Annotated in this window: 70 protein-coding genes (1 of these 70 running past the window's edge); 35 read left to right on the top strand and 35 right to left on the bottom strand. The window is 70.8% G+C overall.

Annotated features, from left to right (window positions below; all coding sequences use genetic code 11):
- The 5 genes from NE234_RS40040 to NE234_RS40020 all read left to right on the top strand — a co-directional run.
- Positions 1-41258, top strand: the 3' portion of a protein-coding gene (locus NE234_RS40040) for a winged helix-turn-helix domain-containing protein (protein WP_252786362.1). The gene continues 4792 nt to the left of window position 1, outside the view; 41258 of the gene's 46050 nt are visible here — the last part of the coding sequence; its start codon lies beyond the left edge, outside the window; it ends in the stop codon at positions 41256-41258.
- A 177-nt stretch (positions 41259-41435) separates the two neighbouring features.
- On the top strand, positions 41436-42584 hold the full coding sequence (locus NE234_RS40035) for a carbohydrate-binding protein (protein WP_252786351.1): 1149 nt from the start codon (positions 41436-41438) through the stop codon (positions 42582-42584).
- A gap of 368 nt (positions 42585-42952) precedes the next feature.
- A complete protein-coding gene (locus tag NE234_RS40030; protein ID WP_252786350.1) occupies positions 42953-43156 on the top strand; it encodes a cold-shock protein in 204 nt (67 codons plus the stop codon).
- Between the two features lie 342 nt (positions 43157-43498).
- Positions 43499-44911, top strand: coding sequence for a DEAD/DEAH box helicase (locus NE234_RS40025; protein WP_252786349.1), 1413 nt, complete (start codon positions 43499-43501; stop codon positions 44909-44911).
- 201 nt (positions 44912-45112) lie between these two features.
- Entirely contained in the window at positions 45113-45364 is a 252-nt protein-coding gene (locus tag NE234_RS40020) for a hypothetical protein (RefSeq protein WP_252786347.1), read from the top strand.
- A gap of 96 nt (positions 45365-45460) precedes the next feature.
- Here NE234_RS40020 and NE234_RS40015 read toward each other — a convergent pair whose 3' ends face one another.
- The 10 genes from NE234_RS40015 to NE234_RS39970 all read right to left on the bottom strand — a co-directional run bounded on the left by NE234_RS40015 (position 45461) and on the right by NE234_RS39970 (position 55812).
- Complete coding sequence (locus tag NE234_RS40015; protein ID WP_252786345.1) at positions 45461-46408, bottom strand: sugar kinase; 948 nt, start codon at positions 46406-46408, stop codon at positions 45461-45463.
- A complete protein-coding gene (locus NE234_RS40010) occupies positions 46405-47043 on the bottom strand; it encodes a bifunctional 4-hydroxy-2-oxoglutarate aldolase/2-dehydro-3-deoxy-phosphogluconate aldolase (RefSeq protein WP_252786344.1) in 639 nt (212 codons plus the stop codon). The genes NE234_RS40015 and NE234_RS40010 overlap by 4 nt, the downstream gene beginning before the upstream one ends.
- Positions 47037-48182 (bottom strand): galactonate dehydratase, encoded by a 1146-nt coding sequence (dgoD, locus tag NE234_RS40005; protein WP_252786342.1) that lies wholly within the window; start codon positions 48180-48182, stop codon positions 47037-47039. Before dgoD ends, NE234_RS40010 begins: the two co-directional genes overlap by 7 nt.
- The gene (locus NE234_RS40000) at positions 48172-48951 is read right to left on the bottom strand and encodes a FadR/GntR family transcriptional regulator (protein ID WP_252786338.1); all 780 of its coding nucleotides are present in this window, start codon (positions 48949-48951) and stop codon (positions 48172-48174) included. The genes dgoD and NE234_RS40000 overlap by 11 nt, the downstream gene beginning before the upstream one ends.
- 64 nt (positions 48952-49015) lie before the next feature.
- Entirely contained in the window at positions 49016-49771 is a 756-nt protein-coding gene (locus tag NE234_RS39995; protein ID WP_252786336.1) for an SDR family NAD(P)-dependent oxidoreductase, read from the bottom strand.
- Entirely contained in the window at positions 49768-51066 is a 1299-nt protein-coding gene (locus NE234_RS39990; RefSeq protein WP_252786334.1) for a DUF4380 domain-containing protein, read from the bottom strand. Before NE234_RS39990 ends, NE234_RS39995 begins: the two co-directional genes overlap by 4 nt.
- Entirely contained in the window at positions 51059-52138 is a 1080-nt protein-coding gene (locus NE234_RS39985; RefSeq protein WP_252786332.1) for a zinc-dependent alcohol dehydrogenase family protein, read from the bottom strand. The genes NE234_RS39990 and NE234_RS39985 overlap by 8 nt, the downstream gene beginning before the upstream one ends.
- 37 nt (positions 52139-52175) lie before the next feature.
- Positions 52176-53183 carry an ABC transporter permease gene (locus tag NE234_RS39980; RefSeq protein ID WP_252786330.1) on the bottom strand — a complete coding sequence of 336 codons (1008 nt, stop codon included), beginning with the start codon at positions 53181-53183 and terminating at the stop codon, positions 52176-52178.
- Positions 53180-54751: a sugar ABC transporter ATP-binding protein gene (locus NE234_RS39975; RefSeq protein ID WP_252786328.1), complete on the bottom strand. Its 1572-nt coding sequence runs from the start codon at positions 54749-54751 to the stop codon at positions 53180-53182. The genes NE234_RS39980 and NE234_RS39975 overlap by 4 nt, the downstream gene beginning before the upstream one ends.
- Positions 54752-54777: 26 nt before the next feature.
- Positions 54778-55812: a substrate-binding domain-containing protein gene (locus NE234_RS39970; RefSeq protein ID WP_252786326.1), complete on the bottom strand. Its 1035-nt coding sequence runs from the start codon at positions 55810-55812 to the stop codon at positions 54778-54780.
- A 118-nt stretch (positions 55813-55930) separates the two neighbouring features.
- Between NE234_RS39970 and NE234_RS39965 the strand changes: the two genes are divergently transcribed.
- The gene (locus NE234_RS39965) at positions 55931-56782 is read left to right on the top strand and encodes an SMP-30/gluconolactonase/LRE family protein (RefSeq protein WP_252786324.1); all 852 of its coding nucleotides are present in this window, start codon (positions 55931-55933) and stop codon (positions 56780-56782) included.
- An 81-nt stretch (positions 56783-56863) separates the two neighbouring features.
- On the opposite strand, the gene NE234_RS39960 is transcribed toward NE234_RS39965, so the two are convergent.
- Positions 56864-57733: a COG4705 family protein gene (locus NE234_RS39960; protein ID WP_252786322.1), complete on the bottom strand. Its 870-nt coding sequence runs from the start codon at positions 57731-57733 to the stop codon at positions 56864-56866.
- A 476-nt stretch (positions 57734-58209) separates the two neighbouring features.
- On the opposite strand from NE234_RS39960, the gene NE234_RS39955 reads away from it, so the two are divergent.
- On the top strand, positions 58210-59637 hold the full coding sequence (locus NE234_RS39955; protein WP_252786320.1) for a non-reducing end alpha-L-arabinofuranosidase family hydrolase: 1428 nt from the start codon (positions 58210-58212) through the stop codon (positions 59635-59637).
- Between the two features lie 2 nt (positions 59638-59639).
- Complete coding sequence (locus NE234_RS45685; RefSeq protein ID WP_252786318.1) at positions 59640-61775, top strand: cellulose binding domain-containing protein; 2136 nt, start codon at positions 59640-59642, stop codon at positions 61773-61775.
- Positions 61776-61829: 54 nt separating this feature from the next.
- Here the strand turns inward: NE234_RS45685 and sigJ are convergent, their stop codons facing one another.
- Complete coding sequence (gene sigJ, locus NE234_RS39945) at positions 61830-62774, bottom strand: RNA polymerase sigma factor SigJ (protein ID WP_252786316.1); 945 nt, start codon at positions 62772-62774, stop codon at positions 61830-61832.
- A 221-nt stretch (positions 62775-62995) separates the two neighbouring features.
- Here sigJ and NE234_RS39940 point away from each other — a divergent pair, with 221 nt between their 5' ends.
- The 4 genes from NE234_RS39940 (at position 62996) to queD (ending at position 66521) form a co-directional block, all read left to right on the top strand.
- Positions 62996-64546, top strand: coding sequence for an MFS transporter (locus NE234_RS39940; RefSeq protein ID WP_252786314.1), 1551 nt, complete (start codon positions 62996-62998; stop codon positions 64544-64546).
- Between the two features lie 234 nt (positions 64547-64780).
- Entirely contained in the window at positions 64781-65521 is a 741-nt protein-coding gene (gene queC, locus NE234_RS39935) for a 7-cyano-7-deazaguanine synthase QueC (protein ID WP_252786312.1), read from the top strand.
- 6 nt (positions 65522-65527) lie between these two features.
- Entirely contained in the window at positions 65528-66166 is a 639-nt protein-coding gene (gene queE / locus NE234_RS39930; RefSeq protein WP_252786310.1) for a 7-carboxy-7-deazaguanine synthase, read from the top strand.
- Position 66167: 1 nt separating this feature from the next.
- Complete coding sequence (queD, locus tag NE234_RS39925; RefSeq protein WP_252786308.1) at positions 66168-66521, top strand: 6-carboxytetrahydropterin synthase QueD; 354 nt, start codon at positions 66168-66170, stop codon at positions 66519-66521.
- Between the two features lie 16 nt (positions 66522-66537).
- Here the strand turns inward: queD and rsmI are convergent, their stop codons facing one another.
- The 4 genes from rsmI to queF all read right to left on the bottom strand — a co-directional run bounded on the left by rsmI (position 66538) and on the right by queF (position 70590).
- Positions 66538-68220: a 16S rRNA (cytidine(1402)-2'-O)-methyltransferase gene (gene rsmI / locus NE234_RS39920; protein WP_252786307.1), complete on the bottom strand. Its 1683-nt coding sequence runs from the start codon at positions 68218-68220 to the stop codon at positions 66538-66540.
- Positions 68207-69001 carry a class I SAM-dependent methyltransferase gene (locus NE234_RS39915; protein WP_252786305.1) on the bottom strand — a complete coding sequence of 265 codons (795 nt, stop codon included), beginning with the start codon at positions 68999-69001 and terminating at the stop codon, positions 68207-68209. The genes rsmI and NE234_RS39915 overlap by 14 nt, the downstream gene beginning before the upstream one ends.
- 65 nt (positions 69002-69066) lie before the next feature.
- On the bottom strand, positions 69067-70200 hold the full coding sequence (locus NE234_RS39910) for a tRNA-ribosyltransferase family protein (RefSeq protein ID WP_252786304.1): 1134 nt from the start codon (positions 70198-70200) through the stop codon (positions 69067-69069).
- 9 nt (positions 70201-70209) lie between these two features.
- Complete coding sequence (gene queF, locus NE234_RS39905; protein ID WP_252786302.1) at positions 70210-70590, bottom strand: preQ(1) synthase; 381 nt, start codon at positions 70588-70590, stop codon at positions 70210-70212.
- A 289-nt stretch (positions 70591-70879) separates the two neighbouring features.
- Between queF and NE234_RS39900 the strand changes: the two genes are divergently transcribed.
- Entirely contained in the window at positions 70880-71857 is a 978-nt protein-coding gene (locus tag NE234_RS39900) for a radical SAM protein (protein ID WP_252786299.1), read from the top strand.
- A 253-nt stretch (positions 71858-72110) separates the two neighbouring features.
- Here the strand turns inward: NE234_RS39900 and NE234_RS39895 are convergent, their stop codons facing one another.
- The 3 genes from NE234_RS39895 to NE234_RS39885 are packed head-to-tail and all read right to left on the bottom strand — an operon-like array spanning position 72111 to position 74710.
- A complete protein-coding gene (locus NE234_RS39895) occupies positions 72111-73124 on the bottom strand; it encodes a methyltransferase domain-containing protein (RefSeq protein ID WP_252786298.1) in 1014 nt (337 codons plus the stop codon).
- Positions 73121-74185, bottom strand: coding sequence for a Gfo/Idh/MocA family oxidoreductase (locus NE234_RS39890; RefSeq protein WP_252786360.1), 1065 nt, complete (start codon positions 74183-74185; stop codon positions 73121-73123). Before NE234_RS39890 ends, NE234_RS39895 begins: the two co-directional genes overlap by 4 nt.
- 57 nt (positions 74186-74242) lie before the next feature.
- A complete protein-coding gene (locus NE234_RS39885; RefSeq protein ID WP_252786296.1) occupies positions 74243-74710 on the bottom strand; it encodes a carboxymuconolactone decarboxylase family protein in 468 nt (155 codons plus the stop codon).
- Between the two features lie 1087 nt (positions 74711-75797).
- On the opposite strand from NE234_RS39885, the gene NE234_RS39880 reads away from it, so the two are divergent.
- The 12 genes from NE234_RS39880 (at position 75798) to NE234_RS39825 (ending at position 90536) form a co-directional block, all read left to right on the top strand.
- Positions 75798-77246: an NAD(P)/FAD-dependent oxidoreductase gene (locus tag NE234_RS39880; RefSeq protein ID WP_252786294.1), complete on the top strand. Its 1449-nt coding sequence runs from the start codon at positions 75798-75800 to the stop codon at positions 77244-77246.
- A 26-nt stretch (positions 77247-77272) separates the two neighbouring features.
- The gene (locus NE234_RS39875) at positions 77273-79129 is read left to right on the top strand and encodes a B12-binding domain-containing radical SAM protein (RefSeq protein WP_252786293.1); all 1857 of its coding nucleotides are present in this window, start codon (positions 77273-77275) and stop codon (positions 79127-79129) included.
- Entirely contained in the window at positions 79126-80481 is a 1356-nt protein-coding gene (locus NE234_RS39870; protein ID WP_252786291.1) for an aminotransferase class III-fold pyridoxal phosphate-dependent enzyme, read from the top strand. The genes NE234_RS39875 and NE234_RS39870 overlap by 4 nt, the downstream gene beginning before the upstream one ends.
- Position 80482: 1 nt before the next feature.
- Complete coding sequence (locus NE234_RS39865; RefSeq protein WP_252786288.1) at positions 80483-81295, top strand: APH(3') family aminoglycoside O-phosphotransferase; 813 nt, start codon at positions 80483-80485, stop codon at positions 81293-81295.
- Positions 81295-82101 carry a PIG-L deacetylase family protein gene (locus tag NE234_RS39860; RefSeq protein ID WP_252786287.1) on the top strand — a complete coding sequence of 269 codons (807 nt, stop codon included), beginning with the start codon at positions 81295-81297 and terminating at the stop codon, positions 82099-82101. Before NE234_RS39865 ends, NE234_RS39860 begins: the two co-directional genes overlap by 1 nt.
- On the top strand, positions 82095-83234 hold the full coding sequence (locus NE234_RS39855; protein ID WP_252786285.1) for a radical SAM protein: 1140 nt from the start codon (positions 82095-82097) through the stop codon (positions 83232-83234). The genes NE234_RS39860 and NE234_RS39855 overlap by 7 nt, the downstream gene beginning before the upstream one ends.
- Positions 83235-83241: 7 nt before the next feature.
- Positions 83242-84024, top strand: a complete 783-nt coding sequence (locus NE234_RS39850; protein ID WP_308206989.1) for a TylF/MycF/NovP-related O-methyltransferase — start codon at positions 83242-83244, stop codon at positions 84022-84024.
- Positions 84021-85034, top strand: coding sequence for a zinc-dependent alcohol dehydrogenase (locus tag NE234_RS39845; protein ID WP_252786284.1), 1014 nt, complete (start codon positions 84021-84023; stop codon positions 85032-85034). Before NE234_RS39850 ends, NE234_RS39845 begins: the two co-directional genes overlap by 4 nt.
- Positions 85031-86302, top strand: a complete 1272-nt coding sequence (locus NE234_RS39840) for a DegT/DnrJ/EryC1/StrS family aminotransferase (protein ID WP_252786282.1) — start codon at positions 85031-85033, stop codon at positions 86300-86302. Before NE234_RS39845 ends, NE234_RS39840 begins: the two co-directional genes overlap by 4 nt.
- Positions 86289-87728 (top strand): glycosyltransferase family 4 protein, encoded by a 1440-nt coding sequence (locus tag NE234_RS39835; protein WP_252786280.1) that lies wholly within the window; start codon positions 86289-86291, stop codon positions 87726-87728. The genes NE234_RS39840 and NE234_RS39835 overlap by 14 nt, the downstream gene beginning before the upstream one ends.
- An 85-nt stretch (positions 87729-87813) precedes the next feature.
- Positions 87814-89409, top strand: coding sequence for a hypothetical protein (locus NE234_RS39830; protein ID WP_252786278.1), 1596 nt, complete (start codon positions 87814-87816; stop codon positions 89407-89409).
- Complete coding sequence (locus NE234_RS39825; protein WP_252786277.1) at positions 89406-90536, top strand: hypothetical protein; 1131 nt, start codon at positions 89406-89408, stop codon at positions 90534-90536. The genes NE234_RS39830 and NE234_RS39825 overlap by 4 nt, the downstream gene beginning before the upstream one ends.
- Here the strand turns inward: NE234_RS39825 and NE234_RS39820 are convergent.
- The 3 genes from NE234_RS39820 to NE234_RS39810 all read right to left on the bottom strand — a co-directional run bounded on the left by NE234_RS39820 (position 90454) and on the right by NE234_RS39810 (position 97542).
- Positions 90454-92130: a GMC oxidoreductase gene (locus NE234_RS39820; protein WP_252786275.1), complete on the bottom strand. Its 1677-nt coding sequence runs from the start codon at positions 92128-92130 to the stop codon at positions 90454-90456. The two genes, NE234_RS39825 and NE234_RS39820, sit on opposite strands and share 83 nt — an antisense overlap.
- A 91-nt stretch (positions 92131-92221) precedes the next feature.
- Positions 92222-95578, bottom strand: coding sequence for an MFS transporter (locus tag NE234_RS39815; protein WP_252786274.1), 3357 nt, complete (start codon positions 95576-95578; stop codon positions 92222-92224).
- Positions 95575-97542 (bottom strand): hypothetical protein, encoded by a 1968-nt coding sequence (locus NE234_RS39810; protein WP_252786272.1) that lies wholly within the window; start codon positions 97540-97542, stop codon positions 95575-95577. Before NE234_RS39810 ends, NE234_RS39815 begins: the two co-directional genes overlap by 4 nt.
- 400 nt (positions 97543-97942) lie before the next feature.
- Here NE234_RS39810 and NE234_RS39805 point away from each other — a divergent pair, with 400 nt between their 5' ends.
- Positions 97943-98404 carry a nitroreductase family deazaflavin-dependent oxidoreductase gene (locus NE234_RS39805; protein WP_252786270.1) on the top strand — a complete coding sequence of 154 codons (462 nt, stop codon included), beginning with the start codon at positions 97943-97945 and terminating at the stop codon, positions 98402-98404.
- A gap of 51 nt (positions 98405-98455) precedes the next feature.
- Here NE234_RS39805 and NE234_RS39800 read toward each other — a convergent pair whose 3' ends face one another.
- The gene (locus NE234_RS39800; RefSeq protein ID WP_252786269.1) at positions 98456-99067 is read right to left on the bottom strand and encodes a TetR/AcrR family transcriptional regulator; all 612 of its coding nucleotides are present in this window, start codon (positions 99065-99067) and stop codon (positions 98456-98458) included.
- An 83-nt stretch (positions 99068-99150) separates the two neighbouring features.
- Between NE234_RS39800 and NE234_RS39795 the strand changes: the two genes are divergently transcribed.
- Positions 99151-99609, top strand: coding sequence for a cupin domain-containing protein (locus tag NE234_RS39795; RefSeq protein WP_252786267.1), 459 nt, complete (start codon positions 99151-99153; stop codon positions 99607-99609).
- 19 nt (positions 99610-99628) lie between these two features.
- On the opposite strand, the gene NE234_RS39790 is transcribed toward NE234_RS39795, so the two are convergent.
- The 3 genes from NE234_RS39790 to NE234_RS39780 all read right to left on the bottom strand — a co-directional run bounded on the left by NE234_RS39790 (position 99629) and on the right by NE234_RS39780 (position 102205).
- Entirely contained in the window at positions 99629-100444 is an 816-nt protein-coding gene (locus NE234_RS39790; protein WP_252786266.1) for an alpha/beta fold hydrolase, read from the bottom strand.
- Between the two features lie 102 nt (positions 100445-100546).
- Positions 100547-101212 (bottom strand): DUF4189 domain-containing protein, encoded by a 666-nt coding sequence (locus NE234_RS45680; RefSeq protein ID WP_308206988.1) that lies wholly within the window; start codon positions 101210-101212, stop codon positions 100547-100549.
- Between the two features lie 144 nt (positions 101213-101356).
- Positions 101357-102205 carry a LysR family transcriptional regulator gene (locus tag NE234_RS39780; RefSeq protein ID WP_252786264.1) on the bottom strand — a complete coding sequence of 283 codons (849 nt, stop codon included), beginning with the start codon at positions 102203-102205 and terminating at the stop codon, positions 101357-101359.
- Between the two features lie 152 nt (positions 102206-102357).
- On the opposite strand from NE234_RS39780, the gene NE234_RS39775 reads away from it, so the two are divergent.
- The 3 genes from NE234_RS39775 to katG all read left to right on the top strand — a co-directional run bounded on the left by NE234_RS39775 (position 102358) and on the right by katG (position 105874).
- On the top strand, positions 102358-103089 hold the full coding sequence (locus tag NE234_RS39775) for an SDR family oxidoreductase (protein ID WP_252786262.1): 732 nt from the start codon (positions 102358-102360) through the stop codon (positions 103087-103089).
- Between the two features lie 84 nt (positions 103090-103173).
- Positions 103174-103611, top strand: coding sequence for a Fur family transcriptional regulator (locus NE234_RS39770; RefSeq protein WP_252786261.1), 438 nt, complete (start codon positions 103174-103176; stop codon positions 103609-103611).
- Between the two features lie 28 nt (positions 103612-103639).
- On the top strand, positions 103640-105874 hold the full coding sequence (gene katG / locus NE234_RS39765) for a catalase/peroxidase HPI (protein ID WP_252786259.1): 2235 nt from the start codon (positions 103640-103642) through the stop codon (positions 105872-105874).
- A gap of 102 nt (positions 105875-105976) precedes the next feature.
- Here the strand turns inward: katG and NE234_RS39760 are convergent, their stop codons facing one another.
- Positions 105977-106393 (bottom strand): nuclear transport factor 2 family protein, encoded by a 417-nt coding sequence (locus NE234_RS39760; RefSeq protein ID WP_252786257.1) that lies wholly within the window; start codon positions 106391-106393, stop codon positions 105977-105979.
- Positions 106387-106845, bottom strand: coding sequence for a VOC family protein (locus NE234_RS39755; RefSeq protein WP_252786255.1), 459 nt, complete (start codon positions 106843-106845; stop codon positions 106387-106389). Before NE234_RS39755 ends, NE234_RS39760 begins: the two co-directional genes overlap by 7 nt.
- Before the next feature lie 99 nt (positions 106846-106944).
- On the opposite strand from NE234_RS39755, the gene NE234_RS39750 reads away from it, so the two are divergent.
- Positions 106945-107988, top strand: coding sequence for an Lrp/AsnC family transcriptional regulator (locus NE234_RS39750; protein WP_252786254.1), 1044 nt, complete (start codon positions 106945-106947; stop codon positions 107986-107988).
- Here the strand turns inward: NE234_RS39750 and NE234_RS39745 are convergent.
- Together NE234_RS39745 and NE234_RS39740 are read right to left on the bottom strand one after the other, a co-directional pair.
- On the bottom strand, positions 107939-108199 hold the full coding sequence (locus NE234_RS39745) for a DUF4235 domain-containing protein (protein WP_252786251.1): 261 nt from the start codon (positions 108197-108199) through the stop codon (positions 107939-107941). The two genes, NE234_RS39750 and NE234_RS39745, sit on opposite strands and share 50 nt — an antisense overlap.
- A 49-nt stretch (positions 108200-108248) precedes the next feature.
- Positions 108249-109022: a phosphotransferase gene (locus NE234_RS39740; RefSeq protein WP_252786248.1), complete on the bottom strand. Its 774-nt coding sequence runs from the start codon at positions 109020-109022 to the stop codon at positions 108249-108251.
- 244 nt (positions 109023-109266) lie between these two features.
- Between NE234_RS39740 and NE234_RS39735 the strand changes: the two genes are divergently transcribed.
- Positions 109267-110640, top strand: a complete 1374-nt coding sequence (locus NE234_RS39735) for a ricin-type beta-trefoil lectin domain protein (protein ID WP_252786247.1) — start codon at positions 109267-109269, stop codon at positions 110638-110640.
- Positions 110641-110691: 51 nt separating this feature from the next.
- Here the strand turns inward: NE234_RS39735 and NE234_RS44875 are convergent, their stop codons facing one another.
- A complete protein-coding gene (locus NE234_RS44875) occupies positions 110692-110814 on the bottom strand; it encodes a hypothetical protein (protein WP_256530161.1) in 123 nt (40 codons plus the stop codon).
- Positions 110815-110876: 62 nt separating this feature from the next.
- Positions 110877-111119 (bottom strand): hypothetical protein, encoded by a 243-nt coding sequence (locus tag NE234_RS39730; RefSeq protein ID WP_252786245.1) that lies wholly within the window; start codon positions 111117-111119, stop codon positions 110877-110879.
- Positions 111120-111246: 127 nt separating this feature from the next.
- Between NE234_RS39730 and NE234_RS39725 the strand changes: the two genes are divergently transcribed.
- The 3 genes from NE234_RS39725 (at position 111247) to NE234_RS39715 (ending at position 113165) form a co-directional block, all read left to right on the top strand.
- Positions 111247-111645 carry an MFS transporter gene (locus tag NE234_RS39725; protein WP_256530160.1) on the top strand — a complete coding sequence of 133 codons (399 nt, stop codon included), beginning with the start codon at positions 111247-111249 and terminating at the stop codon, positions 111643-111645.
- A 78-nt stretch (positions 111646-111723) separates the two neighbouring features.
- Positions 111724-112098 (top strand): VOC family protein, encoded by a 375-nt coding sequence (locus NE234_RS39720; protein WP_252786241.1) that lies wholly within the window; start codon positions 111724-111726, stop codon positions 112096-112098.
- Positions 112095-113165 (top strand): sigma-70 family RNA polymerase sigma factor, encoded by a 1071-nt coding sequence (locus NE234_RS39715; RefSeq protein WP_406567132.1) that lies wholly within the window; start codon positions 112095-112097, stop codon positions 113163-113165. Before NE234_RS39720 ends, NE234_RS39715 begins: the two co-directional genes overlap by 4 nt.
- Positions 113166-113192: 27 nt before the next feature.
- Here the strand turns inward: NE234_RS39715 and NE234_RS39710 are convergent, their stop codons facing one another.
- The 3 genes from NE234_RS39710 to NE234_RS39700 all read right to left on the bottom strand — a co-directional run bounded on the left by NE234_RS39710 (position 113193) and on the right by NE234_RS39700 (position 115035).
- Entirely contained in the window at positions 113193-113993 is an 801-nt protein-coding gene (locus NE234_RS39710; RefSeq protein ID WP_252786240.1) for an SAM-dependent methyltransferase, read from the bottom strand.
- Between the two features lie 140 nt (positions 113994-114133).
- A complete protein-coding gene (locus NE234_RS39705; RefSeq protein WP_252786238.1) occupies positions 114134-114223 on the bottom strand; it encodes a DUF397 domain-containing protein in 90 nt (29 codons plus the stop codon).
- Positions 114220-115035 carry a helix-turn-helix domain-containing protein gene (locus NE234_RS39700; protein WP_252786237.1) on the bottom strand — a complete coding sequence of 272 codons (816 nt, stop codon included), beginning with the start codon at positions 115033-115035 and terminating at the stop codon, positions 114220-114222. Before NE234_RS39700 ends, NE234_RS39705 begins: the two co-directional genes overlap by 4 nt.
- Positions 115036-115343 lie beyond the last annotated feature (308 nt).

Genomic DNA, 115343 nt, shown 5'->3' with positions numbered 1-115343 from the left:
ACGCGGAGGGGGCGTTCGACCTGCTGCGCTCACTCGACGGGAACCTCCAGCAGGCCTGGGCCGTCGAGGAGGCGTACCAGGCCCGGTACCGCAAGTCGATCGAGTCGCACATCTCCGACGTGTGGCAGCGTCAGGGCGGCGGTGAGTCGCGGCACCGCTGGGAGCAGATCTGGCCTGGCACGGTTGCTGCCAGGAGCCTGTTCGCCGAGCCCCGGCCGGAGCCGGTCTCTTACGCCCAGGTCGAGCGCTGGTACGACCTGCTCACCGAGCTGCGGTTCCATCACGACAAATACGGTGACGTCCGCGTACCCCATGATCACTTGGATGGGGGCTGTTACCTGCGGGCTCATCTGGGCGTGCTGCAGTTGCTGCAAGGGGGCGCGCCCGCGGGGAAGATCGCCGTCTTTCGGGAGCGCACGGAAGAGGCGGCGTTGGGGCCGCAGAGCGAGCTATATGGCCGCTGGCGCTACCACATCCATGACGTGGTGTGGACCCTCATGGAGGGTGGACAGACCGAATGGATCGTCGTCGACCCGTCGCTCGGGAGGGGACCGCTGACGGCCGGTGAATGGCTGCGGCACATCGGGGTCGATCCCGAAAATCCCCGGAACCTCTTCCTGACCGGCCCCTTGGACAAGATCCGGACCCGCCTGTGGGAGGAGCTGGCCAAGGCCCCGGCCGACTGGGTGTTCGTGAACGAGCTGCCCCATCCGGTGGGCAGGGTGGTCGCCGCCATCACGGACGCACACATGTACGAGGGACCGATGTGGCCGCAGCGGTCCACGCTGCGCGACGTCGACGCGGTCGCGCGTCATTGGTCCGGGCAGCTGATCGAGCACGCGGTGGCGACGCGGCAAGAACGCTACGTCCAGCGCGCCGAAAAGATCCTGCGGGAGCTGCGGGAGGAGAAAGCGCCGACCGAGGTCGCGGCACGCAGGCTGATGGACGGGCTGGAAGGCCCCAGCCCGCTGTCCGATACGCCCAAAACCCGTCAGCGCCTCGACGGCTTGCTCCATGCCGTGCTCGGCGATCGCGATCACTACAAGGAGGTGGAGCGAGCCCTCTTCCCCCGCGCGCAGGACGGCAGGCAACTCAGTGAAGAAGAACGAGGCGAGGTGCTCCGCCGGCCGTCCTTGGAGGCGGAACCCGGCCGGGCGATCGCGTCGGCCGAGATCGCAGCGGTAGAGGCGTCACCGGTACCATCTCCGCCGCCGAACTGGCCGCGCTGGATCGGCGTACGCGGTTACGGACCCCGACTCGCGGCTACCGACGTCTCGCCCGAGACACCGGTCCGTTTCGGGCATCTCTACGGTCGCTCCTCCTGGGATTCGGCGCAGGAGGCGTACGAACGAGCCGTCGCGGGGATAGCGGAGGAACCGGCAGTCTCCCGAACCGCGCGGGAGGCCACCGCACGGCTGCTCACGCTGCTCGACTTCCGTCTCGGCACGGAGAAGGCCACGGCCGGATTCAAGAAGTTGCCGAAGGAGTGGCTGGCACGGCTGCTCGACGATCGACTCGAGTGGGATCTCGACCAGGTCATGGTCGCCTTCTTTGAGGCGGTCCATTACCACCAGGGGACCCTGACCGAGTTCTGGAACGAGACTCCCCACGATCGGGATGCGCGCGACGATGAGTGGCTCGCCGAGATGCGCGATGTCCGCGGCTACCGCGTCCGCTCCGAGCCGCCGGACGAGATCGAGTGGATGTTCCGCGTCTACCGGAAGCTCGGGTTCCCGCAAGAGAAAGCCCTACCGTTCCTCGTCGCGGTGATGTCCTGGGGCCTGGTCAGGTCCCAGCCGCTGTACGACATCCTGCTGGCATGGCGCTGGGCCGGCCTCGGTGATGACTCGGGCTTCGAGGTGCCTGAGCGGGTCCTGGCCAGTGAGGCGGCGGATCTGGACGCCTGGGTCGACGAGGTCTTCGACCCGAGTGATGGCGTCTTCGACGATGACCTCCTCGACGACCTGATCCCCCCGCATCTTCGCGAGGCCGGCGAACAGGCTCCTGCGCCCGTCGCCGAGCAGATGCCGGCTCCGGATGCTCAGACGCCGGCGAAGGCCTCCGGGCCGGGCCACGACGAGATTCTTCCGGCGGGAGCGATCGATGGATCGCAGGTCGGGCTGGGCGACGATCCGGTGGAGGCGCTGGCGTCGAAACTGGAGCTGGATCGACAGCGCCTGCTGGATCTGCTCAGGGGGATGGCCAGGACACTGAAACCGTCCGAGCGATCCGTCGATCCGCTGGTCGTGGTGGAGGAGTATGGCCACCAGGAAGTGGTGGAGGCGTACGGCCGGCTGAATCCGTACCAGAAGCAGGGACCGCCGCAGTCCGTTGGTGCGCGGGTCGCGGAGATCCTGATGGACCGGCAGGCCGGCGGCGCAGGTCGAGTAGCGGGGCTGGCCGGTGGCGGGTCCGGCAAGGAGGCCGGACCCGAATCGAAATCGGACGCCCAAATCGCGGCCGAGGCCACCGATTCCGGCACTGGCATGCCCCGGCAGAAACGGACCATTTACTGGGCCCCTGCCACCGCCTCCCGAGGGAGAGTCACGCGGGCGGACCTGGACACTCACGCCGCTGGTGGCAACCCCGTCGATACCGCTGGCCTACCAGGCACTTATCGGGCGGGAACGCTTCGGCTCCGTCGCATGGGAATGATGGCCGGCTTGTTGCTGGCTCAGTCTGCTGACCCGGTGTCAGCAGCGCAATTCCACCCGCAAAATCTGACCAGCGGTCGGCTGACCGGCCAGCCGGCCGACTACCCGCTGACAACCGGCTTGGGTCCTGCCCACCCCGCGGCTACGCCACCCATTGCCCCCGCTACCTTCCACGCCACCACCGAAGCGATCGCACCGGCGGGCATCACCCCGTGGGTTGACATTCCCCTGGCTTCCCTGACATCAACTCCGAGGACCGCACCTGGCCACGCGCCGGCCACGCCGGACCCCACCCGGCCGGCCAGTCCCCCCGCGTCCCTGGCCTTCGCCGCGCAGCGGAATGCTGAGCTCCAGAGCGCATCCAATGCGCAGGTGAAGGACTACAGGGAGCTCGACGTCATTCCCCACTTGGACGTATGGGGCGAGGGGCTAATCGACATGGAAGGGGGCAAGATTAGAACAGGCTTCAAGGGGGCGTATAACGTAAACTTTAAGAACAGTGAGCGCGAGCAGAAGATCAGCAATGGTCCGGATCGGGGAAAAACGATCCCTAATCTTGTCCCCGTAGAAGATTACGACAACCCGGTCTTCCCGCTCTCGGACGACAGTGTCCTCGTCGTAACCTTGATGGGCGCGCCGATAACCAGGGGGACTGCGAGAGAAATACTGCGCGTTCTTAAGAAACCTGAGGGCAGGGTGATCCTATACGGTCCGAACCCCGAGGATCTTAGGAATTTCGAGGATGTGGTCACAGGAGGCGGGGAAGGACTCGTTCGCCTAGAGAATGAGGTCCTCCGTCCACCTTTTGACGAGATCTCAGATCTCGGGGAAGTTTACATCTACGGCCCCGTCCGATACAGCAATTCCCCGGACCGCGGCGGGCAAGCCGGCCCGGGCGGGCAGACCGGCACTGCGGGGCCGGATCACGATGAGATTCTTCCGGCTGGCGATCTTGGCATCAGTACGGTGTCGGATGGGTCGGTCGCGGATCATTCAGATCCCTTGCCGCACAGGGGTGGGCTTCGGGGTGGAGCGCCTGAGTGGGTGCGGTATGAGGAAGACCCGGTCGCGTCTGGTGTGGTCAGGCCCCGGGTTGATGCCGACACCGCGTTGGGGCGGATCGTGGCGATGGCGCGGAGTGAGTTCTCCATCGCAGAGGTGCGGGGGGAGGAGGATCTGGAGCCGCTGCTGGTCGGTCTGTTCGGGGAGGACCACGACTGGAGTGTCTGGGATCTGGTGGAGCTCGCCCAACGTACGACGGTGGGGCCGGAGGGCGAGCTCACCGCCGATGCCCTGTTCCGTCAGTGGGAGGTGGAGGGACTTTTCGAGGAGCTGCAGGCGGGTTTCGGTGCGGTTTCGGCCGTTGGTGACCCGCAGGGGCGCCTTATGGAGTTGGTTGCGTTGTTCCGCGCGACGTGGCCGGAGGAGGCCGCGGAGCTGGCCGGGCCGGTCACGGTCGAGGATCTGCTGCCGCTCGTGCGGGGGACGCTCGATGCGACGGCGGACCGGGTGACCGCTGCTCAGGTGGTGGCCCTGATGGGGGCGGCGGAGGCGGTCGCGCGGAACGGTCACCGGTTGACGGTGGCGGCGTTGGAGCAGCATGCGTCGCGAAGCGAGGTCGCCGAGGCGTACGCCAGGGCGCGCACCGAGTTCCGGCTGCCCGGCACGTACCGGTTCACCTCGTCACACGCCGTCGCGATGCGCGAACTGCTGCGGCTGGCCGGGGCGGAGCAGGATCCGAACGCCCGCCCGGACTGGATCGCCCTGGCCACCCGGGTGAACCGCGGCTGGCAGCCGAACGCGGTCACCGACGCGGTGAGCGCGGTCCTGCCGGCGGACCTGCCGGGGCTCCTCTCGGCGGCCAGGCTCGCGCTGGACGTGCACGGCCCCGGCTTCACCCTCGACCAGCTGCGGAACGCCCGGCGGCTCGCCGACGCGATGCGGGCCGACCCGGCAACGCTGGCCGACGTCCTGCAGCGGCCCCGCCGGGAGCCCGGGGACGAGGTCAGGATCTCCGACCTGCGCGAGCTGATCCACTCGTTCGGTGGCTACGGGCCGCTCGAGTATCCGACCGCCGACGACGTGCGGATGGTCGCCGCCCTGGTCGCCGAGGCGTTCGGCTCGGTGCCGTTGACGGTCGCCGGGCTCCGTACGGTCTGGCAGGACGCCGCCGAAGTGTCACGCTCGGAGGCCGCGGCCCTGTTGAGCGAGGCCGGCCTGGCGGTGGCCCAGCTCGAACTGTCGTTCTCGCTGATCGGCGCGGACGCGGCCGCCGCACACCGCACCGAGCTGGAGGAGCGGCTGGGGCGGCTGCGCGCGCTCGCCGACGCTCCGTGGCGGCCGAACCAGCGCGTACGCGTCGACCGGCTGCGGGACGCCCTGCGGGAGGTCGACGAACGGATCGCCGAGATCCACGCCGCCGCTGTGCACAGCCTCGAAGACCAGGTCAGGACCGAGCTGGCCGGTCCGCTCCGGGACGCGGACGCCGCCGAGGCCCTCCGCCAGACGCTGGAGAACCGCACACCGGACACCGGCCCGGCGGCCGTACAGGAGTTGCTGGCGATCCGGTCCGAAGCCGCGCGCCTGGCGACGCCGGAACCGAGCCCGGACCCCGAGGGCCATACGGAACCGGGCACCGAGGCCGCGCCGCGACCGCTCGTCCGGCGGCTGCCCGGACGGATCCGGTACGCGGCGGAGGAGAACGCCCGTCGTGGAGTCGACCGGTGGGCCCTGCCGTGGGGCGAGTGGGGACACGTCTCCCGGGTCGGTGACGTGCGGCTGGGCGAGGACCGGCAGCTGGCCGCGTGGATCGCCGAGCCGCTGCCCGCGGAGCTGCGGGGGCCGGTAGAGGACGGTGTCGTCGCCGCCTTCACCCGTCTGGGCAGCAAGGAGGCGTGGCGCCGGCTGGCGTCACCGACCGGGATACGGGTGCCGACGCCGAAGGGGCCGGTGATGGTACGGCTGGCCCTGGGGCCGCTGATCGGCGAGCACGGCCCGCGCTACCGCCGTCCGCAGGAGGTGCAGTCGGTACAGATCGGCGCGCGCCCGTCGCAGGCCCTGGACCTTCCGCAGATCGTCAAGCCGTCCACCTTCACCGACGTCAACGACAACCGGTCGATCGCGCCGGAGTCGACGGGCGACGGCCCGATCTCCATCACGACCGGCTGGAACATCCTGCCGGGCGTCGGCGTCATGCCCACCGTCACCGGCCGTGGCTCGCGGGGCTTCGGCGCGTACGAGGGTGCGGTCATCCAGACGGTCCAACAGAGCTGGCGCGAGCAGTACGCCTACTTCGAGCTCCCCGCGAACCACGACGACCCGGCGAGCGGCAGCCGCGTGTCCGTGACGTTCCCCGGCGAGGCCGGGAGGGAGACCGTCGTACGGCCGGTCGACGTGCTCCTGGCCTTCGCCGAGGACGAGTCCCCGCCGGAGGAGGACGCACCGCCGGCCTTCGGCCCGGAGCGCGCGCTGCCCGACGAGGCCCCCGCGACGATGGCCGAAGAGTTCCACGGCGTGCTCTGGCGGGTGACCCCGATCGGCGAGTCGTTCGTCGTGGACCGGGGTCCGGAGGCCGTCGCCGCGCGGATCGCACTCCGCTTCCCCGACGCCGACGCCGCCTTCATCTCCGCGGTGACCGAGCTGTTCACCGAGTCCGCGCTGTTCCGGGTGCACAAGGACGTCCTGGGCTACGGTTACCTGTCCGAAGAGTTCCGGGTGAACCAGGGCACCGAGGACTGGGCGGCCTTCCGGCTGCGGGGCCGGATGACGGCCTTCCGGCAGGTCGACACCGCCGAGGGATACGTTCAGCAGGACGCGCGGCACCTGTTCTGGTCGGGCGAGTCGAGTTCGATGAGCGGTGGTGTCACCTCGGACCTGACCCTGAAGCTGTCGCTGCCGACGTTCACCGTGCGGGACACGCCGGTGCAGATCGGCCCGACCGGCGGCGCCAAGGCGTCCGGATCGGCCACCCGCAGCCTGGCGGCCTCGATGGGCGCCGGCGACTGGCACACCGTCGGCTATACCTCCGGCCGGCGGATCTACCGGCTCACGATGGCCCTCGAGGTCGACATCCGCTCCTCCCGGCCGGCGGCGGCACGGCCCGCGCGGTTCGCGATGACCGGGCACGTCTGGGTGCCGGAACGCGAGGCGGACCGGTTCGAGCGGGAGCTGAACGACGTGCTCTCGGGCGTGGCCCTGGACCGGCTCGGGGACGACGGCCGGATGATCCTGCCTGCCGACGGCCCTCACCTGACCGACCGCATGCCACCGCTCGGCATCCTGAAGGGCCGCAGCCGCGGACCGTCGGTCCCCGACATGCTCGGCGGGTTCGAGAAGGTCGTGCCCCGGGCGATGGAGCTGATCGACCAGGCGTTCGGCGACCCGCAACTGACGAGCTTCGCCCCGCGTCTCACCGCACGACAGCGACACCGGCTCGAACGGGCGATCAACCAAAGATTCTCGGTCACCACCGCCCTGCCGTACACGAGTCAGCTCATCAGCCACCGGGTGCCGTTCACCCGGCTCTACCAGGCGCCCGGCGGCCGGGTGCGGCTCAAGGTATGGGTGCGGTCGCAGCAGGGCGAGGACTGGACCGGCGCCCGGCTGGAGAAGGGCCGCATCGACCACAGCCCGATCTATTACGACGACCTGGGCGCGACCGAGCAGGTGGCGGACCAGCTCGGCTACCGCGGCGGTGGTCAGCTCAAACTGAGCCCCCTGCACAGCGCCCTGCGCAGGCTGAGCTTCCCCGCGCAGTTCAGCTACGCCCGAGCCCACTCGGCCGCGCTGACCGCGCGTTCCGGTGTGTGGTCCTCACTCGGCTTCATCTACGAGGGCCCGCTCCGTGCCTTCCTGTTCGGTACCCGCTATCACCTCGACGTCGAGCTGACCTTCGAGCCGGAGGCCGCGTCCGGTGGCACGCTCGCCGGGCTGGCCGCCGGTGCCGCCCGCCAGTCCGTCGGTCTCATCACCGGCACGCCGCCGCAGGGCCTCCCGACCCGTACGATCCGCCGCCACGACGACTGGCCCGGGCTCATCCGCTACCTGGTCCCGGAGGGGCTCAGTCCGTTGACCGGCGGTCATTCGATCCCACGCTCGCCGGTCCCCGACCTGGGCCGGGCGCTGCGACGGCAGCCGCCCGTCGCGCCGGTGACCGCCCAGGACCTGTGGGGATGGGCCGCCGGGGAACCCGAGCGCCTGCGGCCCGACGACCAGCCCATGGAGGTCCTCGGCGTCAGAGAGCTGGGGCAGGCGACCGGTGAGCTGCTGGAGGCCGCCGGGATTCCGCCCGAGACCTACCACGACACGCTGGACGTGGCGATCAACGAGGACCAGATCCTCGGACGGATGCTGTGGGGCGGCCCGACCGTGCACACGTTCGGGATCAGGCACAGCGGGTCGGTCGGGAACCGGCACGCGGTGGTCTCGCTGCGCGGCACGGTGCTCCGGCTGCGTCCCCAGGTCGGTGAGGTCGGCATGCGCGAGGCCGCCCAGGCCGACTCCGAACCGGCGGTGATCTTCACCGGCCGGCGCTCCACGTCCCATGTCCTGTCCGGTGGCGCCGACCTGGCCGGCGAGTCCGAGGACGGCGGCCCGTCCGGGAGCTGGACGCTGCGCAACGTCACCCCGACGAACATCGACTCCAACGAGGTGCTGTCCGGCCGCTGGCTCACCCAGGAGAACCGCGAGTACCGGCCGCACCGCGGCACGATGCTGTGGGACGTCACGGTGACGAGCTGGAGCGCGAACGCCCTCGGTAGCTGGTCGCCCAGGACCGATCGAGTGCAAATGCTCGTCGTCGGCGGCGTCTCCCTGCTGCGGCCGGCGCCTCAGCCGCCGATCGAGCGTCCCCTCGGCGTGCCGAAATGGCTGTCCCTGGAGCGGCTACCGCTGGCGGCCGCCTCCGACCGTATGGAGTGGCCGCAGCCGGACCACACGCCCGACGGCCCGAACCCCGTGCTGACCATGGTCCGGGGCGTTCTGCGCGCGGTCGACGAACAGCTGCTGTACCGGCAGTGGCGCATCGTGAACGGCGAACCGAGGGCGGTGCGCTCGGGTGTGCCGACCACCCTGCAGTCGCTCCTGCAGAACGCCGCGCTGCTCGGGCACCGCGACACCCTCCTGGGCCCCGGCCTGATCCTCCACCTGGCCCGTTCGCTGCCCGGCGCCGGCAAACAGTTCACCCTCGTCCTGCGCGCGGAAGCGCTGGAGGAGCACGAGTACGAGTACGGCGACACCCGCGCCCGCGACTTCGCGCTGTACCGGATCAACACCCAGCGCCAGGTCGGCCGGCGCGGCACGACCTCGGCGCACAGCGTGGGCGCGAACTTCGGTAGCACCCGGATCCCCGCCACCGGCCGGGCGGTCAGCGGCACGTACCTCGAAGGCACGGCCGAGGGCGACCACTACGAGCAGGCGACGATCGGGCGGGGCGAGATCCTCCGCACCCGCGACGTGCTGACGGTCCTCGGCGACACGCACGCCTACACCGGCAGGCTACGGATCATCGCGATCCTCTACCGTGGCTACAACGCGTCCAAGCCATTCCAGGTGCTCACGCTCGGACTGGCGGACTCGGGGCTGGCGTTCTTCTTCGATCCCAACAAACCCGTGCCGGTCGCCGTGACCGATTTCGTGGACATCGTCGAACGCGTCCAGTTCCCCGCCTCGATGCTGCCGGGCCGGCCGCCGAACCTCGCGCCGGTGGCCGACCGGGTGCGCCGGCTGACCGCGGCCACGACGCCCGAGGAGGTGCTGACCGGCGCCGGACTCACGCCGTTCGCGGTCGGGCGGGCGGACATCCTGCGCCGTGCGGTCGTCCCGGTCGGCATCGACCCGTTCGCGCTACGGACCCTGTTCGACGCCTCGATCGCGATCTTCTCCGGCACGGACCCCGGCAGCGACGCGCCCGCCGTGGTGCGGAGCCTGATGACCGCCACGGGAATGCCGTGGGAGGCGTATGCGGCGCTGCTCAGCCGGCACCAGTTCATCACCAGCTTCCACCTGACGCTCGACGACGGACACACCTTCCCGCCGCTCGTACGGGAGGACGGCCCGGCCACCGACGCGCGGGGCAAGGCGTTCATCCAGACCCGCCTGCACGGCCCGAAGCCTCTCCGCTGGGTCGACGGCCGGCTGACCTCCGAGACGCTCCACGAGGCCGAGAACGAGCTGCTGGACGCAGCGGGCACGACGTTCAGCGCCTCCCTGGACGGCGGACCGGCGCTGGCCCCGCCGAGCGGCAACCCGGTGGTGCCCGTCGAGCCGTCCGTCTCGCTCGGGCAGAGCCACGACCACGGGCTCACCTCCGGCGAACGGCTCGTCCGGCCGATCGCCTTCCGGCGCCACGCGTACTACCTGCGCGTGGAGGCCGGCGTGCTGGTCGGCCTGCGGATCAGCGCGGTAAACGAACGCCGCGACATCCGGTACGGAGCCGGCGAGTCCCTGCTCTGGTACAGCATGGACGACTCGGTGGAAGTACTGCTGGACCCGGAGACCGCACTGGCCAAGCGGATGCTGTCCGGATCGGAGGGCATCCCCGGCCTGGACGGCCGCCGCTACCTGCCGCACGTCCCGCCCGTCGCCCCGCCGCGCGGCAGCGAGGCCGCCGCCGAGGAGCTGAACCGGCTGCGCGCCGCCCTCGCCCTGCCCCGCTACGGCGACTGGTACATCCTCGCCGGACACTATGACCCGGCCGCCGGGCAAGTGGTCCTGAACGCGATGCGGGACGAGGCCGACGGCGACCCGGCATTCGTCGTCGAACGGCACGGCGTCGCCGGTTTCGCCGAGCTCCTCACCGGCTTCGACGACCTCGGTGACCGGCCCATCGTGCTGGTCATGGGTGGGATGGACGTCGACTTCGCCTCGGCCGTCGCCCAGCGGATCAAGCACGACCTGCTGATCAGCTCCGACGACATACGGCAGGACCACGCCGTCCAGGCCGTCCGCGGAGACGGTCCGGGGAACTGGCTCCTGGTGCGGCGCGACGGCTCGGAGCCGATCACGTACGGCGCGGACCTGGACGAGGTGCTGACCAGCCAGATCGTTCCCGAGCTGCGCGGCGCGCGCCTCGACGACGAACCCGGCACGATGTACCCGAACCCGGCGGTCACCTGGTCGGCCTACCGGGCCGCGACCGTTGAGGCACAGGACGCCCCGGCCCAGGATCCAGCCGAGCCGCAGGTCGGGGGCGTGCCGGGGCTTGACTCGCACGACGAGCAGACGCTGTGGGCGGAGGTGCACACCGAGCTCAAGACGCTCAAGGTGCGGCTCGGCGCGGAGGAGGCGGCCGAGCTGCGGAGGCGGTTGCCCGAGCTGCATCGGCAGCTGAATCCGCAGCTGAATCCGCAGGGGAAGCGCACGCTGCGGCAGATCGGTGAGAGCATCGCGCAGATTTACCGGAACGGGCAGCTGGCCGGTGGGGAGACCTTTGAGGAGATCTTCCGGCTCGGGCGGCCGGTGGCCCTGCCCGGTGGTGCGCCCGGTGGCGGGTCATCCTCGGTGCAGGTTTCAGGCGTTGTTGCGGAGGGCTCTGCCGGTTCGTCAGCGGTGTCCGCGGCGGCCACGGCGTCCTCTTCGGCGGCCTCGGAGGTCTTCAAGCGGGTTGGTCGCCGGGGTGTCGTTCTCGGGGGTGTGGACTTCTTCCTGCAGCCGATGGCCGGGTTCGATGAGGCGTTGGTGGAGTCGTTGCGTGCTGCGGGAGTGGAGGGTGCGCCTGGCACTGTGAATGCCTTGAATGGGTTTGTGGCCGAGAGGGCGACGGCGGAAGATGTGCCGGCTGAGTTGTCGTCGGTGGAGAATTTCAAGGACCTGTTGGCGGATGGGGCTCGTGGCGGCTGGGTCGATCACGGGAAGGCGATGGTGGTCGGGTGGAATCTGGTGCCGGTCACCCTGGTGGGTGTGAATGGTGTGGTCCGCCGGTATGGGCCTGATTCGCCGGGGGGCGTGTTGGTGGTCGAGGATGAGGGAGGGAAGTTCCTCGCCGGGGTGCGGTTGCTGCGGGTCGGGGATCTGGAGATCGATCTGGCCGCCGGTGGCGAGGTCCGCAGGAACGGGGAACGGATTTGGCTGCCCTTGTTTGAGCGCAGAATGTTGATGGTATTGGCCAACAATCACGGTCATCCCGTGCCGCGAGCCGAAATCATCCGGGCAGTCTGGGGCAACTCTAAGCATCGTTATGCCAAAGTCCTCAATAATCTCCGTAAGGAGATCAAGGACGTTCCGGGTGCATCTCAGCTGATTGTCGCAACCCGCACAAATGCAGGCCCGGCGTTGCTTCTTGGGCCGAGTGAACCGCATGCGTCGGGCGCGGTTCAGTCGGTGCGGATCCAAGATCTCACGATCGATCTGGTTGGTGGTGAGATCTGGACGGTCCAAAAGGGCGGGCAGCGGATCGAGCTGACCGGGCGCGAGCGGCAAATGTTGGAGTACTTCGTCAAGCGTCGCGGGAAATTCGTGAGGAAAGCCGAGGTGATGCAGGCGGTCTGGGGAAAATCGGTTTCCAATGCGACGTTCGAGGAGATCCTTCATCGCCTTCGTCGAAAGATCGGTGACGGCCTGATCGATTCAGTTCACATCAGTCGTTATGAATTTGGCTATGTTTTCGGGTCGGCGGGGTCGGCGGGGTCGGCGGGGTCGGCGGAAGGGGCTGGTATTGAGGGTCAGGAAGGCCCGGCCGGCGTAGGGGCTGGTTCTGGTTCGCCCGCTGTGCGACAGGATTCGCCAGGTGCTGGATCTGCTGTTCCGGACTTTAGTGGCGTTGATTTCGGGGGAGTAGGGGGATCGTCGGGCCTCGGAGATCCTCAGCGGGACAACTCCTATGACGACATGGACCTTTCCACTCTGGATGTCGATGCGGAGTTCGCGGGTGCGGGGGGCGACGAGTGGTCCGGTGGGTCGCCGGGCGACCTTCGTGGGGAAGTGCCGGCTTCTGGTAGTGGATTCGCGGGTGAGGCTGGGGCCGATGATGTGGCGGCGGGCCGGGCGCGTCCGGAATCGGTGGCCGGTTCGGAAACTCCGGTGCCCGGAGTAGCCAGTGCGCCTGGTGGTGCTGTGGAGGGTGTGGCCCGTATTCCTGACGTGCCGTTCGGTCAGGCGGTATCGGTCGTGCCCGCGGTGGCTCCGGGTGTTTTTGAGCGGGTTGGCCGGCGGGGCGTTGTGTTCGAGGGGGTGAAGTTCTTCCTGAAGCCGACCTCGGGGTTTGGGGTGGGTGGTGGTTTTGATGAGGCGTTGGTGATGTCGTTGGGTTTTGCTGCGCCGGGTGCGCTTGACACGGTGGATGCGTTGCATGAGTGGGTGGGAAGGTACATAGCGGCGGCGGAGCTGCCGGCCGGGGTGTCGTCGGTGGATGAGTTCCGTGCGCGTGTGGCCGACCGGGTTCGTGGTGGTGAGTTCAACATTGCGATGGCGAAGGTCGTGGGGCGTGTGGGTGGTGTGCCGGTGACGCTGGTGGATGCGGGGGGTGTGGTTCACCGGTATGGGCCGGATTCGCCGGGGGGTGTGTTGGTGTTGGAGGAGGAGGGGAGGTTCCTCGCCGGGGTGCGGTTGCTGGAGGTCGGGGATCTGAAGATCGATCTGGCCGCCGGTGGCGAGGTCCGCAGGAACGGGGAACAGGTCAGGCTGTCCCGCCTCGAGCGCGAGATGTTGATGTTCTTCGCCAACAATCACGGTCTTGGCGTGTCGAGAGCCGAGATCATCCAGGCGCTCTGGGGCGATCAGGGTTCCATTAACAGCTTCGTCCAGGTTCGCCGAAGTCTCCAACGCAAGCTTGAGGACGATCCGGGGGAATCTCAGCTGATTATTCCGGTTAACACGGATGAGGGCCCGGTCTTGCGTTTTGGGCCGCGTGAACTGGGTGCGTCGGAGGCCGCGGTTAAGTGGGTGGAGGTCGGAGATCTCAAGATCGATGTGGTCGGCGGCGAGCTCCGTAAGGACAAGAAAGCGATCGAGCTGCTGGCCGGCGTGCAGTGGAAGCTTTTGAAGCATCTCGTCAGAAATCTGGGGAACTGGGTGACGAGAACCGACCTGATTCAAGCGGTCTGGGGCGAGAACATCCAAAATATCACTTTCAGGCGAGCTCTTGAGGGCTTGCGTGAGAAGATCGAAGATGACCCGAATAACCCTCAGCTGATCAAAACCGACAAGATAGGCAGGTTTACGGCGTTCCGTCTGGGATCGCCCGGGTCGGTTGCCGTGGCTAGGCCGGAGGAGCCGGAACGCCGGGCCGGTGTAGGGGCTGGCTCTGGCAGTGCCGTGGACGGTGGACCGGTGGGGGAGTCTGGCGATGCTCCGTCTTCCCCCGCTGTGCGACAGGATTCGCCAGGTGCTGGATCTGCTGTTCCGGACTTCGATGGCGCTGCTCTCATGGAGACAGAGGAATCGCCGGACTTCGATCCCTGGTGGAACTCCTATGCCGACGATGAGGTGAACCTCTCTACTCCCGATTTGATGGATTGGGTGCCGGGTTCGGGCGAGGTGGACGCGGACCCGGTCAGTGCCTCGCCGGAAACCTCGGCGCCGGCTCCCCACCAGGCCGAGCCGCAGGTCGGGGGCGTGCCGCGGCTCGACTCGCACGACGAGCAGACGCTGTGGGCGGAGGTGCACACCGAGCTCAAGACGCTGAAGGTGCGGCTCGGCGCGGAGGAGGCGGCCGAGCTCCGGAGGCGGTTGCCCGAGCTGCATCAGCAGCTGAATCCGCAGGGGAAGCGCACGCTGCGGCAGATCGGTGAGAGCATCGCGCAGCTCTACCAAACCGGGCAGCTGGCCGGTGGAGAGAACCTGTATGCAGGCGGTCTGGGGATAGAGGGTCAGGAAGGCCCGGCTGGCATAGGGGCTGGTTCTGGTAGTGCCGTGGACGGTGGATCGGCGGGGGAGTCCGGTGATGCTCCGTCTTCCCCTGCTGTGCGACAGGATTCGCCAGGTTCTGGGTCTGCTGTTCCGGGCTTTGATGGCGTTGATTTCGGGGGGGTAGGGGGATCGCTGGACCTCGGAGATCCTTGGTGGGACAACCCCTATGACGACATGGACCTTTTCACTCCGGATGTCGATGCTTGGCGGCCGGCGATGGGTTGGGGGGATGCGGAGGATTCAGAGGATTCGGAGTTTGCGGGTGCGGGGATCGGCGAGCGGTCCGGTGGGTCGCCGGGCGACCTTCGTGGGGAAGTGCCGGATTCTGGTAGTGGATTCGCGGGTGAGGCTGGGGCTGAAGATGTGGCGGCGGGCCGGGAGCGTCCGGAATCGGTGGCCGGTTCGGAAACTCCGGTGCCCGGAGTAGCCACTGCGCCTGGCGGTGCTGTGGAGGGTGTGGCCCGTACTCCTGAGGTGGCGTTCGGTCAGGCGGTATCGGTCGTGCCCGCGGCGGCTCCGGGTGTTTTTGAGCGGGTTGGCCGGCGGGGCGTTGTGTACGAGGGGGTGAAGTTCTTCCTGAAGCCGAGCTCGGGGGGTGTAGGTGGTGGTTTCGATGAGGCGTTGGTGATGTCGTTGGTTTTTGCTGCGCCGGGTGCGATTGACACGGTGGATGCGTTGCGTGAGTGGGTGGGAGGTTCCATAGCGGCGGAGGAGTTGCCGGCCGGGGTGTCGTCGGTGGAGGAGTTCCGTGCGCGTGTGGCCGACGGGGTTCGTGGTGGTGAGTTCAACATTGCGGTGGCGAAGGTCGTGGGTCGTGCGGGTGGTGTGCCGGTGACGCTGGTGGATGCGGGGGGTGTGGTCCACCGGTATGGGCCTGATTCGCCGGGGGGCGTGTTGGTGCTGGAGGAGGAGGGGAGGTTCCTCGCCGGGGTGCGGTTGCTGAGCGTCGGGGATCTGGAGATCGATCTGGCCGCCGGTGGCGAGGTCCGCAGGAAACGGGAATGGGTCTCGCTGTCCGGCCGCGAGCGCGAGATGTTGATGTTCTTCGCCAACAATCACGGTCTTGGCGTGTCGAGAGACACGATCATCCAGGCGCTCTGGGGCGATCAGGGTTCCATTGAAAACTTCGCCCTGGTTCGCCGAAGTCTCCAACGCAAGCTTGAGGACGATCCGGGGGAATCTCAGCTGATTATTCCGGTTAACACGGATGAGGGCCCGGTCTTGCGTTTTGGGCCGCGTGAACTGGGTGCGTCGGAAACCGCGGTTGAGTGGGTGGAGGTCGGAGATCTCAAGATCGATGTGGTCGGCGGCGAGGTCCGTAAGGACAAGAAAGCGATCGAGCTGGGCAAGGTGCAGTGGAGGCTTCTGAAGCATCTCGCCATAAATCTGGGGAACTATGTGCCGAAGGCCGACCTGATTCAAGCGGTCTGGGGCGAGGACATCGAAGGAAGAACTTTCTACAAGGTTTATCGCGGCCTCCTCAAGAGGATCGAGGATGACCCGCGTAACCCTCAGCTGATCAATAAGCGCAGGATAGGCGGGCGTACGGCGTTCCGTCTGGGATCGGCCGGGTCGGTTGCCGTGGCTAGGCCGGAGGAGCCGGAACGCCGGGCCGGTGTAGGGGCTGGCTCTGGTAGTGCCGTGGACGGTGGACCGGTAGGGGAGCCCGGTAATGCTCCGTCTTCCCCCGCTGTGCGACCGGATTCGCCAGGTTTTGGATCTGCTGTTCCGGACTTTGATGGCGCTGCTCTCATGGAGACAGACTTTGATGGCGCTGCTCTCATGGGGACAGAGGGGTCGATGGACTTCGATCCCAGGTGGGACTCCTATGCCGACTATGAGGAGAACCTCTCTACTTCCGATTTGTCGGATTTGATGGATTTGGTGCCGGGTTCGGGCGAGGTGGACCCCGTCAGTGCCTCGCCGGTCGGTTCTCGTGGTGGGGCGCCGGATGCCGGCATCGATCCGATCGCGGAGGGCTGGCCGATCGGGCGGGAGGTGACGGTCGGCGGGCTGCGTGAGGGTGGTCGGCGGGACGCGTCGGCCTTCGAGGCGCCGGTGGTCGGTGAGCGGGTCGTGTTGTCCCGGGCGTTCGAGTCTCGGTCCGCCCGGTGGGGTTATGTGATCGATGAGGACGGGGGGATCTGGCTCTCCGACGACCTGAGGCTGTCTCCGGATGGGTGGAGGGCGCTGGGTGATGACTTCTTCCATGAGCCGGAGGGGATGCTGCTGCGCGGGGACAGCGGCTGGATCGGGACGGTCGTCAACGCGGATGAGGTGCGTGCGGGTCTGGGTGGGCCCTTGGGGCCGGGACAGCGTTACACCCTGATCGCGGACCGTTCGGGTGTGTACCTGAGGCAGGCCGGAGCCGAGCATGGAACGGCCGTCCGGATCCCGTTGTCCGATCAGGTGGCTCAGCCGGTGTCCTCGGATGTGGAGGTCGACGAGCGCCCGGCGACCGAACTCTCCCCGGCGTCCGAGCACCACGCCGGGCCGAACGCGCCGGCAGATCTGCGTCCCGGGGAAGGCGTTTCGCCGGCGGAGGCGTTTCCGCTCGGGGAGACGGTTCACGACTGGACGGACCGCGTGGCGCGGGCCGCGCAAGAGTCGATCGGCTTCTTCCACTGGGTGAACTCGGGGCCCGATCAGGAGGACTCCTGGAGGATCGCCGAAGTCACAGCCGGCGTGCCGAACGATTTCGCGCGCTGGATTCGCGGCGACGGACCCGTTCCGAACAAGTCCAGCAGGATGGGCGTTCTCGAGATGCTCCAGTTCATCGCCTACTGGGCGGGCGCCGTCGACAAGGCGTGGCTGCAGAGCATCCACGAGAAGGCGGCGCGGGCCGCGCGGAAGGCATACCAGAAGGCGTTCGATCCAGAGCAGGATGATGATGACGATGATGCGGTCATCGAAGGGGAGGACGCTTACGTCCGTGCTCTCAAACGCCACATGACCGTCGGCTTGCCCACCAGGCATTCCATCGACCCCGAGACCGGCTCGGTGAAACCCGAGATCCCGGTCGGCCGTCTGGTGTTCGGCGACGGCACGACCGTGGTGGCTCTGAGCACCCGCGACGAGAACGGTGCTCCCCGGCTCGTCGGCCACTGGGGTATCGGCCACTGGGGTACGAACTCAGAGCAGGACTCGGACTCGGACGAGGAGCAGGGCGAGAAGCCCGCTCGTTCTACGGCCGTCGGCTCGGTCACCCACCCGGACGAAGGCTCGGAAGCGGGTACGGAGCCGGAGCCCGCTGACGACCTTACAGCCGCCGATTCCCTGCAGGACATCTCGCCGAAGGACCTGATCGAATGGTTCGACGGAGATCTGACCCTCAGCTCCGCGGCGCCGGCGTGGTCGGTCTCGGGCGCCCCACTGACGGGCCTCCCCGCGGAGTTCGATCGAGCCTTCGGAGAAGAGATTCCCCCGACTGGCTTGAGAACTCGGGAGTTGGATGATCGGGATGACGTGCGGGTGGATCCCGTGTGGTCCCTGCTGGAGGACGTACCGCCCTCGTTGCTGACGAAGAACCGGAACGCGGTCTGGCTGTACACGGTGCGTCCCGACGGCCGGGTGATAGTCGGGAGTGAGCAGCCGGGGCAGCTCCTGGAACCCGAGCAGTTGGCCGACCTGCGTGCGTCGGATCCGGCTCTCGCCGGGCTGAACGACGACGAGATCAGGGCGGAACTCGATAGGCGTTGGGGTGGAACCGGTCACGCGGCGATCGGCGTGGACTTCGCGGGCGATGGCCGTACCATGGCCGGCTCGTCCAGGGTCTCGGGCGAGTTCCGGTGGGATGAGCAGCGCCGGCAGTGGGTGGTCAACGACAACTCCGGTCGTTACATGTCCCAGCGTGGTGACGCCGAGCAGCGCGATAAGCGGCACTGGGTCTGGAACGTAGCGGCGCTGTTCAGCGCGCATACCGGGCAGGAGATCGGCTTCGACCTGTTCCAGTGGCCCGGATGGGGGCGCCCGGCCGGCGCCGGTCGTGCGGCGGAACCGGCCGCGGCGGATCCGATCAAGGCGCGGTGGCCCAGGCCGCTGACCACGGATGACTACGGCATCATCGACAAGCGCGGCACGGGCGTGCTGTTCCGCAGACCCGGCACGGTGACTCCTCGCCTGCAGACGCCACAAGCGCTGACAGACGAAGCCCGCCGCCCGAAGTTCTACGTGCTCACGCAGGAATACCATGAGGTGGCCACCTACGCTCGGCCGCGACTGGCCATCTCCGAGGACCGCACACTGGCCGTGGAGGTCGGCGCCCCAGGACAGCAGGCCTTCGCGACGGCCGAGGCGATCGCACGCTCATCGGCCGAACTGGCGGCGGCGGGTGCCGGGGTGCGGTTGGAGGCCGACGAGGACCTGTCCATCGTTCTTCCCACCGAGGACGGGGCGGTCCGCAGGCTGTTCAGGGTCACTGTGATCTTCCCGACGAAATCCGGGCGGTCCACCGCGCAGGACAGCTGGGAGTTCTTCGACCTGGCGACCGGCGGTGACGGCCCGCCGTCCATGGCGTTCCGCGACCCGCGGAGCGGCCGGGTGGAGAGCGCGCCGATCAATGCGTCCGATGGTGCGGAGGTCACCGGTACCCACCACCTGGCCGAGGCCCTGGCCCGGGTGGCCGACGGAGAGATCCGGCCCGAGGAGGTGGCGCCGGAGTGGGCGGCGGCGCAGGTGCGCCGAGACCCCCGACCGGCCGGTGGGGTTGGTGGTCCGCTCCCCGGTGAGCGATACGGCAGCGCGCTGGCCGTCGGCGAGACCGAGAACCCGCGACACGACGCCCTTACGGAGGCCGCACGCCGTATCGGCGTCAATGAGTACGCGTGGGCCGGAGTGGGCGAGGGGTATGTGGCGCAGTCCATCGCCGCGCCCGACGCGCACGGACGGCCGAGTCTGAAGCGAAACTTCGCTAAGCCGGGCGCCGCGGCCGTCAGTGCGGTCCGTCGCCACTTCGCGACGGTGGTGCTCGCAAGCGAGGACGGCGCCCACCAGATCGTCGTGGAGAACTTCCCGCGTGACTGGGACGGCATCACGCGCAACATCGTCCAGCGCATCCTGCAGAAACACTCGCCGGCCCAGTTGCAGGCGATAACGGCGGATCTGCGCGCGCAGATCGACGCGCGGCAGGACGCAGGTCCCGATGCACACCTTTCGGAGCTACGCGCCTACCTCGACCTGGCCGAGGCCCTGGCCCGGGCCAAACAGGAGCTGCCGCACCCGCCCTCCGGCCCCGATGAGCAGGCGCAGAAGGCACGAGAGGACGCCATCGACAGCGCCGTGGCCCACATGAGACGCCTCGAACGTGTGGTCCCGGGCGAACACCAGTGGGGTATGCGGATGCTCTCCCAGCATCCCGGCGAGAGCTTCCACGACACTTTCGCGCAGCTGCTGGGATCCCGACCCGCGCTCATGGCCAACCTGCTCAGCGGCGTGGTCGTTCCTGGCCGCCGGACCCGTCCGATCGGGTTCGAGGAGCAGGCGCTGTGGGCGGAGGTGCGGAGGGAGCTGCGTCGTCTGCACCGGGAGGCCGAGGGTACGGCGGATGGGCTGCGGGGGTTGTTGCCGGACCTGTACCTGCGGTTGAACCCGGCGGGAAGATTGACGCTGCGTCAGGTCGGTGAGCGGATCGCACAGACCTACGTGGTGGCAAGGCTGAACGGCGCGAAGACGCCGGAGGACATCCTCCGCCTCGGCCGGCCCCTCCACCTGCTCGACTCGGCCGAGGACGCGATGTCGGTCGACGAGCCGGAGGAAGGATCCTCGCCGGCGTCGTCGGGCGACGGGGAATCGACGCTCGGCGTTGAGCCGGTGGTGGGTCTCCGCGGGGGAGCGGCCCCCTCCCAGGCGGATCGATGGTTCCGCGTGCCGGGCATCCGCGTCTTGAGGCCCTGGCGGATCCGGGCGCGGAACACTTCCCCCGCTCCGGCCCCGTCCGAAGGGGACAGCCCGTGGACCCGCGGCCTCATCCGCCGGGCCTCGGAGCTGTTCGCGTCGCGTCCCGGCGCTCGGAGCGGTTCGGCCGCCGCCAGTACGACTGGGCTCAGGGGCCGGTCGGCGACGTCGCTGCCGTCGGAAGAGCCGGTGCGACAGCACGATGCCGTGACCGGCTCGGCACCCGTGCTCCCTCGGCTGCGGCTGACGGGCGCGGAGGGGGACGTCGCGACGATCGCAGAGCCGGAGGACGTCACCGCTTCCCGCAGGTCCGGTGAGTCGATGGGCGAACCACGTAAGGGGTCGCCGGAGAACGGCGGCGACCCGGTCCACAGTGGTGCGACCGGGGCGGAACCCGCTCCGCCCAAGCTGGAGCTGCCGCCGGACATCGGGGACTTCGTGCCCGACCTCATGGACACCATCAGGAGGAGCGTGCCGACCGTGCCCCGGCGTATCGCCGGGCGGTTGCCTTCTCTGCGGCCGACCGACGGCGAGGCGCTGACGCCGGAGCGCCTGGTCGGTGAGTTCGGGATCCCCGAGACCCACCAGGTGGCCATCCAAGACATCGCAGACCGCTTCAACCTCGTGCTGGACGCGCGGCCGACGAATCCGGACTCGATCCCCTGGCTGGAGCGCGGCGCGCTTCCCAAGCCTCAGGAGATCAAGGCCAAGACGATCGGGAAGGCGGACGTCCACCTCGGCGCGTCGGAACACCACATCGGCCTCGTCGGCTATTTCCAGCCCCGAATGCCGTCCGAGGACCACCTCAACCGTCTCTCGACACGCGAGCGCCAAGAGGTCCTGCGCCGCTTCGACCAGAGACAGAACGAGTTCTCGTCCTTGGCCGCAGAGATGGCCGAGCGTGTCCAGAGCGGAAGGTTCCAGGTTCGCGACGGGCTCGTCGAGGAACGCGGCCCGGATGGCAAGTTCCATCTCCTGACCGGTGACCTCGACCTGTACCACGTCAGGCTGCCCGACGATGGCGCCTCCCTCTCGGAAGAGGACTACGAGAGGGCGATCTGGTTGCTGACCCGCCTGAACATCGGGGTCCGGCACGGCGCGCACATGTACTGGCGGACGAAGAGCGCCTTCGAGGAGAAGATCCGCGCCGAGATCGTCTCGAGGCATCGGTGGGACAGCGACGATGCCGTGCCGCTGATCCGGTTCGCGCCAGGGGAGCCTCCCATCCTGGTGTTCGCCGACGACCAGCCCGGGCCGAGCACGATGTCCACGACGGCGTCCGGCGCTCAGGCCCAGGCGGTCGCCCGGTTGAAGGCCTGGACGTGGCTCTCCCCGGCCGATGCCCGTACGCACGCCGACAGGCGGGAGCCCGGACTCTCGCCGCATTCCTCGGTCGAACGGTTGCGGTCTGCCTCACCTGGTCCTCGGGGGGAGACGAGTCGTCTCCGTGGGGAGGCTCCGCCGACCGGCGTTCACGCGTCCCCGTCCGCGCCCGAAGACCTGCGGCCCGCTGAGAGCGTCGAGGACGAGGACGTTCATCCGCTCATTTCTGCCACGGACCTCGACGGGAAGCAGCGGGTGCTGGAGGCCACCTCCGAACAGAACCTGCGGTCGGAGGTGCTCGCCGCGCTACGAGAGAACAACATCCGCCACGACGATGTTCGGGCGGAGCGGCTCTTGGCCGACCTGTCTCGGTACTACGAGGAACTGGATCGTTCGGACCGGAGGACCCTCCGGGACGCGGGCCTCGCTCTCGTACAGGAACACGTCCTCGGGCAGCGTGGCCTGCGCGGCGGGGCGCCGGCGAACGTCGTGCCGGCCGCGCCGCCGTGGGCGGCCACCGGGAACGCCACAGCGGGTCCGTCGCAGGCTGCGGGAACCCGTCCGCGACCCGGTGGCGAGGTCGACGCAGCCGAGATTCTCGTACCGCCCGCAGTGGGCCACGCGTTCCTCAAGCAGGTTCTCGAGCAGGTCCAGCCGGGTGAAGGCTACGCGGACCTGCTTCGTGCCCATCTCGCCGAAGCCGTGGGCTTCGGCGACACGATCGCCGCGTACTTCCTCAGCCACGAGCTGACCGGGGTCGTCGCCGACGATCTGGTGTTCCGACGGCTACTCGATCTTCCCGATCGTGCGGCGCAGGAGATCCGGTTCCACGCGGCGATGCTCTACCTGCGCGGAGCCATGTCCTTCAGTGCGCACTTCGGGGCCGACGCCGGGATGGAGAGCTCCGCGGCCGCCTGGTCCTACGACCCTGTCGAGGGCCTGCGGAACCTCTCGGAACGGGTGCGAAACTTCTTGGAGGAGTTCCGCGAGGAGTTCTGGATCGAATACCGGCGGGCGCTCGTGTCCGGGAGCTTCAGTGAGCAGAGGCACCGCGTCTTCGACCTGGGCGTGGGGCTGCCCGTCGGAGATGGTCTGTCCCTTCGGGACTACCTGTTCGGCGGGCTCGTCGAGGACGCCCTTCCCCATCCGAGCGGGGCGTCCGGCCCGTCCGCCGGTGGAAGGTTCCTCGGTGGCGATGGCGACCTGCCGAAGGTCGAGCTGAGAGTTCCCTACTTCGGGGACGCGCACCACACAGCCCTCGCGTCCATGGTGGAGCAGCTCGGTTCCCAGGCCGTGCGGCTGTATGAGCCCACTGCGGACGGTCTCGCGGAGATCGCGGCGGAGCGGGACCTGCTGCGGCAGATGAACGTGGCCGGGGAACCGATTCCGTTCCACCCGCCCGTACGTCTCGCCCCCCTGTACGCCGACGAGAGCTGGCCCGCCGCGCGGGATCAGTTCGAGGCGGACGTCGCCTCGTGGCTGGCCTCGGCTCCGGACGTGCTGAACGCCGCGAATGCCGCTGCGGGCCTGCTGAACCTGCGGCCCTCGCCGACTCTCAGCGAGGCCATGAACGCGTTCGCCGCCGGAGCCTCGGAGCGGTATCCCCTCGACGGCTTCGAGAGGCTGCGCGGACCTCGTAGCGCGGTGTGGATCCAGCGGATGGCAGAGCGCGGCCATCGGGTGGCCGACGCGCCGCTCGCTCACGTCGAGGCGCTGTTCTCCGTCTACCGGGTGTACTGGGAACTGGCCCCGGACACCGATGACGGCGAGGGGATCCTCGCGGCGATGATCGCCTGGCGGGTGCCGCTGGGCGACCCGTTGTTCGACATCGTGCTGGCGTGGCGGCGGGTCGGATTCGGCTCGGCGGCGGTGCGCGCCGTGCTGCGCGGCGAGGCCGGAGACCTGCACGAGTGGATCGAGCAGACGTTCCAGGAGGCGGCGCTGACGGCGCCGCATGTCGGTCTCTACGAGGAGCTGTTCGGCTCTTACATCTCCACGGAGGTCGCCGAGGCGGCCCATGAGGTGGGCCTCACCCCGGTGGAGGCCGCCACCTTGCACGACATCGGGGATCTGACGGAGCAGGAGACCGGCGACCCGGTCGACGTGCTCCGTGCGGACATCGCCCGGCGGGCGGCCTTGAGACTGGCGCAGGACCGGCGGGAGGTGTGGGCCGCGATCTGGCGGTCGGCCGATCCCGCGGACTTCCCCGATCACGAGCGGAGCTCGTCGGACTGGCGGCGGCTGCGGATCTGGAAGGTGTTCGGCTCGGCCGAGGAGGCGTTGGCCTCTGTCACGCGGGGCGCCGGGCCCGGCTGGGTGGAGCTGCGGCACTTCGTGGGGAACGTGCGGCTCGCGGGGCCGCTCGGTGAGGTGTCCGACGACGGCGAGCTGGGCTACACCCTGGACACCGGATCCCTCCGATCGGTCGAGACCCGCTGGGGCTTCGACCGATCGACGCGCGGAACCATCGCCTACTGGGAGATGGAGGAAGCGTCCGCGCAGGGGTCCGGCGAGCCCGTACGCCTGAGTGCGATCCAGCGCAACAGGCTCGCGGTCGCGGAGGGACGCGCGCCGGGGGCGTCGTGGTCGCCGACCGTGAGCCGGCGAATCTTCATCGCCCCGCAGGGTGAGAACCCGTTGCAGCGCTTCACGGACTCTGACGGGAACTTCCTCGGGTTTCACTTCTTCCCTTCGCCTGCCTGGTCCCTCCGCGCGCCGTCCTACGGTCGGCTGCGCGAGATGACCGGCGTCATCTGGCGTTGGCGGTCGTCAGAGGGGAGGCCGGAGGGAGCGCGGTTCACGCCACCGATCCGGAATGCGGCACTGACCGCGTTCACCGGGGGCCACGGTGATCACCCGGCGCGCACCGCCCACATCAGGGCGGCGGCGCGGTGGATCGCGAGCCTGGGCTACTCCGAGAACGTGGTCCTCGTCTGCACTCCCGTACGACCGGGCGAGAACGGCCTCGGCCCGACGGCGCGTGAGACCGGCATGGTCATGCACTGGGTGACCACCGACCTCGCGGTGACGCCGTCGGGGCACTTCCACCTCGCGCCGCAGGCCGGCGGTCGGCCCGGCGCGTGGCTGATCGGCCATCCCGACGGCCATGAGGAGGCGTCCCCCGCCCAGGAGACGCTGATCTGGGATGTACCGGCGTCGGACTATCCGGACGCGCGTTACTTCAACATGGACGGCGGCGTACGCGAGCCGGCGTCCGAGTCACTGGGCGAGTCCTCCCGGTCGCAGGTCGCCGAGGCCGCTCCCGCCGCGAGCGAACACTGGATATTCGGCGCGACGAGGGGCCGAGGCGGAGGGGCTCGACGTGCCTTGGGCCCCGGGCACATGGCGGACACCGCGCTGGTCCCCGAGACGTTCCTGACGGACCACGAGGGCGGTGCCATCGGGCGGAACTGGATCGGCACGGGGAACGAGCCATTCGACCTGCACTCCTACGTCGTGATGGACGCCGGCGGGCGGATGAGCACGAGGCGGGTCCCCTGGCGCAACCCGTACCTGTTCCTGCTGGGAGAGGGCGGTCACGGCTGGTCCCTGATCACGCCGAGCGGGCGGCTCGACGTGACGGAGCCCGAGCTCGTCTGGCTGATCACACAGGACCCGGAGCGTCCCGAGGGAGCCGAGATCGTCTTGGCACTCGGCAGGGTCGGGCCGTCGCTGGCGGCACGGGTCGCCGGGCTGGCGGCACGGGTCGCTGCTTTGACGGGCGCCCGCACGTGGTACGTCGACCATGACGTTCGCTCGGTCGTCGATCCGATGACGGGTGTGGAGCGGCTCGCGGTGGGCCCGGGTCCCGACGGCGCCGGCGCGGAATGGTCGGTGGCCGAACCGGACGACGCGGGAGCCACTTCCAGCATCGTCGACATGTACGGGGACGCGGAGAGCGCCGTGGGATCCTCTCTCAACGTCGTCGACATGTACGGCGGCGCGGAGAGCGACGCGGAGGACGGCGCGCGGTCCGCAGGCGACGCCGGCGGCCCGGCGGTGACCTTGACCGAGCCGACCGGTCCGATGGAGACGCGGCGGGCCAGGCCGCTGACCACGGACCAGTACGAGGTGATCGACGAGCGCGGTGACGGTGTGCTGTTCCGCCGGCCTGGGGAGCCTGTTCTGGCGCGGCGCTCCCCGGGGGCGTGGGAGGGGGCGTCTGCCGCGCCGGAGTTCACCATGCTGGCGCAGGAGTATGTGGAGACGTCGGTCTCCGACCGGCCGCGGTTGAGGATTTCTGCGGACCGTACGCTCGCCGTCGAGGATGGCGTGGCGGGGCAACGGGTTTTCGCGACGGAGGCGGCCGTCGCGGAGTCGAACGCGAAGTTGAGGCGTGCGGGTCACATCGTCGCCCTCAAGGTCGATCGCAAGAAGGCCATCGTCCTGCCTGCCGAAGACGGGGAGAGCCGGCGCCTGTTCCTCGTCGAACCGGAGTTCAAGCCCCTCCCCGGGCAGTCCCAGGATGACGGCTCTCGGCAGTTCACCGAATACTTGAACGCCACCGGCCGGGTGTCGCACCTGGTCTTCGGCGACCGGGAGCGCGGTCCGGTGACCACCGCGCCGGTCAACGCGGCCGACCCGATCGAGATCCTCGGTACCCATTACCTCGCCGAGGCTCTGACGCGAATGGCCGACGGGAAGATCCCGCCGCAGAACGTGACCCCGGGGTGGGCGGCCGAGCAGATCCGCCAGGACGTCCGGCCGAGCGGTGGGGGCGGTGGCCCGCTCCCCGGCGAGGGGTACGGCAGTGCGCTCGCCCTGTCCGACACCCCGAGCCCGCGCCGTGGCGCCCTGTCCTACGCGGCACGCCTTCTCGGCATCAACGAGCACGCGTGGGCCGATGTGGGCGAAAGCTATGCGGTCCAGTCCGTCGCCGCGCCGGGGGACGGGGGAGGGCCGGATCTGACGCGTAACTTCGCCAAGCCCGGTTCCGACCCGGCCAAGCATGTCGGTTACCACTTCGCGACCGTCGTGCTCCAGAGCGAGGATGGTAAGAACCAGATCACCCTGGAGAACCACGCGCGGAAGGCGTCGCCGGCGTGGGAGGCCGTGCGCCGGGAAACGGTCGAGGCGAATCTGAGCAACTACACGCTCGACGAGTTGAAGCAGATCAGGGAGGCTCTAGAGGAAAGACGCGCACAGCACGGCGGGGACAGCACCGACCCTGTCCGCAAGGAGCTGAACGGCTACTTCTATGCGGCGGGGGCGTTGGTCAGGGCCAAAGAGGCCCAGGAGCGGGTGCTGAGCACGGCCGAGGGGTCCGCGGAACGCGCGGCGGCCGAAGCGGCGCTGGACAAGCAGATCCGGGGTGTCATCAGTGGTCTGGAGCATCTCGAGGAGGTGCTCGGTCAGCTCATCCCGGTCAAACGCCAGTGGTACATGCGGATGCTCTCCAAGCGTCCCGGTGAGAGCATGCACGACGTCAGCGCGGGACTGCTGGAACCGGGACCCGCGTCCGTCGCCAACCCGCTCACCTCCGTCGTTCTGCTCGGTCACTACCTTTCGCCCGTGCCCGTCAGGTTCATGGCGGGCGCCGAAGTCGACAAGAATCACTTGATCTCCTTCGTCAGGGTGGTGGCCAAGGTCGGCTTGTGGAACCACGACCACAGGATCGACCTGCCGTCCGTCACCATCACCGGCCCCGCCACGGCGCGCGGCCGTTGGAGCGAACAGACGGAGGCCGCCGAGACTGCCTTCCTCGAGCTTCTGGACGGCGAACTGCAGCAGCGTCAGGCCGGCAGCGAGGGGCCGCACCTCACCGCCGGGCACTTCACGATCACGAAGACCACCGGCGACACGGTCACGGTCTCGTTCGATGATCACCGCGGTGGGCCGCCCCGGGTGGACACCCGCGGCGCCCAGCGCAAGGACCGCGCCGAGCCCGACCCGCAGACACGGCGCCGTCGTTGGCTCGATCGCCTGGTGCGCAGGCCTGGCCGTCAGAGTAGGAGTCCGCTTCCGGATGCGGGGTTGCGGAACGGGCGAGGGATTGCTGGGGGGAGTGGTGGTGAGCCGCGGTGGCATGGGGTCGTGTCGCCGGAGGGGCGTCATGTGGGAGATGTGTACTTCCCGGCTGCCGATGCGGAACCGCGGTCGTTCTATGGAGGTTTTCAGGGTGCGGGGTTCCGGTTCTGGCGGGGGGCGCCGGGCCGTGAGGTGAGCGTGCGGCTGGAGTTGCCGGTCAGTGATCGTTCCAGTGCATCCTCCCGGCCCGGCCGCCAGCCGGGCGGATCCCCGGATCAGGGGAGGAATCCGCTGGAGGAGGGGTGGCCGGTCGGCCGCCGGCTGACGGTCATGAAACCGCGTTCCGGCGACCTCGCCGATCTGGACCTGGTGCCGCTGCACGAGGTGCCGGGTATCGGTGAGACCTCCGGGGAACCGTTCGTCTGGGAGCGCTCGCATCCGTCTCGCTCGGCGCCGTTCACGTACGAGATCGACCGCACCGGTGTGATCAGGCTCCTCGGAGGACTGTCACCCGATGACTGGACGAGCTTCGGACACGACTTCGTCCACGAGCCGACCGGCGCCTACCTGCGGGGGGACAACGGCTGGATCGGTCACATCGGCAATCACGGCGCGCTGCTGGGGCAGCTGTACTCCCTGGACCCGGCGGCCCGGCCCCACCGGCTCGTGGTGAATGAGACCGCCATGTACCTCGTGCCGCTCGAGGAGAGCGGTATGGCCGTCCGCATCCCGTTGCGAGACGGCACCGGGGAGGCGTCAGGCTCGGACGCGACACCGCTCGTGCCGTGGTATGTGGCGAACGGCGCACTCGGTGACGGTTACGTGTCGTCGGTCGACGACGAGGTGGACGCGGCCGGAATCCTCGTGCCGCCCGCCGCGCCGGACCAGGGATCCGCTCCGGGCGAAGACGTGCCCATCGGATCTCCGGGCTCGACGCCGTCCCCGGCCGAGACCACCGTGACGGATGCCGGGAGTTCGACGGCGGCGGGGCCGGCCGGTGGTGCCGGGCCGAGCGGGAAGCGCGTCCGCTGGGCCGACGAAGAGGGCGGCGATCTGGTGACGGAGGTGATCGCCAGTCCCGTACCGGCCGTTCCCGCCCAGACCGTGTGGTCGCCGACCAGGCCCGGCGAGGTGCGCGACCACGGCCTCGGGAGCCGGCGCATGGACCAGGCCGGCCCGGCCGACCCGGTGAGGAGTCTGCCCGAACGGCTGGAGCAGAGGCTCACGGAGATGGGCGTCGACCGGCGCGTGCACGCCCTGAGCACCGGCAACCTGATCCGGATCGTGCAGACGCCCGACATGTGGGGCCAGCCCATGACGAGGGAGGACGTCTCGGCGTTCGGCGACCGGGCCGTGGGGCAACTGGCCGGCGCCGTGCGCGCGATCATCGGCGGTGGTACGCGGCTGGTCGACGTCACCAGCCTCTCACCGCCGACCGGCCGGATCCGCGAAGAGGTGAAGAACGCGCTTCGCGACATCGCGTCAAGAGAGGCCTCCGGGCCTGTACTCGTGCGTTTCCTGTTCGCGAACATCTCGCTGCGTGACACGGTCCTCTCCGGGTTCGTCAGGGATTTGGCGAAGTTCCTCAAGGACAATGAGGTGCCGATGAGGGGGATGACCGTCCTGGTCGGGCAGTTGTCCAACATCGTCAAGGGTTTCTGGAACCATTCGAAGATCGTTGCAGCCGATGGCGCGGTGGCCCTGGTCGGTGGTCACAACCTCTGGACGGATACGTACGGTGGTTATCCTCCGGTCCACGACGTCTCCATCGAGATGGTCGGCGATGGTGTCCGGCACGCGCACGACTTCGCCGACTATTTGTGGATGAGAGGTGGCCGAGATCTGAAGGTCGAGCAGATCACCGCGGATTACGAGGTGAAGACCTTGCCTCCGGGCCCGGCCCGGGACGAGCTCGCCCTGGTCGACCCGGCGGAGCTGCCTCGCACCGAGCCGGTGCCGCCCCATGGTGCTCCGGAGCAGTGGCACAGTGGCCGGGCGCTGTCGCTCGGCCGGGCGGCGTTCCTCGGCGACCAGGCCAGTGACACCGCCAAGGAAGAGGTGATCAAGAGCGCGCGTCATAGCTTGAAGATCAGCCAGCAGGACCTGGCCTTCACCGGCTTTACCGCGGAGAAGGACCATCAGGTCATCCGGTGGATCGCCGAGGCACTGGTGAACAAGCCGGAGCTCACGGTCGACATCGTCGTGTCATCGGCCAGGGCCGGCGCGGTGAACGGCGCGTACACCTGGGGGTTCGGCGCGCCTGGGACGTATGCGATGATCAAGCGTTTCGTTCGGAGGGTGGCCGATCCCCAGGCGCGGGGAGACCGCGATGAGGTCATCGAGAATGCCCTGCGGAGGGTGAAGGTCGCGCCCTTCGTCTTCACCGATCGTGATGGAAGCGAAAGTGGATTCGCGTGGCCGGACCCGCCCGCGAACACCATCGCGCGGCGGTACAAGCCAGACGCGAAGATCGCCATTTCGAAGAAGACCCTTCCGGAGCCGGCGAACCACGCGAAGGTCTACATCGCCGATGATGCCCTCTACTACGTCGGATCGGACAATCTGTATCCGCACAAGCTCGCGGAGTTCGGTTACCTCATCGAGGGTGAGGCGGTCCAGGACCTTGTCACCAACTACTGGGACAAGCTGTGGCGTTACTCGGGGCCGCACGCCACGGACGTGCACCGGGACATCATCGAGGACTGGAAGGTCGAATCGAGCCTGGGAGCGCTGTACACGCGTTCAGCGGTCCTGAATGGGATCGACCAGGCGCTCGACCGTTGGAAGCAGGGGGGTCGCCTGAACCCGTCCTCGCTGGACCAGAACGAACGGCAGCTCAAGGACGTCCTGCGGGCGATCGACCGGTGGCGGGACATCGAGTACGGGCAGTCCGGCAAACGGAGTAAGGCCGTGGACCGGCTGCAGGCGAGCATCGAGCGGGAGCTCGGCTCCGTGGTGGCCCGGCGACGGACGACGGGCGAATCCCCCGCGGAGGGCTTCACCGGCGAGGGCGAGGCGCCGACCGCTTTGGACCGCACCGAAGCGGAGACGACCGGCACCGTGGCCGGCGCCGTCGGCGATGTGGCGGCATCCGGAACGGACCCGGCTCATGAGCCGACCCTGTCCTTGCGCGGTGGCGGTCTCGATGTTGATTCCTCGGTGCGACGCGGGTGGAGGCGCGTGACCACGAGACTCCGGGGGCTCGGCTCGGCCCTCACGCCGCAGCGGTCGGCCACGTGGGACAGGATGCTCTTGGCGACGGGATTCCGGCGTCTCGACGCGGGTTCCGCGGAAGGCGGTGCCGCGCCGGACCAGGGGTCCGCTCCGGGCGAAGACGTGCCCACCGGATCTCTGGGCTCGACGCCGTCCCCGGCCGACATCGACGGCGGTGACCGGCACGAGCAGGTCATGGCACAGTCGGCTCAGGCTTCGGCGTCCCGGGTCGCGTCGGCTGAGAACCGCATCCGGTCGCAGGACGGCACCGGGGAGGCGTCAGGCTCGGACGCGACACCGCTCGTGCCGTGGTACGTGGCGAAGGGCGGACTCGGTGACGGTTCCGTGTCGTCGGCCACCGACGTGGTGGACAGGTCACTGCCGGGCGGCCGGCCCGACGAGGCGGTCAGCCGCTGGATCGACGCCGTCACCTCGGGCATGGCGTCATCCGTCGCGCGTGCGGTCCGTAAGAAGATCCTCGCGGTGCTGGCGGAGAAGGAGCCCGCGCGATGGGAGCGGCTGCTCCTCCACGGTAAGTTGATCGTCGAGAAGAACACGCGGGTCAGGCTGTCCTTCTCCGTGGAGGAGACGAAGTTCGCGCCGCCCGAGGAGGCGGGGACCGACCCGGGCTACCAGACGTACTTCAGCAAGTACGGCGACACGACGTACGCCGAGCAGGTCTCGCGCGAACGCCGGAGCGCCAAGCACGGGCAGATCGAACCGATGCTGTTCCTCCCGGTGGCGGTTCAGGCGGCTCTGGCGCACGTGTCGCCGGTGTTCAAGGCGGGATCGGAGCGCGGCTACGGTTCCTGGCAGACCATCTTGATGGAGGTCCAGTCGGGGAACCGGGTCATCGCCAACGCCACGCACGGTTACACGGCACGAATCCGGGTGCGGGCCACCGTCGACCGGGCCGAGCGGCCGGATCTCCTGCTCCCCGGCGAGGCGCGACTGGCGTTCCCCAAGGTCTACTCGTCCACCGCCGAGGCCGCCGTTCTCATGGCGCGGCCCGGGCACCCGGTCGTGCCGGTCGTGGACCCGGACGTGCTGCACGGCATCGACCATGCGGTCACCGCGATTATCCCAGAGCCGCTGCTGGCGGGGCTGCGCAGCGTCCTCGACTTCCTCGGGCTCCCCGCGAAGAGCGTCGACGAGATCGTGCAGGAGATCGCCGAGGAGTACGTCAACGAGAAGACGTTCAAGGATCGCAGCCAGTGGTGGCTGACCGACAGCTGGGTGACAAGCCTGATCGCCACAAAGCTGTCCGCTCTGTCCACGTTCCAGGGGCACCTGGAGTTCAGCGGACGGCCGCACACCGTGCGCTACGTGACGACCACCGATGAGGAGGTGCTGCTCCGCAACGACATCGCGGACACGGTGCGGATCGCCGGCGGTCAGAAGCACAGCACCGGGGCGAGTGCCACTCCGGGCGTCGCCTTCGGCATCGAGCTGGGCCGCCATCTGGCCACGCCCAGCGTCGATCTGCCGAAGCTGGGCTCCTCTCACGAGTACGGGCGCACCCTGACCACCGGAGGCCAGCTCAAGAACGCCACCATGCGCAAGGACCGTCTGGCCCGCTACGAGACCGAGTTCCTGCTGACGGTCCGGGTCAAATCCGACCACGGCGACGTCTCGTTCACGCTCCTGGTCACCGGCGAACTGGGGGTCGGTCTCGCGCACGCCAAGGAGTTCGAGCGTAAGGCCCTCGGCGGAGCGCTTACCGGCTCCGGGCTCATCCCCGCGGAGGAGCCGAAGGCTCCCGAGACAGCGCAGAACCTCGAAACGCCGGCCGGGTCCACGACGCTCGAGAAGCGGTCGCCGGCGGAGCCGGCGACGATCGGCGAGAGCGCGCCGGTCCAGGCCGAGACGACCGGTGCGGACGTGGCGGCCGCGCCGGAACCGCAGGCGCCGACGACGGTCGCCGGTGAGGCCTCCACCGCGCCGGAGCCCGAAATTGGGCGTTCGGCGCCGTCTTGGGCCGGCTTCGCGCAGTGGCTGAGGTCGCGGTTCACGGACGGACGCCCGCCCGAGCCCTTCCCCGACGGCGGCGTACGGGACACCGGTGACCTCGTCGCGCTGGCCGACCGAGGGCCGATCGAGATCGTCCTTCCCCCCGCGCTGCACGATGCGTACGTCCCCCACTGGCTCGACGCGCAGGGCGGTTGGCAGGCGCTGTACGCGCATCCCCGCGTCACCTGGGTGCTGCCGACGGAGGAGCACGCGTTCCTGGTCTCGCGTGAGGACTCCGGTGGCCCCGGCCCGGTGTGGCGGTACGTGCTGGACGAGGACGCCCGGGTGGTCGGCGCGCTCCTCATGGACGACCTGGAGGGCGAGCGGCAGCCGCGCTGGTACGTCCCCAATCCGGCGGCCGGAGAGCCCATCACGGCCGAGGCGCCGCGCCCGTGGTATGAGGACCTGCTGCCGCCACTGCACGCGGCGGGGCTGACGGCCGTCATCGACTTCCTGAACGCAGGGGGGACACCGCAGATCCAGTTGACCGAGGCGCTGCAGAGCCGGCTGCGGGAGCCGGGCGAGGACCGGACCCTGCACGAGGCCGTCGACGCGCTGCTGGCGGAGCCGCGGATCCAGGTGCTGGCCCCCGACGGCAGGCGAGTGCCGGAGCAGGCGGGCGGAGAGCAGGCCGGAGAACGACGCTTCGTTCTCGACGAGCGCGGCCAGGCCCACGGTCCGCTGCGGACCTGGCACCATGTGGTGCACCCCCGCGAGCCGCTCGCGCTGGCCGCCCGTACCGGCCTGGGCCGTGGCATCGTGCGGGAGATGCCGGGCCGGGAGAAGGTCTACCGGGAGATCGTCGACGAGCTCGACCGGCAGATGCGCACGGCCGGCGTCGAGGGCAAGGTGTCCGCCACCGTGCGTCAGCATCTGGCGCGGGCGCTGGCCATGAAGTTCGGGGTGCCCGGTGGCCGCGGCACCATCGCGGACGGCGTCGACGGCGACATCAGCCATGAGGTGACGATCGGCGGATATACGTTCACCGTGGCGCTCAACACCGAACTGCGGGCGCTGCGCCGGGACCCGGTGGCCGAGGTGAACGTCAGCCTGGACACCCAGCGTAAGAACGTCGCGGGGTTGGACACCGAGGACAAAAAGGGCCGCACCGTCGGCGCCGGGGGCAAGCTCAGCGCCCGGGTCAGGATCAAGGGCCTGTTCAGCCTCGACGTGCACCTGCTCGAACTGCATGGTGAACGCGCCTGGCACCACAAGATCGGTAACGCCACCGGGGTCAAGGAGTACCGCCGCGCGCGGACGAACGGAGACGCCACCCGTTTCGAATACGACACCGTGTACAGGCCGGCGGTCACGACCAGGCGTGCGTCCGGGGAGCCGGTCGCGGCCCGGGTGTGGGAGCGGTCCGGTGACGAGTACTGGACCGCCGTCACCGTCTCCGACGAGCACCTGCCCGCCAAGCCGCTCCCCGCCGACGAGATCCTGACCTACGGCGAGGCCACGGTGAAGACCGGGCCGATGGACGAAGAGGGGTTCCGGCGGCTGGCCGCCCGGCCGGGGAAGGACAGGGGCGAGGAGTTCCATCTCAGAAGCCTGACCGGTGTCCATGTCGACCTGACCGGCGCGAACGAGATCTCGGCGAATATCGCCGAGCTGGTGGGCGCACACAACAAGGTGCGCGGGGTCAGACCGCAGGACGACGCGTTCAAGCAGGTGCTCGCCGCGCTCGTGCCGTCCGGCCGCCGGTACGGTGCCGCAGAGCAGATCCTGCGTACCGGAACGCGCACGTTCCTGGAGTCGAACGCCCGGCGCCTGCTCCTGCCGAGCCACCGTGGCCTGCGGATTCCGCTGCCTTCGCTCCCCCACGGATGGCGGCAGGAGGTCAGGGTCTGGGGTCGGACGTTCAACGTCCGCCACGAGCAGACGGTCAAGGGCACCACCCTGGAGCAGTACAGCGAGTCCGACCTGCGGTTCGGTGAGGAGAACGCGACCAGCTACGGTGTCGAAGCCTCCACCGGCCCGGCCGGTGTGTTCCAGTACCGCCCCGCCGGGGTGAGCGACGACGCAGGGCACGAGCCGACGAGCGATGACGCAGGGCACGAGCCGACGAGTAATAAGGCGGCCAGCGGGGCTTCGATCGGCCTCGTCGGCGGCGGTGATGCGTCCCGTGGCCGCAGCGAGAAGGAGATGGGCGGTGCGCTGGACCTGAACCTGGGCACCTACTCGGGTGACGGCGAGCAACTCGGCGCGGATGTCGTCTACACCATCGAGTACCGGCGCTGGCGCGATGTGCGCGGCAAGCGCAAGGTCCTTAACGCCTTCCGCAGGGGCGAGGGGGAGGATGTGCGCGGGGCGCGCAGGCTCCTTAACGCCTTCCGCAGGGGCGCGGGGAAGCGGGTCTCCTACCGTGCCCAACGGCACGTGAAGATCACTCGGGGGGTCGAGCTCCTGGTCCCGTACGTCCTTGCCGCCGACCATGGCCTGCCCGTGCCGGCCCGAGACGACCTGCCGTCCGCGAAGGGCGAACGTCACTACCTTCACGACGACCTGGCCATGGCCGCCGCGCATATCGAGGAGGTCGACGCGGCGGACGTCGTCGACACGATCGAGGCCCTGCTCGGCGGGGACGTGGACCCGGACCTGCTCGCCGCGATCGAGACGGCCTACGACGAGGAGGCGATCCGCAGCCAGTACAAGACCGCGCGCCGAGGCGGAATCCCCCGCATCTTCACCACCCCCGCCCCGATGTGGGGTGAGGGGCACCGTATCTGGGACTACCTGAAGATGGACGCCCGCACCGGTGGCACCCTGCACATCGGGACCCGCGTGACCGCCATCGAGGACTCGGTCACCTACCGGCGGCCCAGGCCCGATGTGAAGCTGACGACCGGCGGACAGGCGTTCGACCAGATCGGTAGGGACCGGAGCAGGGGTCACGGCTGGCACGTCGAAGGATTCGGCGACGGCCGGTGGGCGACCGCGCCGTTCGGTCTGCGACCCGCTGGTGGTGCAAGCGCGACGTACGAGCGCAGAGACGCGGTGAAGACCGGCCTCGAATCCACGGCGCGGGACGTCCGGCGTGCCACGGCCAAGGACACCGCACAGGAGTTCTCGCACGGTCTCCGGTACCGCGTTGAAGTGTTCTTCCGGTACTCGTCGAGCGAGTTCGCCCAGCGAACCGGGCAGGTGGCGAAGCTCCTGCCCGGGCTCGTGGACGTCCTCTCTCGGGGAGAGGCCCACCGGATGTGGCGGCGCCTGTTCCCCGCCGACACTCCGGCGGCCGCCAGCCGGGATGTAGACGGCCGGGCCAAGGTCCTCGTGCCCACCCACCTGACCACTGCCGGCCCGAGGCCGGACGCGGCCGGGACGCCGGTCGAGATATCGCCGGCGCTCACGCGCACGCCGGCGCCGGCTCCCACCGCACTGGCCACCTCGCTCGCCGAACACGTGCACGCCATGACGCTGCCCGGAATCGAGCACCTGGCACGCTGGGCACCGGCCGCCGCGATGCCCCGGCGCCGGATCGACGACGCGGCAGTGGCGCGGGGTGTCGCACCGACCACCAAGGAGTTCGGCCCCGCCCACGAGAACACCCTGACCGTCGATATCGCACTCGACGAACGCGATGCCGCCGCCAACATCGACAAGTTGCTGCGCGGCACCTACCGCATCCCGCTCGTCGGCGGTGACGACCTCACCGTTCAAATGGTGCCCACCCGGGGACGATGGAAGACGCGGGGCGGTTTCACCGGGCTCAACTTCCCCGAGCACTCCCAGGAGCCGGCGCGGGAACACGAAGCCGAACGGGGATGGACCTTCGTCGGCGAAACCAACGTCGGCCACGCGTTCGCCCGGCCGGTGCAGGAGGGCGCCGACCAGCCCATAATCGATCCCGGGGGGTCATACAGCAAGGACAAGCGGAAAGCTCGCATGTACAAGAACTCGGCGGGCGACTACGTCGAGTCCAACCGGCAGCGCGATGACGACTATGACTACTACGTCTTCGACGCCCGGTTCTACGTCAGCGGCCCGCGCGGGCACCACGTCGTCCTGGACGTTCCCGACGGCTTCATCGGCATGCTCCCGGCCACGGTGGCCCACCGGCTGATCAACGACCTCGGCCTGGATCTGGAACGGCCGCCGCTGGGCGATGCGGAGCTACCGGCCTCCTGGGCCGAGAGCGGCACCCTCCCTCCCGAGGTCACCGCCGAGATCATCGACCGGGCGGCGGCGTTCCAGGGCCGGACCCTGCGGCTGTGGACCCGCACCGACCACCTGGCGACGGCCGCCGTGACGGCCAAGCGGATCACCACCCAGACCGGCATACCGGTCGAACTGCTCACCCGCGACACCGACGGAACGATCAGCCGGTACCCGCAGAGCGCACCGACGTCAGGTCCCCCGGTCCTCCCGGACCTCCCGGCAGGGCTGGGCGACTTCGAGCTCGAGTGGCCGGACGGGTGGACGGACGTCCTCACCGGTGCGCCGGCCGGTGAATCGACCGGGCACGAGACGTCGGCGGACCAGAACGCGTCCGATGTCACCGACACGCGGCCGCGCACTCACCCGGTGGCGGGCGAGCCGGCCGCCGAGCCCGGTCCCACGTCGCCGCGCGAGCAGCCCGCCCCGCCCGTGGCCGGATCGCCGGCCGCGACGCCGGCCGTGATGGATGGCGGGCCGGGGTCCGCAGCGGCTGCCGGTGGCGTCGACGGCAGCGGGCTCACGAGGCCGCAGGCGGCGGCGCTCGAGCGGATGGGGTTGCGCCCGGTGCTGGTTCTCGCGACCGGCGACCCTGTCGTATCCGCCCTGCAGGCGGTGGCACCGGCCGAGACGTCCGTGGCCGCCGGTGGACGGCCGGCGTCCCCGGTGGAGCTCCGGGCGTACCTGGCGGACGTGCTCGCCACCGACCTGAACAGCGGCGCACCGCGGTTCTGGCCCGCCGTGCGCATGCCCGACGGTGCCACGGACGACCAGAGGCGTGCCCTCATCGCCGCGCTGACCTCGCCGCAGGGCGGAGCCGACGCGGACGAGGCGTTCCTGGCCGCGGCCGCCGCCGTCCTCGGGTTGCGCGTCGCCGTTCTGGGACCCGACGGCGGCACGGTCGAGTCCGGTTCACCGTCGGGCCGGCCGGTCGTGCTGCTGCGGCTGCAGGCGCCCGGCCGGTACACCGCCGCCTGGGCCGGCACGGAGCCGGACACGGACGGCGGATCGCCGGCGACCCCGCCCGCACGTCCCGCGCCGCGTCCACCGGTACGGCCCGCGCCGTCCACCGGCGACCTGGGCGCCGTACCACCGCCGGTGCGGAACGCCGCGTCCGCGGAGGCCGCGGCCCGGGCACCGATCGCCAATCTCGACGCCGACCCCTTCCAGGGGAGCGCCGGCGGCGGCGCCGTACGGCGGCCGGTGCAGGCCGCTCAGACCGGTGACGACCCGGCGCACACGGCAGGAGGCACGGCCCCCGGGGCCGCCCTGGACGGGCCATCGCACGGCCCCGGCCGATCACCGGACACCGCGCGGCGGGCGCCGCAGCGCGCCGCCTTCTTCGATCGGCTGACCGCCGAGTGGGCCGTCTCGGAGCCCGAGGCCCCTCGACCGGGTGACGAGGACGTGGCCGGCGCCGTCGGCGATGTGGCGGCCTCCGGCACGGACCCGGCCCACTCGACGCCGTACCCGGCCAGCGACGATCGCTTCTACCACGGGCTCATCGCGCTCGCCGGTCCGCACCTCACCCGGGAGATACCCGAGCTGACGAATATCTCGCCGGGCGGTCGTGAGGCCGCGCAGGTGGTGCGGAACTGGCTCGCGGACCGGCTGGAGGCGGACGTCGCGGTGGCGAGCCAGGGGCTGCTCTCGCGGTACGCACGCTTCTTCCACGGGTCAGGCGACGAGACCTCCTTCGCGGACTGGGGACGTGCCATGACCGGCCGGATCCGCGGCTTGGACGGCCGGCACGAGGAGACGGACGACCTCGTCGCCCACCTGCTGGCGAAGGAACTCGGCCTGCCCCTCACCCTGGTCCGGGACGGGGACGTCACCCGGCTCGGGCCCGCCGGCAGCGCCCGGATCCGCGTCGACCGTACGCCGGACGGGTTGGAGGTCGCCGAGAACACGCACGAGGCCGCGCAGAAGATCCGGTGGGAACTGCTCCGGCCGGCGCCGCCGACGCCCGCCGATCGGTCCGCCCACCAGTTCACGCTGCTGGCCGGGTCCCTGGAACGGCGCCTCCTGCGCGCGCTCGCCGACCATCGGGACCTGCGGGAGCGCTTCGGCCCGGACGACAGGAACGCGATCGACGCGCGGACGCGCGCGATGACCGACCGTTTCTGGGGCGCCCGAATGGCGGGTGGCCTCGCCGACGTGCCGGCGCACCGCCGTGCGCCGGCACGGCTCGACGCCATGCGGGGAGCGGTGGCCGACCTCGAAGCCCTGATCCGCAACCTCCACGAGCAGCTCGGGGACCGCCCTGAACCGCCGGCCCAGCGCGTACGGGCCGACACCCCCGTGTCGGAAGAGCTCGTGAGCGAGGTCAACCTCCAGCTGACCCGTCTCGGCGCCGCGTGGCTCGGCGGCCGGGTCGGCCGCGGGGAGGTCGAACAGGCGCTGCGCGACATCCCGCTGGAAGGCCCCACGGACCCCCGGGGACTGGCCACCGACCTCGCCCATCAGATCGCCTTCGACGAGGTGACCCGGGTGCCCGGGGGCGGACAGGGCAGCGAGCATGAGCGGCCCATCATCATCCACGTGCACCGGGGTGAGCCATTCGGCGGTAACAGGGAGCTCCTCGTCTACAACCGGAGGACCGGCGTCGGAGTCTGGACCGACACCGGCGGGATCTACATGGCCGGTGGCCGTTACTTCGCTTCGGAGGAGTCGGCGGAGGCGTCGAGGTTGGGACGGGTCACGGAGGTGAACGTCACGATCCCCGAGCTGGTCACCTCGGTCACGAGGACGCTGCCGGGCGAGGGGAACCGTTTCGACCCCGAGGTCGCGGACGCCGGCCTCCGCGACACCGAGCGGCGGCTGAACAACGCGCCGCGCCTCCGGGACGGCGAAAGCGGGCGCGAGGCGCGCGGCATGACCCCGAGGGAGCTGTTCGGCGACGACCCCGACCACGAGTTCGGGCCCCGGGCGGACGACGTGACCATCCTCCGGCCACCCGGATTCATAAGGAGGGCCCCCATGCACCTCACCGAGGGAGTACCGGTCCCGTTCGTTGCCGCCTTCCTGGCCGAGACCCAGAGGTTCGTCAGGATGAGCGACGTGCGGCAATGGTTCCGAGCCGGGTCACGGTTCGGCGCGGACGTGACGCGGGAGTACTTCGACGGATGGCTGGGGCTGCGCGTGGGCCGATTCGCCGTTCCGGCGATGGAGTACGTGCCGAGCGTCGCCGAGGTGCGGACGGCGGCGACACTGCTGAACACGCACACGTACGCCGTGGCCCACGTGTTCGCTAACGACGCCGAACTGGCGAAGAACCTCGTGCACGGGACTCTGCGCACGTCTTTCGCCGGCATCCGTGAGAGTTTGCAGGCCGACGTCCAGGAGTTCCTCGAGAACAGCCGTGATTGGATCCGGGACCGGCTGGAGACGGACCTGCGGGAGCGGCTCGGCTCGGCCATCCGCCGCTACGAGCAGCGCGTGCGTGAGAACGATGAGGAGCCGCTCGACCTGTTCGAGTACACGATGAACCACGACACGATGACCCTCGGCGACTACGCCGACAACATGCTGCTGCCGCCGAGCCGGGTCCGTGGCATCGTCGATCAGTACGACGCGATGAACGTCCGCACGCACTTCGCCGGAACGGACGACAACGAGGGCGCCCTCGCGTTCGATCTGGCCGTGCTGGAGCTGCGCGATGTCGTTCCGGAGGGGCGGAGCCTCGGGAGGGAGATGCGCACCACCCGCACGTTCGCCGATATCGCACGGCGGTTCTATGCCTGGGCGGAGCGGGTGGACGCCAACAACCGGACCAGCGAGGGCCGTGCCTTCAACGAGAGCCTGGCCGAGGCGGTGCGAGCGATCAGCGCTCACGACCCCTCCGGCGGAGACCTGGTGACCTTGGTTCGCCGCCTCCTCGACTCGGTCGCGTGGCGAGCGCCCGACGTCGTCCGTGAGCCGATCTTCCGCGGGCACGTGACCAGCAACCTGCAGGCCGACGCGGTCATGGCGCTGTACGACCTCCTCCGGTCCCCCGACGCCGAGGCCGCCCGCGCCGTACGGCGCGCGGTCAGCGCGATCCGGACCGCTCTCGTCTACGAGCGGAACGCGGCCTCGCAGCGCGTCGGCAGCCGCAACCTCGACCACGTGCGCCTGATCGCAGACCGGGTCATCGAGGAACTGCGCGCGTACGAAACGTCGGCACCGCGGCCCGCGCCGGGAGTACACGAACGATGAAAGAACAGATCAAGGAAGCACACGTGGACGTCAGAACCCGACCGGGCGGCAGCACCGGCGACGTGTGGCCCTTCTCCTGACCCGACCCCTGTCCGGAGGCGCCGGCACGGCGAGATCCGCCGGCACCTCACTTCATCACCCCGTTTGATCCGCTCTGTCACATTGAGGAGACAACAGTTGAGCGACCTGAAGGAGAACGAACGCCGGCGCCAGGAACGCGCCGAGCTCGTCAACGCCTTCACCCGAACGGCCTGGCAGCCGAGTTCGCGGCCGCAGCTGGGCCCGCGGGTCCTGGCGGGCGGGGCCGCGTTGATCGTGGTCGCCGGAGCGGCCTTCGGCCTCGGCGCGATGGCCTCGTACCACCACAAGCAGGATGCCTCCGAGCACACGCGTCAGCTGGCCCTGGCCGCGCAGAACGGCCGTGCGAACCCGTCCGTGCAGGCGCCGGGGTCCGCCATCGGCGTCACGATCAGTCCGGGAGCGCCGACCCCGGGCTCATCGGCTCCGGGTAACGCCGCCGGGCAGCCCGTCGTCCCGGGAAGGATCGCGCCGCGCACGAAGGGGCCGAATGGCAAGACGACACCGCCCGTGTCCGCCCAGCCCCAGGTGACCGGCGGGCAGCAGGTCCCGGCCTCGCCGCCGGCCGGCGTCAACGCGGCCGCCGCCGGCGGCACGGTTCACACCCAGAAGAAGGCGGGCGCGGCGCGATCCGCGTCTCCGAGGCGGATGACTCCCGCCGAGGTGGCGGCGCAGCAGGGCGGCGAGACGGCGCCCTACATCGTGCCGGTGACGCCGACGGCATCACCGGCAGCGACGGCGACACCCTCGCCGACCCGCCGCTTCGTCCGGAGCGTGCGGCCGACCAAGAGCCCCACGTCCGGATCCTCTGGCGATAAGGCGCCCGCGAGGGGCGGACGCAGCGCCTACAGCACGATCCAGGCCGAGTCGTTCGCCCGGCGGTCGAAGCACCTGAGCACCGAGAACTCGAAAGACATCGGCGGCGGCCGGAACATCGCCTCGGCGGCCAGCGGTGACTGGGCGCTGTACAAGAGGATCGACTTCGGGTCCACGCCCGCGACGCAGCTCTACGCCCGCATCGCGACCGACAAGCCCGAGGGATACGGGCGGGTCGAGGTGGTGCTGGACGATCCGGGAAGCGCGCCCATCGCCACCCTCTACACCGTCAACACCGGGGGATGGCAGAACTGGTCGACGGTCTCGGTCGGCGCGAGCGGGGTCACGGGAGTGCACAACGTGTACCTGAGGTTCAAGAGCGACCAGATCTGGGACTTCATCAACATCAACTGGTTCTGCTTCGGCCACTGACGTCGAGCCGGTGGTGAGGGAACGAGTCGTTGAGGGGCGGGGCACGCCGCCTCCGTCCTGAACGCAGGGTGGTCCCCGGATCGTCGTCCGGGGACCACTGGCCGTGACCGAGACCACGATGGTGTGCAGGTCCTCGATGGAACAGGAGGACGGCCGGAGGCGCGGAGGCGGCCGGCCAGGTTGCTCGCTTCGTCTGTCGGTGGTAGTGTGACAGAGTTGCAGTTGTGGTTCCCATAGACTTTATGTGCGCCTGCTGGTTCTAACCTCAGGCGCATTTTTGTTGCACCGGAGTCATCCGGGTGGGGTCATTACGGCGACGCGAGGCTCGCAAGGTGCGGGCTCCGTCAAGACCCCGGAAGGAAACAGATATGGCTACCGGCACCGTGAAGTGGTTCAACGCGGAAAAGGGCTTCGGCTTCATCGAGCAGGACGGCGGCGGCTCCGACGTCTTCGCCCACTACTCCAACATCGCGGCTCAGGGCTTCCGTGAGCTGCAGGAGGGCCAGAAGGTCCAGTTCGACATCACGCAGGGCCAGAAGGGCCTCCAGGCGGAGAACATCGTTCCCGCCTGAGATGACGCGGTGTGTCGCAGGGCCCGTACGTAATGGTTCGGGCCCTGCTCACCGGTCTCGATTTCTTCTTTTCCCACGGTAACGACGGTTGCCGTTCCAGGGCGCGGCCCTTTGGCGGAGATCCGCCGCCCGGCCCCCTGTCCCCGGCCGCCGGCCGGTGTGCAGCACGATCTGAGTTCGGCCCTCAGCCGCCCTTCCGCGAGGGGCATCGGCCGTCTTGACGCCCGCGCCTCTTCGGCTTCGGCGCTGTTTCGCGGCTCACTTTGGTTCGTTCTTGCGATTGCTTCAGGCCAGGGGCTGAGGAGCCTTCCTCGAAACGTGCCGCTTTCAGGAAGGTTCAGCATGACCCATCACACCCGTCCGTCCCACAGTCGCTCCCCGCACTCCCGTACCGGGGCTCCGCGCCGACCGGCCGCCCGGCAGAGCGACTTCGCGCGCACCGTGAGCTCGACGCCGCCCCTCCCCCCGGTCGCGTCGTTCGCCGAGCTGGAGATGCCGGCGGCCCTGCTGTCCACTTTGGCCCGGCAAGGCGTGACGGAACCGTTCCCCATCCAGGCCGCGACCCTTCCGGACGCCCTGAACGGCCGCGATGTCCTCGGCCGTGGCCGTACCGGCTCCGGAAAGACCCTCGCGTTCGGCCTGGCGATGCTCGCTCGAAGCGCCGGTCGGCGCGCTGAGCCGCGTAAGCCGCTGGCCTTGGTGCTCGTTCCCACCCGGGAACTGGCCCAGCAGGTCACCGAAGCCCTCACCCCCTACGCCAGGTCCGTCGACCTTCGATCGGCCACCGTCGTCGGGGGCGTGTCGATCTCACGGCAGGCCGCCGCCCTCAACCGGGGCGCGGAGATCCTGGTCGCCACTCCGGGGCGGCTCGCGGATCTGATCAACCGAGGCGCCTGCCGTCTGGACCACGTACGCGTCACCGTCTTGGACGAGGCGGATCAAATGGCCGACATGGGTTTCCTGCCGCAGGTCACCGCGCTGCTGGAGCAGGTGGCCCCGGGAGGCCAGCGGATGTTGTTCTCCGCGACCCTCGACCGCAACGTCGACCGTCTGGTCCGCCGCTTCCTCACCGATCCGGTGACCCACTCGGTCGACCCGTCGGCGGGGGCGGTGACCACCATGGAGCACCACCTGCTGCACGTCACGGAGGCGGACAAGCACGACACGACCGCACACATCGCCGCCCGCGATGGCCGCGTCATCATGTTCGTCGACATGAAGCACGCCGCGGACCGGCTGACCCGCAAGCTCCTCAGCGGAGGTGTACGCGCCGCGGCGCTGCACGGCGGCAAGTCCCAGCCGCAGCGTAATCGCACGCTGGAGCAGTTCCGCACCGGAGACGTCACCGTCCTGGTCGCCACCAACGTCGCCGCGCGCGGCATCCACATCGACGGACTGGATCTGGTCGTCAACGTCGATCCGCCCAACGACCACAAGGACTACCTGCACCGGGGCGGCCGCACCGCCCGCGCCGGCGAATCCGGCACCGTGGTCACCTTGGTCCTGCCCGGCCAGCGCCGCGACATGGACCGGCTGATGGCCACCGCCGGCATCACGCCGCAGTCCACGCGTGTGCGGTCCGGCGATGCCGAACTCAGTCGCATCACCGGTGCCCGCACGCCCTCCGGCATCCCCGTGACGCTTCCCTCTCCGGCCCCCACGGGCTCCCGAAACGGCGACTCTGCGCCGGGCCGCCGCCGCCCGCGGAACCGCCGCTCCCCGCGCCCCGCGGCGATGCGCACGGCCGGCGCGTGAAGCGGGCGTCGTTGTCCTGACCCGGTGTGCCGCCGCCACGTCACCGAGGTGGCGGCCGCCACGGCCGCGCGACATTTCCCATGCACTTTTCTGTGCGTCGGCTCCTGCGCGAGGGCGTGGGCCCCGTCCATGCGGTCTCACCACGGTCCCCGGCCGCGTCCCAGGTCATAGACTGTGCTCAGAGGCGACTGCGGGGTTGAGATGCCTGTTTCCAAGCCCATGACCGAGCTTCATCTGCGGGTGGTGGGACAGACGACGGATTGGAAGCTGCTACTCCACGACGAGCCCCCTACGGAAGATCAGCTGGTGGGCTGGATGCAGGATGGAGCGGTGGCGCGGCTGTTGGTCGCCGAGCAGGGGAGCAATCAGCCTCACGTGCTGCTCGTCAACTTCTCCCTCGTCGTCTCCGCCCGCGTTGTCGCCACGGTCCGAGGAAGAGGCGTCACTTTCTGACTCGAGGTCGTGGTCGCTCTCAAGCGGGCCGAGAGGCAAGCGCGCGGGAACGATCGAGCGAATGCGGCACAGGTGAGAGTGCTGACGATGTGCTCGTCACCGCTGGGCGGTGCCGGCCTCGAGGTCGAGCAGGGCCAGGTCGGCGCGGGTCGGCAGGCCCTCCCAGTCGCCGGCCGAGGCCACGGCGAACGCCCCGCAGGCGACCGCCCGCTCGAGCCGGGCGGACACGTCGAGGTCGTCGAGCGTCGCGGACAGCAGCCCCGCGACGAACGCGTCGCCCGCGCCGATCGTGTCGGCGACCTGCACCGTACGGGCCGGGCGGTCGACCCGGCCGCCGGCGCCGTACAGTGACGCGCCGCGCGCTCCGCGCTTGACGACGACCTCGGCGACGCCGGCGTCGAGCAGCGCGGCGACCCGGTCCTCCTCGGTACGGGCGCCGGCCGGCGCCGCCAGGTGCAGTTCGTCCTCAGAGGCGATCAGCAGGCGCGTCCGGGGCGCCAGCCGGCGCAGGCACTCCGCGGCCGCGTCCTCCGTCCACAGCCGGCGCCGGAAGTTCACATCGAGGCTGACCGGTACGCCGGTGTCGCGCGCCCGGGCGACGGCGGCGTCGACGGCTCCCCGTGCCGGCTCGCCGAGCGCGGGCGTGATCCCGGTCAGGTGCACCCAGGACGGCGGTACGCGGAAGCCGGCCGCGACGTCCTCGGCGGACACGGTCGAGCCGGCGGACCCGGAGCGGTGGTAGATGACGCTGCTCAGGTCGCCGATGCGGCGTTCGACGACCATCACACCCGTCGGGCGGTCCGGATCGACGCGGGCCGCCTCCAGCGTGACGCCCTCGGCGCGCAGCGTCCGGAGTACGAGCGTGCCGAGCTCGTCGGCGCCGACGACGCCCACCCAGCCGGCGCCGTGGCCGAGCCGGGCGAGGCCGATGGCGACGTTGCTCTCCGCGCCCGCGATCGACAGCGACATCGGCCCGCCGAGCCGCAGGGGCGCGCCCGCCCGCATCGAGGCCATGGTCTCGCCGACGGTGAGGACGTCGGTCATGGGCGGCGCGCCTCGTCGACGGCGGTGCGGAAGCGCGCCGCCCGCGCGGCGAGCGCCGTCAGGTCCCCGCCGTGCGGCGCGTCGCCGAGCAGGGGCGACCCGGCGCCCACGGCGATCGCCCCGCAGGACAGGTACTCCCGCGCGGTGTCCAGGTCGACCCCGCCGACCGGTACGACGTCGGTGTGCGGCAACGGGTCGCGCAGTGCGCGCAGGTACGACGGGCCGTACGTCGACGCGGGGAACAGCTTGACGATGTGGCCGGCCTGGTCCGCCGCGATCACCTCGCTCGGGGTGAGGCATCCCGCGAGGACCGGCAGGCCGAGCCGGGCCGCCTCGGCGACGCCGGGCGAGGCGCCGGGCGTGACGACGAACGCGGCGCCGGCGTCCTGGACGCGGCGGGCGTCGGCCGCGGTGAGCACGGTTCCGGCGCCGAGGGTGATCCCGAGCCCGGCGGCCGCCAGCCGCTCGATGACCTTCACGGCGTCAGTGCTGGTGAGGGACACCTCGACCAGCCGGATACCTGCATCGGCGAGCACCTGGACCGAGGCGAAGCACGCCTCGGGGTCGGTGCCGCGGACGATCGCCAGCAGCCCGTCGCGCCGGAGCAGCGATCGGAATTCGTCGGTGGCTACCATGCGGTGAACGCTCCGTCCTTGTCGCGCCAGATCGGGTTGCGCCAGGCGTGGCCGTTCTCGTCGGCACGCCGGACGCTCGCCTCGTCGATCTCGACGCCGAGGCCGGGACCGGTGGGCAGCGACGCGTAACCGCCCGTGAAGTCGAACGGGCTGCGGTCGGTGACGTAGTCGAGCAGGTCGGCGCCCTGGTTGTAGTGGATGCCGGCGCTCTGCTCCTGGATCAGGAAGTTCGGCGTCGTGAACGCCACCTGCAGGCTCGCCGCCAGCGCGATCGGCCCGAGCGGGCAGTGCGGGGCGAGCAGCACGTCGAACGTCTCGGCCAGGGCCGCGATCCGGCGGACCTCGGTGATGCCGCCGGCGTGCGACAGGTCCGGCTGCGCCACCGCGATGCCCGCCTGGAGCGGCCCCAGGAACTCCGACCGCGAGTAGAGCCGCTCCCCGCACGCGACGGGCACGCTGCTGGACGCGACGACCTCGGCGAGCCGCCCGCCGTGCTCGGGCAGCACGGGCTCCTCGACGAACAGCGGGTGCAACGGCTCGAGCGCGACGAGCAGCCGCTTGGCGTCGGCGACGCTGACCCGGCCGTGGAAGTCCAGGGCCATGTCGCGCTCCGGCCCGAGGACCGCGCGGACCGTCTCCGCGCGCTCGATCACCGCCCGGGTGTCGGCCGGCGAGGCCGCGGACGGGAACCGGCCGGAGGCGTTCATCTTGACCGCGGTGAAGCCGTGCTCGATCTGTTCCTGGACCGCGTCGCGGAGCTCCGCGGGCTCGTCGCCGCCGACCCAGGAGTACATCCGGACCCGGTCGCGGACATGACCGCCGAGCAGGGCGTGCACCGGCAGGCCGAGCGACTTCCCGGCGATGTCCCACAGGGCCTGGTCCAGCCCGGCCACCGCGCTGGAGAGCTCAGGGCCGCCGTGGTAGAAGCCGCCCTTGGTCATCACCTGCCAGTGGTCCTGGATGCGCATGGGATCGCGGCCGACCAGGTACTCCGCGAAGAGCTCCACCGCGGTGCGGACGACCTCCGCGCGCCCCTCGACGACGGGCTCGCCCCAGCCGACGAGGCCGTCGTCGGTCTCGACGCGGCAGAACAGCCACCGAGGCGGGACGAGGAAGGTCTCGATCCGGTCAATCTTCACGCGGCACCCTCCCGTGCTGTCGCGATGCCGCGGCCCGCTGCGAGTCGACCTGCGCCTTGGTCAGCAGGTCCCGTACGGCCCGCTCGGCCGCGACGGGGTCACCGGCGCGAACCGCCTCCAGCACCGCCGTGTGGCTGGGGATCGCGTCGTCGATGTGGCCGGCCGCATGCACGATCTGGTCACGTCGGGCGAGGCCGACCTCCAGCACGATCTCCATCTGTTCCAGTAGTTCGTTCTGCGCCGCGACCAGCAGCGCCCGGTGGAAGGCCAGGTCCGCGGAGACCGCCTGCTCGGGGCCGTCGGCCGCCACCATCGCGTTCAGCGCGCGCTCCAGCCGTTCGAGGTCGGCGTCGGTGCGGCGTTCGGCGGCGAGCCGCGCCGCCGCCGGCTCGATGATCTCGCGCACCTCGTCGAGCTGCGCCAGGAACCGGTGGTCGACGCCGTCGGCGAACCGCCACCGGATGACGTCCGCGTCCAGCATGTGCCAGTTGGCGCGCGGCTGGACGAACGTGCCCCGCTTCTGCCGCGCGTACACGAGTCCCTTTGCGCCCAGCACTTTCAACGCCTCCCGCACCGCCGTCAGGCTGATGTCGAGTTCTTCCTCGAGCGCGTTGACGTTGATGGTGGCGCCTTCGGGCAGCTCGCCGCTCACGATGCGATGGCCGATGATCTCGACGACCTCGGCGTGCACTCCACGACGGCGGCTCATCGAGGCGCGGGTCGATGACCCGTCGTCCGGCTCGGACGCCGGCTCGACCCGGGCGCTCATGCGCCCTCCTTCGTCGGAGGAGTGACCAGAGGCGCTGTGCTCACGATTCGCTCGCTCCGCTCACTCATGCCGAGTCCTTCACGATGCTCCAGCCGCCGTCGACGGTCAGGGTCGTACCGGTGACGAAGGCGGCCCGGGTGGACGCCAGGAACCCGATCGCCTCGGCGACCTCCTCGGGCCGTCCGAACCGGCGCAGGACGGTGGCCTCGATGCTCGCCTGACGGTCCGGTTCGGAGACCCGGTCCCACGCCTGGGTCAGGATCGGGCCGGGCAGTACGCAGTTGACCCGCACCTCGGGCCCGTACTCGACCGCGAGCTGCCGGGTGAGCGCGGTGAGCCCGCCCTTGGCCGCCGCGTAGGCGGGGTGGCCGGGCAGGCCGACGACGGCGTGCACCGAGGAGACGACGACGACATTGCCGCGCCTCTCGCGCAGGCACGGCAGGCAGGCCCGGACGCCGAGGAAGGTCCCGGTCAGGTTCACGGCGAGCTGCCGGTCCCACGACGCCAGGCTCATCCGGTCCGCGGGTGCCACCTCGACGGTGGCCGCGTTGCTGACCAGGACGTCGAGACCGCCGAACCGGTCGGCCGCGAGGTCGGCGACCCGCTGCCAGTCGGCCTCCGAGGCGGCGTCGGCGGCGATGTGGGCGGCGGTGCCGCCGGCGGCGGCGATCTCGGCGACGACCTGTTCACCGCGCGGATCGATGTCGCACACCAGCACCGCCGCACCCTGCGCGGCGACGTGCCGGGCGGTCGCCGCTCCGATGCCGGCGGCCGCGCCGGTCACGGCGACGACGCGCCGGTCGAAATCCGAAGCTGTCACGATGAGGTACTCCCAGAGTCTCGCAGCGTCGGCCTGATCATCGCAGTATCGAGTGCCGACGCGGGGCCGTCCGGACGCGCCACCCGGAGCTCGACGGCGTGCGCTCCGGCCGGGGCCGCGAGGCGCACGTCGAGCGACAGCTCCTCACCGGCACGGGCGGTCGCGACGGGATGCTCGGCGAGCGGCCGGCCGTCGGCGCCGAGGAGCCGGCAGACCACGTCGCCGTCGGCGAAGGCGGCGAAGTCACCGGTGAGCCGCAGGCCGTTGCCGGTGTCCTCCGCGGTGAGCCCGCGCAGCACGACGCCGGCCGGGCGGACGCGGCGCGGCGTACCGGCGCCGCGGCACACCGACAGACGTACCGTCAGCTCGGTGTGCTCGCCGGGCGCGAGGTCCGCGAGCCGGCCCACCACCTCGCTCTCCAGGATCCGGGCGGTGGGGCGCAGGCCGCCGAGCGACTCGATGCCCCGCTCCTGCGGGCACTCCAGCCACACCTCGGCGCGCGCCCCCTCGTCGGGGTACCGCCCCGCCGGGTCGACGGCGAAGTGCTGGGTGACGGTGTGCCCGTCACGGACCGTGGCGAGCCAGCCGGACGCCCCGGGCAGCGCCAGCTTCCCGACGACGTCCTGACCGGCGACGTGGGCGACGCCCGCGTCGACCGTCCACGTCGGCAGGCCGGTGCCGGCGAGCAGCCCGCGCACCGGTACCGCGCCGTCGTCCACCCCGGCGAACCAGCCGTCGCCGGTGCCGGCCTCCGGTCCCGGCAACTGGAGCACGTTCCACGGCGCCCAGCGCACCGGGCGGTCACCGGTGTTGACCAGCCGGTGGGTGACCGTGACCGTGCTGGTGCCGGTCTCGACGTCGACCTCGCGTACGACGGTCAGCCCGCTGCGTAGATCGGCGCCGCTGGTCATGGTGAGCCGTGCGCGCTCGCCGTACTCGGCGACCGTCCAGTCGTAGGGGCCCGAGTCCAGTACGGGGTCGGGCGGGCCGGCCCACTGCCCGGGACCGTCCCAGCCCTGCGGGGCCGGCCAGGTCTTGTCGCCGCCGTAGTTGCGCCAGGTGGCCATCGTGCCGTCGGGCTCCGGGCCGTGGTCGGGGCGGCGGTGCAGGCGTTCGTCGAGCAGCGCGTCGTTGCGGTAGAGCGTCTCGTGGCCGGCGAGGCGGAGCGCGAGGATGCGCCCGCCCAGCGCGGGTACGGCGCCGACCTCGATCGCTCCGGCGCGCAGCCAGACGACCTCGTCGGGCCCGGACCTGTCGACGGCGACCTCGACGGACCCGGATGGGACGTCAGTCATGAGCCTGGTACCCCGGGATCAGCACGACCTTGCCCCGGCTCTCTCCCGCCGCGAGCCGGTACGCGTCGTCGGCCCGGTCGAGGTCGAAGCGGTCGCTGACGACCGCCTCCGGGCGCAGGCCCCAGCGCACCAGGTCGGCGGTGATCCGCTCCATCCCCTGCACCGAGGTGACCCACGACGCGTACAGCGTGAGCTGCTTGTGCAGCAGGGCGTCGGACACCTCGGTCTCCAGCGTCCCGCCCTCACCGACCAGCGACACCCGGCCCCACTCGGCCGCCGACTCGATCGCGGTGCTGCGGCCGGCCCGGCTGCCCGAGCAGTCGATGACGGCCTGGGCGCCGACTCCGGAGGTCGCCTGGGCGACCGCCTCGGCGGCGTCGTCCGGGTGGGCGGTCGCGTCGAACAGGTCCAGGCCGTCGGCCCAGCCGCGCCGTACGGCGCTGGGCTCGACGCCGATGACACGCCGCGCGCCCATGCCCCGGGCGATCATCGCCGCCGCCAGGCCGACCGGGCCGAGACCCACCACGACCACGTCGTCGGCACCGGTGACGCCCAGCCGGTGCAGCCCCTCGTACGCGGTGCCGAAGCCACAGGCGATCAGCGCGCCGTCGACGAACGACAGCTCGTCCGGAAGCGCGATCGCGGTGCGTTCGTCCACGAGGATGTAGTCGGCGTGGCCGCCGTCGCGCTGCCAGCCGTAGGCCGCGCGGGCCGCTCCGGTGCAGCTGATCATCCAGCCGCCCCGGCAGTTGTGGCACACCCCGCACCCGACGATGTGGTACGCCAGGACCCGGTCGCCGGCGCCGAAGCGCCGCGTCTGCGGGCCGGCGGCGACGACGGTCCCGGCCGGCTCGTGCCCGGCCACCACGCCGCGGTACGCCGCGCCCTCCTCACCGCGATGGCCCTTGTAGCCGCGGTAGATGTAGCCGATGTCGCTGCCGCAGATGCCGGACGCGCCGACACGTACCAGCAGCTCGCCCGGGCCCGGCTCGGGGACCTCGACGTCGCGGACGACCGCGGTGGAGTCGCCGGGCAGGTATACGCCGCGCATGCGCTGCGGAATATCGGACACGATCACACCTTCATGTCGATGTCGATGGTGGTTGTCATCAGGAGGTCAATCGGTTGCGGCGGCCGAGCAGGACGTTGACGAGCACGGCGAGCACGATGATCACGCCGCGTACGACGTCCTGGAGGAACTGGTTGACGCCCAGCAGGACCAGGCCGTTGCCGATCAGCGTGATGAAGATGACGCCCAGAGCGGTGGCCAGGATCGAGCCCGAACCACCGGCCAGCGCCGTGCCGCCGATGACGACCGCCGCGATGACGTCGAACTCCAGGCCCATCGCCGACCCGCCGTTGCCCGAGCCGAGGCGGGCGGCGAGCAGCACACCGGTGATGGCGGCGAGGAGACCGTTCACGGCGAACAGCGAGATCCGGATCCGCTTGACCGGGATGCCGGCCAGCTCGGCGGCGCGGGGGTTGCCGCCCAGCGCGTAGACCGCCCGGCCGTACGGCGTCTTCAACGCGATGAGGAGGAAGACGACCAGAAGCAGGATCATCACCACGGCCGGGGTCGGCACCCCGGCGATCGATCCGGCCAGGAAGTCGAAGAACCCCGAGTTCGGCAGCGGGACCGGCAGCGCGTTGCTGATGAACTGGGCGAGGCCGCGCAGGGCGCTGTACACGCCCAGCGTGGCGATGAAGGACGGCACGTTGAACCGCGCCCGCAGGAAGCCGGCGAACGCGCCGATCGCGGTGCCGATCAGCAGCGTCACGACGACGGCCAGCGGCACCCCGAGCCCCCAGCCCGTGGCGCCCTTGGCCACCATGACCGACCCGAACGCCACCGCCGGGCCGATCGAGATGTCGATGTCACCGGCGATGATGACCAGGGTCATGCCCCAGGCGGCGATCCCGATCTGGGCGGCGTCGCGCAGGATGCCCAGCTGGTTGCCGCTGGTGAGGAAGCCGCCCGCCTTCGCGCCCAGCACGATGTACAGCAGGATGATGGCGGCGAGCAGGCCGAGCTCATTGACGCCCCGGCTGAGGCTCAGCCGGCGTACCTGCCGCTGCGCCTCGGCGGGCGCCGTCTGCGTCTGCGCGGTCGAACTCACATTGACTCCCCGGTGGTGGACGCGGCCGCGCTCCCGGTTCCATCGGCCAGGGTGGCGGCGAAGATTGCCGATTCGGTGATGTCGGCGCCGGTCAGCTCCGCGGCGATCGCACCGTCGCGCAGCACGACGACGCGGCTGCAGACCAGCGGCAGTTCCTCGAGCTCGTTCGAGACGAACACGATGCTGACGCCGTCGCCGGCCAGTTCGCGCACCAGGTCGTAGATCTGGGCCTTGGCCTGCACGTCGACGCCGCGGGTCGGCTCGTCGAGCAGCAGGACGCGACTGCCGCGGTGCAGCCACCGGGCGATCACGGCCTTCTGCTGGTTGCCGCCCGACAGCGCGCCGATCGGCACGCCGACGTCCGGGGTGCGGACCGACAGCGCGGAGACCAGCTTCGCGGCCGCCGCCCGCTGACGCCGGCCGGACAGCAGCGGTCCCCGGCGCACCGAGCGGCGATCGGCGAGGACGATGTTCTCGTCGACGCCGAGCAGCGGGACGATGCCGTCGGTCTTGCGCTCCTCCGGGGTGAACCCGACCCCGCGGCGGATCATGTCCCGGACCGACCAGCGGCGAAGCTCCTCACCGAAGACCGTGAGGGTGCCGGACGCGGGCGGCAGGAGACCGGCGATCGACCGGAGCAGCTCACTGCGGCCCGATCCCAGCACGCCGGCGATGCCGAGGATCTCGCCCTCATGCAGGTCGAAGGTGACCTCGCGCACCTTGGGCGGCACCGCGAGTTCGCGCACCGACAGCACGACGGGCCGGTCCGTCGCCGGCGCGGACGTGTGGCGGGCCGTCGCCTCGGTGGCGCCCGCGGCGTCGCCGAGCATCAGCGACACGATGTCGTCGCTGCTGGCGCCCTTCGTACCGACGGTCTCGACGAGACGGCCGTCGCGCATGACCGACGCGGAGTCCGCGATCTGCCTGATCTCGTTCAGCCGGTGGCTGACGTAGATGATGGCCACGCCCGACGCGGCGATCCGGGTCACCGCCTGCAGCACCACGTCGACCGCGGCGGCGGCCAGCGAGCTGGTCGGCTCGTCGAGGATCAGCAGCTTCGGCGATCCGCGGAGCGCCCGGGCGATCTCCACCATCTGCTGCTCGGCCACGGGCAGCGCGCCCACGGGCATGCCCGGGTCGACCCGTACGCCGAGCTCGGCCAGCGCGGCGTCCGCGGCGTCCTTCATGTGCGCGGTCCGCACGAGACCGCCCCGGCCGGTCGGCAGCGCGCCGAGGTGGTAGTTCTCGGCCACACTGAGCTGCGGGATGAGGCTGAGCTCCTGGTACACGGTGGCGACGCCGAGCTGGCTCGCCTCGCGGCTGCCGCCGCCGGTGAGCACCGTGCCGGCGATCTCGACCGTGCCCTCGTCGGCCTTCTCGACCCCGGACAGCAGCCGGATCAGCGTCGACTTGCCGGCGCCGTTCTTGCCGAGCAGCGCGCGCACCTCACCGGGACGCACCTCGAAGTCGACGTGATCGAGCGCGAGGACGCCGGGGTACCGGCGGACCGCCCCCCGGGTCCGGGCCACCGGGTCGGAGCCGTGCTCCGACCCGGCGCCCCGGGCCACAGGTCGATCGTTGATCGGCGCCATGGTTACGGCAGCCCGTCCGCGTGCGCCGTCAGCCACTGCTGCACGGCCGGCTTGTCGTCCGCGGTGTACCCGGTGATCGGGTCGTCCACGGTCTTGCCCAGCGAGTGGTCGCCCTGGAGGACCCGCTGGACCTGCTCCCAGGCCAGCTTGCCGGTGACCTTGCCGGAGATGTCGGTGATGCTCTTGATCACCTTGCCGTCCGCGAGCGCCTTGGCGATGTCGGTGGTCATGTCGCTGCCGAACACGACGACCTTTCCGGCCTTGTTCGCCGACTGGATCGCCTTGTAGGCGCCGTAGGTGGCCCCGCCGGACTCGCCGTAGAACGCGTCGAGGTCCGGGTGGGCCTGCATCTGGTTGGTCGCCACGCTGACGGACTTGTCCTCGGTCGTACCGGCCTGGTTCGACACGAGCTGGTAGCCGGGCACCTTGGCCTTCAGCGCCTCTTCGAAGCCCTGCCGGCGCTGCGTGCACACCTGGACGAACTCGCAGTTGACGACGGCGATCTTGGGGTGCGTGATGCCGGCCTTCAGGAAGTACCGGGCCGCCGCCTCGCCGGTGTTCCTGCCGAAGGCGACCGGGTCGCCCTGGACGTAGGCCGACACGTACTTAGTGAGGTCGGCCTGGTCGATGCAGGTGTTGTAACAGATGACCGGGATGCCGGCCTTGGCCGCGGACCGGATGGCCGGCACCGAGCCGGTCTGGGAACTGGCCGAGATGATCAGGGCGTCCACGCGGGAGCTGACCAGCGTGGAGACGAACGACGCCTCCTTGGACGCGTCGTCGCCGGGGTTGCTCTCGATCAGCTTGAGCTTGGCGCCGGAGGCCGAGGCGGCGGACTTGAAACCGGCCTTGACCCCGCCGTAGAAGCCCTGCGAGTCGAGGAACACCGCGCCGACGCGCAGCGACTTGCCCTTCACCGACCCGCCGGAACCGGAGGAACCGCCGCTCGCCGTGCCACTGCTGCACGCCGAGACGCCGAGTACAAGTGCGGCGGCGGCCGCGACAAGCGCGGCCCAGCGCCGGGGACGTCTATCCAACCCAACCTCCAACACACGACGGAGCCCATCGGCCTGCCGACCACCTCGATCGAGGTGGTCATCAGTGTTAACCTGCGCGATACGGCCCGTCAACATAAATTATGAAAATATCCCGGAGGTGCTGGTGGAGGCCCTGACCGTGACCGCACCCGTCGCCCGGCACGGCGAGGGACCGGTCTGGTGGCCCGACGGCCGCCTGCGATGGGTGGACATGCTGGCCGGCGACGTGCTGAGCCTGGAGCCGGACGGACGGGTCGATCGCCACCACGTCGGCGACGTCGCCGCGGCGCTGCGGCCGCGGATCGGCGGTGGCGCGGTCATCGGGGTCGAGCGCGGCTTCGCGCTGCGCGACCCGGACGGGTCGGTACGGCCGCTGGAGCCGGTCTGGGCCGACCCGGGCGTACGCATGAACGAGGGCGCATGTGCCCCGGACGGCAGCTTCTGGTGCGGGTCGATGGCCTACGACGCCGGCCCCGGGCGCGGCGCGCTGTACCGGCTGGCCCCCGACCTGTCGGTGACCCGTGAGCTGACCGAGGTGACGATCTCGAACGGACTGGACTGGCACCCCGACGGCACCACCGCCTACTACGTGGACACTCCGACGGGTCGCATCGACGTGTTCGACTGGTCGCCCGACGGTGGGCTGACCCGCCGGCGGACCTTCGCGGAGATCGCGCCGGCCGATGGCACCCCGGACGGGCTGACCGTCGACGGTGAGGGCGGCGTCTGGGTCGCGCTGTGGGGTGGCTCGGCCGTACGCCGCTACGCCCCCGACGGCCGGCTCGACGAGGTCGTCACCGTCGCGGCGCGGCAGGTCACCGCCTGCGCCCTGGGCGGCCCGGACGGCGACGAGCTGTTCATCACCACCTCACGCGAGGGCCTGGCGCCCGGTGACGACCCGCTGGCCGGCTGCGTCTTCCACGCGAGGGTCGGCGTCCGAGGACAGGCCGTACGGCGGTTCGCCGGGTGACGCGCGCGCCGATACGAGACGAGCGTGGCCGCTCGGCGCCGAGCGGCCACACGCCCCGGCCCTCTGCCCGTGGTCGGCGGGTCAGGACATGAGGGTGGTCGCCGTGAACGGTCGCCGGCTGTTCCGGATGTGGGCCCAGCCGATGAGCGCGAACAGGACGGCGAGCAGGACGGTGGATGAGCCGGCGGTGCCGAGCGCGAGGCCGCCCTTCGCGGTCGGCTTGGTGAGGAGATCACCGGCCGTGGCGCCGAACGGGCGGGTCAGGACGAAGGCGATCCAGAACAGCAGCACGTTCGGCACCGCGGGCACGTATCTGAGCGCGAGGAGCGCGGCGAGCAACCCGGTGATGAGCAGGACGCCGCCGCCGTAGCCGAGGCCTGAGCTGTCCGACAGGAAGTCGCCCATCGAGGTGCCGAGCGTGTTGGAGACGAGGATCGCCGACCAGAACAGCGTTTCGCCGCGGAAGGTGTCGATGTCGCGGATCGCGAAGGTCAGTCCCGTGAACTTCCAGATGATGAAGACGGCGATCAGGATCGAGACCAGGATCGCGGCGCCGGTCGGGTAGTCCAGGCCGAGCCCCTGGGGCCCCCAGCCGAGCGATTTCGCCCCTTCGGGAAGGTACTTGGTGCTCGCGTCGCGGTTGATGAAGTCCGACGTCGTGGTGCCGACCGTGCTCGTGGACAGGATGACCGTCCAGTAGAACAAGGGGTTGTACCGCTTCGAAGCGAGCTGGATCACCAGCGTGACGAGGAAGATGAGGAACAGGGCGATCGTCGTGAGGAAGTAGCCCAGTTTCAGCGTCTGGGCGAACAGGTCGCCCGCGGTCTCGCCGAGCGTCGTCGCAGCGATCTTCATTATCCAGAAGGCCAGAGTGACCTCTGGCAGCTTCTTCACCGTGTATCGGCCGGCGCCGGCGATGTCGGCTTCGGTGAAGGCTTCCGGCTTCGTCATCCGTTCTCCAGGTTTCGGCTGGTCGGCATGGAGGCGACCGCGCCTCTCCGCAGTCGATCGCCTACTCTCGGATAAACTACTACACGGATAGTAGTGAAGTCCGGGAGAACCGCCGCCGACCCGCCGGGAGACGCTTCCCGGCGAGTCGGCTCGTTCGGTCGCCGATCGCGGCGCGAGCGTCGGTCCGCCCCCTCTGCCGACCACTACGTCGTGACGCAGGCGGCCGGTGAAAGCCGGTGAAAGGCCGCAGGATGCCCGGTTGCCGCGAATGGCCCTCCGACCAGGGCGAATTCGGTCCTTTCGTCGCGGCCGTCGGTGGCGCGCGGGCGGACGTTGACCCTCTCCGATCCCGGTCATAGCATCCCGGCCATTCCTTTCGAATCGGTTCGACATTCGCTTCCACCGTCCGCACCGGACGGCTGGATCGGCGGGGCCCCGCCATCGGCGACGAGCGAGACGACGAAGCGGGAGAGACGATGCGACGATCGCGGATCCGTTCGTTCCTTTCGGCGGCCGTACCGCTGGCCGTCGCCGTGTCCACCGGCACCGTGGCGCTCACGCCCGCGCGGGCGGCCTCCGGTTGTGCGGTGACGTACTCGATCAGCAGTCAGTGGGCGGGCGGTTTCGGGGCGAACGTGTCGCTGACCAACCTGGGTGATCCCGTCTCGAACTGGACGGTGACGTGGTCGTTCGACGACGGCCAGCAGGTCACGCAGGCGTGGAACGCCGCCGTGACCCAGAGCGGGCCGAACGTCACGGCCGAGAACGTCTCCTACAACGGCTCGCTGGCCACCGGGAGCAGCACGAGCTTCGGCTTCAACGGGTCGTGGACCGGCGGCAACCCGGTGCCGGCGAGTTTCGCGATGAACGGCGTCACCTGCACCGGCGGCACGACGACCTCCCCGACACCGACACCGACTCCCACGCCGACGCCTCGGCCCGGCGGGGGACTGCCGTCGAGCCTGCACTGGACGGACCAGGGTCCGCTGATGAGCGCGAAGCCCATGGCGGGGCACGACATCGTGTCGGTGAAGGACCCGAGCATCGTGCGCTACAACGGGCAGTGGCTGGTGTACGCGACGACCGCCGACACCTCGGGCGCCTGGAGCGTGGAGTACACGCACTTCTCCGACTTCTCCCAGGCGGCGTCGGCGCCGCAGTACCACCTGAGCGACAACCCGAACCTCGGCACCCGGTACATGGCCGCGCCCCAGCTGTTCTACTTCGCGCCGAAGAACACGTGGTTCCTGGTGTTCCAGCAGGGCCCGCCCGCGTACTCGACCACGAACGATCCGACCCGGCCACAGACGTGGAGCGCGCCGACGAACTTCTTCGCCGGTGACCCGCCGGTGGTGACTCAGCGCGGGAAGGGCTGGCTGGACTTCTTCGTCATCTGCGACACGGCGAACTGCTACCTGTTCGGCGCCGACGACGCGGGCGACATCTTCCGGTCCCAGACCACGCTCGCGAACTTCCCCAACGGGTTCGGCAACACGACGGTGGTGCTGCACGACGACAACGCGGGCAACGTGTTCGAGGGCACCGCGGTGTACAAGGTCAAGGGATCGAACACCTACCTGATGCTGGTGGAGGGTTTCGACTCCGGCGGCCACCGGGTCTACCGGGCCTGGACGTCGAACAGCCTGGCCGGCTCGTGGACGCCGTACCCGGCCTCGAGCACGAGCCCGTTCGCCGGAGCCGTCAACACCACCTTCCCCGGCGGCCAGTGGACCAATGACATCAGTCACGGGGAGCTGATCCGCACCGGATACGACCAGAATCTCGAGATCGACCCGTGCCACCTGCAGTTCTTCTACCAGGGCGTCGACCCGGGGAGCACCAACGTGCCCTACTCGCAGATCCCGTGGAAGCTCGGCCTGCTCACCCAGACCGACCCCTGCTGACCGTGGACGTAGAAAGCGAGACCCCCGTGAACCTGCCCATTCCGCGTGGCGGCGTACGGCCGCGGCGGCTCGCCGCGAGCATGGCCCTGACCGTGGCCGCGGCCCTCACCTGCGGCGCGACGGCTGGTACGACGGCCCGGGCCGCGACCCCGGCCGTGAACGTCACGGTCAACGCCCGCGAGGGCCTGGGCACCGTGCCTGACACGGCCTACGGCGCGAACCAGGCGGTCTGGGACGGGCAGATGAACTCCCCGGCGACGGCGAAACTCCTCGGACAGGCCGGCGTGCGGATGATGCGTTATCCCGGTGGCTCGTACGGCGACGGCTACCACTGGCAGACCAACACCGTCTCCGGGGGCGGATACGTGGCGCCGGGAACGGACTTCGACTCCTTCATGGGCACGGTCAAGGCGATGGACGCGCAGGCCATCCTCATCGCCAACTACGGCACCGGAACGCCGCAGGAGGCGGCCGGGTGGGTCAGGTACGCCAACGTCACCAAGGGCTACGGCGTGAAGTACTGGGAGATCGGCAACGAGCTCTACGGCAACGGCCACTACGGTGCCGACTGGGAGCTGGACGACCACGCCGACAAGAGCCCGGCCGCGTACGCGCACAATCTCGTGGAGTACGCCAAAGCGATGAAGGCGGTCGACCCCACGATCAAGGTCGGCGCGGTGCTCACGCTGCCGGGCGGCTGGCCGGACGGCAGCGTGGCCTCTGGAGACGGCGGCGACTGGAACCAGACGGTCCTGCCGATCGTCGGCTCGTACGCCGACTTCGTGATCGTGCACTACTACCCGAACGGCCCCACCTCGGCCGCCGACTCCCTGCGGCAGACGCAGCTGCTGCCCGCCCAGCTCGCGCAGGTACGGCAGGAGATCGACCAGTACGCCGGGCCGAACGGGCGGCACCTCGGCATCGCGGTGACCGAAACGGAGAACACCTACCAGCCCGACACCCAGCCCGGCGCGCTCTACAACGCCGACGTCTACTTCACCGCGCTCGAGAACGGCGCCTTCACCGTGGACTACTGGGACACCCGGAACGGCATGGGCAACGTCACCACCGCACCCGACGGGGCCACGGACTACGGAGACGGGGGCCTGCTGTCCAGCGGCCAGTGCAACGGCGACGGAGTCTGCGAACCACCCCTGAACACGCCGTTCCCCGCGTACTACGGCATCCAGATGCTGAGCACGGTCGCCCGACCCGGAGACACGCTGATCAGGGCCGGTACGGACGACCCACTGGTCTCGGCGCACGCGGCCCGCAACGCCGACGGCGGCCTCAGCGTCGAACTCGTCAACAAGGACCCCGACCACGCCCGCACCGTCGACCTCGACTACGCCGGCTGGACCCCCGGCGGCGACACCCCGACCGTCTACACCTACGGCGCCGAGGCCACCTCCATCACCACCGCGCGCGAAGGCACCGCGACCACGCAGGTCATCCCGCCGTACTCGATCGTGACGCTCAAGCTGACCCCCTCACCGGACAACCCGATCGGCACCACGTCGGCCGCGCCCGGCGACCCCGCGGCGACCGACGTCACGGCGGACAGCGCGACGATCTCCTGGCAGCCGGTCGCCGGCGGTGACGTCACCCGCTACGAGGTCTACCGGCAGTTCGGAACCGACAGCGAACTGCTCGGGGAGTCGACCTCCACCTCCTACACCGTGCGGAACCTGCGACCCGGCACCTCGTACACGCTCAACGTGCTGGCCGTGGACCAGAAGGGCCACCTGTCGATGCCCTCACCGCCGGTCAGGTTCATCACCGGCACGCCCGGAACGAGCACCTGTGCCGTGACCTACGACGTCGCCACGAGCTGGGGCAGCGGCTTCGTGGCGAACATCAGCATCACGAACACCGGGCCCGACCCCATCACCGGGTGGACGCTGGCGTTCACCTTCCCCACCGACACCGAGTCGGTCTCGGGCAGCACCTGGAACGGTGACTATTCGCAGGACGGCCGGCATGTCATCGTCACCCCGGCCGGCTCCGACGCCTACCTCGCCGCGGGCGCCGGCAACACCGTGACCACCGGATTCGTGGGAGACCAGTCCGGCCCGGACCCGTCACCTACCTCCTTCACGCTCAACGGCACCGTCTGCACGACCACCTACTCCTCCTGACGCGTGATCCACGGGACCGGCTGAAGGGAAGAACGATCACAGCGTCGACGCGCGTCAGTCCGTGATCCACGGCCGGAGCTTGTCGGGGTTGCGCACCGCCCAGATGTGCTTGATCCGCCCCTCCGCGACCTCGAACGCGTACACCGTGACGATGACGCCGTCCTGCTGGGCGACCAGGCCGGGCTGGCCGTTGACGGTGCGTTCCACGAGCGTCAGGCCGGTCGCCCGGCCGGCGATGGTGACGCAGGCGTGCGCGATCTGCTCGCCGCCCTCGATCGGCTCGAGCACGGTCAGGACCTGGCCGCCGCCGTCCGCGGTGAAGGTGGCGCCAGGATCCAGGAGGCCGACGAGGGCGTCGATGTCCCGGGCCTCCCACGCCTGCTTGAAGTCCCTGACCAGGCCGGCCTGGTGGGTGGCCGGGGCCGCGGGCCGCCCGGAGGCACGGACGCGGCGGCGGGCCGAGGAGGCCAGCTCGCGGCATGCCGCCGGGGTGCGGCCGGTGATGTCGGCGATCTCGGCGAAGGAGTAACCGAAGACGTCGTGCAGGATGAGCGCGACGCGCTGGGCCGGGGTCATCGCCTCGAGCGCGACGAGGAAGGCCATGCTGACCGACTCGTCCAGGGTGACCCGGTCGGCGGGGTCGGCCGGGTCGGCGGTGGCGGCGCCCGGCCGTACGCTGATCCACTCGGTTCGGCCGGGCAGCGGCTCGGGGATCCACTCACCCACGTAGCGTTCGCGCCGGGCCCGCGCCGAGCCGAGCAGGTCCAGGCAGATGCGGCTGGCGACCCTCGTCAGCCAGGCGCCGGGCGAGGCGATGGCGTCCTGCTGCTGCCGGGACATGGCGTACCAGCGGGCGTAGGTCTCCTGGACGGCGTCCTCGGCCTCGGCCAGAGAGCCAAGGAGCCGGTAGGCGAGATTGATCAGTTGACGCCGCTCGCTGATGATCGCGGTCAGGCCCGCGTCGGACCGGTCGTGTCCCGTCTCTGCGTGGTCGGTCATGGTTCCGGATGCTCCTTGGGTCGGATCTGCCCTCACCGGTCCGACGAGATGACGCACCGGAATGTCAGGCCGCCGCGCCTCCTGACATTCCGGCGGGCCGTGTCGTCGGACTTGCAGAGACGCACTCGTCAACTCGCGAGCGAGGAGGCCCGGCGAGGTCATCACCGGTGTGGTGACCGCGCTGGGCGCCTCGATGCGTTCGACGTGACAAGGAGATGATCGTGGCAGCACGCAATGCGGTCCCGGTGCCCGGGCCGGGTCCAGAGGCGGCCGGGACGACGGCCGCAGATCCGAGACGGTGGCTGATCCTGGCCGTCATCGCCGCCGCCCAGCTCATGGTCGTCCTCGACCTGACCGTGATGAACCTCGCGTTGCCGTCGGCGCAGCGCGCGCTGAAGTTCACGGCCGCCGACCGGCAGTGGGTCGTGACCGCGTACGCCCTGTCGTTCGGCGGCCTGCTGCTGTTCTGCGGGCGGCTCGCCGACCTGATCGGCCGCAAGGTGACCTTCCTGACGGGGCTCATCGGCTTCGCGGCCGCCTCCGCCGTCGGCGGTGCCTCGGTCGACTTCTCGATGCTGGTGACGGCGCGCGCCTGCCAGGGGGTCTTCGGCGCCCTGCTGGCGCCGTCCGCCCTGTCGCTGCTGGCCACGACCTTCAAGGACCCGAAGGAGCGGGCCAAGGCGTTCGGCGTCTACGGCGCGGTCGCGGCCGCCGGCGGGGGCCTGGGGCTGCTGCTCGGCGGTGCGCTGACCTCCTACCTGTCCTGGCGCTGGTGCATGTACGTCAACCTGGTCTTCGCCGCGATCGCGATCACGGGGGGCGTGCTGCTGGTGGGCCGGCAGCAGCGGACGCCGGGCGGCCGGCTGGACGTCCCGGGCGTGGTGGCGGTGTCCGGCGGGATGTTCTGCCTGGTCTACGGCTTCTCCAACGCCGCGTCGCACGGCTGGCACACGCCCTCGGCCTGGGGATTCCTCGTGGCCGGCGTCGCACTGCTGATCGTCTTCGCCGCCTGGCAGTCGCGCGCCGCACAGCCGCTGCTGCCACCCCGCGTCGTGCTCGACCGTAACCGCGCCGGCGCGTACCTCACCGTTCTGATCAGCGGGGCCGGTATGTTCGGCGTCTTCCTGTTCCTCGTGTACTACATGCAGGTGACCCTGGGGTACTCGGCGGTCACCTCGGGCCTGGCCATGCTGCCCATGGTGGCGTTCAGCGGCCTCATGGCCACCCTGGGCAACACCCGGCTGATGCCGCGGATCGGGCCCAAGCCGATGGTCATCGCCGGCATGCTGCTCAACGCGGCCGGCATGGTCTGGCTCACGAGGATCGGCGCGCACTCGGGCTACGCGTCGGCGCTGCTCGGGCCGCTCATGGTCACCGGCGCCGGCATGGGTCTCATCTTCGGCATGGTGGCCGCCACCGGCACCTTCGGCGTGGCACCGCGCGACGCCGGGGTGGCCTCGGCGAGCATCAACACCGGGCAGCAGCTCGGCGGCTCGATCGGCACCGCGCTGCTCAACACCATCGCGGCCGGCGCCACCACCGGCTACCTGGCCGACCACCTGCACGGCCGGCCGACCCCGCAGGTGCTCCGGCTCGCGGCGCTCCACGGGTACACCACGGTGTTCTGGTGGTGCGCCGGCATCTTCGCCGCCGGCGCCGTCCTCTGCGGCGCGCTGCTGCGCTCCGGCCCGCTGACCCGGCCCGCGGACACCCCCGCCCGGCAGGCCACTCCCGCCCGGGAGCCGTCCCCGCAGATCACGCCGGCCCGGTAGTGACACCTCGCCGACCCCGGGGAATCCCGGCGCCGCACCGGCGCCGGGACCCCGCCACGTCGACGGCGATGATCGCCTCACCGGGCGAGACCGGCGCGAATCCGCGTACCTGCAGACGGCTTCTCGCCCCGGATGGTCACGGCGAGTCCGGCGGCCGGCGTCTCCGGTCCCCCCGGGTTTCGGCGGGGCCGCAAACCGGCCGGGTGGTAAAAGGGGCGGTGTAAGATTGGAATAGTGAATTCGCCAAGGACCCTGGACACAACGACGGGCGACGGGGCTGCGAAGCCGAAGGCCGTCATTCTGCTCAGCGGGGGCTTGGACTCCGCGACGGTGCTCGCGATCGCGGTCGCCGAGGGCTACGAGCCCTACGCTCTGAGCTTCCGCTACGGACAGCGGCACAGCGTCGAACTCGAGGCGGCACGTGCGGTCGCCGAGTCGCTGGGCGCCCGTCGGCACGTCATCGCCGACATCGACCTGCGGACGTTCGGCGGCTCGGCGCTGACCGACGACGCGATCGGCGTGCCGCACCACGACAGCACCGAGGACCTGGGCGAGGAGATCCCGGTCACGTACGTGCCGGCCCGCAACACCATCTTCCTGTCCTTCGCGCTCGCCTGGGCCGAGACGCTCGGCGCGCAGGACGTCTTCCTCGGCGTCAGCGCCGTGGACTACAGCGGCTATCCCGACTGCCGGCCCGAGTACATCGAGGCGTTCGAGCGGATGGCCAACCTCGCCACCAAGGCCGGCGTGGAGGGCCGCCAGCGGCTGCGCATCCACACCCCGCTGATCGACCTCAGCAAGGCCCAGACGATCGCGCGTGGCCTGGAGCTCGGCGTCGACTACTCCCTCAGCCACAGCTGCTACGACCCGGTCGACGGCCGGCCGTGCGGCACGTGCGACTCCTGCCTGCTGCGCAACCGCGGGTTCGCGGAGCTGGGCATGACCGATCCGGCACTCACCGCGAAAGTCGGCTAGACGACGGTGTACCGGATCAAGGAGATCTTCTACACCCTGCAGGGCGAAGGGATGCAGGCCGGGCGGGCGGCGGTGTTCTGCCGGTTCACCAGCTGCAACCTGTGGACGGGCCGGGAGAAGGACCGGCACCGCGCGATCTGCCAGTTCTGCGACACCGACTTCGTCGGCACCGACGGGCCTGGGGGCGGTCGGTTCCGTACCGCCGCCGAGCTGGCCGCCGCCGTCGCCAAGATGTGGCGCGGCGCGGCGCACCCGCTCAGCCGGCCGTACGTCGTGTGCACCGGCGGTGAGCCGCTGCTGCAGCTGGACCGGGAGGCCGTCGACGCCCTGCACGCCGAGGGGTTCGAGGTCGCGGTCGAGACCAACGGCACCCGGCCGGCACCTGAGGGCCTCGACTGGATCTGCGTGAGCCCGAAGGCGAACACCGAGCTGGTCCTCACCAGCGGCAACGAGCTCAAGCTGGTGTACCCCCAGGAGACCGCGCCGCCGGAGCGCTTCGAGCGGCTGGCCTTCGATCACTTCCTCATCCAGCCGATGGACGGCCCGGATCGCGATGCCAACACCAGCGCGGCCGTCGAGTACTGCCTGCGGCATCCGCAGTGGCGGCTGAGCCTGCAGACGCACAAGTACATTGGGATCGCCTGACATGGAAATCTTCCGCGAGTTCACGTTCGAGGCTGCCCACCGGCTGCCGAACGTGCCGCCCGGCCACAAGTGCAGCCGCCTGCACGGCCACTCCTACCGCGTCACCGTTCACGTGCGCGGCGACGTCGATCCCGTCACCGGGTGGGTGATGGACTTCGGCGACGTGAAGAAGGCGTTCCAGCCGCTGCTCGACCAACTCGACCACTACTACCTCAACGAGGTGCCGGGGCTGGAGAACCCGACCAGCGAGGTGCTGGCCCGCTGGATCTGGGACCGGCTCGGCGACACCCTGCCGCTGTCGGCGGTCGCGGTGCACGAGACGTGCACGTCCGGCTGCGTCTACCGGGGCGAGTGAGCCACTCCGCCGCCGGCTATCCCGCCGCCGTCACCGCGGACCGCTCCGGAGCGCCGCCGAGAACGATGACGAACTCGCCGCGCGGCTCCTGCCCGGCGACCGCGTCGCGGACCTGACCCAGGCTGCCGCGCCAGGCCCGCTCGTACAGCTTGGTGAGGTCGTTCAGCACCGCGGCGGGCCGCTCCCCGCCGACGGCGGAGACCAGGTCGTCGAGGGTGCGCAGCAGCCGGTGCGGCGCCTCGAACAGCACCGTCGTACGCCGCTCGGCGGCCACCGCCGCGAGCCGCCGGGTCCGCTCGCCGCCCTTGGCGGGCAGGAACCCCTCGAAGCACCACCGCGCGGCGGGCAGCCCGGACAGCATCAGCGCGGTGGTCGCCGCGTCGGGGCCCGGCGCCACACGCAGCTCACCCCCGGCGTCGAGAACGTGCCGGGCAAGCCGCTCGCCCGGGTCGGACAGCATCGGCATGCCCGCGTCGCTGACCATCGCCACCTGCCGGCCCTCGCGCAGCCGGGCCATCACCCACGCGCCCGAGCGCTCCTCGTTGTGCTTGCGCACCGAGACCAGCTGCGCCGGGTGCAGGTCATAGGCGCTCAGCAGCTTGCGCGTACGGCGGGTGTCCTCGGCGCAGACCACGTCGGCGCGGCGCAGCGCCGCCAGCGCCCCGTCGGTCAGGTCCCCGAGGTTGCCGATGGGAGTCCCCACGAGGGTGAGCACCCCGCCCGCGGGATCCGTCTCGTCCGCCGGCTGCGCCGTGTTCGTCGCGTCCGCCGACCGCGCCGGGACCGTGCCGCCCGCCGACTGCGTCGGCGCTCCTTCCGCCGGGGTCTCCTCGGCCGCCGGGTTCGCGGCGCCCTGGGCCGTGGCGGTGCGTGCGGTGCCGCCGGTCACCGGTACGAGGTGGTACAGCGCCTCGTCGCCGAACGCCGCCTCGTCCACGACCGCGTACCCGGTGCCCTCGATCGCCCGGCGGACGATCGCGTCGGCGTCGTCGGCGTAGTTGCGCTTCCCGGACAGGCTGCGCCGGGGCAGGCTCACCACGATGTGACGGCAGTCGAGCGCGGCGATGAGCCGCTGCGCGGCACCGGCGCGCTGCTGCTCGACGGTGGTGAGGGTCTTGAGGACGAGCGCGACGTCGGCCTGGGCCGACAGCGGCGCCCCCACCAGGTCGGCGGCGGCGGCGCTGACACGCACCGGGAACACGGTGCCGAGCCCGGGCAGCGCCTCGGCCAGCGTACGGTCGACGTCGTAGCAGGCGTAGTCGGCGTCGGGGGCGAGGGCCATCCACGGCATGGCCAGCGGGTTGAGCCCGCAGGCGAGATCGATCACGGAGGAGGGCGTACCGCACCACTCGGCGACCCGCTCGTAGAACGGCTCCAGCCAGTCGACCCGTTCGGCCGAGGAGGCGTGCGCGCGCATCGCCTCCCGGCCCGCCTCCCGCGGATCGGCCCCGGCCGCGATCTTCGCGACACAGTCGGAGACCGCCCGCGCCGGCGTGCCCGTCAGGAACGCCCCGAACGCCTGGTGCAGCTTGCGCTTGGCGTACTTGACCGCCTGGTTCCGGTCGCGGAAGCGCTGCGCCGCCTCCTGCGCCAACCGGTCGACGAACGCCGGGTCCAGGTTGCGGTACTTCGCCGCCGCGAGCACCTGCCGGGCCACCTCTGCGGCCAGGTCGGCCTGCGTTCCACTACTGCGCGCCATCGTGCTCCTTGTCGATGACCACGAGCTCCTCGGTGCTCAGCCGGGCCCGGCGCACCGCCCAGCCCCGCTCGTCGGCGAGGCGCGACAACGCGTCGATGTGCGGGCGGGTGAACACCGCGGCCCGGCCGTTCATCGCGCGCAACGGGAAGGAGACGACCACCCGGTCGGCCGCGACCTCGGCCACGAGGCGCAGCCCCGCGCCGGACAGCCGGTCCTCCACGCAGTGGTACGTCTTGAGTAGCAGCGCCACGTCGGCCCTGATCGGCTCCGGCGAGAGCAGCACGTCGCAGTGGCGCACCTCGGCCGCCCGGTCGACCCGCTCGGCGAACGCTCCGGTGGCCGCGACGAGTGCCCGGTTGAAGTCGTAGCCGACGTACGGCGCGTCGGTGACGTCGCGCAGCCACGGCAACGTGAAGGGGTTCAGCGCACAGGCCAGGTCGGCCACGCTCGCCGGCGGGCCGGTCAGCGAGACGATCGCCGGGTAGAACTCGTCGAGGTCGGGCAGCCGCTCGGCGGTGGAGAAGTGCCGGGTCAGGACGTCGCGGCACCAGGCCCGTACGGCGTCCGGCCCGTCCGCGACGGCCTCGTCCAGCCCGCGCAGCAGCCGCGCCGGGCGGGCGCTGAGCAGGTAGTCGGCGACGACCTTGTGCAGGCGCAGCCTCGCCCGCCGCTCCAGGTCGGCGTCGTTCGCCGCGTGCTCCGCCTCATGCCGCACGACGTCCGCGATCGTGTCCGGGTGGACGGCGGAGTACTTCGCGGCGGCGCTGAGCCGTCGCACCATGAGGTCGGCGTCAGGGCGGGACGGCCGGCCGCGCGAAGGCCGCCCACCCACCCTGGTGCCGTCGCTCATGCCTCGGCGCCCAGCCGGTGCAGCGCCTCGGTCAGCCGCGTGTAGAAGCGCAGGTTGTGCATTGACGCGAGGGTCCCGGCCAGTGCGTCCTCGATGCGGAACAGGTGCGCCACGGCGCCGCCCGGCAGCGTCGTGCACATCGGGCAGTCGCAGTCCGGGTCGATGGGGCCCTTCTCCCGTACCCAGCGCTCGTCGTTCAGCCGCGCGATGCGGTACGGGCGGCCGCTGCCGATGGCGTCGACGTCGAGGCGGGTGTAGAGGACGCCGCGTCGGGCGTTGCGGGTCGGCAGCGTGCAGTCGAAGATGCCGTATCCCGCCTGCCACGACTCGATGAGGTTCTCCGGGGTGCCGATGCCGAGGCCGTGCAGCGGCGTACCCGCCGGCAGCAGCTCGCCGACCAGGCGGACCTCGTCGACCAGGCGGCCGTCCGCGATCGGGTACCCGCCGAAGCCGTACCCGTCGAAGCCGATGTCGACCAGCGCCTCCGCGCACCGGGCGCGGAGCTCCTCGTCGGGTCCTCCCTGGACGACGGCGAAGAGCAGCGGGCGATCCTCCACCGGGCGGTCGGCGACCAGCCGGTCGAACGCCTCGCGGCACTCGGCCGCCCACCGCAGCGTCAGCTCGACGCTGCGCCGCTGCTCCTCGGCCGGCGCGGACGGGCTGGTGCAGTAGTCCAGGCAGTAGACGATGTCCGCGCCGAGACGCAGCTGCGTCTGGATGCAGCTCTGCGGGGTGAGCTGGCGGTACTTCTGCTTCGGGGAGAACCGGTAGGTCAGGCCCGCGTCGGTCACCTCCGCCAGCCCCTGCTGGCTCGAGAGCAGCGAGAACGCCTGGAAGCCGCCGGAGTCGGAGATCATCGGGCCGGACCAGCCCATGAACCGATGCACCCCGCCGAGCGCGCCGACGACCGAGGCACCCGGCTGCGTCGCCAGGTGCGCGGTGCTCACCAGCAGTGCGGAGACGTGCGCGTCGGACAGCCGGTCGGTGGGCACCCCGCGCACCACGGCGCGCGTGGCGTCGGGCACGAACACCGGCAGGGTCAGTTCACCCCGCCGGGTCCGCAGGCTGGTCGGGGCGTCGGTCGGCACCCGCAGGGTGTTGGTCGCGGGCGCGCCGCGGGCACGTGCCACGGGCGCCGCCTACAGCTCGGCGGTGGCTTCGGTCACGATGCCGCCCCGCGCGTGCTGCGTGATCACGACACGAACGGACACCGGGTCGGTCGCCCGCTTCACCTCCGTGGCGATCTCCACGGCGAGCGCCTCGGCGAAGACCGCCCGGTCCCGGAAGGACCACAGGTAGAGCTTGAGGGACTTGGACTCGATGCAGCGCTCACGCGGCACGTACTCGATCTCGACGCTGGAGAGGTCGGGCTGGCCGGTCACGGGGCACAGCGAGGCCACCTCGTCCGTGGTGAACCGCACCTTCGTGCAGTGCTGTGGCGCCGGGAAGGACTCCACGTGCTCGACGGGGCCCCGTACCTGCGAGCCGAGCAGCGTCAAACCGGACAGATTCTCAGACACACCGTCGAGCATAGCGCAGCGATAACGTGCCTCTGCCGGGCGGCAATCGCATACGCCCGCGTCACCGATGACCGCTCCGAGAATGACTTTTCCCCGGCTCGGGCGAGCGGACGCTCTGGACACCGACTCCTCCTCGCGAGACCATGCAATCAGCCGCCCCATTAATGGGGTGAGTCGGGGCCGTGGTCGGCAAAACGCCGCGCCGGACGGGGGACGCGGGTTTCCGGCCACCGGAGTACTGCCGGAGAACGGCCCGCCAGACCCGGTGAATCCCCGCGAAGGAGACGCTGTGACCGCCGAGGGCGTGCCAATCTGGGATCGTTTCCCGAGCCACCAACGTCTGTGCATCAACTTCACGCTGACCTGCAACATCGCCTGTGACCACTGCATCGTGGAGTCGAGCCCGCACCGGCGGGAACGACTCGACACGGACGAGGTGCGGGCGGCCCTTTCCGAGGCATGGGAGAACGGTCGCCGACACGTCACGTTCAGTGGCGGCGAAGTGTTCCTGTACCCCCGCGAAATGTGCGAGGTGATCACCTGGGCGCGGCAACTGGGATACGTCGTCGACGTCGAGTCGAACGCATTCTGGGCGCGGTCGGACCAATTGGCGAGAGAAAAGCTCGCGCCATTCGTGGAGGCCGGCATCTCGGGTCTCGCTTTGAGCGCCGACATCTACCACATGAAGTACTTCCCGGTGGAGCGGCCGATCACCGCCGCGCGCACCGCGCGGTCCTTCGGGCTGGCGACGGAGATCCAGTTCTGCCGCTCCCACTACCGGGAGCGGGACGACGAGATCATCGCCGCGCTCGCCGCGGCCGGTGAGCCCTACGTCGTGCTGGAGCTGCTGGACCGGGGGCGCGCGCGGGAGATGCTGCAGGTCTGGCGGGGCCACCGGGTCGAGGAGCTCTCGGAGTGCGATGACCTCACGACCACGCTCCACGCCACCGGCGACGTGTACGCCTGCTGCCAGCTCGACATCGGCGCCGACCAGATGAAGCGCACGCCGGTCTTCCTCGGATCGATCCGCTCCGCCGCCTCCGGCGCGGCGGAGCGCGACCGGCGGGAGCAGCTGGTCCGCGCGTTCTACGACCCGGAGTCGCCGATCTACTTCCGCACGATGGTCCGGGAGCACCCGCTGTTCCAGCCGCTGAACGAGGAGAGGTTCTCCAACATCTGCACTTTCTGCATGCACGCCCTGGGTGATCCGGCCCGGGTCGCGGCACTGGAGGAGCGGCTGCGCCCGGCACCGACCGCGACCTCCTGAGCCGGCCGGGCGGCGGTGCGGCACCGGCCCACACCGCCGCCCGGCCGCGTACGGTCGGGACCGCCGCCCGGCCGCGGGCCGTCAGGACGACCGCCCGGCCGCGTACGGTCGGGACCGCCGCCCGGCCGCGGGCCGTCAGGACGACCGCCCGGCCGCGTACGGTCGGGACCGCCGCCCGGGCGCGTCCGGTCAGGACGAGCGCCTGACCGCGTGCGGCCGGGAACGCGCGGCTTCCGTGGAGCGAGCGCACCGCTTATTCGGCGGGCCGGCGCAGCACCAGCAGGACGTCCCGGGCCCCGACCCGGGTGGGCCGGCCGCGCCGGGCGGTCCAGTCGGCCGCCAGCTCGGCCGGTGTCACGTGCCGCAGGTGCCCCGGATCGAACGCGGGCAACCGCAGCTCGTAGTCGAGATGGTGCGAGGCCCGCAGCTCCACCAGGTCGAGTCCGCTGTGGAGGGCGGCCTCGACGTAGTCCTCGAAGAACAGCCGGTTCACCGTGGGGCTGTCGTACACGTGCCATACCAGCAGGTCGGCGAGGTCGTCCGGCAGCGCGGTGCCCAGCAGCCGCCGCAGCTGCGTCCGGTCGTAGGCCAGGTGCGCCCACGGCGGCAACAGCGTGTCCTTCCAGAAGACGAGGTCGCGGCCCTCGTACGAGACGTACTCGAGCTGGTGGCCGTCGACGGCGCTCCAGATCGGGCCGAAGTGCGCGTACAGGATGCCGCCCGGCCGGAGTACCCGGCGTACCTGGGCCAGCGCCGCGGTGACGTCGATGAACTGGAAGGCGTTGCTGGAGAACATGGCGTCGGCGCACGCGTCGGGCAGCGGCATCTCCTCCGCCCGCGCCCGTACCACCTCGGTGCGGCCGGACGGGCCGATCCCGGCGGGGCGGTTCGGGTCCACCGACGTCCAGCGCGCGACACCGTGCGACTCCGCGTGGGCCTCCGACAGTGAGCCCCCGATCTCCACGACGCGCGCGCCGGCGAGCCGTACCCGCGTGGCGAAGTCGGTGAAGACCGCGTCCTCGGACAGCGCCAGGCCACCGGCCGGGTCACCGCCCGCCGGCGTCGTGCCGGCGAGCATCGTCTCGGCGGACGCCGAGCCGGTGGACGTCGTGCCGCCGGGTGTCGCGTCGGTGGGTGTGGTCTCGGCGGAGGCCGAGCCGGGGGACGTGGTCGCGGCGGGTGCCGTGCCGACGGGTGCCGTGCCGGAGGGAGTGGCCTCGGCGGGTGTCGTGCCGGTGGGCTCGGCCGCCGGGTTCGCCGCGCTCATCGGGCCACCGTCCCGGCCGGCACCGTGTCGGCGCGGACCTCCGCCAGGCGGACCGGGCGTCGCTCGCGGCGGGACAGCGAGGCCGCCTCGGCGATGAGCAGCGCCTGCAACGCGTCGTCGACGGTGGCGTGTCCGGCGAGGCCACCGGACGTCCCCGAGGGGCCGCCGGCGGACGGCGCCACGACCAGGCCGAGGAAGGCGGCGACCTCCGCCCGGTAGGCGGCGGCGAACCGGTCCAGGAATCCCGACCAGGCCGCTTCGGCGAGCGGCGGCGCCTCCGGCTCGGCCGAGCGCAGCGGCACCCTGGTGTCGAGCCCGACCGCCACGGTCGCGCGGCTGCCGGCCAGCTCCATCCGTACGTCGTAGCCCGCCCCGTTGTAGCGCGACGCCTGCATCGTGGCGAGCGTGCCGTCGTCGAGGGTCAGCACGGCGGCGGCCTCGTCGACGTCCCCCGCGGCGGCGATGTAGTCGGCGCCGCGGTTGGCGCCGGTCGCGTAGACCTCGACGACCTCGCGCCCGCTGACCCAGCGCAGCACGTCGAAGTCGTGGATCTGGCAGTCGCGGTGGATGCCGCCGGAGACGGCGACGTAGGCCGCCGGGGGCGGCTCCGGGTCGGCGGTCAGCAGATGCACGCGGCACAGCCGCCCGATGGCGCCGGAGCGCACGGCGTCGTGACCGCGCAGGTAGCCGGGGTCGAAGCGGCGCTGGAACCCGACACAGACCGGCGTGGTGGTCGCGCGGACCTGCGCGGCGACCCGGCGCGCGGTCGCCGGATCGGCGAAGACGGGCTTCTCGCACAACACCGGGACGCCCCGGGCGGCGCAGCGTACGACCAGATCGGCGTGCGTGTGCGTCGGGGTGGCGACGACGACCGCGTCCGGTGCCGTGTCCAGGAGTGTGTCGACGTCGTCGGCGACCTGGCCGCCGATCGACTCCGCCACCTGACGGGCGCGGTCCGGGTCGGTGTCGACCACGTGGACCCGGCCGACGCGCGGATCCTCGGCCAGCGACCGGGCGTGCACCGCGCCGATCCGGCCGGCGCCGATCAGCCCGACCCGCATGTCAGACGTACCCATCGGCCAGGTGCTCGCTGTCAGGGCTCATCGCGGTGCTCGCGCTCACGCCACGGGCCACGGGTGCGCGGTGCCGGCGATGCGGTTCCACACGTTGATGACGGCGATCGACCACAGCAGCTCCGCCTGTTCCGTCTCGGTGAAGTGCGCGCCGACCTCGGCCCACACCTCGTCGGTGACGGCCGCCTGGCTCATGAGGGTGACCGCCTCGGTCAGCAGCAGCGCGGCGCGCTCGCGTTCGGAGAAGAACGGCGCCTCCCGCCACGTCATGAGCGTCGCCAGCTGCTTGGGCGTCGCACCCGCCTCGGCGGCGGCCTGGGTGTGCGCGTTGACGCAGAACGCGCACGCGTTGATCTGCGACGCGCGCGTACGGACCAGTTCGAGCAGGCGCTGGTCGAGGCTCACCTTGTCGGCGGCCGCGTCGAAGGCCTCCATCGCCTGCATGATGTGCGGGGCGAGACGGTCCACCGGCAACCGGAAGTTGGACATACCCGATGGATTGGCAGCGGTCATCGTCGCTCCTGTCTACACGCCGGCAGCGTGTCGAGTCTGCGAATACGTTCTGGGTCCACAGGGCAACGACGCGCGCACTGCTGCGCGCGCACGAGTGGTTGAGATTTCAAGTCTGGATCCCCGTTCCCCCGATATGCCCCTTCCTACTCGAAGAACGGCGCCCGACGCAACGGGCACCGGCTGCGGCGCAATCATCCGGGCATTAACCGGTGACCGTACGGAGCGCATTCCTGCCGTTACATCCGCCGTGCGGAGCGACATCTGACGAGCCGTTCTGAGCTGCCAATACGCGCGTGCCGAAGACCGCCGGCCGCCGGTCGGCGGAGGACCGATTCCGGTGTTCGCCCAGCGGCCGAGCGGATGCCGAATCCACTGCGGACAACGGCCGTACATCGCTCATTCGGTCGATCCGACGGTGTCGACCTGCCCATATCACGGTCGATTTCCCCGGCGATCGCGTCGATCTCGCTCCGGGGGCGACCGGCGGCGCGGAGCGGAGCGGGGCCGGCCGATCGGGGGCCTGACCTCTGCGTCATCTGACGCAGACGGCGTGCCGGGACGGGCGGCAGGGTCGGACGCATGCGTGCGCGAAACCGTCTCCGGGCACGGCCGGAACCCCCCTGTCCCGGCCCGGCCTCCGGACCACGGCCGGACCTCGATGTCCGCTTTTTGCCAGGTAATTGGGTATTCCCTTCAAAAACTTCCGGCGCTATGGTGATCATCATTCGGCCCTCCGCCCACGGGAAAGGGGACCCCGGCGGCGGCATCGCAGAGCAGGGCCGAACAGGTCGAGACATCATGGGGGAGCGCCATGGGGGAGAAGATCGGCCGGGGAGCACTCCCCGATCTCATTCCGCTTATTCCAGACTGATTCCGGAAAAGCATTTCTCTTGACGCTCGGCGCCTGCGGGTGCTGATCGAGTCAGAGTTTCAACGACTTCATTACGAAGTATTCGAGCCCATCCCTGAGGACAGGTTCACCATGCCCACTCGCGCCATCGCGGTGTGGGCCGACCTCGGCAAGGCCTGACTCCCACTGCCACCGGAGCCGGGCCACACGGAATCGTGCGATCGAGATGGTGTTTACGTGGTTGATGCTGCCCTGAATTACGACGTCGTCGTCGCCGGCAACGGCGCACTCGGATTGTCCCTCGGGCTCGTCCTGGCCCGACGCGGACTGCGGGTGGCGGTGGTCGGCCGGGCCGACCGGCCGTACGCCGCGTCCGCCGCCGCGGGCGCGATGAACGGTTGCTTCGGCGAGGTGACCCCGCACCTGCTGCGCAGCCCGCACGGCCGGCTGAAGCTGGCCATGGACTTCCAGGCCACCGGCCTCTGGGACGCCTGGCAGGAGGGCCTGCTGGAGGAGTCCGACGAGACCGCGATCCGTACCGCCGACGGCACCGTGGTCATCCTGAACACCGTCGGCATCCACGAGATCGACACCGAGGGCTTCCGGGCCATCCGCTCGGCGCTCGACGAGTACAAGGAGCCCTACGAGGACCTCGACCCGGCCGACGTGCCGTGGCTGCACCCGGCGCCGACCGCCCGGCCGCTGCAGGCCATGTTCATCCCGGGGGAGCACGCGGTCGACGCGCCGGCGCTGCTGCGGGCGCTGTCCACGGCGTTCACCCGCAACGGCGGCACGCTCGTCGACGACCTCGTCGCGGAGGTGCGGCTGGCCGACGGCCGGGCCGACGGAGTACGGCTCGAATCCGGGACGACCCTGTCCGCCGGGCACGTCGCGCTCGCCACCGGGGCGGCCACCACGAAGCTGCTGGAGTGCCTGCCGGAGGAGATCCGCCATCGGATCCCGGCGATCGTCGCGGGCCGGGGCGTGGCCCTCATGGTCCGCACCATGGACGGCACCATCCCCCGCACCGTGATCCGTACGCCCAACCGGGCTTTCGCCTGCGGCCTGCACGTGGTGCCGCGCCAGGACGGGGTGCTCTATCTGGGCGCCACCAACGAGGTGGAGTCCCAGGTCGGGACGACCGCCGCCATCGGCGAGCTGAACCTGCTGCTCAGCGGCGCCAGCCAGATGCACGACGACCTGGTCAACGGCTGGGTCGAGCGGATCATGGTCGGCAACCGGCCGGTACCCCTGGACGGCTTCCCGCTGCTGGGGGAGGTCGGGATCGACGGTCTGTGGCTCATGACGGGCACGTACCGCGACGGCCTGCACCAGTCGCCGCTGCTGGCCGCCGAGATGGCCGCGCGGATCCTCGGCGAGCCGCGCGACAAGGAGCTGGACGTCTTCACGCCGGTGCGCCCGCCGATCCAGTCGATGACGCGCGAGGAGTGCCTGGAGATGGCGGTACGGCACACCCTCGGCAGTGGCTACGAGCACGAGTGGCGGTTGCCGGACGACTGGCCGCCGATGATCGAAAAACACTTCCGGAGCGCGTTCGGCCGGTCGCTGGAGGAGGTCGACCCCGAGTTCGTTCCGCCGCCGGAGATGTTCATCTTCGCCGACGACCACATCCATGCCGCGCTGCGCACGTACTACGCGGCGCACCGCGGCGCGTCCGGACGGTAGAGCCGATGTCGGAAGGGGCCGCAGGTGTGTCGACCAGGACGGACACCGGCGTGACGCGGGTACTGCTGATCAAACCGCCGATCCGCGCGTGCATGATCGAGATCGGCCGGCACATGCCGATCGGGCTCGCCTACCTCGCCTCCCAGCTGCGAGAGAGCGGCATGGAGGTCGACATCTTCGACTCTCTGGCGTTCAGCGACGACAACCACGTCGTACCGCCGGAGCAGTACACGGACGCCGACCGGGCGAAGGTGGCGGCGCACCCGCGCTGGGACCACCTGGTGCACTGGGGCGCCGACTGGGAGCGCATCGAGCGGCAACTGCGGCGTGGCTACGACGTGGTCGGGGTGTCGTGCATGTTCACCCCCTACTACGAGCCCGCGTACGAGCTGGGCCGCCTCGCCAAGCGGCTCCTGCCGGACGCGAAGGTGATCCTCGGCGGGCAGCATCCGACGGTCGCGCACCCGCACGCGCTGGCCGAGGAGGCGTTCGACGCGCTGGTCCTCGGCGAGGCGGAGGCCAACGTGGTGGAGGTCGTCGAGGCGCTCGCCGCCGGACGGAGCCTGGAGGGCCTCCCCGGCCTCGCGTTCCGCTGCGGCACCGGGCTGTGCGACTGCGAGCGTCCCAAGGGCGTCCACCTGCAGCCGCGCGCCGAGTTCCTCCAGGACCTCGACGGCCTGGCGCTGCCGGCCGTCGACCTGCTCGACATGACGAGCTACGACGCGACGGCGACGCTCATCACCAGCCGCGGCTGCCCGTTCTCCTGCTCGTTCTGCACCGTGCACGCCACGGTGGGCAAGAAGTTCCGCGCCCGTACGCCGGAGAACGTGGTCGACGAGATCGAGCACTACGTGACCCGGCACGGCATCCGCCGGTTCTTCATCGAGGACGACAACTTCACCTTCGACATCCCGCGGGTCCACGAGATCTGCCAGGCCATCACGCGCCGGGGCCTCGACGTGGAGTTGCACCTGCCCAACGGCATGACGGTGGTGAAGCTGGACAAGCCGCTCGTCGACGACATGGCCGCCGCCGGATTCTCCAGCCTCTTCCTGGGGCTGGAGACCACGGACGTCAAGCGGCTGCGGCAGATCCGGAAGGGCTTCACCTCGCTGGAGAAGGTGAACGCCGGCGCCGGGCTGTTCACCGACCACGGCATCGACGTCGGCGCGTCGCTCATCGTCGGGCTGCTCGGGCAGACCACGGCCGAGGTCGCCCGGGACTCGATCAACCTGATGCTCGCCGGCATCAGCTTCTGGACCAACCCGTTCTATCCGATTCCGGGATCGCCGGACTTCCAGCAGTGCCTCGCCAACGGGCTCATCACACCGCAGACCGAACTGGCCCTGTACGACCAGTTCAACTTCGCGATCGGGTCCGACAACCTGTCGCCCGCCGAGCTGTACTGGTCGGTCGTCATCACGCAGGCCATGGCGCACTGGCCGGACTACGTGGTGGAAGGCGCGCGGGTGCGCCGCGAACGCGGACCGGTCGGCCTCGACGAGGCGTTGCGGCGGCTGGTCGCCCACAGCGGCGACCTGTTCGGGCCGAACGGCGAGCTGGAGGTCCCCGCTGTGCCGGCGGCGATCGACGGCCACGTCGTGCACGCGCATCCGGACGGCTGCTTCCACGCGGCACAGCGCATCGATCCACGGCGGCTCCCCGGCGAGGTGTGCACCTTCACCGGCGACGTCTTCGCCGCCGCGGTGAGCCTCTACACCGGCGTGGCGTACCGCTCCGACCAGCTGCCGCGCAGCCTCGGTGACGGCTGCGCCTTCGCCCTCGACAACACCCACGTGGACGGCGTCTTCGACGACGTCCGCAAGACCGTGCTCGACGAGCTCGACGACGCCATGACCGCGACCGAGAGGGAGGCCGTATGACCAGCGAGGCCACGCAGACCATGGTGAACAACCTGGAGACCATCGACCGGGCGCGGCGGGTCACCGCCGCCGAGCAGTACGACATCGGCACCCGGTTCCCGTCGGTCATCGTGAAGGCCCAGGGATCCTGGATGGAGGACGTCGAGGGGCGGCGCATCCTCGACGTCACCGCCGCCAGCGGCGCCCTGCTCCTGGGCAACCGGCACCCGGCCGTGGTGGAGGCGATCACCAAGTGCATCAGCGAGCACGGCACGGTGTTCGCGAGCACGATCTCGCTGCCGCGCATCGAGCTGGCCGAGCGGCTGTGCGAGCGCTACCCGGCCGGTGAGAAGGCGGTGTTCAACAAGAGCGGCTCCGAGGCGACCACCGCCGCCATCCGGATGGCGCGCGCCGCCAGCGGCCGGGACATCATCGTGACCTCCGGCTACCACGGCTGGTACGACTGGCACCTCAACTACCTCAGCATCGGGTTCGACCCGGGGACGCGCATCGCCTGTTACGGCTACAACGAGACGGCGCTGCGGCGGCTGCTGCACGAGTTCGCCGGCGAGATCGCCGCGGTGATCGTGACGCCCGAGCCGGCGTGGTTCGACGAGGAGTACTACCGCCGCGTCTCGCAGCTGTGCGCCGAGTACGGCGTGTACTTCATCATCGACGAGGTGATCACCGGCTTCCGGTGGGGCCACCGGGGCCTCAACGGCACCGGCCAGGTGCCGGCCGACGCGATCACGCTGAGCAAGGGCCTGGGGAACGGCCACTCCATCTCCTCCGTCGTCGGGCGCCGCGAGATCCTCGACGCCTACGACAAGGCCGGGGTCGCCGGCACCTACACCCGCGAGGTGCCGCCGATGGCCGCGGCCCTGGCGGTGCTCGACGTCACCGAGGACGGCTCGGTGCACGAGCACACCCAGCGGATGGGTACGGCGCTGCGCGACGGGATGCGCGGCATCCTCGCGGACGTGGGCATCCCGGCCTTCGTCAGCGGGCCGCCGATGATGTTCGACGTCGTGGTGCCGTCCGAGCAGCTGTCGTGGGACATCTACCGGGCCGCCTTCGACCACGGCGCCTACTTCGAGGACAGCGGCACGCACATGGTGACCGCCGCGTACGGGCAGGCCGAGGTCGACCACGCGCTGGAGGCGTTCGAGAAGGGCGCCCGCGAGGTCGCCAAGACCACGTCGTTCGACTTCGACGCGCTGCCGGAGTGGCGGATGCGCCAGTTCGCCGCCGAGGCGTTCGGCGGGGCACTGGAGGACGACGAGGCGGCCCTGCGCCGCATCGACGAGACCGTCCACGCGATCGCGAACCGCGACCGGTCGCTGGCACGCGCCCTCGACCCGTCCTGCGGCTGAGATGCCCCGGTCATCCCCGGAGCCGACCGCGCTCGCCGGCCGGCTCGGGCTCCATGGTGCGTGGACGCACGTGGCGAGCCGCTCGTACGGCACGGTGATCCATCGGGTCGACGGCCGGCGCCACGCGTTCTACGTCAAGACGACGCCGCCCCGGCGCGACGACGACCTGCGGTTCCACCCCGGCGGCGAGGCCGAGCGCCTGCAGTGGCTCGCCGCCCGGGGGTTCCCGGTGGCCGAGGTGGTCGACGTCGGCGGTGACGACGACCTGATGTGGCTGGTCACCACGGCCGTCGAGGGCCGTTCGGCGGCCGGGCGGTGGGCGGCGCACGAGCGGCCCGCGGTGGTCGACGTCGTCGCCGACGCCCTCCGCGCCCTGCACGAGCTGCCGGTCGCCGACTGCCCGTTCGACGGGACGCTGGCGGTGACCCTGCCGCTGGCCCGGCTGGCGACCGAGATGGGCTGGATCGACCTCGACGACCTCGACCCGCGGCACCACGGGTGGTCGGCGCGGCAGTTGCTCGACGAGCTGACCGCCACGCCGCCGCCCGCGACCGAGGACCTGGTCGTATGCCACGGGGACCCGTGCCTGGACAACTTCCTCGTCGCGCCGGACACGCCGACGCTCACCGGCATCCTCGACGTGGGACGGCTCGGCGTGGCCGACCGCTGGAAGGACCTGGCCATCGCCTCGCGCGACGTGGCCGAACAGCCGCCCGGCGACGGGGCGGCCGTGGCGCGCCTCCTGGCGCGGTACGGCGCCCGCCACGACGCCGGCAAGGACCACTTCTACCGACTCCTGGACGAGTTCGTCTGATGAACGTACTCCTGCTGTCCCCCCACCCCGACGACATCGCCTGGTCACTGGGCGGCACCGTCGCGCGGCTCGCCGACGCCGGGGCGTCCCTGTCAGTGCTGACGGTCTTCGGCCGCACCACGTACGCGCCCGGCTCGCCGGTGCACGGCACGAGCGCGGCCGGCCCGGTGCGCGCCGCCGAGGACGCCACGTGGGCGGCCTTCGCCGGCGCACGCCTGTTCGGTGCCGACCTGCCCGACGCGAGCCTGCGCGGCTACGACGACGACACGGAGATGGGCGCGCCGCCCGAGCCGGAGATCGTGTCCGACACGGCCGAGACGCTCGCCTCGGTGCTGCTCGCGGCCCGCCCCGACCTGCTGCTCGTGCCGCTGGCCGTCGGCGGGCACGTCGACCACCGGGCCGCCCGGTCGGCCGCGGAGCGCGTGGTCGCCGACGAGGCGCCCGGCCGCGCGCTGATCTACTACGAGGACCTGCCCTACGCCGCCGGCGTGCACCGCCCGCACACCGGGCACCCGGTGCTGGTCGACGTCGCCGGCTGCCACGCGCGGCGTGAGGCGGGAGCGCGCTGCTACCCGTCCCAGGAGCCGCACCTCATCCTGCCCGTCATCGCCGCGCACACGTCCGCGGCGGGCGGCGAACGGCTCTGGGCCGCCACCGCGGCCGCCGCTCAAGGGCTCGCCCTGTTCCTCGCCGGCGCCCAGGTCGACCAGAACGCGCCGGCGGGCCGGAACGCCCTGCCGGACCACGCTCCGGCGGGCCGGAACACGGACGCGCCGCTGCCCAGAATGGAGTTCCAACCATGGTGATGCAGCCACTGCCGGTCATCCCGACGACGATCCCGGTGGTGCCGCGCCACGTCACGGTGTTCGTGAACTGGTCGTGCAACCTGACCTGCCGGGAATGCTGGATGTACGGCGATTCGGCGGCGGAGAGCACATGGCTCGCCGACGTCAAGCGCGACCAGATGAGCGTCGAGATGTGGACGGCCCTGGTCGACGAGCTGGCCGAGGGCAACAGCGAGAAGGTCTACCTGACGATCATGGGCGGCGAGCCGCTCATGCACAACGACGTCGTCGAGCTGATCCGCATCGCCAAGACGCGGATGCCGGACTGCAACCTCGACATGAGCACCAACGCCACGCTGCTGCCGCGGTTCGCCGAGGACATCGTGGCCGCCGGCATCGACGACGTGTACATCTCCATCGACGGCCCCAACACGGAGGTCAACGACCCGATCCGCGGCCGCAAGGCCTTCGAGCGGGCCGTCGCCGGGCTCAAGGCGCTGCAGGACGCCAAGGAGCGGGCCGGCCGCGGCCCGAACATCGCCCTGAACTTCGTCGTCACCGGCATGAACTACACGCACCTGGTCGACATGGTCCACCTGTGCGAGGAGCTCGGCGTCGAGGAGATCACCGTCGGGCTGTCGAGCTTCTTCACCCGCGAGGAGGGCAAGGGGTCGCGCGCCGCGTTCGAGGCGGTGACCGGCCGGCCGTTCATGTCCTGGGCCGGTTACTGCAACGAGCACCAGCACGCCGACATCGACCCGGCACGGCTGGAGGAGCTGCTCGACGAGGCCGACCGGCTCACCGACCGGGTCCGCGTGCTGGTCGCGCCGACCCGCTACAGCAACCGCGAGAAGAGCCGGTTCTTCGCCAAGGACTGGAGCCGGATCGTACGAGAGACGACCTGCGTGAAGCTCTGGGCTCAGACCACCGTGCTGCCCGACGGCCAGGTCGTCAGCTGCACCACGTTCGCCGACACGGTCATGGGCTCCATCCGGGACAGGTCACTGAGCGAGGTGTTCCACGGCGACACCTACACCCGTATGCGGCAGATGATCCGCGAAGGGCTGCAGCCCATCTGCTACCGCTGCTGCGAACTCAACATGGACATCGACGTCGATCCCGCCCTCTACGACGCCGCCACCGTGAAGGAGTGAATTCGCGATTCGTACCTCCGAGCAAGTCACCAATGCCACGTACCTCGATCAGCAGCGGGCCGCCAAAATCTACGGCGACGCATTCCGCACCGTCTTCGAATACGTCTACGGCTCGCATATTCCCGGCGCCGTCGCCGAATTCGGCTGCTTCGAAGGGTTCAGCTCGCTTCTGCTGGCGGACCTCATCGTCGAGTTCGACGCGCTGACCGAGTTCTACGCCACGCTGCACCCGCGCCACATGTACGTCTACGACTCCTTCGCCGGATTCCCGAAGAGCACCAACAACGTCGACGCGATCTCGTACGAGGTCGTCGACACCGGCTACTGGCGGGAGAGCGAGGACGCGTCGCCGCCGGGCACCGAGGAGATGCTGCGGCGGGAGTTCACCCGCCGATTCGGCGAGACCGGCTGGACGATCGTGCGGGGCATGTTCGAGCAGTCGCTGGTGTCCGACCCGCTGCGGCGGGAGGTCGCCATCGCCAACCTGGACTGCGACCTGTACGCCTCCACGGTCCAGGTGCTCGACCACCTGCTGGGGAACCGCCTGTTCCCCGACGGCGCCGTCATCCTGCTCGACGACTACAACTGCAACCGGGCCAACCCGCGGTTCGGGATGCGCCGGGCGCTGCGCGAGTGCTTCGCCCGCACCGACGGGTTCTACGACTACAGCGAGTTCATCAACTACGGCTGGCACGGCCGCGCGTTCTTCGTGCACCGCCTCGGCGACAGCCCGAACCCCGACGCCGGAAACCTCGACGCCGGGTACCTCACGGAAGGCGGGGCGCGATGAGCGAAACGGACATGCTCGCGCTCGTGGTCCGCGGGCCCAAGGAGCACGCCGTCGAGCGCGTGCCCCGGCCGGTCCCCGCACCGGGCGAGGCACTGGTCGCCGTCACGCACGTGGCGATGTGCGGCACCGACCTGCGGCTGCTGCGCGGCACCCTCCACGACGCGGAGTACCCGGTGATCCCGGGGCACGAGTGGGCGGGCCGGGTCGTGTCGGCGCCGACCCGCCCGGAGCTGGTCGGCCGGGCGGTCGTGGCGGACAACATCCTGCCGTGCCGGAACTGCCCGCAGTGCGCGGCGGGCCGGTTCAACCTCTGCGGCCACTGCGACGAACTGGGATTCACCCGGCCCGGGGCGTTCGCCGAGCTGCTCACGATCCCGGCGCAGCAGCTGGAGCCGCTGCCCGAGGAGCTGTCCGGCGCGCAGGCGTGCCTGCTGGAGCCGCTGGGCGTGGCGCTGCACGCCTGCGAGCGGGGCCCCGACGTACGGGACCGGCTCGTGGGCGTCATCGGCGGCGGCGCGATCGGGCTGCTCGTGGCGCAGCTGGCCGCGTCGGCCGGCGCGGCACGGGTGAGCGTGGTCGACCCGATGCCGGCCCGCCGGCAGCTGGCCACGACGCTCGGGCTGGACGCGCGGGCGTCCCTCGGCGACTGGGACGACGAGCAGCCCGAGGTGGTGTTCGACGCCACCGGCGTGGCCGACGTCTTCCCCGACGGGCTGCGCGCCACCCGCCCCGGCGGCGCCTACGTCCTCGTCGGCTACTCCGGCGAGGAGGCGACCCGCTTCGAACCCAGCACGGTGATGCTCCGTGAGCTGACGCTGTACGGCGTCCTGTCCGGCCAGGGCCAGCTGCGCAACGCGCTGGCCGCGGCCACGTCCGGCGCGGTACGGCTCGCGCCCCTGGTGAGCGATCCGCTGCCGCTCAGCCGGTACCGGGCGGTCCTCGAGGACAGCGGTGAGACCGCACCGTTGCGCCGGTTCTTCGAGATCGAGCAGGAAGGTGGACAGTCATGAGCGCACTCGCCGTCTCCGGGGGCACCCCCGTACGCCAGGGCCGTCCATGGCCGGCGTGGCCGCAGTACGACGGGGCCACCGAGCAGGAGCTGATCGCCGCGCTCCGGTCCCGCCGATGGGCGATCAGCTGGCCCAGCGACGGCGAGCGCGCGCGGGAACGGCGCTTCGCCGAGGAGTTCGCCCGCTACAACGGAGCGCCGTACTGCGTCAGCGTCGACCACGGATCGAGCGCCCTGCTCGTCGCCCTGGAGGCGCTGAACATCGGCCCCGGCGACGAGGTCATCGTGCCCGCCATGACGTGGGTCGCGCCGGTCACCGCCGTGCTGCGCGTCGGCGCGCTGCCCGTACTGGTCGACTCCGACCCGCGCACCGGCTGCATCACCCCGGACACCATCCGCGCCGGACTGAGCGACCGCACGCGCGCCGTCATCCTCGTCCACCTGGCCTGCACCGTCGCCGACCTCGACGGCATCACCGCGCTCACCCGCGAGGCGGGCGTCCCGCTGGTCGAGGACTGCGCACAGGCGCACGGCGCCCGGTGGCGCGGCCGCGCCGTGGGCACGTACGGCGACGTCGGCGTGTTCAGCTTCCAGAACGGCAAGGTGCTCACCGGCGGCGAGGGCGGCGCGGTCATCACGAGCGACGAGGGCATCTACCGGCGGGTCCAGCAGCTGCGCGCCGACTCGCGCTGGTACCCGGAGGGCGGCTCGGCCGCCGGCGAGATGGAACTGGTCGAGGCCGGCGAGATCATGGGCGCCAACTACTGCATGTCGGAGCTGTCCGCAGCCGTCCTGATCGACCAACTGCCCCGGCTCGACGCGCAGCACCAGCACCGGGAGAAGATCGCCGGTGAGCTGGAGCGGCGCCTGGCCGAGCTGGGCGGTTTCGCGCCCGTACCGCTGCCGGAGGAGGCCGACGCCCGGTCGATCTACGAGTACGGCATCCAGGTGGAGCCGGGCACGTTCGGCGACGTGCCGCTGGGCCGGGTCGCCGAGGCGCTCATCGCCGAGCTGGGCATGACCTGGTACCCGGCCGACGCGCCGCTGCACCGCAGCATCATGCTGCGGCCGGAGACCAAGCGGCGCTTCGCGGCGCTGTGGGACGACCACGGCCGGGACCGCGCCCTGGGCCGGGACTACAGCGGCGCCGAACGGTACTGCGACACCACGCTGCTGTTCCACCACTCGGCGCTGCTCGGCGACGCCTCCGACGTCGACGACATCGTCCGGGCGCTGGACAAGGTCCGCACGCACCATGCGGAGCTGTGACGAGGCCGATCTGCACGTCCTGCGGCTGACGCCGTACTACTACCTGGGCGGGCGCGAGCTGACCCACCGGGAGCTGCAGTACGAGCCGATCGGCGGCATGCAGGTGCAGATCATGCAGACGACCGAGCAACTGTCCGAGCTGGGTACCCGCCAGACGGTGGTGTTCCCCCGGCGACCGGGCATGCCGCGCACGGTACGGCGGGACGAGCGCACCCGCTTCGAGCTGCTGTCCCCGCCGGTGGCACCGATCCCCACCCGCTCGAAGGGCTACGTGGGGCTCCTGGTGTCGTGGGGGCTCGCGCTCGTCGCCTGGTGCGCGGGCCAGCGGCTGCGCGGACGGCACCGGCGGTACTCGCTGATCCACATGCACTGCAGCGAGCTGCCGTGGACGTTCCTGTTCGCGGTGCTCGCCCGGCGGCTGCTGCGGCGGCCGCTCGTGCTCACGGTGCACTGCAGCGCACTGGTGACGTTCCACCCGGAGACGCTGGGCGGCCGGCTGCTCATCGAACCGGCGCGGTACTTCGAGCGGATCGCGATACGCCGGGCGGAGGCGGTCGTGGTGCTCACGCAGCGGGTCCGCGACGCCTACCTCGGCCTCGGCCTCACCGACCCCGACCGGGTCCACGTGGTGCCGGACGGCGTACGACTGGCCGACTTCCGCCCGGACCCCGCCGCCCCCGCCGACACCACCGAGGCCGAGCCGACGGCCAGAGCCGAGCGGGCCACCAGGGCCGAGCCGGTCGTGGAAACCGAGCCGGTGGCGGAGGTTGAGCCGGTCGCCGGGGCGGCGCCGATCACGGCGGCGGAGCCGGTGGCCGGGGCGGGGCCGGCGGCCGAGGCGGAGCCGATGGTGCTCTACTGCGGACGGTTCGCGCCGGAGAAGGGCTGGGCCGACTACGTCGACGCCGCCGCCCTCCTGATCGCCGAGGGTGTACGCGCGCGGTTCGTGATGTGCGGAGACGGCAACGAGCTGGTCCGGTGCCGGGCCCAGCTGCGGCGGCTGGGCATCGAGGACCGGGTGGAGCTGCGCGGCCACCTGGACCGTCCGGACATCGCGCGAACGATGCGGCGCGCCGCCGTCGTGGTGATCCCGTCGCGGCACGAGGAGATGGGCGGCACCGTCCTGGAGGCGCTCACCGCGGGCCGTCCGGTGGTCGTCACCGACGTGGGCGGGCTGCCCACCGTCGTCGGGCACGGCGCCGCCGGGCTCATCGTGCCGCCCTGCGACCCGCCCGCCCTCGCCGAGGCGATCCAGCGGTGCCTGGACTCGCCGGAGCTGGCGGCGCGGCTGGGCGAGGCCGGCGCGCAGCGCGCCGCGGGCTACGACCTGGAGAGCGTCACCCGGCGCCTGCTGGACGTCTACACCGCCGTCACCGACGTCGCCGCACCGCAACGAGTGCCGGCCGCCGGTGTGGGCGCCGGCTGACCTGGCGCCGGGCGGTACGGGGTGCCGGCCGTCGGAGTGGGCGCCGGCCGATGAGGCGACCGGAAGGGGACGGGTGGAGACGGCGATGCGGCAGCGGCCGGACCTGGCGGTGCTCGGCGGGGGCGGCGCGGGCGCGATGGCGATCCTGTGGACGCTCGCGGCGGGCCGGTCCGCGGTGTGGGTGCCCGGTGCCGGTCCGCCCGGCGACCCGCTGCTCGGTCCGGGCGCCATGTGGTGCCTGCCGGTCGGCGTGCACCGGCATCTGGCGCTGCTCGACCGGCTTCTGCTGCGCCGCTACGGTCCCGGCGGCCTGCCGACCCGCGCCGATGGGTCCCCCTGGCGGCTCGCGGACGCGCTGCGGTGGGATACCACCCGGGCGGGCGGCGCGGTCGAGGTGCACGAGGAATGGACGGACGGCGGGCCACGCGCCACCGTCACCGCCACCTGGCCGGCGGTGCTGCGGGTGCCCGCCGCCCTGCTCGTCGCCGAGCTGTGGGAATACCTCGCCGCGGTGGAGGCGATGGACCGGCGCGCCGGGCACCCACCGCGGGTGCGGTTCCGGCCCGCCGATGCCGCCGAGCCGGGCACGCCCGGTACGCCTGGTACGCCGGGTACGCCTGGTCAGCGCGGCGGGCCTGGTGATCGCGGCTTGCCTGGTTATACCGGCGAACCGGGCGCTCCCGGCGAGTGGGCCGATTCCGATGCCACGGTCGGCCTCGGCCGGCCGGAACTGGTGCTGCTCGACGACGACCCGGCGGGTAGCACGGCGCGGGCCTGCGGCATCAGGACCGCGCCGCTCGTGGTCGACCACGGTGACGGGCGCGGCCCCACCGAGGCCCGCGCGCATCTCATCGTGGGCGCCCTGGACCTAGAGGTGGGCACGCGGTGCCGCCGCCGCATCGCGCCCGCGTTCGACGAGGACCACGACGAGTACCGGGTACGGCAGGTGGCGGTGGGCCGCGGTCCGGCCGGCGCGCCCGCCTGGCTGGCGGTACAGGTGCCCGAGCACCACGTCTTCGATCCGGTGGAGGCGGGGCTGGCTCCGCCCGGCTCCGCGCCCGGTTCGCCCGGTCACCTCGACGCCGTCCGGCTGCTGGTACGCCGCCTGTTCGTCGCCGCCGCGGCCGAGCTGCTCCAACGGCCGGGATCGGCGGTGGACGGCGCGGTCCGCGACGGTCCCGACCGACCCCGCCTGGTGTCGGCCACCGCGTGGCGTCCGGCCGACCCGCCCTCGGCTGGCTTCTTCTCGGCCGCCTTGTTCTCGGCCGGCGTGCCCGCCGACCCGCCCTCGGCCGGGCCGCCCTTGGGCGGTTCCGGTCAGGGAGCCGGGCGGATCATCGCGGTGGGTGACGCGGCGGGGGGCGGGCATCCCCTGCATCCCTTGCGTGCCCTAGCGCCGTTCCGCCACGGCAACCGGGTGCGCCGCTACTGGAGACGACGCGCGGCCGGCATCACGGCCGAGCGGGCCGCGGCGGCCCTGACCGCCGAGGTGGCGGCCGACACCACCGCGTGGATCGAGGCGAGCGTCGCCGACTTCGCCGAGCCGCCGCAGTTCCACTTCAACGCCGACTGCTTCGCCGAACTCGCCTACGCCCGGGCGCACCGAGAACATTTCGCCGCGCTGGAGGCCGGGCGGGCGGCGCCGGCGCATCCGACGCCGATGGACGGAGCACTGCGGTGACCGACACGATGCCGACACCGGCCAACGCGACACCAGCTGAGATCACGCTGGCCGGGGCCACGCCGAGCGACGCGACGTCGGCCGACGCGACGCCGGCCGCGACGGCGACAGCGAGCGGGACGCCGGCCCGCGCCAGGCCGGTCGAGACGATGTCGGCCGGCTCGACGCCGGCCGGTGCGGGCTCGGCGTCGGTCGGTGCGCGGTGCGAGACGCGGCCGGACGTCGACGCGGGGGCGGCCGCGCCGGATGAGTTCTACCGGCGCTGGGTCGCCGAGAATCCGTTGCTGGGGGAGCGGCGGGCGTTGCTGGCGCGGTGGCTGGACGATCCGGCGCCGCGGGAGGAGATCGCCGAGGAGCTCGGGCTGCCGCTGGGGGTGCTGCTGCGCTCGTTCAACGACACGGCCCCGATCGGCGCGCCGGTGCCGTTCGGCTACCGGGGCGTCCGGTTCGCCGTCACCGCCATGACGGGGGTCTGCGACGACATCGTCGGTGACCGGTTCCCGCGCTTCGGCACGCCGGTGACGCTGCGCTGCCACCTCGACGAGCCGGACCTGCTGCCGCAGGGCATGTTCGAGGCGGCGGACTGGAACTTCATGGACGCCGGCCGCCCCGGGTTCCTCGGGTACGCGTACGGCGTGCGGGAGGGCGACACGGTGTACCTGGCCGGCCTGCAGAGTGATCTCGCGGTCCGGTACGGCTACCTGTTCCAGGGCCGCGGCGAGGGCACCGACGTGCGTACGGGGGACGAGGTGGTGTTCCGTACGACGGAGGACCTGGTCGCCCGGTTCGGCGACCGGGTGCCGGTGCTGCGGCGTACGTTCCAGCGGTACTGGATCGACGTGCTGCTCGGCGCGGTGGCCGCGTGGGCCGCCACCGAGCCGGCGCTGCGCACCCTGGGCCTGCTGTGGTTCGACCTCGAGCCGCAGGAGGACGCGCGCGGGCACCTGGTCCACCGGGTGTACCGGCAGCTGCCGGAGCGGCTCGCCGCCGACGTGCGGCACGTGCACGTCGGCGGACGTTGTCACACGTATCGGACGGCGCCGTTCAGCCGCGTGGCGACACTGCTGGGTGAGCGCTGGAGCGCCGTTCCGGCACCGCGGGCGCCGGCGGACCGACCAGCTCGGTGATGGGCGTCGCCGGTGCGGCGAACCGGTCGACGAGGAGCCGGTGCGCCACCCGCAGCGCCACGGCCTGGATGGTCAGCGTCGGGTTGACCGCGCCGGGGAACGGCAGCAGCGCGCCGTCCGCGACGTAGACGTTGTCGGCGTCGTGGAGGCGCCCGTCCGGGTCGGTGACGCTGGTCGCCGGGTCGGTGCCCATGCGGCAGGTGCCGTGCAGGTGGCCGCTGCCGAGCTCCCAGCCGGACGGCTCGCGCACCACGACGCCGCACCCGGCGGCGCGCAGCAGCTCCTCGCCGCGGCCCAGCATGTACTCCAGCCGGGCCAGGTCCCGTGGGTGCGCCTGGTAGTCCATGACGATGTCGGTGACGCCGTGACAGTCGGTGCCGGGCCCCAGGCGTACCCGGTTGGTCGGCTGCGGCTCGTCGGGCACCAGCGCCTCGATGCGCAGCAGCTGTTCGTTGGTGCGCACGCGGTACGTCCGCTCGGGGCGTACCTCGTACAGCACGCCACCGAGCCCGCCGGGGGCGGCCGGGTCCTCGTACAGGTCGGTGACGGCGGCCGTGGAGACCGGGCCGAGACCCATGACCTCGCTGCGCGGCGGCTCGTCGCCGCCGCGGTGGCCGTAGCCGACGAGGTACTCGCTGAGCTTGAAACACAGGCCACGGCCGACGAGGTCGTGGGAGTTGCCCAGCCCCTGCGGGTGGCGCGGGGTGGTGGAGCGCAGCAGCAGCGCCGCGCTCTGCACCGCGTTCCCGGCGATGACGAAGTGCCGGGCGCGGAACTCATGCCATCGGCCCGTGTCGACGCGTACGCAGCGGAGCGTGTGGGCGTCGCGGCGTTCGTCGCCGAGGAGCGCGACCGCCTTGAGGCCGGCGAACAGCCGTACGCCGGAGCGCAGCGCGGGGGTGAGGAAGCGGTTGACCGCGTCGCCCTTGGCGCCGACGGGGCAGGTGCGCGAGATGCACGGCGCGTCGGCGACGCAGGCGTGATGGCCCTGGTAGGCGTCGGTGAGCACGCCCAGCGGCGTCGGGAACGGGTTCCAGCCGAGCGTCTTGGCCGCCCCGGCGATCGTGGCGCCCTCCGGGGAGGTCGGTACCGGCACGAGGGGGTACGGCGCGGAGCGGGCCGGGATGCTGGGGTCGGCCCCGGCGAGCCCGGCCACGCCGACGAGGTCCTCGATGGCGGTGTAGTAGGGGTCGAGCTCGTCGAAGCCCCACGGCCACCGCAGCGGCAGGTCGGCCTGGCCGAGCACCCGTTCGGCGTCGAAGTCGATCGGGCGGTGGCGGAACAGCACGCCGCCGTAGAAGACGGTGCCGCCGCCGACGTTGCAGGTGGTCCACGGGGAGCCGACCTTGCCCCACGTGCCGTTCGACTGCCGGACCCAGGCCGACTCGGCGGCGGCGAGGATGTCGTCGTAGCTGGTGTCGGCGGTGACGTGGCCGCCCTGCTCGATGACGGCGACGGACAGGCCGGCGCGACCGAGCAGCCACGCGACGGTCGCGCCGGCCGCCCCGCTGCCGACGACGCACACGTCGTACTCGGTGCGCACGTCGTCCTCGGTCGGTTCGGGGCCGTATCCCGCTTCGGTGCTCGTTGTCACGCCGTCCTCCCCTGTTCGCGCGGCCGCCCGCGGCCGGGCGGCCGCGGGCGGTGGGACCGGCGGCGGACGCAAGGCCCGCCGCCGGCCTGGGTCACATCGTGGTGGCGTCGGCCATGCGGTCCGCCTCCATGCCGGGAGCCGTCATGGCGTCCGCCGTCATGGCGTCCGCCCCGGTCTCGCGCAGCGCGGGCGGGACCGGGTCGATCGCCGGCAGGTTGAACGCGTAGATCCGGCCGGTGCGCAGCTGGATCCGGCTCCACTCGTCCGGGTAGTTCTGCGGCACGATGGAGCGGCGGTACCGGGTGGCCTCGGCGAGGGCCCGCTGACGCTCCATCTCCTGCGGCTGCGTGACCGTGGCCGTCGGCGCCGGCCGGGCGAACAGCGGGGCGCTGTGCGCCACCCAGTCGTCCGTGTCGGCCTTGATCTCGTCGGCCAGCCGCCGGATCGCCGTACGCTCGTCGGTCCCGGCGTCGACGGCCTGCCAGTAGCGCAGCACCCGCCAGGCGTGCCCGACGAGTCCGGTGATGACCCCGCCGCTGTGCAGGAAGTGGCCGTTGCCGAACGAGTCGCCCGCCACCACGCCGTTGGGCGCGACGAGGGCGTCCTGCCCGACCCGCTCGGTGATGGTGAACAGCTTCGGCCCGTACGACAGCTGGTTCCGCTCCATCTCGTCGCGCGGGATCTCGGTGATGAGCGAGATCTGGTCGAGGAAGTACTTCCGGAGCAGGAACTGGTGCCCGGCGAAGAACCGCTTGGACCCCTTCGGCGTGCCCGGCGGGACCAGCCCGGCCAGGATCGGGTCGAAGGTCACGTACTCCGGCACCTCGGCGAGGACCCAGCCGATCTGGGCGTCGCCCTCGTGCCCGATGGCGACCTGGCGCACCCAGTACTCGTTGCCGTCGGCGTCGAAGTCGGAGGCCACCCGGTGCCGGATGCGGTCACCGAGGTAGATGTCGACGTTGCCGGCCAGGTAGTCGCTCTCGGCCGGAACCGGGCCGCGCCCGTCGCCGTGGTCGATGAGCACGGGCCGCTGCTCGAAACCGAGCCGGCGGGCGTCACGGCTGTCCGCTCCCTGCGCGATCATGAACAGGCGCGGGGTGCCGAGGTCCACGATCTCGCTGTTGGGGACCCGGACCCGGCGGAAGCTGCCCTTGTAGTCCAGCTCGCGCACCGCCTCGACCCGGATGCGGACCCGGCCGTCGGGTCCGGCGACGAAGGGCTCCTCGTCACGCACCCGCCGCCGCGGCAGCACGCGCCGCCAGCCCGACCGCTCGCCCCTCTCGGCCGGCGCGACCGCCCGGTGGTAGGACAGGATGCGCACCCGCGGCGGCACACCGCGCGCCAGGTCCATCGCCTCGATGCCCTCGAGGTAGCGGCGCAGCACCACCAGCAGCTCCTCGGCGCCGACCTGGAAGCTCGACGGGCTGTCGAGCACCTCCCGTATCGGGCGGCCCTGCAGCGCCGGGTCGACCGCCGTGGGCGGGTTGATCTGCTCCGGCATCGACACCTCGCGGTGCGGCCGGCCGTCGCGCCACCGGTCGTCGATGTGCTCGTGGTGACGGGCGACACCGCCGATGTGCGAGTCGGCGGCGAAGCCGGTGACGATCTCGTCGCCGCGCACCGAGCCCGGGTCCGTGTACGGCGTGTAGAAGCAGTCGGCCAGCTTGAGCAGCACCCCGTCGCCGCGACGCGGGACGCCCTCCTCGCCGTACCGCTCCAGCATCATCTGGTCGATCAGGGCGAGGTGGTGGTAGACGTCCTCGGACACCGTCCAGCGCATGACCGAGACGTACGGCGAGCCGCGCAGCTCCACGCCGACGGCACGGCGGCCCATGGCGACCGACCACAGCATCGCCATCATGCCGGTGCCGCCCATGCCGAGGGTCAGGAAGTCGGGGTCGGTGACGCCCACGTACTCCAGCTCGTTGGCCTGCCGGGTGCGCGTGGCGTCGAGCACGTTCGGCGCGCTGCGCGGCACGGCGGGCTTGACCAGGAGCAGGGTCAGGACGATGCCGGCCGCCGCGAAGCCGGCGCCGACGAGGAACGCCAGGTGGTACCCGGAGGTGAGCGCCTCGGCGACGGTGTGCCCGTGGCCCGTCAGCGAGCCCGTGCGGTTCGCCGCCACGGTGGCCAGGATCGCCAGCCCGATCGCCGGGCCGATCTGCTGGGTGGTGTTGACCAGACCGGAGCGCAGGCCACGGTCGCTGGTCGTCGCGTCGACGAGCACGATGGTGAGCGCCGACGGGTAGCCGATGCCGGCGCCGACGCCGAGCAGCAGCATGGCCGGCAGCACGTCGGTGAAGTAGTCGCCGTCGGCCGGAGCCAGGCTGAGCAGCAGCAGGCCCGCCGTGATGCACAGCAGGCCGGGCAGCAGCACGGTGCGCGCGTCGACCTTCTTCATGAGCTTCGGCGCGACCTTGATCGAGCAGATCGCCACCAGGGTGGCGGTCGGCACGAACGCGAAGCCGACCTCGAGCACGCTGAGGCGGAGCACCTGCTGGAGGTAGAGCGCCCCGAGGAAGAACATGCCGCTCATCCCGGCGACCATGAGCGCCTGGACCAGGTTGGCCGCCGACACGTTGCGCGCCCGGAAGATCCCCAGCGGGACCAGCGGGTTGCGGGCCGTGGCCTGCCGTACGACGAACGCCGCGAGCAGCAGCACCGAGACGCCGGCCAGCACCCAGGTGCGGGTGGCGCTGCCACCCGGGCCGGAGCTCTGCACGATCGTGTACACGGCGAGCATGAGGCAGGCGGTGATGAGCACGGCGCCGATCGCGTCGATGCCGCGCTCGCCCGCCTCCCGCTCGTCGTCGAGCAGCCGCAGGCCGAGCACGATGGCCAGCACGCCGATCGGCAGGTTGATGAAGAACACCCAGTGCCAGTCGATCGCCTCGGTCATGGCGGCCCCGACGACGAGGCCGAGGGCGGCGCCGACCGAGGAGATCAGCGAGTACATCCCGATCGCCTTGGCCTGCTCGCCCGGCTTGGGGAACATCGCCACGACGATGCTCAGCACGACCGCCGCGGCGAGCGCCCCGCCGACGCCCTGCGCGAACCGGGCGGCGATCAGCATCTCGCGGGTCTGCGCCAGCCCGCAGGCCAGCGACGCCGCGGTGAACAGCGCGATGCCGCCGATGAACAGCCGTTTCGGCCCGATGAGGTCGCCGAGGCGTCCGGCGAACAGTTGCAGGCCGCCGAACGGGATGACGTAGGCGTTGACCACCCAGGACAGGTCCGAGGCGGAGAACCGCAGGTCCTTGCCGAGGAACGGCAGGGCGACGTTCACCACGGAGGTGTCGATGACGATGGCGAGCGCGCCCGCGCAGACGACGAGCAGCGCCAGCTGACGTTCCCGCAGGGTGCGGTAGCGGCCGACGATGAGCCGGCGGGGCTGGACGGTCTCGGCCAGGCTGCCGAACGAGTCGCCCTTCGGTTGCCCGAGCTTCATCGACCCATGACCTCCATGTCGGTCATCCCGGCCGGCATCGCGTCGGCCGGCATCGCGTCGCCGGGCATGGCGTCGCCGGCCATCCCGTCGGCGGGCATCATGTCCGGGCCGCGCAGGTCGGGATGGGTCTCCGGGATCGGCGGCAGCGCCAGGGCGTGCATGCGGCCACTGCGCACGAGCAGCCGCCGCCAGTCGGACGGGTCCAGCGGCACCAGCGAGTGGCGGTGCCGGCGGGTGGCGTCGATGGTGGTCGCACGCGCCATCGAGTCGCCGCCGGCCGCGGCCTCGATCTTGGCGATGCGCTCGGCACCGAAGTTGATCGGCACGGCCTGGCTGAACTCCTGGGCGCTGACCTGGAACCACCAGTCGGTGTCCTGCTTGATGCCGTCGGCGAGCTGCCGCATCGCCACGTCGTGCTCGACGCCGGCGTCGATCGCCTCCCAGTACTTCAGCACCCGGTAGGCGTGCCCCACCATGCCGGTGATGGCGCCGCCGCTGGTGAGGAAGTGCCCGTTGCCGAAGGTGTCACCGCCGACGACGCCGTTGACCGCCACCCGGGCGTCGACGCCGGCCCTCTCCACGAGGCTGAACAGCTTCGGCCCGTACGGCATCTGGACCTTCTCCAGCTCCTCGACGGGCATCTCGATGATCAGCGAGACCTGCTCCAGGTAGAACTCGCGCATGAGCTGCTGGACGCCGGCGCGGTACTCCTTGGACTTCTTGTGCGTGCCCGGCGCCACGATGCCGGCCAGGATCGGGTCGAAGGTCTTGTAGTCGGGCACCTGCACCAGGATCCAGCCGACCTCGGCGTCGTCCTGGTGGCCGACGGCGATCTGGCGGACCCAGTACTCGTTGCCCTCCTTGTCGAACTCCGAGGCGATACGGCGGCGCAGCCGCCCGTCGACGAGGATCTCCAGCAGCCCGGCGAGGTAGTCGGCCTGGGCGACGGTGGGGCCACGGCCGTCGTGGTGATCGACCTTGACGTCCTCCTGCTTGAACCCGAGCCGCTCCGCGTCGGTGCTGTTGAACCCCTGCGCGATCATGAACAGCTTCGGTACGCCGAGGTCGATGACCTTGCTGCCCGGCACCCGGACCCGGCGGAACTTGCCGTTGTAGTCCAGCTCGCGCACGGCCTCGATCTGGATACGCTTGCGCCCGTCGGGGCAGTCGACGAAGCCCTCCTCGCGCCGCAGCCAGCTGAGGTAGCCGGCATCCTCGTCGGTGCCGGTCGACACGACCCGGTGCGAGGTGAACAGGCGCACCCGCGGCGTGACCCCGCGCTCGAGGTCCATCTGCTCGATCATTTCGAGGTAGCGGCGCATGAGCACCATGACCTCGGACGCCGCGCACTGGAACGTCGACGGGCCCTCCAGCGCCTCCAGGGCGGTACGGCCCACCTTGGACAGGTCGGGCTCGCTCGGCGGCTCCGGGGGCTGCAGGACGGTGACGACCCGGTTGGGCTTGCCGTCCTTGTAACGGTCGTCGATGAACTCGGTGTGGAAGATACGGCCGCCGATGTGCGACGGCTCGCCGATGAGCGTGTCGAGGAAGCCCGTCACCACCTCGTCGGCGGTGACCGCGCCGGCGGCGGTGGTCGGGTCGTAGAAGCACTCCGCGAGGCTGAAGAGGCGGCCGTCACCGCGGTGCGGGAGGTTCTCCTCGCCGTAGCGCTCCAGCATGAGCTTGTCGATGAGGCCCCAGTGGTGGAACAGGTCCTCGCGGATGTTCCAGTGGACGCCCAGCGAGGGGTCGCCGCGCATCTCCACGCCCACGACCCGCCGGCCGAGGGCCAGCGACCACAGCATCGCCATCATGTTCGTCGCGCCCATGCCGAGCGCGAGGAAGTCGGGGTCCTTGACCCCGTCGAGGTTCTCCTCCGGGGCGGCACCATCGCGGGTGCCGTCGAGCGTCGCCCACTGCCGGCGCACGCGCCGGTTCCGGACACGCAGGAAGTCGAGGGTCATGCGCTCCTCCAGGAAACAACCGTGTGGTTGTGAAGAGAGCGCGGAGCGTGCATCCGCCACCAGGCCACCTAGCGGGAATGGTGCGGAGCGCGAAGCCGCCAAGCCGGTCCGCTCTTTCACCGTTGCGGTTTAAGACTTTACCTACCGCGGCGCGGTAATGCCACTAATTAATTGGCTCGGGAGACGATTGGGTTCGGTGGTCGCCGGGCGTACGGCACGCCCTCTCTAATGGCCAATCACCATTAGACGACTGCGGGCGAAGTTTGGTTCCTTCAATTTTCGTCTCGGCTTCGCAACGATTACTAGGCGGTCGCCTAGGGATACGGCTCCGGTGTGGATTACGACCCGAGCGCCCCTGACCGTAGGATCGCGTTCGCGTACTTCACGAGGGCGGGAGCGTATGGCCAAGACCTACCGTGTCGGAGCGGGCGCGAGGCTCGTCAATCTCGTGTTCCGGGTGATGACCCGCCTCGGGCTGGGCAAGGACTACCGGCACATCCTGACCGTGCGGGGCAGGAAGACGGGTGCGCCCTACTCGATCCCGGTCGACGTGATGCGGAACGGCGACCAACGGTGGCTGGTGGCCGCGTACGGCATCACCAACTGGGTGCACAACGCCCGTGCCGCGGGGGAGGTCCAGATCGCCCGCGGACGTTACCGGGAGACCCTGCGCGTCGCCGAGGTGGCACCCGAGGACGGCGTTCCGGTCCTTCGGCAGTACCTGCGGGAGGTCCCGGTCACCCGGGCGTACTTCGACGTCACACTCGACTCGCCCGACGAGCGGTTCGTCGCCGAGGCCGAGCGCCATCCGGTGTTCCGGTTGATCCCCGGCACCGGGGACGCGCAGGCCGTCGGCGGGTGACGGCCGGTCCGGCCGCCGGTCGAGCCGGCGCCGTCGCCGCCGCGGGCCGACCTACCGGGAGGAGTTCGGGGACACGGCGGCGCGGGTGAGGGTCGTCGCCGTGTGGACGATGCTGGCGATGGCCTCCTCGGGGTCGAGGCCCTGGAGGTCGGTGAGGCTGAACAGGGCCTCGGCGCTCACGACGACCGCCAGGTCGCGCTTGAGTTGCGCCAGGGCCGCGGGGTCGGTGGCGCCGAGGGTGTCGTCCAGCGGAGCGAGGGCGCCGTCGATCAGGCCGAACCGCAGGCCGGGGCGGGGGTGCGGCGTGCCGGACCCGGTGATCGTCGCGGCGATCAGGGCCCGGACCACGCCCTGCCGGCTCAGGACGTGCCGTAGCAGGAACTCGGTGACGGCGGCGACGCGCGCCACCGGGTCGTCCGAGTCGGCCACCGGTGCGAGCGCCTCGGCCGGGCCGGGCAACTGGTCGGCGATGGCCTCGCTCAGCAGGCTGGCGAGGTCGGGGAAGTAGCGGTAGGCCGTGGCCTCGGAGACCAGCGCCGCCTTGGCGATCTCGGGCATGGTGACCTCGCGGCCCGTGCTGCTCAGCTCGGCCGCGGCTCGGACGATCGCATTGCGCGTACGGAGCTTCTGGTTGACGCGGCCCGCCGTCTTCTGCGCTGGCACGGGTTTCCGCCTTTCCTCGCCGGGCCTTCTTTGGTGGGAGTCTACTATGGTCACGCGAACGCACTCTCATGAAGGAGCCGACGATGAACGACGTCTCCGTGGTCGGCCCGGAGGCCGGCGAGGTCGTCGACCTGGGCCCTGCCCGGGTCCGCATCCTGGAGGACGGCCGTACGACCGGGCACCGGCTGGGGATGGCGGAGATCACGCTCGCCCCGCACAGCGCCGGCCCGCCGCAGCACCGGCACGCGCGGCACGACGAGGGGTTCTACGTGGTGTCGGGCACCGCGCGGTTCACGGTGGGGACGACCGAGCACGACGCGCCGGCGGGCACGCTGGTGATGGTGCCGCCCGGTGCTCCGCACACCTTCGCCAACCCGGGCGATGAGCCGCTCGTCATGGTCAACACGTTCACCCCGGACCTGTACGTGCAGTACTTCAGGGACCTGCGCGACGCCGCCGCGGGCGGGCAGGCGATGACGGAGCAGGCCACCGCCGAGGTGATGGAGCGTTACGACACCGTCGTGACCACCGAGTTCGCCTGACGCCGCCGGGCGGGACCCGTCAGGCGACGCCGGGCCCGGCCGCGGCGCCGGCGAAGTCCCCGATGGCGTTCAGCACCGTGTCCGGCCGCTCGATGTGGGGGAAGTGCCCGGCCTCCGGGATGGGGTGGTAGCGGCCGTTCGGGAAGGCGGCCGCGTAGGCGCGGCCGTACTCGGCGGTGAGGATGCCGTCCTCCTCGCCCCAGACGACCAGCGCCGGCACGGTGACGCGGTGCAGGCGACGGCGCAGCTTCGGCCCGAACAGGAAGTGCTCGCCCGAGTACAGCGCGAGGGCCTGCTGATTCGCGGCCGACGCCGCGCGCTCCTCCTCGCTCAGTGCGGCGGGGTCGGGGCGGTGGGCCGGGTCGTGGAACGCCAGCCGGCCGATCTCCGCCGGTGCCAGGCCGCGGATGTCGGTGACCTGGGTCCCGTCGTCGGGGCGGATGCCGGTCGCGTTGAGCAGCACCAGCGCCTCGACTCTTCCGCCGATGTCGCGCAGCGCCATCTCGGACGCGACCCAGCCGCCCATGGAGTTCCCGATCACCGTCACCGTCTCCAGGCCGAGCTCTTCGAGCAGGTCCAGGTAGGCGTCGGCGAGGTCGGCGGCCGAGTCGAGCCACGGCACCCGAGGGGTGCCGTCGAAGCCCGGATGGGTCGGGGTCACCACGTAGGTCCGCTCGGAGAGCGCGGCCGCCAGCCCGGCCACCGACCGCGGTCCGGCGCCGCCGTGCAGGAGCAGCACGCCGGTGCCGGGGGATCCGGCGGCGTCGCCGCGCTCGTCGATGGTGACCTTCAGTCCGTTCCCCAGGTCGAGGGTGCGGGTGGCGGTAGTGGTCATAGCCATGAGAGTTACTTCCCTTCATGAGAGCTTGCTCGCACAAAGGTAGCCATCGAAGGCACCTTCATGCAAGTGGACTCTCATGAAGAGACTTGTCGCTCGTCAGGGTCGCGTGGTGCACACCCAGGTGATCCAGTGGCCGCCGCCCGCGTTCGAGATGGCGTCCTTCTCGGCCGCGGTCCTCGTGGCGCCCTGCCCGCCCCAGTACCTGTTGGTGCGGGAGTTGTACGCGACGGCGCCGCAGCTGTTGACGAAGGTCGTGAGGACCTTGCAGCCGGACCGGGGGCACTCGTTCAGCGCGCGCCGTTTGGCGGCGGACGCCGACGAGTAGTCCCAGGATTTGCCGACACTGCCGTCGGGCGCCACGGCGATGGCCCCGTAGTGCAGCGTCGGCGGTGTGTACGGGTCGGACGGGGTGTCCGGCGGGAAGCTGGGCAGCGGCGGCGGGCTGTAGCTCGGCATCGACGGCGGGCTGTAGGTGGGCGGCGTCGGGAGGTCGGGGAGCGTGGGCGCCGCGGCCGCCCGCTTCGCCTGCTCGACGCCGACCCCGAAGCCCCACACCAGGACGGCGCCGCCGCCGACCAGCAGCACGAGGGCCGCGACGATGACGATGACGACCGCCGCGCCGTTGTTGTTCGGCCGCCTCGGGGGCGGCGGCCCCCAGCCCGGCGGCCCGGGCGGCATCGGCGGCCCGGGTGGGCCGGGTGGCGGCCCGTACATCGGCGGCTGGCCACCGTAGGGCGGCTGCGGCGGCTGCGGGGGTTGCACAGTGACCCACTCCCCAGAGGCGTCGAGGTTCGGAAGATCGTAACGGCTGCCCCATCACTCAAGGCAGACCTAAGACGTCATCTCCGGCGGATCGGTTCAGGCCGCCCTCAGAGGCGAGCCGCGACGCGGATCGGCGGGCCGGCCTCAGAGGCGGGTCGCGGCGCGGATCAGCCCGGCGAGCGCCAGGGACCGGCTGTGCGGCGGCCACGCGATCACGGTCGTCACCGCCGGCGCGTCCAGCACCGGCACGGCGGCGAGACCCTCGCCCAGGTGGACGCGGGCCGACTCCGGCAGGACCGCCATGGCCCGGCCGAGCGTGATCAGCTGCAACAGCTGCGCATGGTCCCGGACCTCCGGACCGGGGCCGTCCGGGTACGTGCCGTCGAGGCGGGGCCAGCGCGGCATCGGCAGGCCGGGCAGGGCGGTGACGTCGGCCATGCGCAGGTGGGCCCGCTCGGTGAGGGCGTGCCCGGCCGGCAGGACCACGACCTGCGTCTCCGTGCGCAGCTCCTCGGCGTCGAAGCCGGCGATCGAGTCGAACGGCAGGTGCAGCAGCGCCACGTCGGCCCGTCCGTCCCGCAGCACCCGTTCCTGCTCGCCCGGTCCGCACAGAATCACGTCGACGGCGACCGCGCCGGGTTCGGCGGCGTACGCGTCGAGCAGTTTCGACAGCAGTTCGGTGGTGGCTCCGGCCTTCGTGACGAGGACCAGACCGGGCCGGCCGGTCGCGGCCAGGGCGGCGCGGCGGGTCCGGCGGTCGGCGGCGTCGACCGCGTCGAGGGCCGCCCGGCCCTCGCGCAGGAGTACCGACCCGGCCTCGGTGAGCGTGACGGCGCGGCTGGTGCGTTCGAGCAGCTTCGCCCCGAGCCGTCGTTCGAGCCGCTGGATCGCCCGGGACAGCGGCGGCTGCGCGATCCCGAGCCGCTCCGCGGCGCGCCCGAAGTGCAGCTCCTCGGCGACGGCGATGAAGTACCGCAGCTCCCGCGTCTCCATGCCGCCACGGTACCGGCGGGCCCGCTCGTACGGCGCCGCCCGAGTCCGGCACCCGGAGGGAGCCGGTGTTCCTGGAACGATACCCGCGCGGTATCGCCCCCTACCCGAACGGTGTTGGAGGTGCCGCCGGGGGCGCGCGCAGGATGGGACGCATGAGCGAACAGACGATCGCGCTGGTCACCGGCGCGAACAAGGGGATCGGGTACGAGATCGCGGCCGGCCTGGGCGCCCTCGGCTGGAGCGTCGGCGTCGGCGCGCGGGACGACCGGCGCCGTGAGGCCGCCGTGGAGAAACTGCGCGCGGCGGGCGTCGACGCGTTCGGCGTTCCGCTCGACGTGACCGACGACGCGAGCGTGGCCGCCGCCGCCGGGTTGATCGAGGGGCGCGCCGGCCGGCTCGACGTGCTCGTCAACAACGCCGCCGTGACCGGGGGCATGCCGCAGGAGCCCACCAGGGTCGATCCCGCGACCGTGCGGACGGTCGTGGAGACCAACGTGATCGGCGTCATCCGCGTCACCAACGCGATGCTGCCGCTGCTGCGCCGCTCGGCGTCGCCGCGGATCGTGAACATGTCCAGCAGCGTCGGCTCCCTCACCCGGCAGTCCGACACGGACGACCCGCTCAAGACGGGTCCGATCGCCGTCGCGTACCCGCCGTCGAAGACGTTCCTCAACGCCGTCACCGTCCAGTACGCCAAGGAGCTGCGCGACACGAACATCCTGATCAACGTCGCCTGCCCCGGCTACTGCGCGACCGACCTCAACGGCCACCGCGGCGTCCGAACCCCCGAGCAGGGCGCGGCGATCGCGATCCGGCTCGCGACCCTGCCCGACGACGGCCCGACCGGCGGCTTCTTCGAGGACGAGGGAGTGGTCCCCTGGTGACACCTCTTCGATCACGGCGTGCTCAGGAACTTTAATGATTTGCTCTCTTGAATCGTTCGTGTTTGTGGCTGTAAGTTGATCCCCATGACCGCATCCCAGACTCCGACCGCCGCCGATGAGCTGCGCGGAGTCGGCCTGCGGGTGACGGCCGCTCGCGTCGCACTGCTCGAGACCGTACGGGCCGGTGACCACCTCGGCGTCGAAGCGATCGCGTCCGGAGTGCGCGACCGCGTCGGCCACGTCTCCCTCCAAGCCGTGTACGAGGGCCTCCACGCGCTCACCGCGGCGGGACTCGTACGCCGCATCGAGCCGGCCGGCAGCCCGGCCCGGTTCGAGGGACGCGTCGGGGACAACCACCACCACGTGGTGTGCCGGTCGTGCGGTGTCGTCGCCGACGTGGAGTGCGCGGTCGGCGAGGCGCCGTGCCTGGTCCCGTCCGAGGACCACGGCTTCTCGATCGACGAGGCCGAGGTCGTTTTCTGGGGCCTGTGCCCCGGCTGTTCCACCGCTCGCAGTTCCTGAACACCGTGATCTGTCCGGGAGGACTCCCATGCCTGAGAACGAAGACGCGATCACCGCGGACGCCAAGACGGAGGGCGAAGGCGGCTGCCCGGTCGCGCACGGCCGTACCCGGGCCCTGCACCCGACCCAGGGTGGCGGCAACCGCGGCTGGTGGCCGGATCGGCTGAACCTGAAGCTGCTGGTCAAGAACCCGCCGATGGCCAACCCCTTCGGTGAGGACTTCGACTACGCCGCGGAGTTCAAGAGCCTTGACCTCGCCGCCGTGAAGCAGGACATCGCGCGGGTGCTCACGGACTCGCAGGACTGGTGGCCGGCCGACTTCGGCAACTACGGGCCGCTGATCATCCGCATGGCGTGGCACAGCGCGGGCACCTACCGCGTCAGTGACGGCCGGGGTGGCGCCGGGGCGGGCCAGCAGCGCTTCGCGCCCCTCAACAGCTGGCCGGACAACGCGAGCCTCGACAAGGCCCGCCGTGTGCTGTGGCCCGTCAAGCAGAAGTACGGCCGGAAGATTTCGTGGGCCGACCTGATGATCCTGGCCGGCAACGTAGCCCTGGAGACGATGGGCCTGAAGACCTTCGGCTTCGGCGGTGGCCGCGAGGACGCCTGGGAGGCGGACGAGGACGTCTTCTGGGGCCCCGAGACCGCCTGGCTGGACGACGAGCGCTACAGCGGTGAGCGCGACCTGGAGAAGCCCCTGGCCGCGGTGCAGATGGGCCTCATCTACGTCAACCCCGAGGGCCCGAACGGCAACCCGGACCCGGTCGCCGCGGCGCGCGACATCCGCGAGACGTTCGGCCGCATGGGGATGAACGACGAGGAGACCGTCGCCCTGATCGCCGGTGGCCACACCTTCGGCAAGACGCACGGCGCGGCCCCGGCCGACGCCATCGGGCCCGAGCCCGAGGGCGCCCCGCTGGAGGACCAGGGTCTCGGCTGGAAGAACTCCTACGGCACCGGCAAGGGCCGCGACTCCCACACGAGCGGTCTCGAGGTCACCTGGACGCCCACCCCGACCACGTGGGACAACAGCTTCTTCGAGGTGCTCTTCGGTAACGAGTGGGAGCTGACCGAGAGCCCGTCCGGCGCCAAGCAGTGGCGGCCGAAGGACGGCGCCGGAGCCAACACCGTGCCCGACCCCGAGGACGGCACGCTGAACCGCGCCCCGGGGATGCTCACGACCGACCTCTCGCTGCGCTTCGACCCGATCTACGAGCCGATCTCGCGGCGCTTCATGGAGAACCCCGACGAGTTCGCGGACGCGTTCGCCCGCGCCTGGTTCAAGCTGACCCACCGCGACATGGGCCCGAAGGCGCGCTACCTCGGCCCGGAGGTGCCGGCCGAGACGCTGATCTGGCAGGACCCGATCCCGCCGGTCGACCACGAGCTGGTCGACGCCGATGACATCGCCGCCCTCAAGGCCCGGCTCCTGGACTCCGGTCTGTCGATCTCTCAGCTGGTCACGACCGCGTGGGCGTCGGCCGCGTCGTTCCGCGGCACCGACAAGCGCGGCGGCGCCAACGGCGCGCGCATCCGGCTGGAGCCGCAGAAGAACTGGGAGGTCAACAACCCCAACGAGCTGACGACCGTGCTGCGCACCCTGGAGCAGGTCCAGGAGGCGTTCAACGCCGAGCAGACCGGTGGTAAGCGGATCTCCCTGGCCGACCTGATCGTGCTCGGTGGATGCGCGGCCGTCGAGAAGGCCGCGAAGGACGCCGGCCACGACATCGTGGTGCCCTTCACCCCGGGACGCACCGACGCGTCGCAGGAGGAGACCGACGTCGAGTCGTTCGAGGTGATGGAGCCGTCGCACGACGGGTTCCGCAACTACCTCATGAAGGGCAACATGCTGCCCGGCGAGTTCCTCCTGATCGACCGGGCGAACCTGCTCACGCTGAGCGCGCCCGAGATGACGGTCCTCGTCGGTGGTCTGCGCGTGCTGGGCGCCAACCACCAGGGGTCCTCCCTGGGCGTCTTCACCGACCGCCCCGGGACGCTGACCAACGACTTCTTCGTGAACCTGCTCGACATGGGCACGGTGTGGAAGCCGGTGTCGGAGGAGTCCGAGACCTACGAGGGGCGCGACGCCTCGGGCGAGGTCAAGTGGACCGCCAGCCGTGTCGACCTGGTCTTCGGCGCCAACTCCGAGCTGCGCGCGGTCGCCGAGGTCTACGCGAGCGACGACGCGAAGGAGAAGTTCGTGACGGACTTCGTCGCGGCCTGGGACAAGGTCATGAACCTCGACCGGTTCGACCTGCGCTGACCACGACGCCCAGGTCGGCCCGCACCGGGCCGACCTGGGCTCTCTCGGTTTCAGGCGGTCAGCGTACGTCGACGACCCGCGGCGCCTGGACTTTCAAGCCCCTCACGACGCGGGCGTGTTCCAGAACGCGTCCCAGGCAGCCTCGTCGGACACCGCCTCCCAGTGCTCAGCGAGTTGGCCCGGTCCGCTGAAACGCCAGAAACCGGCAACCTTCATCTCCAGGTCCCGACCGTTGCGGGAGGCGGTCATCGTTTGTTCGACGACGGCCCACTGGTCGTCGGCGCAGTACTCGATGGAGGTGCGTCGCAGCGTTCCGCCGCTGAGCTCCCGTAGAAGCCCGATGTGACCCTTGAACGCGTCCAAGCCGACGAAGGTGCCGCCGATGGGCCCGTGCCCGGCAGTGTGCGCGACGAAGGGTTCCGTGATCGCTTCGTCGAGCAAGGCGGGACCCTCGCCATCCTTCGTCGGACCGTAGATTCGCTCGAACAGCTTGGCGTGTGGGTGGTCGGTGGTCAGCATGATGTGCTCCTCGGCAGGGTTCCGCTCTCGGCCAGTTCCTCGATGAGCAGCGGGTTCGGGTGTTCCGCCTCGAGCCCGCCGCTGCCGTAGGGGCGAGTGATGATTTCGAGCTCATGACCGCTGGGGTCGTTGAAGTACACGCCACGGCCGTCATCAAGCCGGTTGATACCGCCCTCGTCGTGGTGTCCGGGATCCGACCAGTAGGTGAGCCCGCGCTCTTGGACGCGGGTGAAGATCACGTCGAACTCTTCCTCGGTGACCAGGAAGGCGTAGTGCTGAGCCATGATCTCGCGGTCGGTGCTCATGAAGTCGAACGTGATGTCGGGGGCCACGCGGACCATGACGAAATGGCCGAGCTTCACGGGAGGGTCGAGACCCATCAGCTGGGTGAGGAAGTCGGCGGAGACCTGTGCGTCCCGGGACCAGACGATGTGGTGGTTGAGCAGTGGCATGCCTCTAGTCTTCGCAGCCCACAGTGGGAGTGCCACCGTTCGCGCTCGCCCTGTACGAAACTTCCCTGTACGCCGCGCGTAGGCCATAAACTTCCAGCAATGGACGTGATGGACCAGCGGATCCTCCAATGTCTCATGATCGACGGCCGTGCCCCGATGCGACGCATCGCTGAGGTGGTCGGCGTTTCCGAGCAGACCGCCGCCCGCCGTTACCGGGCGATGAAGCAGGCCGGGGTACTGCGAGTGCTGGTCCGCGAGACCTCGGTACGGGCCGATCAACGGCTGTGGCTGCTCCGGCTGCAGTGTCGTCCCGATGCGGCTGCCGAGCTCGGGGCCGTGCTCGCCGCACGTGAGGACGTCGCATGGGTCGCCCTGCACTCCGGCGGCGCGGAGCTGATGTGCACCACCACCCTGCCGGCCGACGCCGCATGCGGCACCGGGGTTCTGCCGAAGCTCTCGAACACTTCAGCGGTCCTGTCGTTCGCGGCGTACTCGGTGCTGCACTCCTATTCGGGCGGACCCGCCGAATGGTCGGGTTTCGACCGTCCGCTGACCGAGGCCGAACAGCGGCGGCTCCTCGACGGACGAGAAGCACAGCCGAGGGCGGTCACCTACGACTCAGCACCCAGCGAGGACCGGATACTGCTGCGCGAGCTGGCCCTCGATGGACGCGCCACGGCCGCTGCTCTGAGCCGCGCACTCGGTTGGCCGGTTTCACGCGTCGCGGCGCACCTGCGCAGCCTCATCGACAACGGGTCCGTTGATGTGGACGTCGACGTGCTGCTGGAGCATTTCGGGCATACAGCATCGGCGACCCTTCTCATCCAGGTCGCACCCAGCCTGATCGGCGACGTCGGCGAGGCGCTGTCACGTCATCCCCAGACCAGTTGGGTCGCCGCAATCACCGGGTCGGCGAACATCGCCGCGGCAGTCACCTGCCGTAACTCGCATGAACTGTTCCACTACGTGACCGGTGATGTCGGTCCCCTGACCGGCGTCATCCATGTCGAGATTCTTCCGGTACTCAACCGTCTCAAACAGGCCGCGACCCGCGTCATCAACGGCCGACTCGAATGGCCTGCCGCTCCCGCGCTCACGAACCCCCTCGGCCGGCGTGGCGGCGGACGAGGTAGCCGTGGTTGAGAGCGGCCTTGACGCCGCCGACGATCGCGCCCTGCAGCGCGGCGGCGGCCAGGACCTCGACCCAGCCGCGCTCCACGTCCCCGGCGTCGGGGGCGTCGTCCTGGCCGGAGACGAGCTTCCAGGTCTGCTTGAACAGCGCTCCGGCGATCAGGCCGCCGGCCAGGCCGAGGACCGCGGACACCGGACGGGAGATCGAGTCGGGTTTGCTCATGGTCGGCTGCGGTACCCGGTGAGCACGCGGGCTAACGCCGTACGTGAGGTCAGGCGCCGAGATCCCACAGGAGGCGGTAGTAGCGGATCCGGTCGGGGTCGGGACGGACGCCGTACGCGTCGAGGAGGAGGCCCTCCCAGCCGGGGCCGTAGTTCCACTCGGTGCTCCAGGCGGCGACGGTGAGATCGGCCCATCGGTCGGCGAGGCCGAGCCGGCCGAGGTCGACATGGGCCGACCAGTGCCCGTCTGCGCCGATCAGGGTGTTGGGCGCGCAGGCGTCGCCGTGACAGACGACGAGCCGGTCGTGCGGCGGGATGTCCGCGGCGAGTGCGAGCGCTCCGTCGACGCCCAGCGAGCGGTGCGCCGGGTCCCACTTGGACGGGTCGAGCAGGCCCTGCGCGGCGCGTCGGCGTGCGATGGCGAGCCGGTCCTCGGCCGCCCAGGAGAACGGGCAGTCGGCGACGGGAAGCGCCTCGTGCAGCGCCCGCAGGCCCTCGCCGACGGCCGTCACGGCCGTACGGGGCTCGGCCTTCCACCGGTCGGAGACGGCGCTCTGGCCGGGCAGCGCGGCGGTGACGAGCCAGGACCCCTCATCGTCGGCGCCCTGGTCGAGCACGCGCGGCACCGGAGTGAACGGCACCGCCCAGGACAGCCGGACGGCCTCGTGGTCGAGGTCGAGCGCGAGCCCGCTGTCCGGGGGAGCCCACTTGACGAAGCACCGGTCCGAGTCGGCGCCGACCTCGAAGGTCAGCCCGCCCAGTTCGTTCTCCCACACGGCGCGCACCGGCCGGCCCGCCGCGAGGGCCGTCACGTGTGCGGGCACCGCCACTTCCGATCGCGGGGGTCCGGCAACCATCGCTCAATCCTGCCAGGAGACGGTGCCGGACGGCACTCTTGACGGCGACGCGCTCCGTCGGGTTATATTCGGCCCGGAATCTTTTAGGAAACCTTCCTACTCTTTGAGGTCGTTCCGGCCTCTCGGAGGCGATGGCAGGGAGGAGGTTCGGTCCGCCCTCTTATTTCGAGTCTTGGTCGAAGCTCTGATCATTCCTGAGAGGACCCCCGCCATGAATCAGGAACGCTTCTCCCGTCTCCGGCTCCGCCTGCTGGCCGGCGCCGCGGTGCTCGCGCTGCCGCCGATCGTCGCCGCCGCCTCTCCCGCCTGGGCCGCCACCGGGCAGATCACCGGGTACGGCGGCAAGTGCGTCGACGTCGCCGCCGCCAACAGCGCCAACGGCACCCAGATCCAGCTCTACACCTGCAACGGCACCAACGCGCAGCAGTGGACGGTCGGGACCGACGGCACGATCCGCGCCCTCGGTAAGTGTCTCGACGTCGCCGCGGCCAACAGCGCCAACGGCACCAAGGTCCAGCTCTACGACTGCAACGGAACGGCGGCCCAGTCGTGGACCGCCGCCTCCGACGGCAGCCTCCGCGCCCTCGGCAAGTGCCTCGACGCCACCGGTCCCAGCTCGGCCGACGGCACTCCGCTGCAGATCTGGGACTGCGCCGGCAGCGCGAACCAGAAGTGGACGCTGCCCGGGACGAGCACCTCGCCCGGCTCCGGACGGATGCCCGGAGCCCCGTACCTCTACATGGGCTGGGGCAACCCGCCCGACCCCGCCACGGTCATGAGCGCGACCGGCGTCAAGTCCTTCACCATGGCGTTCGTGCTCTCCAGCGGCGGATGCACGCCCGCGTGGGACGGCTCCAGGCCGCTCACCGGCGGCGTCGACGCCCAGGCGATCTCGGCCATCAAGAACGCCGGCGGCAGCGTCGAGGTCTCCTTCGGCGGCTGGCAGGGCAACAAGCTCGGCCCGAACTGCTCGTCCTCCTCGGCGTACGCCGGAGCGGTCCAGCAGGTCATCAACGCGGTCGGCCCGGCCGTGGTCGACTTCGACATCGAGAACACCGACGAGTTCTCGAACTACACGGTGCAGGACCGCATCCTCGGCGGCCTGAAGATCGTCAAGCAGAACAACCCGAACGTCAAGATCGCCGTGACGTTCGGCACGACCACGTCCGGCCCCGGCGCCGACGGCGTCAGGCTCATCAACCAGTCGAAGGCGCTGAACGTGCCGATCGACAGCTACACGATCATGCCGTTCGACTTCGGCGGCGGATCGGACATGTACCAGAGCACCGTCAACGCGGCCGAGGGGCTGAAGACCGACCTCAAGAACGCGTGGGGCTGGAGCGACGCCCAGGCCTACGCCCACATGGGGATCTCCGGCATGAACGGCCTGTCCGACCAGCAGGAGACCACCTCGACGGCGACCTGGACCCAGATCCGCGACTGGGCGGTGTCCAAGGGCCTGAACCGCCTCGCGTACTGGGCGGTCAACCGCGACCACTCCTGCCCCGGCGGGGGAGTGCAGTCGACCTGCAGCGGCATCTCCCAGAACGACTGGGACTTCACCCGGATCACGGCCGGCTTCTGACCGAGGCCCGCAGCGGCTCTTCGTCCGGCAGCGGGTCGATGTGCGGTGCGGTCATCGCGCCGGCGCTTCTTGGGACACCAGGACCGGGCCGTTGTCCACGTAGACGGACGCGGGCGAAAAGTGCCCCTTGAGCAGCATGGTCGGGATCTCCCCGATCCCGACCATGCTGCTCAAGGAGCGCCCTTCTCAGGTGGGCGCGGCATCACCGCAGCTCGAAGGGCGCGAGCACCATCAGTTCACCAGGAGTGCAGCTCGTACTTGCTGTTGTCCCAGGAAGCCGGGATGCAGGAGTACCCGTATAGCAGGCCCATCTGAGCCCAGGTGTTACCGGTGTATACGCACTCTGTGTACGACGCAAAGGTCGGGTAGAGCCGGCTGACGTCCGCGGAAGCGGCTGTTGCGCCCGAGAGGGAGAGCGCCGCCGCTGCAGCGGCCACGCCGCCGGCAATGCCCAGTTTCGCAAGAACACTTCGTCGCATGAGTCCTCCTTGTTCTTGACGCTCGCCGGATTCCTGCTGAGAAGCCGACTCGGATGGCCGACTAGTGCGAGCAGGGTGAGAAGCGTGGGCAAGTCTGGCATCGCCGTAGTCGAACGAGACATCGGCAATGTTGCCTATTTCGCTCCTATCGGCAGAGCCCGTCGCTGACATTTGGGAGGACCGAAGGTGCCGAGGACGTCCTAATCTCTCGTTCAGGCGTGTTGCCCGGACAGGTTCGCCGAGCATGATGGGGTGGCTCGGCCTCATCGCGACGCCGTCCGTCCCGTACTGGCAGCTGATCGCGCCGATGCTCATCGCGGGGGCCGGCGTGAGCATGGCGATGCCCGCGGCGCAGGCCGCCGTCCTCAACGCGGTCGCGCCCGAGCAGATCGGCATGGCCAGCGGCGTGTTCAACACCGGGCGGCAACTGGGCGGGGCGTTCGGGGTCGCGGCGCTGGCCATCCCGGGCCGCCGGATCACCCCGGCCCCGGAGCCCGCCGCACCGGCCCTCACGCCGAGCCGCTGACCGCCGGGCCCCACCGATTCCTTTCGGCGGATCGCCAAGTCGATAGGTCTGAGGGAACATCAGGGAGAAGGAGCGATGATGACGGAGAAGACGGAGATCCGGCTGGGCGGCCTGGTCCTGGGCGGTGACGACCCGGACCGGCTGAGTGCCTGGTACCGCGCGGTGTTCGTGCCGTCGGCCGAGCCGGGGACCGTCCTGATGGTGGGCGGCAATCGGCTGATCTTCGACCGGCGTGACGATTTGGAGAAGAGCGCACGGGAGCCCGGCCGGATCCTGATCAACTTCTATGTCGAGGACATCGAGGCAGTCGTCGCCCGTCTGAAGGCGATGGACGGCACGCGGTGGATCCGCCCGGTCGAGGAGTTCGGCCCGGGCCTGATCGCGACGGTGGAGGACCCGGACGGGAACTACGCGCAGATCGTCGAGTTCGCCCGGGCCGGTGCCGGGCGGTGACGCAGACGACCGACGCCCGCGTCGACGTCGGTGGCCTGAGCGATGGCCCCGACGTCTTCGCGCGGCTGACCTCCCCGTACCGCCAGGAGCTCCTGGCCTACTGCTACCGGATGCTCGGCTCGATCCACGACGCCGAGGACCTGGTCCAGGAGATCTACCTGCGGGCGTGGCGTGCGCACGAGACGTTCGAAGGCCGGTCGTCGCTGCGGACCTGGCTGTACCGGATCGCGACCAACGCGTGCCTCACCGCGTTGGAGAACCGCAAGCGCCGGCCACTGCCCTCGGGCCTGGGCGGTCCCGCCGAGGACCCCGAGGGCCCGATGGCGCCACCGCCGGAGGTGACGTGGCTCCAGCCCTTCCCCGACCGGGCGGCCGACACCGGCTCCGAGGATCCCGCCGCCATCGTGGCGGCGCGGTCGAGCCTGCGGCTCGCCCTGATCGCCGCCCTGCAGTACCTGCCCCCGCGCCAGCGCGCCGTCCTCATCCTGCGCGAGGTGCTGGCGCTGCGCGCGACGGAGGTCGCCGACCTGCTCGGCGTCTCCGTCCCGGCGGTCAAGAGCCTCCTGCAGCGCGCCCGCGCCCAGCTGGACCAGGCGGCGCCGTACGAGGACCGGACGAGCGAGACCTCCGACGCCCGCCGGCGCGAACTGCTGGATCGCTATGCCACGGCGTTCGAGAACGCCGACGTCACCGCCCTGATCGGGCTGCTGACCGAGGACGCCGTCCTGGAGATGCCGCCCACGCCGACCTGGTTCGCCGGCCGCGAGTCCATCGGGCGGTTCTTCGCCTCCCGGGTCCTGACCGAGCCGAGCCTGTTCCGTACGGTGCCGACCGCGGCCAACGGGCAACCCGCGGTCGCCCTGTACCGGCGCGGCCCGGACGGTGTCCATCACCCACACGCGGTGATGGTCCTCTCCGCCCACGAGGCGGGGATCACGCGGATCGTCGCGTTCCGCGACCCGGACCTGTTCGACCTCTTCGGCCTCCCCCGGGCACTCGGCCCCGCCCCGGCCGGGACCGGCCGATCGGGCGGCGGCTCGCCCGCGCCGGACGAGCCCGCCTCATGACGACCCGTACCGGCGAAGCGACGGCGGTCAGCGCGTGCGCGCGACCGCCGTCCAGCCGGCCGTCAGCGGCTTCTCGACGCGGGTGGGCCGCCACTCGCGCAGGTGGACCACGCCGGGTTCGATGACGTCCATCCCGTCGAGGAACGCGGCGACCTGGTCACGGGTCCGTGCGATGAAGCGGGCGTTCGCGCCGCGGTAGGCGGTCGAGACGTCCAGGTTGCGCTGTTCCTCGATGGCGGCGTGGGAGAGGATGACGTGGCTGCCGGGCGCAAGGACGTCCCGGTATCGCCGTACGAGACCGGCGGGGTCCTCTTCGTCGGGGACGAAGTGCAGCACGGCGACGATCAGCAGCCCGACCGGACGGTCGAAGTCGATGAGCCGCCGGGTGCGGGGGTCGTTCAGGACGGCCTCCGGATCGCGCAGGTCGGCGCGTACGGTGGCGGTGCGCTCGTCGGACGACAACAGTGCCTGCCCGTGGGCCACCACGACCGGGTCGTGGTCCACGTAGACGACACGGGCGTGCGGGTGGACGGCCCGCGCGATCTCGTGGACGTTGCCCTGGGTCGGCAGGCCGGATCCGAGATCGAGGAACTGGTCGACGCCGGCTTCGGCGACGTACCGGACGGCCCGCTGGAGGAACTCCCGGTTCGTTCGCGCCACCGCGGCGACGTCCGGGAGGACCTCCGCGACCTTCGCGGCGGCCTGGCGGTCGGCGCGGAAGTTGTCCTTGCCACCGAGGAAGAAGTCGTACATCCGTGCGACGTTCGGTGTCGTGGGATCGAGATCGGCCAACGCGTCCGCGGCGGGATCGCCCGTCCTGTCACCCACCGGCCGCAACCCCGCACCGATCATGGTGAACCATGATCGAATAGTAACCGCGCGACCGCCCGCGCCGCCGCCGATCCCGCCGATCTAGCCTCGAACGACGAAGCCCCCGCCGAGGCGGGGGCTCAGCGCGAAGGTCAGGCTCATTCGATCTCGTCGCGGCTACCGGCCGCGACCTCGACGCAGTCCGTGTTGGATCCGCCGCTGTACGTCGATTTGCGGAAGTCGATCATCCGATCTCCTCCATGACTCGCTTGATCAGCTCTCGGGATGCCGACCGTGACAGGGCATCCGCCCCAATCTCGTCGAACCGTACAACGAATCGCTTGACGCCCGCACCGTCCAGCACGAGCCTTCCTCCCTCGGCCGCCTCCGTGTAAGCGATGTCGCCTTCGGGGTCGCAGGTCATGATTTTGAAGGCTCCCATGAGCCCACGGTGATAACCGGCGCTGCGAGGTACCACGCGAAGGGTCACCGGGCCTCCAGGCTCAGAAATCGTCAGCAGGTGGGCCAGTTGGTCGCGCATGATGCCGGGTCCGCCCACCTGACGATCGATGACGCCTTCATCGAGTAGTACGTGAACCCGGGGCGGGTTCTTGCGATTCAGAATCTCTTGACGCGCGAAACGGACCTGTAGGTCAGCGGCGATGTCTTCGGCGTCCTCTGCCATGAGGACCGTGCGCGCGTAGTCCTCCGTTTGGAGAAGGCCGGGAATGACCAGCGGCTCGAAGACGCGCAGCATGTAGGCGCGCGCCTCATAGAACAGGTGCTCTTTGAACCAGTTCGGGTCATGGTTGAGCCGGGCGAATGTCAGGAGCCGTAGGAAGTGGCCGCCCGTACGCCAGGTCGCGTCGAGGCGTTTCAAGTGATCCACATCGGGCCGCCGACGCATGGCCTCGAAGTTCGAAACGCTCGTGCGTGCAACGCCCATGATGCGTCCGACCTCGGTGACCGACTGCTTCCGGGCCTGACGGTATCGCCGCAGGTCGAAGGCGAGCCAGTGCCAAAGAGATGCGTCGGGGTTGATGCTGTCCGCAGTGCCCATCGCGGCTCTCCTGACCGTTTCAATGTTCCCGGATACATACTCACCGTAGTGAACCGTTGACAAACTGTCAGCTAATCGCGACAGGTCATCGGGAGATCGGGTGAGAGATGGACGTACTGGACCTGGAGAAGCCGGGGGCGTGGGTGGCGCCCACTGATACCGGCGAATTGCGGATCTATCGGGCTTAGAGGTCCTAACAAAATGATCACTTTGGTCCCACGGTGGCTGCCGGGCAGCTTTGATCATCTTCCGTGAAGAAGGGCGAGCAGCCTCCGTGGATCGTGCGGGACAGCCTGTGGGAGCGGATC

The sequence above is a fragment of the Actinoallomurus rhizosphaericola genome, from assembly GCF_024055675.1.
GTDB classification, from domain to species: domain Bacteria; phylum Actinomycetota; class Actinomycetes; order Streptosporangiales; family Streptosporangiaceae; genus Actinoallomurus; species Actinoallomurus soli.
This window is presented reverse-complemented; position numbering and strand designations above follow the sequence as displayed.

Excerpts from the sequence above, each read along its gene's own strand:
- NE234_RS39780 (WP_252786264.1), bottom strand. The coding sequence starts at position 102,205 with ATGGAGACGCGGGAGCTGCGGTACTTCATCGCCGTCGCCGAGGAGCTG.
- NE234_RS39845 (WP_252786284.1), top strand. The coding sequence starts at position 84,021 with ATGAGCGAAACGGACATGCTCGCGCTCGTGGTCCGCGGGCCCAAGGAG.
- NE234_RS39775 (WP_252786262.1), top strand. The coding sequence starts at position 102,358 with ATGAGCGAACAGACGATCGCGCTGGTCACCGGCGCGAACAAGGGGATC.
- NE234_RS39700 (WP_252786237.1), bottom strand. The coding sequence starts at position 115,035 with ATGGGCACTGCGGACAGCATCAACCCCGACGCATCTCTTTGGCACTGG.
- rsmI (WP_252786307.1), bottom strand. The coding sequence starts at position 68,220 with ATGGCGCGCAGTAGTGGAACGCAGGCCGACCTGGCCGCAGAGGTGGCC.
- NE234_RS39750 (WP_252786254.1), top strand. The coding sequence starts at position 106,945 with ATGGACGTGATGGACCAGCGGATCCTCCAATGTCTCATGATCGACGGC.
- NE234_RS39730 (WP_252786245.1), bottom strand. The coding sequence starts at position 111,119 with ATGCGACGAAGTGTTCTTGCGAAACTGGGCATTGCCGGCGGCGTGGCC.
- NE234_RS39790 (WP_252786266.1), bottom strand. The coding sequence starts at position 100,444 with ATGACCACTACCGCCACCCGCACCCTCGACCTGGGGAACGGACTGAAG.
- NE234_RS39915 (WP_252786305.1), bottom strand. The coding sequence starts at position 69,001 with ATGGTGCGACGGCTCAGCGCCGCCGCGAAGTACTCCGCCGTCCACCCG.
- NE234_RS39755 (WP_252786255.1), bottom strand. The coding sequence starts at position 106,845 with ATGCCACTGCTCAACCACCACATCGTCTGGTCCCGGGACGCACAGGTC.
- NE234_RS39855 (WP_252786285.1), top strand. The coding sequence starts at position 82,095 with ATGGTGATGCAGCCACTGCCGGTCATCCCGACGACGATCCCGGTGGTG.
- sigJ (WP_252786316.1), bottom strand. The coding sequence starts at position 62,774 with ATGACCGACCACGCAGAGACGGGACACGACCGGTCCGACGCGGGCCTG.
- NE234_RS40020 (WP_252786347.1), top strand. The coding sequence starts at position 45,113 with ATGCCTGTTTCCAAGCCCATGACCGAGCTTCATCTGCGGGTGGTGGGA.
- NE234_RS39840 (WP_252786282.1), top strand. The coding sequence starts at position 85,031 with ATGAGCGCACTCGCCGTCTCCGGGGGCACCCCCGTACGCCAGGGCCGT.
- NE234_RS40025 (WP_252786349.1), top strand. The coding sequence starts at position 43,499 with ATGACCCATCACACCCGTCCGTCCCACAGTCGCTCCCCGCACTCCCGT.
- NE234_RS39955 (WP_252786320.1), top strand. The coding sequence starts at position 58,210 with ATGCGACGATCGCGGATCCGTTCGTTCCTTTCGGCGGCCGTACCGCTG.
- katG (WP_252786259.1), top strand. The coding sequence starts at position 103,640 with ATGCCTGAGAACGAAGACGCGATCACCGCGGACGCCAAGACGGAGGGC.
- NE234_RS39865 (WP_252786288.1), top strand. The coding sequence starts at position 80,483 with ATGCCCCGGTCATCCCCGGAGCCGACCGCGCTCGCCGGCCGGCTCGGG.
- queD (WP_252786308.1), top strand. The coding sequence starts at position 66,168 with ATGGAAATCTTCCGCGAGTTCACGTTCGAGGCTGCCCACCGGCTGCCG.
- NE234_RS39795 (WP_252786267.1), top strand. The coding sequence starts at position 99,151 with ATGAACGACGTCTCCGTGGTCGGCCCGGAGGCCGGCGAGGTCGTCGAC.
- NE234_RS39830 (WP_252786278.1), top strand. The coding sequence starts at position 87,814 with ATGCGGCAGCGGCCGGACCTGGCGGTGCTCGGCGGGGGCGGCGCGGGC.
- NE234_RS40000 (WP_252786338.1), bottom strand. The coding sequence starts at position 48,951 with ATGAGCGCCCGGGTCGAGCCGGCGTCCGAGCCGGACGACGGGTCATCG.
- NE234_RS39705 (WP_252786238.1), bottom strand. The coding sequence starts at position 114,223 with ATGATCGACTTCCGCAAATCGACGTACAGCGGCGGATCCAACACGGAC.
- NE234_RS39760 (WP_252786257.1), bottom strand. The coding sequence starts at position 106,393 with ATGCTGACCACCGACCACCCACACGCCAAGCTGTTCGAGCGAATCTAC.
- NE234_RS39870 (WP_252786291.1), top strand. The coding sequence starts at position 79,126 with ATGACCAGCGAGGCCACGCAGACCATGGTGAACAACCTGGAGACCATC.
- NE234_RS39815 (WP_252786274.1), bottom strand. The coding sequence starts at position 95,578 with ATGAAGCTCGGGCAACCGAAGGGCGACTCGTTCGGCAGCCTGGCCGAG.
- NE234_RS39990 (WP_252786334.1), bottom strand. The coding sequence starts at position 51,066 with ATGACTGACGTCCCATCCGGGTCCGTCGAGGTCGCCGTCGACAGGTCC.
- NE234_RS39725 (WP_256530160.1), top strand. The coding sequence starts at position 111,247 with ATGTTGCCTATTTCGCTCCTATCGGCAGAGCCCGTCGCTGACATTTGG.
- NE234_RS39720 (WP_252786241.1), top strand. The coding sequence starts at position 111,724 with ATGACGGAGAAGACGGAGATCCGGCTGGGCGGCCTGGTCCTGGGCGGT.
- NE234_RS39890 (WP_252786360.1), bottom strand. The coding sequence starts at position 74,185 with ATGCGGGTCGGGCTGATCGGCGCCGGCCGGATCGGCGCGGTGCACGCC.
- NE234_RS39835 (WP_252786280.1), top strand. The coding sequence starts at position 86,289 with ATGCGGAGCTGTGACGAGGCCGATCTGCACGTCCTGCGGCTGACGCCG.
- NE234_RS39745 (WP_252786251.1), bottom strand. The coding sequence starts at position 108,199 with ATGAGCAAACCCGACTCGATCTCCCGTCCGGTGTCCGCGGTCCTCGGC.
- NE234_RS39810 (WP_252786272.1), bottom strand. The coding sequence starts at position 97,542 with ATGACCCTCGACTTCCTGCGTGTCCGGAACCGGCGCGTGCGCCGGCAG.
- NE234_RS39960 (WP_252786322.1), bottom strand. The coding sequence starts at position 57,733 with ATGACGAAGCCGGAAGCCTTCACCGAAGCCGACATCGCCGGCGCCGGC.
- NE234_RS39895 (WP_252786298.1), bottom strand. The coding sequence starts at position 73,124 with ATGAGCGCGGCGAACCCGGCGGCCGAGCCCACCGGCACGACACCCGCC.
- NE234_RS39860 (WP_252786287.1), top strand. The coding sequence starts at position 81,295 with ATGAACGTACTCCTGCTGTCCCCCCACCCCGACGACATCGCCTGGTCA.
- NE234_RS40015 (WP_252786345.1), bottom strand. The coding sequence starts at position 46,408 with ATGACCGACGTCCTCACCGTCGGCGAGACCATGGCCTCGATGCGGGCG.
- NE234_RS40030 (WP_252786350.1), top strand. The coding sequence starts at position 42,953 with ATGGCTACCGGCACCGTGAAGTGGTTCAACGCGGAAAAGGGCTTCGGC.
- NE234_RS39885 (WP_252786296.1), bottom strand. The coding sequence starts at position 74,710 with ATGACCGCTGCCAATCCATCGGGTATGTCCAACTTCCGGTTGCCGGTG.
- NE234_RS39770 (WP_252786261.1), top strand. The coding sequence starts at position 103,174 with ATGACCGCATCCCAGACTCCGACCGCCGCCGATGAGCTGCGCGGAGTC.
- NE234_RS39735 (WP_252786247.1), top strand. The coding sequence starts at position 109,267 with ATGAATCAGGAACGCTTCTCCCGTCTCCGGCTCCGCCTGCTGGCCGGC.
- NE234_RS40010 (WP_252786344.1), bottom strand. The coding sequence starts at position 47,043 with ATGGTAGCCACCGACGAATTCCGATCGCTGCTCCGGCGCGACGGGCTG.
- NE234_RS39805 (WP_252786270.1), top strand. The coding sequence starts at position 97,943 with ATGGCCAAGACCTACCGTGTCGGAGCGGGCGCGAGGCTCGTCAATCTC.